Below are 114119 nucleotides of genomic sequence, written 5' to 3' on the forward strand. Positions count from 1 at the left end.
GAAGTCCAGCTCGCAACCGATGCGGTACAGGGGCCTTAAGACGGAATTGTGTTCCGTCACCGTGGTAATCACGTGATCGCCCTTTTCAATGGTGCCGTTGATGGCCGCATTCAGCGCCTCTGTAGCATTGAGAGCAAAAGCGACATGCTTGGCTCCCTCACCGTGAAAAAGATCCGAAAGCATTACGCGGGTCCTGTACTCCACGCGGGCCGCCTCGAGGGCGCTTTGTCCCGTGCCTCGGCCGGCGTTACCCAGGGAATTGAGCGCGCTTAAAATGCCCTCTTCCACTTCCTTCGGCTTCTTCATGGACGTGGCCGCATTATCTAAATAAATCATAGATGCCTCCTTTCGAATCTATGTCTAATATAGCAAATTTCACGTAAGTATTGTATGAAAAATCAACTTATTTAAAGATCCTATAGATGATCCTATCGTATCATCTTTCTCTATCACGTGATAGCCAAAAAGAATTGATGACTTCTCGCCCTGCTATGACCATCTATGGCGCTTAATCGTTTGTCACTCTGCCGGGCGAAAATTTTTGCAAAAAAAAAAGACGTCCTTGCGGAGAACGTCTTTTTTTATCCCATTTTATTCCGGTTGTGCAGCACCGGTAGGGCATACGGATGCGCAGGAACCGCAGTCGATGCATGCATTTTCGTCGATGGAATAGATGTCGCCTTCGGAAATGCAGTCAACGGGACACTCGGGTTTGCATGCGCCACAAGCGATGCAGTCGCTGGTAATTTTATGTGCCATAATGATACCTCCATGAATTATTCAGGTATGTGCAGCGTGCGTATACCTAAACTCAATAAGTTTGCTTTCTGGAATCATTATATCATTACCGCCATGTATTTCAAGGTCTAATTGAAAATAATACAATCTTTTCCGACGATTTTTCACATATCATAGTAAATCACTTTGAATTTTGCAGTCGGGCTCCAATAAAAAAGGATGCCGAAGCATCCTCTTTATCATTTACTATTAGTGGCTATGATCGTGTTCGTGATCACAGCTTGCCGTTCCGCAGTGAGAGCAGCCGCAACAGCCGCCTTCATCATGGGACTTGCGCATGGATCTGATGGCGCCGAAGACGGCTAAGCCTACGACGGCCAGTACAATAATGGTTCCCATAGTATCTCCTTAATTTAATTGTTCGCGACCGATGGGTACGTCCTTGACTCTGGGTTTTCTTACGATGGCCCAAATCATGACTGCCAGAAGGACAAAGGCCACGCCGGTCCATACAGTGAAGGAACCGCCGGCGATCAGTTGTCCGATTTGGAAGACGATGAGGGCGATGGCATAAGCGAAGCCCGTTTGAAAAGCCAGGGCGAACATGGTCCAGAATTTCGATTGCATTTCCTCGCGAATGGCGCCGGTGGCGGCGAAGCAAGGAACGTTTAATTGGTTAAAGAGCATAAATGCCAATGCGCCGAGGAAGGTAAATTGGGTGGCGACGAAGGCGTTTAAGCTGGCACCTTCGGCGACACCGTTGATGATGCCGTAGGTGGAGACGACAGCTTCTTTGGCCACGAGGCCGGTGATGCTGGCCACGGTGGCTTGCCATGTGCCGAAGCCCAAGGGAATAAAGATGGGGGCAATGATTTTGCCCAGTGCAGCGAGAATGCTGTCTTGGTTTTCCGCAAATTCCACGAATTCGCCGTGGACGGAGATGTTTTGCAAGAACCAGATGACGATGCTGGCTACGAGAATGATGGTCCCGGCCTTTTTCACGAAGGCTTTGCAGCGGCTCCATACGCTCTTAAAGACATTTTCTGCCGAGGGAATGTGGTATTCCGGAAGTTCCATAACGAAGGGTGCCGGATCGCCTTGGAAGATCGAAGTCTTCTTGAGCATTAAGCCCGCAATAATAACGGCGATGATGCCGGAGAAGTAGGCGATGGGCAAGAAGTACCAGAAGCCGAAAGAGGCGACGAAGAGGCCGATGAGGTTCACTTTCGCCCCGCAAGGCATGAAGCTTGTGACGACGACGGTCATGCGGCGGTCGTTTTCGTTTTCGATGGTACGCGTGGCCATGATCCCGGGAACGGAGCAGCCGGTACCGATAAGGATCGGGATGAAGCTCTTGCCGGAGAGGCCGAATTTTCTAAAGATTCTGTCTAAGATAAAGGCGATACGGGACATGTAGCCCACATCTTCCATAATGGCGAGGAAGAAGTACAGGGTGGCGATCAAAGGCAAAAAGCCCAAGACGGCGCTGACCCCGGCGACGATCCCGTCCATAACGAGGGATTCAAGCCACGGTGCCGTATTCAAAGAGGAGACGACGTTGCTGATGGCATCGGCGACGTAGGTGCCGAGCAAGGTATCGTTGACCCAGTCGGTGACGGGGCCGCCGACCAGCTTCGCACTGATGAAGTAGATGCCGGTCATAATGATGACGAAGATGGGCAGTGCCAGGACGCGGTTGGTGACCACGGCATCGATTTTATCGCTGGTGCTCATGCCCCGTTTGCCTTGCTTATAATTGCCTTCGACAATGCCGGCAATGGCATTGTAGCGCATTTCCGTCATAATGCCTTCGCCGTCATCCTCGTAGTACTCTTCCAGTTCCGTAATGACGTCGGCAATCTTCTTTTCTTCATCGGCGCTCAGATTCAGCCCGAGCTTTTGATCGCCTTCGATGAGTTTCAAGGCGTAGAAGCGCTTGGCGGTCAATCCTCCCACGGTGGGGGCGATATCGTAAATGGTTTTCGCCGCATCTTCCAGGTGTTCGTCGTAGTAGACGTGATTATTCGCTTCGGAATCGTGGGCTTTTTTCGCCATTTCCATGAGCCCGTCGAGATTTTCCTTCTTTAAAGCGGAAATTTCAACCACCGGTGCGCCCAGTGCCTCTTCCAAGCCGGAGCGGTCGATGACATCGCCCTTGTTGCGAACCACGTCCATACGGTTCACGGCGACGACGACGGGAATGCCTAAATCCAAGAGTTGGGTGGTTAGGTAGAGGTTACGCTCTAAGTTCACCCCGTCGATGATGTTGATGATTACTTCCGGTTTTTCGTTTAATAAATACTTCCGACTTACCACTTCTTCCAGCGTGTAAGGGCTTAAACTATAAATCCCGGGAAGGTCGGTAATGGTGACACTGGTGTCCTTTTTATACTTCCCTTCTTTTTTTTCTACGGTAACACCGGGCCAGTTCCCGACAAATTGGTGGGAGCCGGTCAGGGCATTAAATAAGGTGGTCTTCCCGCTGTTCGGGTTGCCCGCTAATGCAATTCTCACGCCTCTTCCTCCTTCGGTCCTTGTGTTTCTTCCACTTCCACAAGCTCCGCATCGGCCTTTCTGAGGCTCAATTCATAACCGCGCACGGTTAATTGAATGGGGTCCCCCAAGGGAGCAAATTTTCTTACGAACAACACGGTATTCTTCGTAATGCCCATGTCCATAATGCGGCGCTTCAATGGGCCTTGCCCATTGATCTTTTTCACCGCGTAATACTTGTCTACCGACGCTTGATTCAAGTTCATGCTACACCTCACACTGTGATACGAATACATTCAGCCAAATCTTTGCCCAAGCCGACGCGTACGCCTTTGATGATGACGATCAGCGACCCCTGGACCTCCGATACAACACGACAATTGGCGCCTTCCACAAAACCCAGGTTTTGCAAGTGGGTAATTTGGCTCTTGTCCAATTTTTGATCCCGCACCCTTAGCACCTTCAGATCCACGTTTTTCGGCGCAACGATTAAATTCATATGCATCTCCTTATAATAACGGTTATCAGTCAAGAGCCAAAAGAAAAAGACACTTGCCTTTCAATGAAAACACATCTCACCGCAAAATTATAACATCCAATACATTTCTTTTCAAGGAAACAAGAAAGGTTCTCATTCTAATTTATAATCAAAACAATCGTCAAAGCCCCTTTTCGCCGCAGAATCTTTTCTCAAATAAACCCGGGTTAATTTTTGTCGGCTTGTTCGTGGATTTGTCGAGATTTTCTTAGCTCACGTAAACCCGGGTTAATTGTTCTCGACTTTTTTTATGGCGCTGTTAAAAATTTCTTTTCTCAAATAAAAAAACACGCGGTTGACCCGCGCGCTTTTACGAGAATGTGAAGTACAGAAAGACAATGAGCCCCAAAACGATTCGGTAGGTACCGAAGATTCTGAAGTCCCGCTTTCTGATGTAGTCCATGAATTTTTGAATGACCACCACGGCCACGACGAAGCTCACCACGGCGCCCAATAGAATTAAAAACCATTGGTAGGCGCTGAAGGCCAGGCCGTTTTTCACGATTTTTAATAAGGTGGCGCCGAACATGGTGGGAATGGCGAGGAAGAATGAAAATTCCGCCGCCGCCCCGCGGCTCGCGCCGAGAAGCAAGGCCCCTAAGATGGTGGCGGCGCTTCGGCTGGTGCCGGGCACCATGGCCAGGCATTGAAAGAGGCCGATGGCAAAGGCCATGGCGTAGGGTATGTTTTCTACCCTGCTCACTTTCGCCTTTAAATGCTTGCCTTCGTTTCGATTTTCGATGACGAGAATTAAAATCCCGTAGATGATTAGTGTGGCGGCCACCACTTGAGGCTTAAAGAGGTGCTCGTCGATAAAGTCGTCGAACAGAAAGCCCAAAACCGCCGAGGGAATGACGCCGACGACGACTTTCAGCCACAGCATGAAGGTGTCTTTTTCCGCGACGACTTTTCCCTCTTCCTTCTTAAAGGGCCAGAGTTTTTTAAAGTACAGAACCACGACGGCCAATATGGCGCCCAGCTGGATGCAGACGTCGAAGGCGTTTTGAAAGCTTTGTGGGTCGAGGCCGATAAATTCGTGGGCCAAGATCAAGTGGCCCGTACTGGAGATGGGAAGAAATTCCGTGACCCCTTCCACGATCCCCAAGAGTAACACTTTTATAATATCCATTGTTCCTCCCTAGGCTTGCAGGTTGACAAACTTCGTGTATTCGCCCTTGAACAGGAGTTCCACCGTGCCCGTGGGGCCGTTTCGGTGCTTGGCGATAATCAGCTCGCCCAAGCCCTGCTTCTCCGTGTCGGGATTGTAGTATTCGTCCCGATAGAGAAACATGACGATGTCCGCGTCCTGCTCGATGGCCCCGGACTCCCGAAGGTCCGAAAGGATGGGCCGGTGATCGGCCCGCATTTCCGGCGCACGGGACAGTTGCGACAGGGCGATGACCGGCACGTCCAGCTCCTTGGCGATGCCCTTTAATTGACGGGAGATGGCGGAAATTTCCTGTTGCCTGGACTCGGCGCGGCCGCCCACTTCCATGAGCTGCAGGTAGTCGATGACGACGAGATCCAGCCCTTTTTCCGCCTTTAAGCGGCGACACTTGGCCTTCACTTCCAGGGGGGTAATCCCCGCCGTGTCGTCGATGTAGATGGCCATTTCGTTCATATAGGTCATGGTCTCGATGACCTTGGACCATTCCTCCGTGGTCAGGTCCCCGGAAATAATTTTCATGAGATCCACGTGACTTAAAGACGACAGGATCCGTTGAGACAATTGGTTGCGGCTCATTTCCAAAGAGAACATGGCCACCTTGGCATTTGCCTTTAAGGCGGAGTTGGTGGCGATATTCACCATAAGGGCGGTCTTGCCCATGGAGGGACGGGCAGCGAGAAGGACCAAATCCGCCTTCTGCATGCCCGATGTCTTTCTATCCAGATCGATAAAGCCCGTGGTAAGGCCCGTAAGGCCTCCCTTGTTTTCCGAGCGCTGTTGCATGACATCGAAGGTGTCCACCATGACATCGCGCATCATCATCAGCCCGTTTCGTTGATTGTCCTGGGTAATGTCGAAAATGGATTTCTCCGCTTTTTCGATAATGGATGAGACATCGTCTTCGTCGCTGTAGCTGTCCTCCACGATTTCGCCGCCCGCGCGAATTAAAGCCCGCAGGGTGGACTTTTCCTTAATAATATTGGCATAGGCTTCCGTATTGCTCACGGCGCCGGCGCCGGAGGTGAGCCTGCCTAAATAAGTATAGCCGCCGACGGCCTCAAGCTGTCCGCTCTTTTTCAGAAAATCGGACAGGGTGATCATGTCGGCGGGCTCATTTTTGTTGTAGAGGCGCATAATGCCTTCGAAGATGGCCTTGTGGCTGTCGTAGTAAAAGTCCTCGGCGTGAATAATCTCCACCGCCGTGGTAATGGCACTCTTGTCCAACAGCATGGCGCCTAAAACCGACGCCTCCGCCTGTTCGTCGTAGGGCGGCGTCCGCCCCTCTGCCCTCTCGACCATTATTCCGCGTCGATAACCAGATCCACGTCGGCGGAAATGTCGCCGTACAATTTGACGACGACTTGATGCTTGCCCGTGGTCTTAATGTTTTCCGTGAGGACGATTTTTTTCTTGTCGATCTTGACGCCGAAAATGGCGTTCATGCGATCGGCAATGTCTTTTGCCGTAATGGCGCCGAATAATTTACCGTTGGCTCCGCCCTTGGCCTTTAAGTCCACCACCTTGGATTCCAACAGCTTCTTTTGCTCTTGGGCTTCTTCGATGCGGGCCGCTTCGTCGGCGGCTTCCTTTGCCTTCATTTCTTTCCAGTTTTTCATATTTTCAGGCGTCGCTTCCACGGCGGCCTTGTTCGGGAAGAGGAAATTTCTGGCGTAACCGCTCTTGGCGTCCACTAAGTCGCCTTCTTTTCCTAATTTATCTACGTTTTTTAATAAGATGACTTTCATGCTTCCTTTTCTCCTTTTTCTTTTTCTAAATAATCGGAAATGGCGTCGATTAATTGCTGTTCCACTTCGTCGATATCGCCGTTTTTCACTTGGGCGCCTGCCATATTTAAGTGGCCGCCGCCGCCTAATTGTTCCAAAATCAGCTGTACGCTGATGTCGCCGAAGCTGCGGCCGGAAATATGGATCACGTCTTTCTTCTTGTTCAGAACGAAGGAGGCCTTCACGCCGTGAATGCCCAGGAGCTCGTCGGCGGCTTGGGCGCTGACGAGAACGGAATTGGGCATATCCTCATCCAGCTTCGAAATGGCGATGTTGTCGAAAATAATCCGGGCATTGTGTACCACCTCCGCCCGAGAGACGATGGTGTCGTAATCGTCCTCGAAGAAATACCGTACCTGGCTCATGTCCGCGCCGGCACGCTTTAAAACCGACGCCGCCTCAAAGGTGCGCACCCCGGCTTTAAATGTAAAGTTCTTCGTATCCACGACGATACCGCTCATGAGGGCGTTGGCTTCGAAATTGGTGAGCTCCGTGTCGTCGTACATATAGGTGAGCATTTCCGTAATCAGCTCACAGGTGGAGGAGGCGTAGGGCTCGATATAGGTCAGCAAGGGGTTGCTGACGAATTCCCCGCCTCGGCGGTGATGGTCGATGACCACCACATTGGAGGTGCGCTCCAGAAGAGGCGGATGCTCCGTAAAGGACGGCTTGTGATTGTCCACGAGAATCACAAGGTCCTTTTGGCGAATCAATTCCTCGGCGCGCTCGCCGGTAATCATTCGCTTAAACAGCTCGGGTTCCTCCCGCTTCATTACCTTCACCAGGACCTCGATGGACGGATTCACATCGCCTAAGACGATATAGCCTTCTTTTTCTTGATTTAATACGGCCCGCATGACGCCGACGGCGGCGCCGATGGCGTCCATGTCCGCGTTTTGATGGCCCATAACAAAGATGCGCGGCGATTTGTCGATGAGCTGTCTGAGGGCGATCCCCAGCACACGGGCCTTGACCTTGTTTCGCTTTTCCACGGCCTTGGATTTGCCGCCGAAATAGGTGTAGGTATCGTCGCTTCTGAGGGCCACCTGGTCGCCGCCGCGGCCCAGGGCCACGTCTAAGCAGGTGTCCGCTTCTTTATAGGCCTCCGTAAAGGACAGGCCCGGGCGACTGACGCCGGCGGATATGGTGACGCTCACCGTGGTGCCCGCGTCGATTTCCCTGATCTCGTCTAAAATGTCGAACTTTTGCTCTAAAATCGTGTCCATGTCCGATTTGCGCATGACCACCAGATACATGTCCTCTTGGAATTTGCGAACCAAGGCTCCCTTGGAGCGGAAGTATTCGTTAATGCGATGGTCGATTTCCGCAATGAGCAGGGGCTTTTTCGACGTGGGCGCTGCATCCACCACCTCGTCGAAGTTATCCACTTCCACGACCATAACCACGCCGGCATTGTCTTCATAGAGCTTTTCCATGTGCTTGTACTGGCTGTGGTCCACGAAATAAAAGAGGGTAAGCACATCCTCCTTGCCGCCCCGCTGAAGCTCCACACGGGTATTAAAGGCCCGGTAAGGCATCTCCTTGATTTCCACGGCGGCGCCGTTTTCCACGGCCTTTAGGCCTTTGTCTTCGCCGGCCAAATCTTCCACATAGGCAGACAACGACTTGCCCTGTAAAATATCTGTGTCGAAAATATCGCCAAAGAGGGAATTGTGCCACACGATGGTCCCTTTTTCATCGGTGACCACCATGGGAAAGGGCATGGAAAAAATAGTCCGCTCCGTAATCTTTTCGAAATCCTTGTGCAGATTCGTAAAGTGATCCTTAAAGCGGCCGTTGTATTTTTTTATATTTCTATAGGCATAGGACGCCGCGAACGCCAAAAATACCGCGCCCATGGTGCCCAATACGGGATTGTAGAAAAACAAGGCGATCGCCAACAAGGCGATCACCGCCAGGTAGAAGTAAAAATCCTTCAGTGAAAATGACTCATTCATAATCTACACTCCCCCTATGCTGCGCACGTCGATGAATTGATCCAAAAGCTCCAGCGCCGCCAGGCCCATTTGCCCCACGGGTACCATTAAGATAAAAAGCATAAGCACGCCTCGCAAAAAGGGCGAAGCGACGAAACGGAGCAGGTAGAAGTTCACGACGCTCATACCTTGAATCGCCAACAAGCTGACGAAGACCACCAGCCCGTTTAGCAGATAGGGCTCGATGCCCAGGGCGAAAAAGTAATTCATCGCCGCCGTCGCCCCTAAAAGGCCCAGGGTAACAAAGACCAAGGACCGGGGCAAGTGCATGAGGAAAAAGGGCTCGGGACAGATGACCTTTTCGCCGCTGATGCGCATGTTGCGCCCGCTGATGCGGTAAGACAAATACACGATGCCCAGGCCGGAAAGCAGAGAGAAGGCGGGCAGCAAAGTGACTCCCCGACTCACGGCGGTCTTGAGTGTCAGAGCGATGCGGGATTTTTCCGCATCGGTAATTGCAGCCCTTTGAACGATGTCCCCCTGAACCTCGTTGATGCTTTTAATAAAGGCACCAGATTCGATGGCCTGAAGGGTTCCCGTTTGGTAAAGGATAAAGCCCAGGCTCACGAGAAAGAGCACGGTCCCCACCGCCATGGTGGTCTCTACGCTCCTATCCGTGCGCATGCAGTAGTCTAAAATTAAAATCAAGGGCCCCATAACGGTTAACAGAGACAGGCCCAGGACAGGGTCTGTGAGAAAACCGATTAAGGCACAGGCGCCGACAAAGACGGCGGAAATGGGAAGCACGCCTTGAATGCGCATTTCCGACAAAAACAGAGCCGGTATAAAGGCAAATAATACAGGCACAAAGAGCCCGCCCATCACCAGCAAAACAGAATATAAAAGCAGCTTGAGTGCACGCAAGCCGTAAATTTTCCGATACAATCTATCACCTCATATCATGTCATTTTACCATATTTCCGCAGACCACGCCATTCGCCGAAATCGTGCGCTTTCGAGTATAAGAAAATAGGCTTCAAGGCCCTCGGCACTTGAAACCTATTTTAAACAATTGGAGGTCTATGATATTTATTTATTGTGATCCATGTTGTAGAGAACTTGCGCTACTTGTGCGCGGGTAAAGCCGGATTTCGGTCTAAAGGCTCCGTCGTCCATACCCTTGACGATTCCCAGCTTCGTCATGTGTTGCACTGCCTCTTTTGCCCATGGAGCAATGGTTCCTTCATCAGTAAAGTTCTTGCTTTCTTTTTCGGAAAGCTTTTTATTCGTTACTTGTAAGAACTTGTCCATGACAACGGCCATTTCCTCACGGGTGATGGGGCGCTTGGGATCAAATTTACCATTGCCGATTCCTTGAACAATGCCATTTTTACTTGCCCAGTTGACGTAAGCGGCGTAGTAGCCCCCGTCAACGTCTTTAAACACATTGTTCGTAAACTTGCTTTGGTCGATTCCCGCCATACGTCCTAAGACGGTAACGAAATCTGCACGGGTAATGGATTGCTCGGGTGCAAAGCGATTGCCGCCCACACCTTTAAAGTACCCTTTGCTAACTACATAGTTAATCGACTCTTTTGCCCAGTGGTTTGCAGTATCGCTAAAGTTTGCTTCGGGAGCTTTCGGTAATTCCGCATGTTTTTGGCTCTTTTCAGGTTCCCTTTGTTTTCCTTCAGGTTTCGACGGAACCGGGGAGAAATGCCAACTGCCTCCGGAATGGCCCGGTTTCACTTCAGGTTTTGGTGTATCCGGTTTTTCTTCCGGCTTCGGCGTTTTCTTTTGTACCAAAGCCCCTTTTGCCTGTTGTAACTTCGTGAGGGCCAATTCCACATCCTCTTTGGTTGCGGTGCTCTTTTCAGAAACAGCCTTCGCATCTTTCAGTGCCGCTACAAATTCGCTCTTACCCTTTTCTTCATAGCGACTTAGATCCAGAGCATCACATTCGGCGATTAATTGATTCAGCGCCTTCTTGTCCACTTGAGGCGCAGGTTGTGCCGGCGTTTTTCCGCCGCCATCGACGACAAAGTCTGCCGATGCCTTGTCCTTCATTCCCTTTGCCCCAACGGTCACTGTCAATCTAAAGGTCTTATTCACATCATTCATATCCACGGGAATATCAAATGCCGCAGGCTTCGTTTGGGTAACACCGCCGACAGTGACTTCTGTCGTCTTCGACGGCACGAGGGTTTCACCTTTATAGGCCATGTCGGTAACGTAGATCCCTTCGCCTGCATCTTGCAGTTCCACTCTGAAGACAGCCTTATTACCTTTGACGATCAATCGGGCGGGATGTTTAAAGACTATCCCCATCATGGCGTCTGCGTCACTATTCGTCTTCTTCCAAGAAAATTCTACATTGTATATGGCCTCTTGATCGGCAGGCACTTCCACTTTTTCCCAACGAGCGGTTAACGTTTTGTTGCTGTTAACAGGTTTTGTGAAATCAAATTTTTCATTGCCATCGTACCAGCCCTTGAAAACATAGGTCACATCGTCTACCTTAACTTTTGAAGCATTTTCTTCAAAGCCTGCGGGGGCGGAAATCACCATGCCTTTATCGACAGTAACGGCAGCTGGCGTCGTTCCCTTGTCGCTCACAAAGGTCACCGTTACTTTTTCCTTAGGTGCTTGTTTAACCACAAGGCCCTCTTTTGCCGCTTTTAAATCATTGAAGGCGGCATCTACATTTTCCTTCGTTGCCTCACCGTCGTTCGCTACGGTTTTCGCTTCGTTTAATTTCTTCTCAAATTCCGTCTTACTGTCATCGGTGTACTTGCTGAGATCCATCGCGTCACATTCGCGAATAAGCGCAAGAAGCTTCGTCTTATCCACTTTTGCCGGTGCTTCGCCTTCTTTTACCATGCCCTTCATGGCGGCATCTAAAGCCTTGGTCAGATCCTGCGCCTTATAGCCGGCTTTAATACCTTTTTCTTTTGCTTCCTTAATCCACTTGTTTGCATCTTTAATTTTGACGTCTAAATTATCTTTGCTCTCTTGAGTGAATTTGCCATTCATCATGGCGGACGCTTGTTTGACTTTTGCCTCTAACGCCGACGTATCGTAACGTAGATTGTCGTCGATGGATTTAATGGCGTCGTAAGCCGCTTTAATTTCATCGTAGGTTTTTGCACCTTTTAATGCTTTTTCACCTTGGGTAATAACATTTTCGTATTTTTTCAAGGACTCTGCCGTGTATTTACCTGTTTCGCCTTTGAATTCGTTGAGATTGGCCTTTAATTGTGTTAAGTGCACGCGGTAAATTTCATCGGCAAATTTGACGGCGCTGCCCGCTTTATCCAAGTCGCTGTAAACGGCTTTGACCTCTTGAATCGTCGCGTCGCCATTTTTGATGACCGCCTTTGCCTTTTCGAGGTTTGTCTTTAGGCCGTTAATTAAATCTTGATTGACGCCTTGTGCGGCATTCGCCAGCATCTCATAAACTTTGACGGCATCGATTAATTGCCCTTTGTCTACCTTGTACGTGTTTTCGTTAAAGCCGTCGGTCGCCGATTGCCAGTCGATGGCGATGCGCGCTGCCGGAGAGTGTTCTTGAGGTCCGAGGGATGTCTTGTAAGATACCTTAACGGGAACAAATTGTTGATTTTCCGTCACTTCGATTTTGACACGAGTCGGTGACTCATACTTGTTGGAGCCCACTGTTACATCACGTTTTGCTAAGACTTGGGCTTTTTTCATTTCACCATTTACAGCATAGGAAAGATCCGTAATGGCGCCGGTGACTTTATTGTCCTCACCTACAGTCATGTCGACCCACTGCATTTCCAAATACCACTTGCCATTTTCTTTGGTGAGCTTCCCTTGATTCCAAAGGGCACTGTTAGCCATAGACGGCTCATCTTTCTTCTCTTTATACAGCTGAATGTTGACCGTCTTCGTCGCTTCAATCTTCGCATTCGGATCCACTCTGTCGGGGGATGCTTGGAACTCTCCCACGGCAGCTTGTAAGGCCTTTAAGGCGGCATCGACTTTTTCTTGACTGTCCGCCTTCAAGCCTTTTTCAGCCTTTTGAATGGCAATGGCAAGCTTTTCATTAACTTCTTCTTCTTTCTTCGTTGCATCTAAAAGCTTTTTCGCCTTGTCGATTTCAGCTTGTAAGGCTTCGGTTTTGAAGACATCTTTCGACGCTTCATAAGTTTTTACAGCGGCATTTAATTTTACAACCGCTTCATTGATTTTATCTTGTTCCGTAAAGTCCATTGCCTTTTTGGCAACGGCGATGGCGGCACGCAGCTTATCCTTCGCCTCATTCGACTTATTCTTTTTCAGCGCCTTTTCAGCCTTTTGAATGGCTTCTTCCAAGGCGGTCTTGGTAACATCGCCGGCTTCTTTCAGTTTTAGTGCCTTGATTCCGGCGTCCACACGGTAGACCCAGCTGTCGTAAACCGATGTATCCAAATTGGTGCCGTTTTGCGTCGTGTCACTCGGATCTTTTTTATAGGTCGATTTCGGTGCCTTAATATCGGCAAGGTACGCTTTCGCTCCTTTGGAGTTGGAGCTGCCCTTATAGTCAATTTTTGGACCGCCCGGATACGGTTGATAACTGATGTCCGGTTCTTTGTAGCCGTCGATTGTTTCTTTAAGCGCCTTGACGCCGGCATCCTGATATTTGCCCGATTGAATCTTTTCTTCTCCATCTTTTACCAGCTTTTCCAACGGTTCCGGATCTAAGCGCAAGCCGTCATAGAGAGAAGTAAGGGTTTGGGAATACGTGCGAATATCCTCGCAGGTAATGGTCGCCGTGGTTTTTTCTTTAATCCCTTTCCATTTGCTTTCCGCTTCAGTCACTGTCGATGGGATGAAATGGGTGTCCGCCTTATACTTCGCAAGGTTTTGCGATTCGCCGTCCACTGCATTGATAAAGCTGACCCAAGGTAAAATCGAAAGGGAGAGATCATCTAATTCCTTTATGCACGCTTTGATCTTTTCGGGATCTTTTGTATCCACTACTTCGGCGCGGCCGAGTGCCTCTTTTATGGCGTCGTTAATTTTTACTTTCTTCGTAATGACTTTTTCTTCGCTTCCACTGTGATCTACGTGGTCGAAGACGTCGATTTCTTCGGGAAGAATTTTAGAAACCATGCCGTGATTGGTTTTTAAATCACTGATGCGGTTCTGCAACGCCAGTTGCCATTCTTTCAATTCTTCTTTCGTCGTCTTCACTTTTCCGCCTTTTACGTGAAGGTAAATGGTGTCGCCTGTTTTTTGCGTTTGCTTGTCGCTATGACCAATGACCACATCCGTATTGACGACAATTTTTTCTTTAGAATCGATGTCATATTTTAAGACAAATGCCATGGGAACATCCGCTTTTTCTGCAGCTACTCCTGCCACATCCGGTTTTTCGGATACTAAACCATACTCTACTTTCTTCGTAATATCCGCCGGTATATACGTTCCCTTCGGAGCGTAATTAATATTTTCAAGATAGGATTTTACTTTTTTCCCTTCCATTTTAGGCTTCGCGAAGAAGGTAAGTGTCTTTTTCACCGGATCATACTTGGCTTTTTCCGATACTAAGCTTTCCATATGAGTCTTTCCGGCGCCATTTTGGTTTTGATACTCGATGGTAACATCATAAGGCTCGGTGGACGGCTTATCCTCCTCGCCACCGATTAATTGTTTCTTGGTCATATCTAGGTCGAATTTGACAGTCTTTTCCTCGATGCCCATACGTTGACCATTGTAATATTTCACTGTAACATACATTCCTAAACTCTTGTCAGGGTCTACAAACTCAATGGTCTTGGCAATTTTGTATCCGCTATCTTCTCCGAGAGTTTCAATTACCTGACCTGTCTTGTTTGAGTAATCTGATGTATTTACAGTCGCTTCATTGACAAAATTATCCCCATCTTTCTTAAAGGAGAAAATATATTTCTTTTCCGAGGGAATATACTTAACGGGACCCGCTAAACACTTCTGTATCGCAGAATCTTTACAATCTACGGGGATGGAGTACATCACTTTCCCTTGTTTGCCCGGCTCATCCTCTTTAATTTCAGGCGGTTGCACGCCGGATTTCGCTTTCAGCGCGTTGATTGCCTTCTCCAATGCCCTTATATGATCCGATGTTTCATCTAAGCTCGGCGAATAGGTTGCATTATCTTCAACCCACTTCCTCGCTTGAATCTTTACTAAGTTAAACTTGGCAAAGGATTCTTCTTCATAGTATTTTTCTTCATACTTGTCCGCCTTGTTTAAAAGCTTTTGCAAGGCTTCCGTATTGTATTTTAGGATATTATTTTGGCTTGCAGTTTGCACCTCGCTGATCTTGGACACCAGTTCCGGCACATCCATATCGCCTGCTTTTTGTTCCGTTTGTTCAAGATAGTTTCTAAAAACTTCCAAGCTTTCCTTGGTATACTTTTTATCATTGTAAATGGTGCCCGAATCTAAATCGTCCATGGCTTCATGAATACGCTCATTTAAAATTTCAAGCAACGTAAATGTATTTTCGATTTCGTAAATCGGCTGAGCAATATTTAAAGCTTCCGTCATGGACGGCGTCTTGGAATTGCGCAATTGGTTAAGTTTTTCAATGCTTTCTTTTACCGTTTTGATTCGTGCCTGATCCTTCGGTACATCGGCATCTAAGTATTTACCGATTAAAATTTCGCCCCGTTTAATCCAATATTTAATTCTCGCCTTCGTCTTTTTCTCGTAACGGCTGTAATTATCCGCCGATTTATTCATGGTATTGTAGTCAATTTTAATACCGAAAGGTCCCGTCCGCTTTGTAGCACCTTGATTATCTACATAACTCATGCTTTCGACGACGAGTTGCGAGCCGTCTAATTCAGCAGGAATGGGAATGGCGACTAAGTTTGTCTTCGTCGGATCTTGCGGGTCGCTGGAGCCGAGGGAAACGCGAATTTCTTTTCCCGCGACGCTCTTCATTACCATACTGTTGATTTTAGATACTTTGTTTTTATTGGCAACAAAAAGCACTTCCAACTCATTGCCCCATTTGGTCACTTCCATTTCCTGGAAGAGGCCCTTTACATCCGCTTTTTCCGTACCTAAATCTTTGTAAATCTTCGTTTGCCCGTCGCTGTCTACATATTGAACGTCGACAAGCTTGTATTTGCCTTTATAGTCGCCGTCTTCTTTCAGCTTCGTGTCGCTATTTAAGGCATAGATTTGTAGAATCGTATCCAGTTCGCCCAGTAAACGTTGTGCTTTCGCTTCGTCTAGACTATTTATGTTTCCTTTGGCCCGCGCCACTAAATTATAAATTTCGTACCAAGGTGTTTCGATGATTTGGTCCGGCGTTAAAATATAGGAATCCTTGCCGTAAAGCTTTCCCTTGCCTTCTACATCTTCGTAGTCGCCAAGATCGATGCCCGGCGTATAAGTAGAATTGTGTTTCGGTGCTAAGTAATCGGTGCCTAACAAATGTTTTTGAATGGCGGGGTTCGTTAATATGGCATCCGCCTTTGATACAATCGCCTTCTTTGTTTCTTCTTTCGCCGGCGTAAAAGCGAAAATCGGTTGAGCTGAACCCATGACCGTTAACAAAGCCATGGCTAAGCTTATTTTTTGTCTTCCTTTCATTTTATCCTCCTACTGCTTGTAACGATGCGTTCGGCATCAAACAAGCTTAGATTTTTACATGATATCATTTATCATTTATAGAATATTCGATGGCTTTTCCCCAGTCAAGCTTTTTCTTTAAAAAAATTGCGTAATCTAGGTTCTTTTTAATTCCATGCTTCCCGTAAAAACAGCTGATTTTCAACTTTTAATCCTGAAATAACTCCGGTTAACAATTGGAGAATATTTTCTCTTTATCAAATGAAGATCCTTGCCGACTGCAATTTTTCAATAAAAAAACTCCCGCCGAAGCGGGAGCCGTGTGTATTTAATTTCTTCAATTAGTCGGCGCTGTAGGGCAAAAGAGCCACTTGTCTTGCGCGCTTAATAGCCGTGGTAATCTTCCGTTGGTGCTTGGCGCAGGCGCCGGTCACGCGACGGGGAAGGATTTTCCCGCGGTCGGAAATAAAACGCTTTAAGGTTTGCGTATCTTTATAATCGATTTGTTTTTCCTTGTCTGCGCAGTAAATGCAGACTTTTTTTCTGGCACGATATCTTCTTTGCATGTTCTCACCCCTTAACCTTGGTTAAAATGGGATATCATTGTTGTCGATCGGGTAATAGCCTTCGTCGTCGGATTTCGGTCCGAAGCCCGAGGCGGAAGGATTGTTCGACTGATTGCCGCTGTTCGATTGATAAGCCATGTTCGTCGGCGGCGCCATATTGCCGGCACCGGCTCCACTTCCCGATTCCTTTGCACTTTCTATAAAGTGAACGCGGTTAACCACGACATCGGTGGTGTAAACCCGTCCGCCGTTTTTTTCGTAACTGCCCGTGGAAATTCTTCCTTCCACGGCGATGCGATTGCCCTTATGGAAATAGTTGCCTAATAATTCGGCGGTCTTTCCAAAGGCTTTAATGCCGATGAAATCGGCGGTGGGCTGGCCGGATGCTTCCGCTTCCTGACGTTTTTCGCGACTCATGCCGCGGTCCACGGCGACGGTGGCAAAGGTATTTGCCATGCCGTTTTGGCTGTAGCGAAGTTCCGGATCTCTCGTCAGTCTCCCGTAAAGTACAACTAAATTCACGATATCACCAATCCGTTTCTTATTCGTCTACGCGGACGACCATTTCTCTCATGACCGTATCGGAAATACTTGCAATACGGCTGAATTCCTTAATGATGCCGGGTTCTGCGTCGAATTCGACGAGAACGTAGTAGGCTTCCTTGTAATCTTCGATTTCATAGGCGAGCTTGCGCATGCCCCATTCATCTTCCGATTTAATCACGCCGGCACCGGCAATGATACCCTTTAATCTTTCGTATTGCTTTTCACGCTTTTCAGATTCGGCATCGGGATAGAACATAAGGATTACTTCATAACTGTTCATGTCTGTCACCTCCTTGTGGACTGACGGCTCGACGATTCGAGCAAGGATAACTATCTGATTCATTATATTCGCGGAGGATGAGTCTGTCAAGGATTTTATCCGATTGACTTCGGTTTTTATCGCCTCTTTTTCTTTCTTCCCAGGGGCGCGGTGTCCGCCGTAAGAGGTAGGATTTTAACAATCTTTCGCCTTGACTTTCCTTTCCTCGGGCCCCCATAATAGACGTAGTGTTTCATTTTAATTAGTCATTATTTCCGCATTCGCCTGAAGCACCACGTTCGAAAGGAGTCGTCATGATTAAAGGTATCCTTTTAATTTTCTTATGCACTTTTTTATGGGCCTTAAACGGCAATGTCGGTGCTTACATATTTCAATACAAGGGCTTTACCCCCGAGGTCCTCGTCGCTATTCGTCTTACCGCCGTGGGACTGATGCTCTTGATCAACGACCTGTACCACAGCGGGCGCTATGCCTTCCGCGTCATACGGAAGCGGGAAAATATTCCGAACTTCCTTTTGTATTCTCTCGGCGGCATTTTGTGTATGCAATTCGGCTACTTCTCTTCCATATCCTATTCCAATGCGCCGACGGCGACGCTGTTTCAATACACGGGGATGTTTTTCGTCATCTTTACCGTGGCGATCATGACCAAGACGTGGCCCAAGCCCATCGTCTACCCCACGCTGTTCTTATGTACCTTCGGGCTCTTTCTTATGGTCACCGGCGGCGACCCGAGCAGCTTAAACGTCAACTCCAAGGCCATCATATGGGGTTTGATTTCCGCCGTGGGCTTTACGAATTTCAACCTGGCGCCGACAGGGCTCTCCAAGACCTATCGCTCCATGGAAATTATGGGGCCGTCCATGCTTTTGGGCGGGCTCTTCCTTACCTTGGTGACGCGGCCGGATTTCACCGCCCCCACCTGGGACACCGTGTCCATACTCTGCGTGCTCTTCTGCATTTTCGGCGGCACCATGATTCCCTTCTGGGCCTTCCTCGAAGGGGCGCGCTACACCGGCGCCACGAAATCCAGCATTTTCTCTCTGTCGGAGGCGGTGTTTTCCACCATCGTCGCCGTGGTCCTTTACAAGCTGGACTTTAAGGTGACGGACTTCGCGGGCATGCTCTTGATTTTAAGCTCCGTCCTTCTTCTGAGCCTGCCGGAAAAAAAGAAACCGAAAAAACAAAAGCCTCTTCGGGAGCGCGTCCGCGAAGAGGATTAAGGAAGACCTCGGTCTTCCTTATTTTTTTGCGTCATTTTCCGGCCGGCCGTAGCATTTTCTGTACTCCCTGGGAGACATGCCCGTAAACTGCTTAAAAGCCCGGGCAAAATTCGACGGATTGTCGTAGCCTACGGATTCGGCAATATGGGTCATGGTGGCCTCGCTCTCGATTAAAAGCCGCTCCGCCTCCATCATTCGCAAATTGGCCAAATATTTCATGGGGGTGTACTGGCAACGGCGAATGAAGCGATTGATGATCGTAGATTTGGAGCAGTTAAACTCCCGCGCAATGGATTCCAAGGTGATGGGCCTGCTTAAATTCTCTTTTAAGTACTGCTCCATGGGCTCCACGGATTCGTCGGCGGCCTCTTGGAAATAGCGCATGCGATTGGCGCTGACCCGCTCCTTGGAGATCAACTCCATGAGCTGAAAGGTCGACAGCCCGATGCGCCCCCGGTCCGCTTCCTTCAAGGCGTCGATTAAACGGCGCGCCGTATCCAAGGCGTCTTTTCGCTTCACGGTAAAGCCCATATTGTTCACGTCTTTCACTGCTTCCACGAAGCTTAGAGACAGGTCCTTTAAAAAGCTGCGCCCTTCGATTTCATTGGGCGCCACCATAATATTAAAGGCGACGATGCCCTCTTGAGTACCGTAGGAGGCCTTGGCTTCGGGAATGGCTTTGCCCACAAAGACTTCCGCCGAGGTGATTAACACCTTGCTTCCGTTAATATAGGTGTAGTAGTTTCCGCTGAGGCAATAGGCGATGCGGAAGCCCCGTCTGCCGCTGTGAACGGCATTTTCCGCTCGGTAGCGGCTTTTTATGTTAATGTAGGCGACGAAGACGCCCGGGGCGATGCGATAGGTAACCATGGTGTCCTCGTCCCTTTCAACGCCTTCAAAATACATGGTGTCCTCGTCGTAATCCACGACGCGAAAGCCCCAAGACTCAATGCCATCCACCCAATCCTCTAAATTCGTCATGGCTCTCTCCTAATAAACATAAGCGTCGGAGCGCTCAAAGCTTTCGATCATGGTGCGGTAGGTGGGACTTTCGTCCAATAGCGCTTCGTGACGACCGCAGGCTTCGATTTTTCCGTCTTTCATCACGATGATCTGATCTACGCCCTCGATGGATTTCATGCGGTGAGAAATAATCATCACCGTTTTGTTTTTTATGAGTCGGTTTAAGGATTCTTGAATATACTTTTCGTTTTCCACGTCCAAGGACGCGGCGATTTCATCTAAAAGAATGATCTCCGCATCCTTTAAAAAGGCGCGGGCAATGGAAATTCGCTGCCGCTCGCCCCCGGAAAGGCGGGAGCCGTTTTCGCCGATAATTGTGTCGTAGCCCTCGGGCAATTGCTTCACGAAATCATCGCAGCCCGCCCGCTTCGCCGCTTCGTAGACTTCTTCTTCAGTGGCGTCGTATTTGCCGATGCGAATATTGTCGAAGACAGAGCCGTTGAAGAGGAGTACGTCCTGAAAGACCATGGACACGTGCTTAAACAGATCCTCCGTTTGAATGGATGAAAGCTCTTTGCCGTCGATGGCCATGTGGCCGGAGTCGTAATCGTAGAGGCGGCTTACCAAACGGAGCAAAGTGGATTTGCCGCAGCCGGAAGGGCCCACCAGTGCCGTGACCCTGTTTTGCTTTGCGTCGAAAGAAATGCCGTCGATGACTTTCTTTTTCTTGTCATAGGAAAAGCAGACATCTTCCCCGGTAATGTCGAAGCGGGCGAGCTCCGCCGGGCCGCCGGTCTGTGCCGGTGCATCCACTAAGCTTTTAATTTTATCGACGCTGTTTGAAATATAGGCGATTTCCCCATGGGCCAAAATGAAGGCGGAGGTGCCGTCGATGAGGCGGGCCGCCGCAAAGACATAGCCTGCAAAGTAGAGCACGTTGATGGTGCCACTTTGCAAAAGGCGGGTGCCCACCACCATGGCAAAGCCCAGGGACAAAAAGCAGATTGCGCCGGCAAAGATCACGGGCAGGGCCTGGCCCAGCTCCGAGCGAATGTGCACGGCTTCGTTTCGCCGCACCATGGCCGTGACTTCCTTTTTCTTTTTCTCACTTAAATGATAGGACTGAATCTCCTCGTGAAGGTCGATAAGCTCTTGAAAGGCTTTCGAGGACTTGCGCTGACGAAGATAATACTTTTTCGTCGCCCGTTTTTGTATTTTTTGCGACAGATGGGAGAGAAAAATGCTAAGCACAATGGGTCCTAATACGGCGAGCCCCAAAAGGGGTTGGCCGATGAGAAGCATGATGCCGATCACCGCCACCGTAGCCAAAAAAGCGTAGTAGGTGGGCACCGAATGGGACAGGGCGTGCTCGATGGTCTCCACGTCCTTCATCATGGTTTGGGACACGTCGGTTAAATCCCTTTTGTTAAAGGATGACAGGGGTAATTGCCTGATTCCCTCGGCGATCTCCATGCGCAAGTTCGCCGATTCTTTGTAGGTTTCGTTAAAAGTGGTGTGGTACTCCTTATTGATGACCAGAAACATGACCACGCCGATTAGCGCAAAGCCGAGAGCGCCGTAGACCGTGTTGAAACCGCCGAAGCCCAAGAGGCCGTTGGTGGCATACATTAAGAGAAACATGGGGAGCATGTAGGTGATATTTTTTAAAAAGCCGTAAACCGTCGCTCGCCACAGGCCGTCGGCTCCCCGTTCCGTGAGGGCGTAGGTTTTTTGCAAATACTTTTTCATCCGTCGATCCTCCATTCATTGGCCTCGTGATACAAGTTGACGAAGCGGGCGTAGCGGCCGTCCTCGTTCATAAGGGCGTCGTGATTTCCTCTCTCCACGACCTTTCCCCCTTCGATAAAGAGAATCTCGTCTACGCCGCGAATGCTGCTCATGCGATGGGCAATCATGATGGTGGTGCGCCCCTTCATTAGGTTCGAAAAGGCCTTTTGAATCTCGTATTCGTTTTCGGGATCCGCCGCCGCAGAAGCTTCATCCAAAATAAGGATTTTCGGATCTTTTAAAAACAAGCGGGCGATGGCGACCCGTTGGCACTCGCCGCCGGAAAGCTTCACGCCCTCGGCGCCGATGACGGTGTCGTAGCCCGTAGAAAATTTCTCTTTAAACTCTTCGCAGCGAGCCAAAGCCAGGGCGCGATGCACTTCCTCTTGGTTTGCCTCGGGGGCGGCAAGCTGTACATTGTCGTAAATAGACAGACCTTCAAAAAGTTTCGCCTCCTGAAATACCATGCCCACCGTTTCCATAACCGCCTCTTTGTCGTAAGCGGTCATGGGCTTCTCGCCGATCATGATTGCGCCCTTATCCACCGGGTAGAGCCCGGAGACGAGCTTTGCGATGGTGGACTTGCCACCGCCCGAGGGGCCGACGAAGGCGTAAATTTTTCCCGCATCTAAGTGGAGGGAAAAGTCGGAAAGAATTTTTTCGTCCTCGTCGTAAGAAAAGTCCACGTGGCTAAAGGTAATGGAGCTATCGCCGAGGTCTCTTTCCTTTCCGAAGACCATTTTCTTTTCTTCCATCTCGCGGAATAGATCCTCTAAAGTATCCACGGCGCGATTGGCCTGCACGTGAAACATGGACACGTACATAATTTTCATAATGTTCGCAAAAAACATGCCCATAAACAGGGCGAAGAACAAGGTCTTTGCCGCCCACATGCCGCCGTCATCCCCTGCGCCCACGCGATAAACGGCGTAGAAAACAGGCGCCACGATAAATAAATTCAACAGCCACTGAAAGGTGACATAGGGAATGCGGCAGGACATGGAATAGTTGTAAACCATGTCGGCGTAATCGTTGATGGCACCGTAAAGACGCTTAAAGCTCACGATAGGCGCGGCAAATAGCTTCACCACCTGCATGCCCCGCACGTATTCCACGGCTTCGGCATTTAACAGATCCAGCTGCTCCATGTAGGCGCTCATAAATTCTTTTTCTCCCATCATTTTGAAGCAGAGGAAGCCTGACAAGAGGACGATAAGGCCGAAAAAGCCAGCCAACCGCAAGTCCACCAGGCCGATGATGACAAACATGAAAATCGGCGTGAGGATGGCCACGGTCTGATCGGGAATCAAATGGGCCACGGCCATGTGGGTCTGCTCCACATTGTCGTCGATGATTTTTCGCACGCGACCCGATTGGTTTTTATCGTAAAAGGTGTTGGACGCCGCCAGCAAACGGTCGATGCCCTTTTCTCTCAATCGAGTCTCCAAACGAAAGGCAGCCAAGTGACTCATCCATGTGCCGAGGAAATAGAGAATTCCGTAGGCGATAAATGCCGCCACCACGCGAAGGGCATAGGCGCTGCCCGCACTGAAATCCTGTTGAATGAAAATGGCCTTTAGGGCGAGCCACAGACAGTAGTAACCGAAAAGATGGGAGCACACGGCTAGAACGGAAAAGGTCGCCGACAAAAAGCCGTTGCCGCGCTTCTCCGGTATGTAAGCAAACAGTTTTCGATAGGTGTTCAAATAGATCTCCTCTCTTTAATGATAGTGTTTATCTTTTATCTTTTAAGCATAGTGTAACGACTTTTCCTTCCCTTGTCTATTCCCAAAGACGAAACTATTCATTTTGTTTGGTGGTATCCGCCTCGGCAGGTGCCGATGTTTTTCGCTCCTCGCCATAAAGAAAGGGCATTGTCCCCTTTTTCTTGATATAATAAAAGAAATAAAATCGTATAAAGAAACAAGGCAATTTCCTTGCGCCATCTCGCGCGAAGCTCCGACGGGAGGCTCTTATGTATCGCAAAGATATCCTCATCTACGTATGTTCCGTATTTTTCATTGCTTCCGCCGCACTCCTACATATTTTCGACGAGAAGCAGGCTTTTCCCTTTACCGTCATCACCTTGGTCTTTTTTCTCTACGCCCTGGTGATTCTTCTTTGGGCGCGCAATATGGAAAATCGCGTCTTAAAGGCATCGGTGGCGCGGCGCTTTAAGGCCATCGCCATCCTGCTTATCGGCTATTTGGGAACCCGCACGCTGAAGTATCAGGTGCTGATTCACTCCCCCGCCGCCTTGCCGCGGATCCGCTATATTTATTATTTTTTCATCCTCACCGTCGTCCACATGGTCTTTCTCACCTCCCTCAACGTGGGCCGTTCGGAAAGAGATTCCATCGACAAAAGGTGGGACTTGTTGTGGATTCCTACGGGACTTCTGATTCTTCTTATTTTGACCAACGACCTCCACGGCCTCGTCTTCATTTCAGGCGGTCAAGCCCCGGGCTTTCGTCAATATGGGCCGGTCTATTTGCTCACCAACGCCTATATTCTTCTTCTCGCCGCCCTGACATTGGTCATTACGTCGAAGCAATCCCTGGCGGAGAAGCGGCTGAAGTCGATCTCCTTGCCCCTTTTGGTTTTGGGGATTTGCTTTCTCTACACCCTTCTCTACATCATCGACTGGCCTCCCTTTCACGACGTCAAGATCGCCTTTCAAAGTGCGGAATTTAATATTCTCACCGTCGTCTTGTTTATCGAGTCCTTGGTCTTTGCCCGGCTCATTCCCTCCAACAGAGGCTACGAAAGTTTTTTAAGTATGTCCTCTCTCAACATGGGCATGATGGATTTAAAGGGGCACATGGTGCTTCAACCGACCCGTGGCCCCAAGATCGATGCAGAAGAGGTTAAAAGGGCATCAGAGCGCGCCCTGGCCGTAAACGAAAACACCCTTCTTGAAAGCTCGCCCATCCAAGGGGGCACCTGCTTCTGGTTTGCGGATCTCACGGACTTCAACCGGCTGAAGTCGCAGCTGGTGGCGGCCAATGAGGAAATGCTCAGCGAAAACGAGCTCCTTATGGCGAATAATAAGCTTCAGGAAAAAATGGCGAAGGTGCGGGAGCAAAAGGAAATTCGAGAAACCATCCATAGAAAGCTTCAGCCTCAATTCACCGGGCTCAAGGCCATTATGGATCACCTCCCCGATGAAAGGGAGGCCTATAAAGACGCCTTAAAGGACGCCTGCATACTCAATGTCTACATCAAGCGGTTTTCCAATCTCTATTTGTTGTCGAGGAACAAGGGCTTCCTTCCCCTTTCCGAGCTGCGCCTGTCCTTTGAGGAGTCCCTGGACTATTTGCGCCTGAAAAACAAAATCACCTCCGTTCATTGGGACGCCACCGGCGGGGTCGATGCCGCGCCCGGCATCGGCCTGTACGCCGCCTTCGAAAAAATCCTGGAAAGCAATTTGTCTTCCCTCACCGCCGTCTTTGTCCATTTAAAAGAAGAGGGCGGCACCTATCGTCTCGCCATCTATGTGGAATCCGCCGCCGATATTTCTCTCTTAAAGGAATTGAAGGAGCTCTTTCCGGCAGGCGGCGTGACCATGTCCGAGGAATCGGAAGACGGGGTGAAGGCTTGGAGCTTTACCTTCGGAAGAGAGGTGGGGGCATGATTCAAAATCTATCCGTTCACGCCATGGCCATTCTCTTTGTCTGCGGTTTAATTATTTTACTGATCAGCTTGGATACTTGTATCGATGCGGTCAATGTGCTCCCGCGATCGGCCCTCTGCCTCGTCAGCGTGCTCTTGGTCTTGGGAAGCCTTGCGCCGGTACAAATCCTGGCGGAAATCGGCTCAGGACAGATGCTTCTCGGGAAGTACTTCCTCGCCTGTCCCCTCTATCTTTTCATCCTCTATGACGCGCTCATCCTTTTCTCGGAAGGGCTGCTCTACAAAAAGATTTCAGCGATAACAAAGAGCCAAATCGGAAAAAACTCCATTAAAGAAAGCCTGGACAATCTTCCCGACGGCATTTGCTTTTCCAAGCTCGACGGCACGCCCCTTTTAGTCAATCGCCAAATGCAGGAGATCAGTTACGATGTTTTCGGCAAACGACTGGTCAACGACGTCATCTGCGCCCGCAATATCAAAGCCAATCGCTTCAATCCCGCGACGAAAATACTGAAAAGAGATCCTTTGATTTTAGAAAGCGACGGCAAGGTTTGGCAGATCAAGGTCATTTACCACGGTCTGGAAAAGGAGACCTTGGCCTACGACATTACCTTGGAGTGGGCCCTCTATGCCCAAATCGAAAAAATTTCCGAAGCCAACCGGCGGATGAACGCCGACTTAAAGGCCTATCAGGAAAAAATCGGCGAATTTACCAGGCAAAAGGAAAATCTTCAGGCCAAGATAAAAATCCACGACCGCCTGGGTCAATCCCTGATTTACTTCAGGCGCTATTTGGAAAAGGCGGACAAGACGCCGGAAGACCGGAGGCGGCTGGAGGCCCTTTGGAGGGAAAGTCTCCTCCTCTTCGACGATCGAAAAGAGGTTCCGAAGGAGCCCACGTCTTGGGAAAAACTGATTTCCACGGCCGAGGATATCGGCGTCGAGGTCATCGTAAAAGGCGAGCAGCCGGATTCGCAGCGGGAGCAGCTCCTCTTGGTGGATTTGGTCCACGAAGCCATGAACAACGCCATTCGCCACGGCCGCGCAAAAAAAATTCGAATCACTTTAAAGAACGACGGCCCCACTTTCCGCTGCCGCATCGTCAACGACGGCTTGCCGCCTCAAGGCCCTATTGAGGAAAAGGGCGGCCTGAAGAACATGCGCCAGCGCCTGGCCTATTACGGCGGCGAGCTGTCCGTGAACACCGATGAGGGCTTTCAACTGGATCTGTCTTGGACCAAAGGAGGTTACCGTGACCTATAAAATCATGATCGTCGACGATCAATATGTCTCCCGGGAACTGTTTAAGTTGACCATCGACACCTGCCCGGATTTTGAGGTGGTTTACACCGTGGACACGGCCATGTTTGCCGATACCTATGTGTTGAATCGTAAGCTGGACTTGGTCATTATGGACATTCTCATGCAGGACGGATCCAACGGATTGGATGCGGCGGAGAAAATAAAAAAATTAAAGCCGAATCTCAAAATCGTCGCCGTCACCAGCATGCCCGAAGTGTCATGGATGGAGCGGGCAAAGGAAATCGGGATCGACAGCTTCTGGTACAAGGAGGCGTCGGAGGAGACCATTCTCAACATTATTCGCCGCACCTTGGAAGGGGAGTCCATCTATCCCGAGGCCACGCCGATCATTCAGCTGGGCCTCGCCCGATCCACGGAGTTCACGCCTCGTGAGATTCAGGTGCTGCGCCTCTTGACCACCGGCGCCGGTAACGAAGAAATCGCCAATCGATTGGACATCTCCCTCAACACGGTGAAGACCCACGTCCAGCATTTAATGGACAAGACCGGCTTCATCAGCCGCACTCAGCTGGCCATTCAGGCGCGGATCACGGGTTTCGTCATCGAAGACAAATAAGAAAAGCTGCGGAAAATTCTCCGCGGCTTTTTTATTGCCCGCATAGTTGTCGCACAATAAACATCCCCCGGCGTAGCCGGGGGTTTTCCTTTTTCGGCCCAAAGGGCCTGCATTACTAGCTGCGCCTGAAGGGCGTCGGTGGTCTGCCCGCGCTAACGTTACTCGGCTACCCCTTAAAGGGGTTCGTCGTGTCAAAGGTTAGTTGCTCACTCATTTGATCCTCTTTCAACTGGTTTTGTATATACTCTTGAATCTTTTTAGCGTTTTTTCCCGCTGTATCGACGTAATAACCTCGGCACCAAAACTGCCTTCCCCTATATTTAAATTTCATGTCTCCCCATCGATCATAGATCATGATACTGCTCTTCCCTTTTAGAAAGCCCATGAATGAAGATACAGATATTTTGGGTGGGATCTCTAGTTACATATGAACGTGATCCGGACATACTTCCGCCTCGATTATGTTTACGCCTTTCCAGCTACATAACTCGCGTAAAATCGCGCCTATTTCTAAGCGCTTCGATCCATAAAATACTTTTCGCCTATATTTCGGAGCAAACACTACGTGATACTTACAATTCCATTTTGTGTATGATAAACTATGGGTGTGATTTAGTGATGTCATTATTTCCTCCTGATTGTGATTGGTTGGCAGACCTCTCTCATCATATCACGCTGGAAATAACGGGTAATTATCGCTAAAGCTAAACGAAACCCCCGGTCTAACCGGGGGTTTTCTAATGCAAAAAAGAGCCCGCCTTCGCGAGCTCTTCAGATAAATTAATTGACGCCGATCACCAATTTAAAGCCGTCGGTCACCGGATCGTATTCCAAAATCTCGGTGCCGTATCTGTTGATAAAGAAGTGGCGCACGTGATCGGTGAGGTTTTCGTCTACGGGGTTGTCCCTGCGCACGGTGACGAGAAAGCCGGGCACTTCCTGACCGTTGAAGTTTGCCAGCTCCGGCCGCATGTCCGTGGCGTAGTAGCTATCGTCCAAGGTGCCTTCTATTCTCAGGCGGCTCAAGACTTCCTCCACGGCATTTTTGTCGTTGACATAGCTCTTTAAATACCGGTCGGGTGAGGTGATCGTCACTTCCCGCGCCTCGCCGTCCCACGCCACGTCCATATCGAACATTTCCGCAATGGCGCGCAGAGGCAGCATGGTGCGATTGTTTTTTATAAAGGCCGGCGCATCCAAGGGCACGGGCCCCGCTTTCTCGGCCGTCCCGACACGCATTTCTTTCTTCCCGATGGGAATGTAGATAATCTTGTCCCCTTTTTCGATGGACACGGCTCTTTCATTACTTAAGTAGAAGACCTGCGCCCCTAAATTTTCGGCAATGACTCGCACCGGGACAAAGGTTCTGGAATGTTTGATCACAGGCGGCTGATCCGTCGCGATCCTCTCCTCATTAATATAGATCGTCACGTCCTTCGGCGCCTTAAATGCCAGGGCGAAGAGAAGCAGAGGCACGAGCCACAGCCATTTTCTACGAAGCGTCTTTTTCATCACTGTCTCCCCTTTCTTTATGGGCAATTATTTTTTGTCTTTCTTTTTCTTATTCTTCTTAATCTTCTTTAAGTCGTCGCCTTTTAAGTCCATGTAGTTTTCCTTTTTCATTCGCGTGCCCGTGACGCCGTGTTCCGTGTGCAAATACTCATCCACGCAGTCCAAGTTGGTCACTTCGCTCTTCGTCTCGAATTCGTAAGTATGGCGGGCGTCTTGGTTTCTGTATTTCTTCACCATGGCGAAGAAGTAGATAAAGCCGCCGACAAGCAGGAACCAGACGATGTCCCGGTTCTCTTGGAGCTTGGTTCCGTCGAAGAGATTTAGGGCTAAAATAATTCGGAAAATAACAGCGGCGACGATGCTGAAAATTTCCACGAGGACGGAGGCGAAAAACAGTTTGCCGTAGTTAATAGGGACGCTGCCCATGGTCTCTTTGGTTCTGGCATTGACCGCCACGTAGTGAAGCAGTTGTTTCTTGCCCTTGACCTGGAGGTAACTGTAAAGCCACACGGGCAAATAGGCCGCCTTCCACGCGTCGCCTTTAATGGTAAAGTCTTCATCCTTCCAGCGGACGCCTCGGTCGTAATCCATCAGGGTGTCCAAAATGGCCAGCCGCGCCACGTCGGCACTTTGTGCGTCGGTGACGTCTTTCAGTCCCTCGATATTCGTGTCACGCTTTTCCGAGGTGTAGCCTTTCAGGTAATTGGCATTGTACTTGACGCAATTTTCCGTATCGAAGGGCAAAATAGAATTGATGATATTCGTGGTCTTGGTCTTGGACTTGTAGTCCAGCTTGTCGCTGCTGGACTCGATGGCAAGATCGTCGATGGTAATGTCGTAATCCCGCTCGATGTGGTAGGTGTCCACGTCGTATTCCATGTGTTCCCCGTCGTCGTCTTTTACCATGTAGCTGTTGGTTTCAATTTCGCCTTCGCCGGCCAGCTTCATGTGGCCGTTCACATCCACCAGCATATAGGGCAAATAGACGCCGCAAATATTTTCCGTGGTAAATTCCCTGGCGAACTTCGGATGGGCGAATTTCTTTCGCTCTCCGACGAAGCCTGCGATGGCCTCCTGTGCCTCCTCTTTGGAAACGCTGAAGGGCAGAAGCACGTCGGGCACGGCGCCGTTAGAGACGACGTCGTTAATGGAAAGGGTGTTGCGACACCAGTGGCAGCGCGCTTGGGTGGAGGAGGCGGTGTCGATGACCACCTCCGCACCGCAGCTTTCGCATTTCAGGGTGATGACATCTCCGGCATCGGCGTCGATGTCCCGCGCCCCGCTACGAACCGTGCTTCCTATTAAGGTCTCGATGGCCTCATCGTCTGCCGCGCGAATCAATTCAAATTCGTGGCGACAGAAATTACAGCGCAGCTTCCCCGTCTTCGTATTCGTTTGAATGTCCGTGGCGCCGCACTTGGGACACTTGATCTGGCCGTTGGCCGAATCGCGTTCTTTTTCCGCTACAGCGGCATTCATCTTGTCTTCAGCCATGATGCACCTCTAAAGTCCCAGCAGTTCCGCTTTGATCTTGTTAAAATCGTCTTCGGTAATGACGCCGGCATCCAGCAATTTTTTCATTTGAATCAATTTTTCCGTCGGGTCACCGGCGGCATTTCCCTGTGCCTGAGAGGCGGGCTCCGCGGGCTGTTGATTGCCGGCGTTTTGGTTCACAGGCTGCTGTGTGGCCCCCATGACATTGCCTGCCGCGCCCATGCCCATGCCCATAAAGGCCATATTGGCGCCGCCACCGTTTTCGCCCGCCGCCTGCATGCCGCGGGCCACGGATTGTTGCATAAAGGAATTGCCCCGGGCGCCTGAAAGGGCATCGGCCCGCTTGACGTCCTTCATCATTGCCTTCGTGTCCTCGTCGTATTCCATGGCGAGGATGGCGGTCTTCACGATTTGAAGACCCCGCTCCGTCTTCCACTGATAGCCTTCTTCCACGGCGTCGGTGAGGCTTTTGGCAAAGCCCATTTGATCGCTCTGAATGCGGCTCATGCGATTGCCCTTGGAGGGATCGTTGGTGTAGTTGGAGAAGGCGGCGGAGAGAGAGCCCACCACTTCATTAAACAGCTGTTCCGCCGCGTCGTTGTCCAAGTCGCCGAAGTCGAAGGCCGGCGCGTTTTGGATTAAAAATTTTTGCGGCACGAAATTTTTTACAAATAGCAGGGGATCCACGATCTTTAATGTGTAGGTGCCTCGGGTGACGGCGCCGACTTGGGTGCCGAAGAAGGCGTCGTCCCAGTAGATTTCACTTTGGGTGCCGAAGCGATTGTTGGGGATCTCCTTTAAATTGACGTAGAAGGCCAGCTGTTGCGCCCCGGCTTGGCCGCCGAATTGAAGCTTATCCCAGGTGGACTGAATCAAGCTCCCCACGGGATCCTCCGTGGTGAAAATGCTTTGGGCGTTGACGTCCTCGCTTTGGAAAATAAATCCGCCGGGCTCGGCGATGAGGCCGGTAATGGCGCCGTCTTCCATGGTAATAAGGGCCGTCCCCTCAGGCACGATGATCTTGCTGCCGGAGGTAATAATGTTGTCGTTGCCCTTGGTGTTTTCGCCGCGGCCGTGGTTCGTGCCCTTTGCCGTGGCGGCAAAAAGACCTGCCGTAGCGGGAACGCCTTCCGCCGGCATGTAAAAATCCTTCCACTGATCGGCGAAGCTTCCGCCCAATGCGCCGGTGAATGCCTTAATAAATCCCATAATGTCCTCCTTTTTCTATGTTTTTATCCCTTAGGTAATTCTACTTTTGAATCGTCATACAAGAGGCGTATGGCCAAGGCCACCGCTTCGTTGCGGCGGATATAGCCGTCGGGATTGAACCGCATCCATTCGTCGCCTACGGCCACCCCCATGCGGTACAGGGTCAGGATCTCTTGATGGTGAGGCGTGCCCTTATCCACGTCGGGAATGTCCGTCAAGGGGACGTCGGGATTCAAAAAACCCCGGCCCGGTCGCTGATCCACGTAGGCATACATGCCCGCCACGTCCCTGCGCTTAGCGGGGGCGTTCCAATTTTCACAGGCATAGAGCTTCACTTGGCCTCGTGCGACCTTTTGATTTCTGTAAATGCCGTTTTCGTAACAATAGCGCAGGTATTGCCCGTACCACGGCGACGTGGAATTCACCTGAAAGTGGGTATTTCTTTCCAGCAATCTGTCGTGAAGCTTTGCCGCTATAGTGGCTACCTCGGCCATGGTGACATAGCCGTTGGGGTCGAATTTGGTTTCCGTTCGTCCGTTAATAATGCCTTCATAGTAAGCCCATCGGACGTAAGAGCTGTACCAGCTGTCCTCCGGCACGTCGGTAAAGGGCAGGTGCTCCTCGCCGCAATTGCACACTTCGTTTTCGCCCTCGGCATAAGCTTTTGTGTCCACAAAGGGACTCATGCAAATTAATGCCGTCAGGATCATAAGGGCCATGCTTTTCTTTTTCATAGGGTCCTCCTTTCTCTATTTTTCAAACCTATGATTGACACGTCCTCTTTACCGTTAGTCTAATCGACCGTCGTCAATCTTCCATCACCTAAAGGTATGAGATGATCCCCCTTATGAAAAAAAATTCCTTCACCTTCTGAAAATGGGCACAAAAAAAGACACCGCCCTTGGGCAGTGCCTCTATGTAGCCGGGTTTGAGCCGGCTGTTATACTAATTCGATAATGGCCATTTCTGCGCCATCGCCACGACGGGGACCTTTTTTCAGAATACGCGTGTAACCGCCTTGACGGTCGGCGTATTTCGGTGCGATTTCTTCGAACACTTTCGTTACAACGGATTCGTCGAAGATGTAAGCCAGGGCTTGACGTCTTGCGTGAAGATCGCCTCGTTTGCCGAGGGTGATCATCTTTTCAGCCATGCGCTTGGTTTCCTTTGCACGGGTCACTGTGGTTTCGATACGGCCTTCGCGCAATAGATCGGTTGTTAAGTTTCTTAACATAGCCCGTCTATGGGGCGTCGGGCGGCCTAATTTTCTCAACTGTGCCACAATGGATTCCTCCTTTATTCTTCGTTTTCTCTGAGAGAGAGTCCAAGTTCATCCAGTTTTTCCTGCACTTCTTCCAGACTCTTCTTTCCGAGATTTCTAACCTTCATCATTTCGTCTTCGGTTTTAGCCGTAAGCTCGCTCACGGTGTTAATGCCCGCACGCTTCAAGCAGTTGAAGCTGCGAACAGACAAATCCAACTCTTCCACGGTCATTTCCAGGACTTTTTCCTTTTTGCCTTCGGGTTTTTCAACCATAATGTCCATGTCGTTGACTTCTTCGGTCAAAGAGACGAACAGATCCAAGTGTTCCATCAGAATCTTGGCTGCCAAAGAAGTGGCTTCGTCAGCTGTCATGGATCCGTCGGTTTCCACATCCAGGATCAGGCGATCGTAGTCGGTACGCAAACCGACACGGGTGTTTTCTACATTCCAATTCACCATGCGAATAGGCGTGTAGTTGGAATCCACGGCGATGACGCCGATTTCGGTGATTTCGTCTTTTTTCAGTTCGCTGGGCTCGTAGCCGCGGCCTCGCTCGATGACGAGTTCCATATAAAAGTTCGCATCGTCGTTTAAGGTGGCGATGTGGTGCTCGGGATTGACGATTTCCACACCGGCGGGCACGGTAATGTCTCCGGCCACAAGCTCTCCGGCGCCGACTTTTTCTACGGTCAGGCGCACGGGTTCGTCTTGATCGCTTTTAAACACGATGCCTTTAATGTTCAGTATGATCTCCGGTACGTCTTCTAAGACGCCGTCGATGACGCTGAATTCGTGTTCGACGCCGCGAATATTGACGAAGGAAACAGCACAGCCCGGAAGCGAGGAGAACAGCACTCTGCGAAGGGAGTTTCCTAAAGTGATCCCGTAGCCGTTTTCCAACGGCTCGACGATAAATCTTCCCTTATTGCCGTCGCTTGATACTTGTTCAACTACAATACTAGGCTTTTCAATTTCAATCATGTTATCCGCCCTCCTATGAATGGATCTGTAGAGACTTTCTCGTGAGATGGGTTCTGTTTTTATATCAGACTCTACGACGCTTCGGCGGACGGCAACCGTTGTGGGGAATCGGGGTTACGTCTTTAATCATGGTAACCTCTAAGCCCGACGCTTGCAGGGAACGAATGGCAGCTTCACGTCCGCTGCCCGGTCCCTTAACGAATACTTCAACGCTCTTTAAGCCGTGTTCCTTTGCCTTGGTTGCCGCTTCTTGTGCCGCTTCTTGTGCAGCGAAGGGCGTGGATTTTCTGGAGCCCTTGAAGCCGAGTTGGCCGGCACTGGACCAGGAAATAACGTTGCCGCTCATGTCGGTTAAGGTCACCATGGTGTTATTAAAGGAAGAAGCGATATGCGCTTGTCCTTTTTCTATATTCTTGCGCACTCTCTTTCTGGAGCGCGTAGCTCTACCTTGTTTAGCCATTTAGCCCTCCTACTTCTTCTTGGATACAATCTTCTTCGGACCCTTGCGCGTTCTCGCATTGGTCTTCGTGTTTTGACCGCGAACGGGCAGGCCTCTCTTGTGACGGATGCCGCGGTAGCAGTTGATTTCGCGTAAACGCTTAATGTTTAAAGCGACTTCACGACGCAAATCCCCTTCTACATGGTAGTCGTCAATAACTTTACGAATCGAAGCAATTTCCGCTTCGGTCAAGTCTTTAATATACGTGTTGAAGTCGACGCCGGCTTTCGTCAGGATTTCTTGGGCGCGGGAACGTCCGATGCCGTAAATATACGTGAGCCCGATTTCAGCTCGTTTTTCTCTCGGTAAGTCAATACCAGCAATTCTTGCCATGCCAACACCCCCTATCCTTGTCTTTGTTTATGCTTCGGGTTTTCGCAAATCACCATGACGCGTCCTTTGCGTTTGATGACCTTGCATTTATCACACATCTTCTTAACTGAAGGTCTTACTTTCATTTCGTCCCCTCCTAAACTATTTCTTTCTCCAGGTAATACGTCCGCGGGTCAAGTCATAAGGACTCAGCTCGACGGTCACACGATCGCCGGGCAAGATGCGAATGTAGTGCATGCGCAATTTGCCGGAGATATGAGCGAGAATTTCATGTCCATTTTCCAACTTGACTTTAAAGTTTGTATTGGGCAGGGCATCGGTTACGACGCCTTCCACTTCAATGACATCTTCTTTTGCCATGGTTGCATCCTCCTTATGCCTCTTGGAAGCGAGACAGTTGTTTACGAATATAACTATCGTTTAACGGTCTATCCTCAGGTTTCAGATCCACAAGAGAATGGGTTTTTTGCAAATGCATGGCCTTTTTCCGCTTGGGATTGTCCAATGTTCTTCTCTTGCCGTCTGCCAGAAGAAGATATCTGTCGTCAATAACTTCCAAGACCACAAAGAATTGTTCCTTGTCTCTGCCCGCCTTGGATATGACTACCTGACCGACCTTAATATCTGAGGTTCCGATCATCGACAACTAGGCCTCGTTTCCGAGCCCAAGTCGTATTTGTTTGAATACATCGTCGATGCCCTTGGAACCGTCGACATCCAGTAACAGTCCTTGCGCTTTGTAATAGTCGATTAACGGGGAAGTTTGCCTTTCGTAAACGTCGATGCGCTTCTTCACCGTTTCTTCCGTATCGTCAGCTCGTTGAATCAGTTCGCTTCCGTCGTCGTCACAGATGCCTTCCACCTTCGGCTTTTGATTCGTCACGTGGTAGGTTCTGCCGCAGCTGGGACATACCCGTCTGCCGACGGCGCGGTTGATTAAAAGTTCGCTGGCGACTTGAATGTTTATGACGCGATCGAGCTTTGTGCCCATGGCTTCCAATGCCGCATCCAAAGATACCGCTTGGTTCACCGTTCGCGGGAAGCCGTCTAAAAGGAATCCGCCTGCTACGTCAGGCTTCTTCAGGCGATCCACGACAATTTCATTGACCACTTCGTCGGGAACGAGTTCGCCTCGATCCATAAAGCTTTTCGCTTTTTTGCCGAGCTCCGTGGCATTTTTAATGTTTTCGCGGAAAATGTCGCCTGTGGAAATATGCACCACTTGGTACGTGTCAACGATGGATGCCGCTTGAGTGCCTTTGCCGGCGCCCGGCGGGCCTAAAATGACTAGTCTCATGTGATCCTCCTTATTTTAGGAATCCCTTGTAGTGTCGCATCAATAATTGTTGTTCCAAAATTCGAGCCGTTTCCATAATAACGCCGACGACGATGATTAAGCTGGTTCCCCCGAAGCTGAAGTGCATGCCCGTGACTTTTTCTAAAATCGTAGGCAAGACAGATAAGAGGGCCAGAGCTAATGCGCCGGGGAAGACGAGGCGATTGACCATTTGTTGCAGGTAATCGGATGTTTTCTTACCGGGGCGGATGCCGGGAATAAAGCCGCCGTTTTGTTGCAGATTTTTGGAATATTCCACCGTGTTAAACTGGATGGCCGTATAGAAGAAAGTAAAGAAGACGATCAACAGAACCATAAAGATACTGTAGATAAATACCCCAATACTACCTGCCGGCGTAAACCATTTCGTCAGGAATTTCGCCGCTTGGGAATTTGGGCCTTGGAACATAACGATAATCGATGGAATGCTCATAATGGTTTGAGCGAAGATGATCGGCATAACGCCGCTCATGAGAACTTTAATGGGAATATGGGTACTTTGACCGCCGTACATTTTCCGTCCGACGACGCGCTTGGCGTATTGAACGGGTACCTTGCGTTGCCCTTCATTTAACAGGACGACGAAGAAGACGATGGCAATGGCCAGGACGATGAATACAACGACCCAAGCCCAGGATACCATGCCTGCTGCCGCCATGCGGAAGGAGGCCCATATATCAGCGGGGAATCTGGCTACGATCCCTGCAAAGATGAGTAAAGAGATCCCGTTTCCGATCCCTTTTTCCGTAATCATTTCACCGATCCAAATCAGGAAGGTACTCCCTGCAACGACAGAGAGAATAATGACTACGTCTTGGAACGGGTTGCTCGTATTGACTGCTTGTCGATAGAAGCCGTAGGTGTAACCGATGGCTTGGACGGCAGCAAGAGCAACCGATAAATACCTTGTATACTTTGCGATCTTCTTACGTCCGGTTTCGCCTTCTTTGCTGAGCGCTTCCAAACTGGGTATGGCGATCGTCAACAGTTGAAGGACGATGGACGCCGTGATGTAAGGATAAATGCTCGTGGCAAAGACAGAGAAATGTCCGAAGTTACCGCCGCTCATTAAGTCCAAGAACGAGAGTATACCACCTTGTTGTTGGTTAAAGATCTTTGCGATGGCCGAGCGGTCCATAAAAGGAACGGGAATGTGGCTACCAAAACGAAAGACCACAAGCATCAACACGGTGAAGAGAAGCTTTTTACGAATTTCCGGGATCTTCCAAGCATCTCTAAAGGTTTGGATCATCTAGATCACCTCAGCCTTTCCCCCTGCTGCTTCGATTTTTTCGGCAGCGGATTTAGTAAAGTGGTTGGCCTTCACGTTAACGGAAACGTTGATGTCGCCGTTACCTAAAATACGCAAGCCGTCTTTTGCATCGGCGCGTTTGACCAAACCGCTTTCAATCAGGGAATCTAAAGTAACAGTCGCTCCATTTTCAAATTGGTTCAATGCGTCAACATTGACAATGGCATATTGCTTCTTAAAAATATTCGTAAAGCCGCGTTTCGGAAGACGACGGAAAAGAGGCATTTGGCCACCTTCAAAGCCGGGACGAACGCCGCCGCCACTACGGGCTTTTTGGCCCTTGTGACCGCGTCCGGCAGTTTTTCCGGTACCGGAACCGATACCGCGACCGAGACGTTTCTTTGCCTTGACTCCTCCACCTTCATAAGGTCTTAAATCATGCAATTTCATTACGTCCACCTCCTTAATCGACAATTTCGACCATAAAGTCTACTTTTTTGATCATGCCGCGAATTTGAGGGGTGTCCTGTTTTTCGACGACTTGACCGATTTTTCTGAGACCTAAAGCTTTAATCGTGCGTTTTTGTTTTTCGATTCTTCCGATGGGGCTTTTTTTGAGCTTAATTTTAATGGTACTCATTTTGTCCCCCTATCCTAAAATTTCTTCGACGCTTTTGCCGCGAAGCTTGGCAACATTTTCAACGGTCTTTAAAGACATAAGCCCTTCCATCGTCGCATTGACGGTGTTTCTCGGATTCGAGGTTCCGATGCTGTGAGTGTAGATGTCTTTAATGCCTGCGAGCTCGCATACGGCACGTACGCTGCCTCCGGCGATAACGCCGGTACCGGGACGAGCCGGCTTTAAGAACACGCGACCTGCACCGAAGATCCCGGTGATTTCGTGCGGAATGGTATTTCCGACCAGGTTAATGTTCACCATGTTTTTCTTAGCTGCTTGGCTGCCCTTGCGAATAGCTTCGGGAACTTCCAAGGCTTTGCCGGTGCCGACACCGACGCGGCCGTTTCTGTCGCCGACCACGACGAGGGCAGAAAAACGCATATTACGACCGCCCTTGACGGTCTTTGCAACACGGTTGATAGCTACGACAATTTCGTCGAATTCCGTGTCTCTATCTCTAGTATTGTTTTTCGTACGGTTCAATCTTTCCCTCCTTAGAACTTCAGTCCTGCTTCGCGAGCAGCTTCGGCTAAAGCGGCAATACGACCGTGGTAGACGTAACCGGAGCGGTCAAAGACGGCTTCTTCAATGCCGTTTTCCTTTGCTTTCTTTCCGATGGCTTCACCGACGGCTTTGGCCGCTTCTACGTTCTTCGTGCTTTCAAGACCCAAGGACTTGTCCAAGGTGGAAGCACTGGCTAATGTCTTCCCGTTTACATCGTCAATCAGTTGAGCGTATAAATGGTGCGCACTGCGGTAAATGGCAAGACGAGGTTTGGATTCCGTTCCGTTAATTTTCTGTCTGACGCGAATATGTCTCGCTTTTCGATTGCCTTGGCGATCAACTTTTTTAAACAAAACACTCCACTCCTTTCTTACTTACCGGTCTTACCGACTTTTCTGCGGACGTATTCATCAACATAGCGAATGCCTTTGCCCTTGTAGGGTTCCGGCGAACGGAAGCTGCGAATATGAGCCGCATAAGCGCCGACTTTTTGCTTATCGATACCCCGTACAATAATTTCAGTATTGGACGGTACTTCCACTTCGATACCTTCCGGATCGGTCAGCTCGATGGGGTGAGAGTGACCGAGGTTCAGACTCAGCTTGTTGCCGGATTTTTGTGCACGGTAACCGGTGCCGATGATTTCCATTTTCTTTTCGTAGCCGTTGACGACGCCTTCGATATTGTTGGCGATCAAGGTGCGATACAGCCCGTGAAGGGCGCGAATGTTCTTATCATCGTTGGGACGGGTGACGAGCACTTGGTTGTCTTCGACAGCCACGCTGATGGCCGGGTCGACTTCCGTTTGAAGGCTGCCCTTGGGGCCCTTCACTTCGACCACATGGCCGTTAAGCTTCACTTCTACGCCGGTAGGGATTTCGATAGGATTTTTTCCGATTCTGGACATCTTTTTCTCCTTCCTTTACCAAACGTAGCAGAGAACTTCTCCGCCAACTTGTTCCTTGCGGGCATCGCGGTCCGTCATAATTCCCTTCGATGTGGAAATGACGGCGATTCCTAATCCACCTAATACCTTGGGGATTTCCGAATTCTTCGCATAGACGCGAAGGCCCGGTTTGGAAATGCGCTTCATGCCGCTGATTACTTTTTCGTCGTTTCTTCCGTATTTTAATTCTACATTAATTTTGCCTTGGGGACCTTCTTCAATAAGATCGTAGCCTTTAATATAGCCTTCCTCGAGAAGGATACGGGCGATTTCCGCCTTTATTTTCGAAGCGGGAATCTCAACAGATTTATGTTTTGCATCGTTGCCATTACGGATTCTCGTAAGCATATCTGCAATAGGGTCTGTCATCATAATCAATTCCTCCTTTCGGTTAGCTTTACCAGCTGGCCTTTCTTACGCCGGGGATTTGTCCTGCGTAAGCCAGTTTACGGAAACAAATTCTGCAAATGCCGTATTTTCTAAGCACTGCGTGAGGGCGTCCGCAAATTTTGCAACGGGTATAGTTTCTAGCGCTGTACTTGTTATTACGTTTTTGCTTAGCTACCATGGATTTCTTTGCCACAGTTTAACCCTCCTTCTTTGCAAAAGGCATGCCCATCTTTTCGAGGAAGGACTTTGCCTCTTCGTCTGTTTCGGCGGTTGTCACGATGATGATATCCATGCCGCGCAACGAGTCGATTTTATCGTATTCGATTTCCGGGAAAATCAATTGTTCCTTGAGTCCCAGTGCGTAGTTTCCTCTGCCGTCGAATGCCGTCGGCTTCACGCCGCGGAAGTCGCGGACGCGGGGCAAGGCGACGTTCATCAGCTTGTCGAGGAAATCATACATTCTGTCACCACGCAGGGTAACCTTGCAACCGATGGCGTTTCCTTCACGCAGCTTAAAGTTTGCGATGGATTTACGCGCCTTGGTAATAATCGGTTTTTGGCCGGCGATTAAGGTCAGGTCGCTCACGGCACTTTCCAGTGCTTTCGGATTGTCCTTAGCTTCGCCCAGTCCTATATTAATCACGACCTTTTCAAGACGAGGAGTTTGCATGGTATTTTCATACTTAAACTCGTCCATTAAAGCAGGTGCGACTTCGTTAGTAATTTTTTCTCTTAATCTCGATGTCATCACAGGCCTCCTTATTTATCAGAAATCGTAGCGCCGGAGGACTTTAAGACGCGTACCTTCTTGCCGTTTTCAACCTTGTAGCCGATGCGGCTTCTCTTGTTGGTTTTAGTATCGTAATACATGACATTGGATACGTGAATCGGGGCTTCAACCTTGTTGATGCCGCCGGGATTTTGCGGTCCTTTCGGTTTTTCGTGTTTCGTCACAATGTTGACACCTTCGACGACGACGCGGTCAAGCTTCGGGAAAGTACGAACGACTTTTCCTTTCTTGCCTTTGTCCTTGCCGGAAATGACTTCGACGGTATCTCCTTTTTTGATGCGCATTCTATGCCACCTCCTTAAAGAACTTCCGGAGCCAAGGAAATGATACGCATAAAGTTATCGCCTCTGAGCTCGCGGGTTACCGGCCCGAAAATACGGGTACCTTGGGGATTTTTATCGTCCTTGATGACGACGGCTGCGTTGTCGTCGAACTTAATGTAGCTTCCGTCGGAACGACGAATGCCCTTTTTCGAACGAACGATGACCGCCTTGACGACGGCACCTTTTTTAACAACGCCACCGGGTGTTGCATTTTTGACCGAACAAACGACGATGTCGCCGATATTGGCATAGCGACGGTTCGTACCGCCTAATACCTTAATTACGCCCAGTTCTCTCGCGCCGGAGTTGTCAGCAACTCTTAATCTGGTTTCTTGTTGAATCATCCCGAGAACCTCCTTATTTCGCTTTTTCTACGATTTTGACGAGGCGGAATCTCTTGTCCTTCGAAAGGGGACGTGTCTCCATTGCGCGTACGGTATCGCCGACACTTGCTTCGTTGTTCTCGTCGTGCACCTTGTATTTCTTCGTATTTTTGAATCGTTTATTGTAAATCGGGTGACTCTTGAAGGTCTCGACGGCTACGACAATCGTCTTGTCCATGGCATCGCTTACGACCTTACCGGAGATCACTTTACGTTGATTTCTTTCCATAAGTTACGCCTCCTTTTCCATATTGAGCTCGCGCTCTCTTTGGATGGTCTTGACGCGTGCAATGTCTTTTTTCACACGCTTAATGGTCGCCGGATTGTCTAATTGACCTGTTGCAAGTTGAAAGCGAAGGTTAAAGAGCTCGTTCTTCAACTCGGACACCTTTTTATTCAGCTCGTCACCGGATAAATTGCGGATGTCTTTAATTTTCATGACTATCGCCCTCACTTTCTTCCTTATTCTTGGCGATGAAGCGCGTCTTAATTGGAAGCTTCATGGCTGCAAGGCGCATGGCTTCTCTGGCAACTTCTTCTTCGACGCCGCCTAATTCAAACAGGACGCGGCCCGGCTTGACGACGGCTACCCAATACTCGGGTGCCCCTTTACCGGAACCCATCCGTGTTTCGGCCGGCTTTTCAGTAACCGGTTTGTCGGGGAATACTTTGATCCAAATGTTCCCGCCACGACGAATGTAACGGGTCATGGCACGACGTGCGGCCTCGATTTGATTGGAAGTGATCCAGGTCGGTTCCAATGCTTGGATGCCAAAGTCACCGTAGGTGAGCGTGTTGCCTCTGTGTGCAACGCCCTTCATTCTCCCGCGATGTTGTCTCCGATATTTTACTCTTTTCGGCATTAACATAGTGCTTTCCTCCTCACTTACCGTCTATCTTGGCCTTGGCCTTGATTTCTGCGGTTTCCACCGCGGCGCTTGTCGTTGTTGCCGCGACGTCTGTTGTCTCTACGGTTTCTGCGTCCTTGGGGCGCTTCGGGAAGAACTTCTCCCTTATAGAGCCATACCTTGACACCGATCTTTCCGTAAGTGGTGTCCGCTTCGGCAAAACCGTAATCGATGTCTGCGCGCAAGGTTTGAAGGGGAATGGTGCCTTCGCTGTAGCCTTCGCGACGGGCCATATCGGCGCCGCCTAAACGGCCGGAGCATTGGGTACGGATTCCCTTAACGCCTAAGCGCATAACACGTTGAATGGTTTGTTTCATGGCACGACGGAAGGCGATACGGCGTTCCAATTGTGCTGCAATGTTTTCGGCGATTAAAGTCGCATCCAAGTCGGGATTCTTAATTTCATCCACATTGATGACGACGCTTCTGCCGGTTAATTTTTCAAGCTCTTGACGAAGCTCTTCGACACCGGTGCCGCCGCGGCCGATGACCATCCCGGGCTTTGCCGTGGAAATGGAAATCTTCACCTTGTTGGCTGCCCGTTCGATTTCGATGCGGGATACGCCGGCTTGGAATAAATTCTTTTTAATGTATTTACGAATCTTGTTGTCTTCGACGAGGAGATCTCCAAAGTCTTTTTTGTCGGCATACCATTTGGAATCCCAATCTTTAATGATCCCTACACGAAGACCGTGCGGATTTACTTTTTGACCCATTCTTCTCCCCCTTATTATTCTCTTTCGGAAACGACAACGCCGATGTGGCTGGAGCGTTTCAGAATCGGATACGCCATGCCCTTTGCTTTCGGGCGGAAACGTTTCATTGTCGGACCGTCGTTTGCGTAAGCTTCCTTGACGATGAGATCTTCGCGATCCAGGTTCAGGTTGTTTTCCGCATTGGCGACGGCAGAGTGAAGAACCTTGTATAGTTCACGCGCACCACGCTTCGGTGTGAATTTCAAAAGCGCCAGGGCTTCATCCACTTGCTTACCGCGAATTTCAGCGCAAATGAAGTTAACCTTCAAAGGAGAAATACGCACGTATTTTGCAATTGCTCTTGCTTCCATTCGTTACTCCTCCTTACATCTTCGTGGTCTTTTCGCTGCCAGCGTGACCACGGTAGGTTCTGGTCAGAACAAACTCGCCGAGCTTGTGGCCGACCATGTCTTCGGTAATATAAATCGGTACGTGCTTTCTTCCGTCGTGAACGGCGATGGTGTGAGACACCATTTCCGGGAAGATCGTCGAGCGACGAGACCAAGTTTTTACCACTTCTTTTTTGTTTGTTTCGTTAAGGGCGTCGATCTTCTTTAACAGATGTTCATCTGCGAAGGGGCCCTTCTTAATGGATCTGGACATTACTTCCTCCTCCCTTATTTCGTTCTACGACGAACGATGTAACGATCGCTCTTCTTATTCTTCTTACGCGTCTTAAGACCCAGAGCCTTCTTGCCCCAGGGTGTCATCGGGGAAGGACGACCGATCGGCGTACGACCTTCACCACCGCCGTGGGGGTGATCCACAGGGTTCATAGCGGAACCGCGAACGTGGGGACGAATGCCCAGGTGACGTTTCTTACCGGCCTTACCTAAGTTGATCAGCTCGTGGCTGATATTGCCTACCGTACCGACGGTGGCGCGGCAGTTGACGCTGACGCGGCGGTATTCGCCGGAGGGCAGACGGAGCTGAGCCATCGTGCCTTCCTTAGCGGAAAGCTGTGCCGAGGTACCTGCGGCGCGAGCGATTTGGCCGCCCTTGCCGGGGGTCATTTCGATGTTGTGTACCGTGGTACCGATGGGGATAGCGTGCAGAGGAAGGGCGTTGCCGATCTTAATGTCTGCATCTTCGCCGGATTCCACCTTGTCGCCGACCTTTAAGCCCTTTGGAGCCAAGATGTAGCGCTTTTCGCCGTCCGCATAGTTTAACAAAGCGATGTAAGACGTGCGGTTCGGGTCGTATTCGATGTGAGCGACCTTTGCGGGAATGCCGTCCTTCGAACGCTTAAAGTCGATAATTCTGTATTTCTTAGCAGCACCGCCGCCTCTGTGGCGACTGGTGATGCGGCCGTGTGCGTTACGGCCTGCCGATTTATTGAGGCTTACAACCAAGCTTTTTTCAGGCTTGCTTCTGGTAACTTCTTCGAAACTGGCGACGGTCATGCCTCTGCGGCCGTTCGTCGTCGGTTTATATCTTTTGATCTCCATGAATGTCCCTCCTTAGGCTTATTGCATGCTGTCGAAGAATTCAATCGGTTTGGAGTCATCCGTTAAGGTGACGATGGCTTTTTTCCAGTTGGGACGCTTGCCGATATTCATGCCTTGACGTTTGACCTTGCCCGTCATGTTCATCGTGTTGACCTTCGCTACCTTAACGGAGAAGATCGATTCGATGGCCTTTTTAATTTCCGATTTGTTGCTCGTCTTCGCTACTTCAAATGTGTACTTGTTTGCCTCCATGTCTTGCATGGATTGTTCGGTAATGATAGGACGAATGATGATATCAAAGTTTTTCATTAGTTATACACCTCCACGATTTTGTCCAGCGCATCCTTGGTGAGGATCAGGGAATCGTATTTCAATATGTCGTAAACATTCAAGGTGCCGACCGTGGAAACTTCCGTCCTCGGTAAGTTTCTTGCACTTAATACGATGTTTTGTTCGCTGTTTGCCGTGACGATCAACGCCTTGTCAGCGGCACCCATGTTGGCCAGTGCATCTCTCAGTGCCTTGGTCTTGGGAGCGTCCATGGCGAATTTGTCTACGACGATCAGTTCTTTTTCTTGAACCTTTGCCGTTAAAACAGACTTCATGGCTAAACGACGAACCTTCTTCGGCGTCGTGTAGCGATAGCTTCTCGGCTTCGGTGCAAAGACGATGCCGCCGCCGCGCCATTGGGGCGAACGAATGGAGCCCTGTCTTGCACGGCCAGTACCCTTTTGTCTCCAGGGTTTCTTGCCGCCGCCGCGAACCTCTGCGCGAGTTTTGGCGGACTGTGTACCTTGACGTCTGTTGGCGAGAATATTCTTCACGACCAAATAGACGACGTGTTCGTTAATTTCTACATTAAAGATATCGTCGGAAAGTTCGATTTCTTCTAAGGACTTACCGGCCATATCTATCATTTGGAACTTAGTCATTGTTAGTGTCCTCCTCTCGCTTATTTACCGCTTTTAACCGTGGCACGAACGCGAACGAGTCCGTTTTTCGGTCCGGGAACGGCACCTTTAATTAAAAGGAAGTTGTTGTCGGCATCGACACGTACAACTTCGAGGTTTTGAACGGTGACCCGTTCGTTCCCCATGCGACCCATCATGCGGTGGCCCTTCCATACGCGGCCCGGGTAGGATGCAGCACCCATACCACCGGGCATTCTGTGGAATTTAGAACCGTGGGTTTCACGGCCGCGACCGAAGTTGTGGCGTTTAATCAGACCGGCGGTTCCTTTACCCTTGCTGGTACCGGTAATGTCGACCTTGTCGCCTTCTTCAAAGACAGTCACGTCCAGCGTGTCGCCGACGTTGAACTCTTCGCCCTCAGCCAAGGGGAATTCACGGAGCACCCGTTTGTATTCCACACCGGCCTTGTCGAAGTGGCCCTTTAAAGGCTTGTTGACGCGTTTTTCTTTTACGGTGCCGGCAGCGACTTGAATCGCTTCATAACCGTCAATGTCTTTGGTCTTTCTTTGAACTACCACTTGGGGTTCAACCGCCACGACGGTGACGGGAACTTGTACGCCTTCTTCGGTAAAGACTTGGGTCATGCCAATCTTTTTACCCAATGCATATTTCATAAAATACCTCCATTACAGCGGATTGCCTGGCAATCATATAGTCCGACAGCTTACAGTTTTATCTCGATATCTACGCCTGCGGGCAGATTGAGTTTCATTAAAGAATCCACGGTCTTTTGATTCGGGTTCATGATGTCGATTAAACGCTTGTGCGTTCTTTGTTCGAATTGTTCACGGGAATCCTTGTGTTTGTGGACGGAACGAAGAATCGTAATGATTTCTTTTTCCGTCGGCAAGGGTACCGGACCCGATACGTCGGCGCCGCTGGCCTTTGTCGCTTCGACAATTCTTTGAGCGGAGCTGTCTAATAACTCGTGGTCATAAGCTTTCAAACGAATTCTGATTTTTTGTTTTACATTTGCAGACATTTAGTCCCTCCTAGTGCATTTTCCTCAACGATAAGGGAAGAGCGCCGATCAACTGATCCGGGTGTTTTCTGTAGCCCGTAAAAAAAGTCGGGCGCTCCGTCGCCCAATTCACGATTGGACATTCTCGACAATAATTCCCTTTTCCGCAAGCCTCCGATGCGAACACATCTTTGCGCCTGTTTCAAAGCCACCTATTGTGTCAACGCATGTCTCACGCATACCGTAGTATTATACATAAAAAATAACCTAAAATCAAGGGGTTTAGGCATTTTTCGCGGATATTTCCGGCCGGAAGGCCCTTCTCCGCACGTATTGACTTCGGTAACTTGGATATAATAACCGATTTGCTCGGTCTTTGCAAGGCTTTTTCTGAAATTTTACATATTGCTCTGAAACGCCTTGTATTATCATAGAATTAAATGTTTATTCCCTCTTCAATCAAACCCTCTGGACAAAAAATGAGCTCACCTATTATGGTGAGCCCATTCCTTTGAACAGAATTGTTTTTCCTACTTGTTTTTACTTAATTGATCGATGTGCTCGAATAGTTTTTCCAATGTAGATGCCAGTTCACCGCGGGAAACGGGACGATTGGCGTCAAATTTTTCCCCTTCTAAAATACCCATGTTCGACAGTGCCCGCGCGGCATCTTTGTACCAGGCTTGGAATTCGGCATCGTCTGCAAATTTAGACGGTGCAGCGGCGTTCATGGGGACGCCGGCTTTTTCTAAGAACCGATAGAGAATCGTCACGAGCTCGGCGCGGGTCATGACTTGATCGCCGCGGAAACTGCCGTCTTCATATCCTTCGGCAAAGCCCGTGGCCTTGGCCCAGTTGGCCGTGTTTTCGTACCATTTGCCCTCGACATCGGGGAACCCTTGGGCCTTGGTATACTCTGTGTTTCTGCTTATGCGATACAGCATAGTGAAGAATTGGGCGCGAGTGGTTCCGGTTTTCGGCGAGAACAGATCGTTACCGACACCGAGCATCATGCCTCTGGATGCGATGGTGTTAATGGCCTTTTCATAAGGCGTGCCTTGAATATCCTTAAACATAGGGACCTTGACCGTGCCCTTGACGGGGATGTTGAATTTTTCAACGAAGGCCGCTTTACTGAAGGAAGGCGACGGTTTTTCAACTGTCTGCGTCGTCGAATGTCCGGGGAATATCCACGTGCCACCGAATATCATGTGGTCTTCTTTCTTTCCGGGATTTACGGGCTTATTCGGGTCGACCGGTTTGCTCGGGTCGACGGGCTTCGTCGGATCATCGGGCTTCGAAGGGTCGACGGGCTTGGCTTTTTCTTTAAAGACCGCGTAGTAAACCGTGTCGGCCGTCAAGTTTCCTTTGAATGCTTTGTCCCATCCTTCAAAAGCATAGCCTTCTTTGGCTTGGACTTTCGGCGCTTGACTCGCGAGCTTCGACGCGTCGTAGGGATTCGGTAAAACGAGAAGGGAGTTCACGCCGCCGCCTTCGTTTTTAACGAAAGTGCCTTTATCCTTGTCACCGTCTTTGATGGCGAATGTAACCTTCAATTCGCGAACCGGCTTCGGCGCTTCTTTAACGGTCACCTTCAGTGTCGCTTCATGATTTTCGGTATTCTTAATGCGGCTGTCGGTTTTGAAGGTGCCCTTCAAAGTAAATGTTCCGGCTTTAGACGTGTCGAAGTTGGATAAATCCCAGGTTACGGGAATTTCCATGTCTTCTCTCGCTCCCGAGGCTTGCACGGGGGCCGCCAACGCCACCGGCGACATGGATAGGGATTGCGCTTCTTCTGCGACCTTCTTTACATTGATGATAAAGTGATCCTTATCTTCTTTTCCGGGCGTTGAATGCTTGTAATTTTTTTCTACTTTGCTGAAGGTCGGGTATCCGTCAACAATTAGGTGACTGTTGATAATTTGATATTGATCTTGGTGCAGAGTCGGTTGATAGCTGTAGTCGGCGCCGAAACTCTTAATGGTGTATATTCCCTTGTTAAATGTGGGGTTCATGGGAAGTGCGCCGCTATCTCGGGATGTGAAGCTCAGTGGCAATTGCTCTGTAATCAGTTTGCCCGCTTCATCGACGATGGCGAAGCGCAGTTCTTTTCCACCTTCGAAAAAGCCGATTTTTGCTTTGTCCAGAGTTTGATCTCCGCCTTCACCGGGATTCGGAGTCGGTACGCCCGGGTCTGTTCCGCCGCCGGGATTAACTTCGCCCATATTCGCATCCAGGTCGAGAACCAAGGCGCGGCGTTCCTCCTCACTATTTTTCCTTGTTAAATTGAACTTGCCGGCGCCGCCGTTGACCCATTCTATTTTGCCTGCTAAAGCGGACCCTATTTCATAGACGATTTTGTTGTTATAAATGGCCCGATATTTCGTGTAAATGGTCCAGGTGTTCTTATCAAGCAGAATATAGCCATCTTTTGACGTATATTCCGTATAGCTATCCAATGATCCGAATTCTGCTCCCACTTTGACCGTAATCGGCTCCCTATAGAGCTTGCCGTCTTTCTTTACGGCCAACTTGATAAAGTCGCGACTGTTGCTGCCTTGGACGTACTCGCCCATGGGTTCCCCTTCTTGTTGAGAAACATCGTCGGGCAAGAAGATGACCAGGTGTTTCCCAAATTCTTCGGGTTTGCGCACGGCATTCCCGTTGCTGTCCATTAGAGTCAGCAATTTGCCGTTCATTTGCACGATGGTGTACATCCTCTTCCCATTGAGGTAAAGAAGATAGTTTCTTCCGGCCAGATCACCTAATGGAAGGGTAATGTATCCACCCTCGGACTGAACGGTTTTTTCAACTGCCCCCGTATCCCTATTTTTTAACGTAAAGGTCACCGGGTTTTCGAACAATTTGCCCTTGCTGTCCAAGACGGCGAGCTTCAGTGTTTGCTTTTTAGTTGTCGGGTCCGTAGAAATGCTTCCTTGATCGATGCCACCGGAGATTTTTTCCACCTCTGCCGTGGCGGTTTCAGGCAATTTGCTCGCATCGTCGCCGACGTTTAGGGTGATCTCTTTTTCTTTTGCGCCGCGAATTTCATAGACGGCCTTCAGATCAAATAATTTGTTTTCGGCGGTATCGGCTTGTTCGAGCTTCTTTTGTAATTCTTCATAGCTCTTCAGCTCTTCTTGGCTGAAAAATGCTTTTACACTGTCAGACGCCCCTAGGAGCTTGTCCAGATTCGCCTTGTCTTTCTTGGAAAGGATCATCTTGTTTAAATCGTTGTACAAAGCCTTCGCCTCTTTAAAAGCCGCTTCCGATTCTTTCACGTCGACGACGACTTTTGTCAGGCGAGGCAATTTCTTCAAAAGACTTAAATCTTTCAAATTAGCATTGTTAATGGCCCAAATTTCTTCCAAGTGTTCCGCATCGGCTAAGGCCGACAGATCCGAAACGTTTTGATTGCTGATGTTCAGGAAGGTCAGATTCGGCATGTCTTTTAACAGACTGATGTCTTCCAGCTTTGCTTTGTCCTCGTTTGTCTTGCCCGCATCCAAATTAAGAGTTTCCATATGGACGGCGCCCTTGAGAGGGGAAATATCCGAAATGGGATTGCCTTGTGCGTTAAATAAAACCAATTCATTCAGGTCTTTGGCAAAGTTAATATTATCTACGCCATTGGCCCAAATACTCAAGCTGCGCAGCTTGGTTAAGCCCGACAAAGCTTCGATGGTCTTGCCCGGCTTCGCTCCGTAGACATCTAAGTATTCGAGATTTTTGAGATTCTTTAACGGCGTAAAGTCGGTGATCCGTTGTCCGGGGCTTTGCGTCGTCGTCTTTCCCCGGTAAGTGGTTTCCATGGGCTTTCCGTCGGGACTTGTAAACTCGTTGTCTTTCAAATTGAGAAAGACTAATTTCGTCAGACCGGCGAGGGGGGAAAGATCGGTTACCCGTTGATAGGGCAGAGATAAATAGCGAAGATCTTCCGCATATTCTAAACCATAGAGGCGTGAAACTTTAACGCCGCATTCTCCTACGTTATGGGGCACGCATTTTTCCGGAGAAAATTTCCAAATGCGACGGACGTCGCCTTTTGTGGTGATACGCGTCTCTTGATCTTGTGCCGACGGTTCTAATTCACCGTGAGCATTTCGAATTCCGATCCAAAGATTGACACAGGGAACTTCAAATGTGTCATTATCGTCGGCCTTCGGCACGTACTTGTCCTCGGGAATTAAATAGCCCGTACCTCCATATGGATTATCGACGCGATAATCCGGCCCCATGCTTTCTCCCAATGCATAAACGGCATTCGAGCACATGCCCAAGACCATGGTGAGAGCCAGCAATAAGGCTGTCTTCTGTTTTCCAATCATTATTACCTCCTGAAATATAAACTACGTACTTTCCTTTGAAATTAGAGAAGCCTAATTCCAAACCATCATACTAGATATATTTTAAACACGCCGTAAAATCGGCTATTTTATTATATTGTTTTTTTAAACATAAAGTCTAACTCTTATTTATTTCTTCTATCATATACCGATCTTATAGAAAAAGTGCATGGATCCTTTCCCGATCCTCGGGAAGTTTTTAAGCTCCGCCTGCGCTTCTTTCTTTATTAATTTTTTACACGCAAAAAACGCCCGAGGCCTCTCGAGCGTTTTGTTTTTGCTTTATTTTTTGATGACGTATTCGTCGCCGTCCACGGGCAATAAAAGCTGTTGGTAATCTCATCGAACCGGTTTTTGTAGACGCGTAAGCAATAGTGCCACTCGTTTTGCCAGGGCCCTGTGATAGAATGAAAGCATAAAGGATGGAGTCTATGAAACTGCTAATATTATTCGCAAGCCCCCGTGCCCGGGGAAATACGGCACAGCTTCTTGAAATAATCACGAAACGACTCGAGGGTTCCGTCGAGGTGACTCGTTTCGATCTCTACAATATGAAATTAAAAGGCTGCATCGCCTGCCGTCGATGCCAGCAGGTGACGGACGGCTTTCACTGCATTCACGACGACGACATGCAGGCTATTTTCGATGCTGCCCTCGAAAGTGATCTGATACTCTTCGCCACGCCGATTTATTCCATCTATTGTACGCCGCCCATGAAAATCGTCATGGACCGACTGGTCTACGGCATGTGCAAGTACTACGGCGAGACCATGGGCCCGTCGCTGTGGGCGGGTAAAACCATCGCCCTCCTCTCCACCTTCGGCTACCCGGAGGAAAAGGCCTCGGATCTGTTGACGGAAGGGCTCGCCCGCTACGCGAAGCACAACAAATTAAATTTCTTCGGAGCCTACGGAGAGCGCCAGCGTTCTTACAAGGAGCCCTTTATGAACGAGGCTATAAAGGAAAGAGCCCGTGCCTTTGCCGAAAAGCTTATGGCCTATGGCAAGAGCTTAAATTAAAGGGAAGACATAACTTTTGCTATGTCATCCATTAAAAAATCCCCTTTCCCGCGCGAGAAAGGGGATTTTTGTTCGATGTTTTACAGTTCGATGCCGTCTAATTGTTTGCCCGCCATATTTGCGTAAGACAGGCTGACATTTTCCAAGGTGTAGATTTCGAAGACGTCGTCTTCCACGCTGTAGCCAGCTTTCGCCAACATGGGCATGGCTTCCAGTGCAGCCTTCTTTGATTCCGGAGACGTGATGAATTTCGCTTCGCCGGTGATGCGCAGGGTATTCATCTTGCCGTCCAGGGCGCAGAGTTCCGTTTTCGGATTGGCCCTCAATTGTTTGCACATTTTTTTGCGATTGTCCGTGTAGAAAGCCAATTGGCCTTCAAATTCCATGACAAAGCCAATGGGGCGGACGTGGGGTTGATTCCCGTCTGTGGTGGCTGCGTAAAATACTTTGGCGTTTTGCAAATATTCGATCACTTTCATTGTCATTCTCCTTTGCCTGATCTTTTGTCTTACGGAATAATTATACCCTTAGATCAGCATCTAACAAGTACGCAATATTATTGTATTTAGTATGTTTTTTATGACTAAAGGAGTTCGTATGAGCGGATGGGTTTCCGGGGAAGATCTAATGTGCCCGGTTCGTTATTTTATGGATGTGGTAGGCGGCAAGTGGAAAATTTCAATTTTATGCATTCTCTCCGACGGCACCCCCTACCGCTACAGCTACATTAAAAAACGTTTGGGGGATGTAACAAATACCATGCTTTCAAAATCCCTGCAGGAACTGGAGAAAGATGGCATTTTAAACCGCAAACAGTATCCGGAAATCCCGCCAAGGGTGGAATATAGCTTGACTGAAAAGGGCTTGAGTCTTATTCCTGTTATTGTCTGTATGGGAAAATGGGGTCTGGAAAGTTGCGGCGAGGAGAAAGAGAAAGTCTATTGCAAACCCTGCAAAAGCAAATAGGATTTTGTAAATCCGCCGTCGATCGGTTTTTACATAAAAACAGCCACTGTGCATCGTGCACGGCGGCTGTTCTGATTATAAAAGCGCCTCGATTTTTTCTTCCAGGCTCTTCGGATCCTTTTGCGGCGCAAAGCGATCCACGACGTGTCCCTCTCTGTCCACGAGAAATTTCGTAAAATTCCACTTAATGTCGTCGCCTAAAAGTCCGCCTCGGGCTTTTTTCAATTCCCTATACAATGGATGGGCATCCTCGCCATTGACGTCGATCTTCCCCATGACCGGGAAGGTGATGCCGAAGGTGTCGCTGCAGAAATTTTTGATGGCACTTTCCTCGCCGGGCTCCTGATGGCCGAACTGGTTGCAGGGAAAGGCCAAGACGACGAGACCCCGATCTTTGTATTTTTCGTATAAGGCTTGAAGGCCGGCGTATTGTTTCGTAAAGCCGCATTTTGAGGCGGTGTTCACGATTAAAAGCACTTTGCCTTCGTAGGTTTTCAAGGACAGATCCTGCCCTTCGATGTCTTTTACTGTGTAATCGTAAATCATTTTCTTCTCCTTTGCTTCTTTCTTTTACTTTTTTCATACCCCACATCATTTCCCCCCACGCAAAAAACGCCCGAGGTCTCTCGAGCGTTTTGTTTTTGATTTATTTTTTGATGATATAGTCGTCGCCGTCCACGGCAATTTCCAAATGATCGCCGTCCATAATCTCGCCGGCAATGAGGGCGCGGGAGAATTTGGTTTCGATGTGGTTTTGGATATAGCGCTTGACGGGCCGTGCGCCGTAGAGCACGTCGTAGGCTTCGGCTAAGATCTTGTCCTTGGCTTCGTCGGTGGCGGAGATGTGAATGTCTCTGTCTTCCAAACGGCTTTCGATTTCCGCGAGATTCGTGTCGATGATCCTTACGATTTCGTCCTTCAGCAGGGGCTTAAAGAGGACGATTTCGTCCACCCGATTTAAAAATTCCGGGCGGAAGTGTTCCTTCATTTCTCTGCTGACGGAATCTTTCGCTTCATCGGAGATGTGGCCGTCCTCCGTGACGCCTTCGATTAAATCTTGGGAGCCGATATTGGAGGTCATAATGATCACCGTATTTTTAAAGTCCACGGTGCGGCCTTGGTTGTCGGTTAAGCGGCCGTCGTCTAAGACTTGCAAAAGGATATTGAAGACGTCGCGGTGGGCCTTTTCGATTTCATCGAAGAGGATGACGGAGTAGGGCTTTCTCCTGACGGCTTCGGTGAGTTGGCCGCCTTCGTCGTAGCCCACGTATCCCGGGGGTGAACCGACCAATCTCGAGACGCTGTGTTTTTCCATGTATTCGCTCATGTCGATGCGAATCATGTTCCGCTCGTCGTCGAAGAGGGCTTCCGTTAAGGCCTTGGCGGTTTCGGTTTTGCCTACGCCGGTGGGCCCTAAGAAGATGAAGCTGCCGATGGGGCGGTTTTGCGCCTTAAGCCCGGCGCGGGCGCGGAGCACGGCGTCGCTTACGGCTTTGGTGGCATCGGCCTGGCCCACGACGCGCTTCTTTAAGATGTCGTCTAAGTGAAGAAGCTTTTCCCGTTCCGTTTCAGCGAGCTTCGAGACGGGAATGCCCGTCCACTTGCTGACGACCTCGGCGATTTCTTCCTCCGTGACTTCTTCTTTGATGAGCTTGCCGTCGCCCTTTTCCTTGCCTTGCTCCTCTTTCAGCTTTTCTTCCAATTGAGGCAGCTCGCCGTATTTCAGGGCGGAGAGCTTTTCCAAATCGTAGTTGCGTTCCGCTTCTTCGATTTCGTGGCGCACCCTGTCGATGGCTTCTTTTATATTTTTTTCGCCTTCCAGCTCTTTCTTTTCCGTTTCCCAACGGGCGATGAGGGCGTCGTAATCGGCCTTTTCTTCAGCCAGCTCTTCTTCCAGTGCGGCGAGGCGTTTTTTCGACGCATCGTCGGTTTCCTTCTTTAAGGCTTCCCGTTCGATTTCCAATTGAAGGATGCGTCGGCGGATTTCATCGATTTCTGTGGGCATGGACTCGATTTCCGTGCGCACCATGGCGCAGGCTTCGTCCATAAGGTCGATGGCCTTGTCGGGAAGGAAGCGGTCGGAAATGTAGCGATCGGAAAGGATCGCCGATTGAATGACGGCGCCGTCGGAAATGCGAATGCCGTGATAGATTTCGTATTTTTCCTTCAGACCACGCAGGATGGAAATGGTGTCTTCCACCGTGGGCTCTTGCACTTGCACCTTTTGGAAGCGGCGTTCCAGGGCCGGGTCCTTTTCGATGTACTTGCGGTACTCGTCCAGGGTGGTGGCGCCGATGGTGTGGAGCTCGCCCCGTGCGAGCATGGGCTTCAAGAGATTGCCCGCGTCCATGGCCCCTTCGCTCTTGCCGGCGCCGACGATGTTGTGAATTTCGTCGATAAACATAATGATTTCGCCTTCGGAGCTTTTCACTTCGTTTAAGACGGCCTTCAGGCGTTCTTCAAATTCCCCGCGGTACTTGGCCCCGGCGATCAATGCCCCCATGTCCAGGGAGAAGACGGTTTTGTTTTTCAAGCCGTCGGGCACATCTCCCGCCACGATTCGTTGGGCCAAGCCTTCCACAATGGCGGTCTTCCCGACGCCGGGCTCGCCGATTAAGACGGGATTGTTTTTCGTGCGGCGGGAGAGGATGCGGATCACGTGGCGCACTTCGTCGTCGCGGCCGATGACCGGGTCCATTTTTCCCTTGGCCGCTTCCGCCGTCAGATCCCTGCCGTACTTATTCAATGCCTCGTAGGTGTCTTCGGGATTGTCGCTGGTCACATGTTGATTGCCGCGAATTTCTTTTAAGGCGCCCATAAAGCTGTCTTCGTCGATGGAAAATTCTTTAAGAACCCGCTTGTTGTTCACCCCGTCGCCTTTGATCATGGCGAGGTAGAGGTGTTCCACGCTGACGTAGCTGTCGCCGAGGCGCTTGGCCTCTTTCAAGGCGTCGGTTAAGACGCCGTTCATGGCATTGGAGAGGCGGGGCGTGGCGCCGGTTTGCTTGGAGAGGCGGCCGATTTCCCGGTCCAGGGCGTTTTCAACTTCCTTGGCGTCGATGCCCATGTAGTTTAAGACGCGGGGAATCAGGCCTTCGTCGTCGGAGACCAAAGCTTTGTTTAGGTGGAGGACGTCTACCTCCGGATTTCCGTATTCTTGTGCCAAATTTTGCGCGCTTTCTAAAGCGGCCATGCTTTTTTGTGTAAATTTATCGATTTTCATATGGCACTCCTTTCTTACATTAGATTAATTTTTATTTCGTGGTTTTGTGATTTTCTTTTAATTGTTTATAGAGGGCTTCTTCTTCCTCGCTTAAATGATCCGGGTTCACCATGACGAAGCGAATGTAGGCATCGCCGGTGTTGCCCTTTAAATCCTTTAAGCCCTTTTTCGGCAGCCGCAGCTTTTGACCGCCCTTGGTTTTTTCCGGGACGGTAATGCGCAGCTTGCCGGCGGGCAAGGTACAGGTGACCTTGTCGCCGAAGTAGGCTTGCCAGGGATAGACGGTTTGATCCATGACGATGTCAAGTCCTTGGATGTCCACGCCCTTAGGCGCCGTAACGTGGATTTTAAAGAGGATGTCTCCATCCACGCCGAATTTATCGCCACGCACCTTCAGCTTCTTGCCCTCGGTAATGCCTGCGGGCACCTTCACGGGGATTTCCACCCCGCGTCCGCCCACGGTGAGGCTTACACGCCGCTCTACGCCGCGGTAGGCCTCGTCCATGGAAACGGTGAGCTCCGCCGCGTACTGCGTCCGTTGGGGCTTGCGCGCTCTGCGGGCGCCGCCGCCTTTGAAGTCGCCGAAGATATCCCCCATATTAAAGGCGGAGGTTCTGCGCTTCGAGCCGGTGCTTCCGCTTCCGCCGAAAAACATATCGAAGAAATCGCTGAAGTCCCCTTCGCCGCCGGTGGTGGTGTAGGTGTAACCGTATTGGGAGGGATCGAAATTCATGCCGCCGGAGAAATTACCGGCGCTTCCGAATTGGTCATAGGTCTGTTTCTTTTTCGGATCGGATAAAACCTCGTAGGCTTCGTTGATCTCCTTAAACTTATCTTGTGCCTCTTTGTCGTCGGGATGAAGGTCCGGGTGATATTGCTTCGCCAGCTTGCGAAACGCTTTTTTTATCGTCTTTTGATCGGCGTCTTTTTCCACGCCGAGAATTTTATAATAATCTTTATATTCCATAAATCACCTCAGTTGACTTTCTTTGACCTTGATTCCATTATAGCACCTTTGCCGTGGATTGCAATAATCTTTTGACCTTGTTTGACTTTTCTTTTATAAGTCCGCTTTTCATTCTTATTGTTACCCTATTTGTCGCGATTCATCGAAGGAGTAGCTGTCTGTCTTTAAAGTTTCACCGCAATTCAATCTCGCTTCTTAGGGGATTCTCTGCCAAGTCTATGATGGGAACTTTGCACAGATATTACATAATCTTATTGCACCGGCGGTAGTTTACCTTATTCATATCTTCCATAATAAAGTAAAGAGATCTTTTCCATTTCATTGTGTCGAAAGGGGGATGAATATGAAACACAAATCACTTCTCTGCTTAATACTTCTGGCACTACTCCTGGTCGCTTGCAGCAGAGGCAGCGAAGAAAATACCACCGCCGACGAAGGCGCGTCTCGGAGTTCAAACAAAACCTTTACCGTGGACGGCTACGGGTCGGACACGCTGCGGATCGTCGCAGGCTCGGAAAACAAAATGCTCGAACCGATCATCCAATCCTTCGCCAAAAAGAATAAGGTCAATATTACAATCGACTACCTGGGTTCTTTGGATATTATGGCCCTTTTGCAATCAGGCGAATTGGACTACGACGCAGTCTGGCCCGCATCCTCCATTTGGCTCACCCTCGGCGACGAACACCGCCTCTTAAAACACACGGAAACCACCTCCATTACGCCGGTGGTCTTCGGAATCAAGCGTTCCCTCGCCGAAGAGCTGGGCTTCGTCGGCCGAGATGTGACCACATCGGAGATCATACAGGCCATTGAGTCGGGCAAACTGAAATTTTGCATGACTTCCGCCACTCAGTCCAACTCCGGCGCCTCGGCCTACTTAGGCTTTCTCTCCGCCCTATCCCCTTCAAAGGACGGTCTGACGTCTCAAGATTTGGCCGATCCCGCTTTACAAAACCAAATCACCTCGCTTCTTAAGGGCGCCGAACGATCCTCCGGCTCATCCAATTGGCTCGTGGACCTCTTCCTCGACGGCGACTACGACGCCATGGTGAACTACGAAACCCTCATTATTCAAACCAACGAGCGTTTAGAAAAAGAAGGCAAAGAACCCTTGTACTGCGTCTATCCCGTGGACGGTCTTTCCCTAAGCGATTCGCCCTTGGCCTATGTGGATAAGGGGGATGCCGACAAGGAAAAACTATTTCTGGATTTTCAACACTATCTCCTCTCCGACAAGTCCCAGGACGGCATCGAAAAGACGGGCAAGCGCTCAGCCTACGGCACGGTACGAGAAGAAAACAAAAAAATCTACAAAAAGGAATGGGGCATCGACTTAAACCGCGTCCTGTCGCCTGTTCGCCTGCCCAAGGCCGATGTCATTATGGAGGCCTTAAGGCTCTATCAGGGGCAGTTTAAAAAGCCGGCTCTCACCATCTATGTTCTGGACTACTCCGGCTCCATGTACGGCATAGGCTTGGAGCAAATGAACCGGGCCTTGGAAGAAGTGTTGATTCCGGAAAACGCCGAGAAAAACCTGCTCTTAGGAACATCCAAAGACAAAACTATCCTCGTTCCCTTTTCCGATACTGTCTACGGCTCCGATTCCGCCGACGGCAACGGCGACGATCTGAGAGCCCTCTACGAAAAATCACAAAGCTACGAAATCAGCGGCGGAACGTCTATGTACGAAGCCATTATCTATGCCTTGGATCTTATGAAAAAAGAAGATGCTTCCATAGAAAACTATACTCCTGCCGTCGTCGTCTTAACCGACGGCATGGCAAACGGCACGGCCACCATCGAAGACCTTCAAACGGCCTACGACGCTTTAGGCAAAGACGTCCCTGTTTTCGGCATACTTTTCGGCGCAGCGGATCCGGAAGAGCTGGATCAAGTGGCCAAGCTTTCGAGGGCCCGGGTCTTCGACGGGAGGGAAAACTTAGTGGAGGCATTTCAACAAGTGAAGGGATACAACTAATATGCGACAAAACTTTTTCGGTGTCAGCGCATCGGTACTTTTGTTTATGCTCCTCTTTCCGGTCCTGAAGTGGCCGATTCTCGTGTCGGCCGGCCTTTCCGTGGGCACCTACTTCAGCGTCTACTACCTGGCGAAGCCGAAGCAAAAAATCGGCGACGTGGAACTGGAGGCTATCGCCAACGGCGAAGAGATAAAGGCTTTGTACGACGCATCAATCGTCCATCTGCGTACCATGGCATCCTCCGCCCACGCCATTGAAAATCCGGCCATTCGCGAAAAAGCCATGGCACTCGTCGCCACGGGCAAAGATATTATGGGCTACTTAAAAGAACATCCGAAGGCCATCTCCGCATCTCGCTACTTTCTTGAATACTATTTAAACACGGGAGAAAAAATCATCAATAATTACCTGAGCCTGAAGCGAGGAAATGTGTCTTCGGAAAAATTTCTCGAGATCGAGAAAAAGACGGATGAATCCTTGGCGCTATTAAGCAGAGTTTACGCAAAGCAGCGGGACGGTTACTACGAGGATCAAATCACCGATTTGGAAATCGAGACGGAGCTTTTGGAAAAAACGTTGAAGCTGGGAGGTGAACAGAAATGAAAGAACGATTCCGCGGATTAATCATTTTACTGGCGGTCATCGCCCTCGCCGGCGGCTACGTGTTTTTTCGCGAGTCCAAACCTCAACAAATCGCCCTCACCGGCCTCTTAGGCGGCGAAAAAATCGGCCTGTTCGAAAGTGAAGAATTCAAAGACTATATTCAAAAACAGTATGGGCTCACCATGGATTATCGAAAGGCCGGTTCCTTCGACATGGTGCAGGGCTCTCTCGACGAGCAGGACTACCTCTTTCCCGCCAGCCAATTGGCGAGCGAGCTCTTTAAGAAAGAAGGTCGGCGAGCCCAATCCGACGACATCGTCTTTAACACGCCCATCGTCCTCTATTCGAGAAAAGCCGTCGTCGACGCCTTGAAACAAAACGGCATCGTTACGGAGCGGGAATCCGTCCACTATGTAAACATGGAGAAACTCGCCAAGCTTATCGCCGCCGATACCACCTGGGCCGATCTGGGCTTGCCCCAGCTTTACGGCAACGTCCTCGTGGATACGACGGACCCTAATAAATCCAATTCCGGTAATATGTTTCTCGGCCTGCTGGCCAACGCCTTAAACGGCAACCGCCCGGTGAATGCCGACGACGCACAGGCGATTATTCCTCAGTTGCAGAAGATCTATAAGGTGATCGGCTATATGCCCGCCTCCTCGGCGGATATGTTTAACCAGTTCCTAAAGCAAGGCTTGGGCGCCTACCCGATCATCGCCGGTTACGAAAATCAACTCCTGGAATTTTCAAAGACCGACCCCGATATTTATGCGCAGGTGAAGGATCAAATCTACATCCTCTACCCCGAACCCACGGTGTGGTCCTCCCACGTCTATCTGTCTTTAAACGAAAAGGGCGACGTGGGCTTAAAGGCCCTTAAAGACCCGAAGGTTCAAGAAATGGCCTGGAAAAACCACGGCTTTCGCACCGTCGTCTCAGGCACCGGTTCCGCCGATCTCTATCCGATTCCCGGCCTCGCCCCCGAAATCACCAATGTCATGTCCATGCCAGACATCGACACCATGCTGCTATTAATGAACGCCGTAAAATAATTGCAGGAAGGAGACGCTTATGTCAGACACCAATGAAATCACCCTGGACAGTTTAATGCAAGAGCCCATTCGAGATCAATCCGACATCGACACCCAAGCTCTCGCCGTTAAGGCGGAAGAAACCCCGGCCCGATTGAGTCCCGAGGAGCGCGCCCGCGTGGATGCCCTAAAAGATGCCATCGATCTCAGAGACTCTCAATCCCTCGCCGTCTACGGTTCCGATACACAAAAGGGTGTGGCGCAATTTTCCGCTCAAATCCTTTCGGAAGTGAAGTCGAAGGATGCCGGCGACGTTGGCGAAATGATGTCGGATCTGATGCTCAACGTGAAAGATTTGGATTTTTCATCCTTGGAAGGGGAATCCTTCATGGACAAGCTTTCCTTCGTAAAAAAAACCAAACGTTCCATTGAAAAATTCATCGCCCGCTATGAAGTGGTGGAAAGCCACGTCGACAAGATTCAAGCGCAGTTGGAGAGCGCCCGCATGGAGCTGTTGAAAGACATCGGCGTCTTCGACAAGCTCTACGACAAAAACGTGGACTATTTCCGCGAGCTGCAATACTACATTCTCGCCGGGGAAGAAAAAATCGCCGAGTGCCGCGAAAACGTGTTGCCGAAGCTCTACGAAGACGCAAAAAATGCGGACGATCCCATGGCCATGCAGGTGGTCAAGGACTTTGACGATGCGGTGAATCGCTTCGAAAAGAAAATCTTTGACTTAAAAACCTCGAAGACCGTGGCCATTCAGACGGCTCCGCAAATTAAGCTCATTCAAAACAACGACAAGCTCCTCGTGGACAAGGTCACCGATGCCATTACCAACACCATTCCTCTGTGGAAATCGCAAATGGTCATCGCCCTGGGAACGCAAAAGCAAGGCCAAGTGCTGGCCATGCAAAAACAAGTCTCCGATACCACCAACGAGCTGCTGAGGAAAAATGCCGAAAAATTGAAACAAACGACTTTGGATGTGGCGGAAGAAGCCGAGCGCTCCACCATCGACGTGGAAACCCTTCAAAAGGTCAACGACGAATTGATCGCCACCATCGAAGACTCCATTAAAATCCACGATCGGGCCCGAGAAAATCGAGCCAAGGCCGAAGTGGAACTGGAAAAAATAGAAAACAGCTTAAAGGCCGCCTTGGAAAATGCCTCCCGCCCGAAATTAGAGGCTTAAAACCTTACAATGAAACGCAACCCTCTCGAGCGTCGTCCTCGAGAGGGTTTTTTGTAGCACTTAGATTGTAAATTCAAGTCACAAAAAAAAGAACCTGCACAAGCAGGCTCTTTGATTCTCCTTTAGAAGCGGTTTACGTGGTTGACAAAGGCGTCGACGAAGCTTTGCAGGAAAGCTTCCGTGTCTTTAACCAATGCTCCGTCCTTTTCGAAGAGTTCGTGGACGGAGGACAGATAGACCTCCGGCTGTTGTAGGGGAATGAGGTCGACGAAAATCAGATTTTGTCTCAAGCTGAAATTCGCAGCCATGCCGCCGGATGCGCCGACGCTGGCGCTTACGACGGCGGCGGGCTTGGTGCCCCATTTGCTCTTGCCGTAGGGGCGGCTCGCCACGTCGATGGCGTTTTTAATGGCCGGTGCGCAGAGGCGATTGTATTCCGGCGTAAAGAAGATGTAGCCGTCTTTCTCTTCCACTTCCTTGCGGAAGCGGGCGTAGCTTTCGGGCTCGTTCTTTTCTTTTTCAAAGTCTTCGTTATAGAGGGGCAGATCGCCGATTTCGATAAATTCCGCTTCGTATCCTTCCGGGAACATGGCTTGCACTTTTTCGGCGACTTTTCTGTTCCAGGATTCTTTTCTTAATGATCCTACGATTAAACCGATTTTTTTCGTCATATATAACTCCTTTTCTTTCCGTAAACTATTGCTTAATAGATTGATATCCGAAAGAAAGGAGATTAAAACATTACCTGTCCACGTAGCGCTTCATGTCCCGCTCGATGTCCCGCTTCTTCATGGCTTCCCGCTTGTCGTGTAGCTTCTTGCCCTTGGCCTCGGCGATGGACACCTTCACCCGGCCGCGGGTCAGGTGCACGTTTAAGGGCACGATAGTGTAGCCCTCCCGCTCCGTGGCCCTGGCCAGCCGGTCGATTTCTTTTTTGTGCATGAGGAGCTTGCGCTTTCTCAGGGGATCCATATTAAAGCGGTTCCCCTGCTCGTAAGGCGCCACGTGCATGCCTTCGATAAATATCTCTCCCCCTTCGATGGAGCAGTAGGCTTCTTTAATGGCGACGCTGCCCTTGCGAATGCTCTTAACCTCCGTCCCCTTTAAGGCGATGCCCGCCTCGTAGGTGTTTTCGATATGGTATTCGTGAAAGGCCTTTTTGTTGTTGGCCAAATTGTCCGGTCCGTTGTTTTTCTTTTTAGCCACGGGCCTCCTCCTCTAATTGAAAGTCGATGCGTCCCAGAATGGGATCGGCGCCGGCCACGACAATGCGCATGGGATCGCCCATGTGAATGGTCTTTTTCGTCCGCTCGCCCACGGCCACGTAGTGATCCTCGTCGAAGCGATAAAAGTCGTCCATGGAGGCGTAGCCGATAAGCCCTTCCACCGTATTTTCCAGCTCGCAGAAAATGCCGAAGGACGTGATCCCCGACACCTTGGCGTCGAAGCTTTCGCCGATGTGATCGGCCATGTATTGAGCCATCTTCACATCCACCACCTTGCGTTCCGCTTCCTGAGCAATTTTTTCCGTGGCGGAAATGTGATCGGCGATGTCCGGGAAGGTTTTTTGATACAGATCGATGAGCTTCGTGTCCAGGACGTGGTTTAAATCCTGCTTAATGACCCGGTGAATGGTTAAATCCGCATAGCGGCGAATGGGCGAGGTGAAGTGGGAATAGTACTTGGCGGCGAGGCCGAAGTGGCCGGCGAGCTCCTCGCTGTAGCGGGCCTTTTGCATGCTCCTGAGCACCATGGTTTGAATCAGCTCTTCTTCGTCTTTTCCCTTGCAGGCTTGGGTCAGCTTTTGAATATCCTTGGGATGAATGTCCTTGGTGAGATCCAGGTGGTAGCCGAAGGGACGGATCACCGCATTTAAAAGGGTTAGCTTTTCAGCGTCGGGCTCTTCGTGAATCCGGTACAGGAAGGGCAGCTTCTTTTTATGATAGACCTCCGACACGGTTTCGTTGGCGAGGAGCATAAATTCCTCGATTAAATCGTTGGCGTCCCGATGGTCCACCAGGCCGATATGAATCGGGTGGCCGTCGGCATCCAGCTCAATGGCGGGCTCTTCGAAGGAAAAGTCGATATTGCCCCGCTTATCCCGCATTTTGCGGCGATTTTTTGCAATGGTATTAAGAATCGTCAGCTCTTCCGTCAGATCCTTGAGGGAATCGTCGATCCGTCCGTCTTCCAAAAAGTCGCTGACATTGGTGTAGACCAAGCGGCGGTCGCTGTTGATCACCGTCTCGGCGATGTGGAAATTGTATACCTTGCCCTTTTCGTCCAGCTCGAAGATGACGCTTAGGCAGAGGCGGTCCACCCCTTCGTTTAAAGAGCAGATGCCGTTGGACAAGGCCTCGGGGAGCATGGGCAGCACTTCGCTTAAAAGATAGACGCTGTTGCCCCGGTGTAGGGCCTCACGGTCCAAGGGACTGCCCGCACGCACGTATTCCGCCACGTCGGCGATGTGTACGCCTACCTCCCAGCGGCCCTCTTTTAAGGGGCGCACGCTGAGAGCGTCGTCGAAGTCCTTGGAATCGGCGCCGTCAATAGTGAAGGTGGGCACGTCGCGATAGTCTTCCCTGCCCGCCACGGCGGAGGTGCTGACCTTTTGGGGAATGGCTTCGGCTTCCTCCAACACATCCTGCGGAAATTCCAGATCCAGGCCCATGGCGTAGGCGATGGAGAGAATGTCCACGTTTTTGTCGTCGGGATAGCCCAGGACCTCCACGATTTTTCCCTCGGCCTTTTTATTGGGCTCGGGATATTTTTCAATATCCACGACGACCTTTTGGCCGTCCTCGGCGCCGTTTTTCCATTTCTTCGGAATGAAGATGTCGTCGGGAATCCGCTTGTCGTCGGGGATGACGAAGCCGAAGCGTATGGCGTCGTCGTAGACGCCGACGATCCGTTGATTGGCCCGCTCGAGAACGGTGACGACGCGGCCCTCGCCGCCTTTATCCGGATCCTTGGATGGAATCTTTTCCACCAGCACCCGGTCCTTGTTCATGGCGGAGTTCACCTTGGTCCGGTGAATGTATAGATCCTCCTCATCCTCGTCGTCGGGAACGAAAAAGCCGAAGCCCTTGTCATTGCCTTCGAAGGTGCCGGTCATGAGCCCGGCGCGGACGCTGACGTGATAATTTTTATCCTCGTCCCGGTAAAGGGTGCCGTCTTTTACCATGTCCTTTAAAAGGCCCTTCATTTCCTTTTGCAGATTGTCGTTGACGTCCAGGGCCCGGAAAATTTCCCGTTTGCTCAATCCGTCGGTTTTTTCCAGGGCTTCCAATACCCGGTCTCGAATGGTCATAATGCCTCCTTTGGCTTACAGCTTGCTTCCGTAGGTGGTTTTCGTAAATAAATTGGATTCGTAGCTGAAGGTGGTGTCCTTTCGCTCCTTCGCCCGCTTTTCACCTAATTCGATGACTCTGTCCAAGAGCTCTGCGAATGAAATGCCCTCGGGCTCCCAGAGATAAAAGCCCATGGAGCCGGGCAAGGTGTTGATTTCGTTGACCACAGGGCCCGCTTCCGTGACGAGAAAATCGATCCGCGCCGTGCCGCAGGCGTCGATGGCGGTAAAGGCGCCTTTCGCCAGTTCCTCGATCTTTTTCTTTAAGTCCTCGTCCACATTGGCGGGGCAGTTTCTCGCATTCTTTCCCTTGCTCGGGCCGGATTTTTTGCCGCCGCCGACGTATTTATCCTCGAAGCTCAAGAGATCCTTCCAGCCCACGGGCTCTTCCAGTGCCGATGCGATGACATCGCCTGCATAGCCCAGGACGGCGCAATTAATTTCCCGGGGATTTTCCGCCGCCTTTTCCACTAAAAGCTTGCGGTCGTAGCTTGCGGCGAGATCCATGGCATCGTCGAGATCTTCGGGATCCTTGACCTTGGTAATGCCGATGGAGGAGCCCAGATTCACGGGCTTCACGAAGACGGGATAGCCTAATGCTTCAATTTCGCTTTTCACTTTTTCTTTTTCTTCCCGCCACTGACGACGGTAGAAGCAGATTCCTTCCATCACGGGAATGTCGTGGGCGCGGAAGACGTCTTTCATAATCTTTTTGTCCATGCCTACGGCGGCGGACAGGGTGGAGCAGCCGATGTAGGGGATGTCCATGGTGTCGAAGTAGCCTTGAATGGAGCCGTCTTCGCCGAAGGTGCCGTGAAGGGCCACGAAGACCATGTCCACGTCGGCGTAGACCTCTTCTTTTAAGCCGCCCTTGGAAAAGAGGCCGCCCTTGTCTTCCACCTGCTTGTAAATTTTGCCGTCGCCGCCGGCCTTAAAATACACCTCGAAGGCGTCGTCGAAATTGCCTTCCTTGAAGGTTTTGAAATTCGACAGGCTTTCGCCGCCGAGAAATTTTCCGTCCTTGGTTACGTAGACGGGCACGGCCTCATATTTGGATTTATCTAAATTTTCGATCACCTGCATGCCCGTAATGACGCTGACCTCGTGTTCCACACTGCGTCCGCCGAAAAATACAGCGATTGTTTTCATATAAACGTCTCCCTTCGTGTCGTTCTTTTTTTTATTCTATCATAGACGGCGGCGGGAATAATAAAGAACCGTTAAGATTCCGTAAAAAAGACAAAAGAAAAAACGGCTCGAAAGCCGCTTTTCCTAAATCATTCGTCGTAGCTGTCGGGCAGGTCGTTTTCGAAGAGCACCACGTCGCCGACGACGGCCACATGGCCCAAGGAAGCCGTGGCTTCGTCTAAGCTCTTGGCCACGATCATATTGCCCTCATCAAAGCCTGCATCCAAGAGGCCCTTTTGAATGGGCGCCGTGCGCTTTTTGCCCACGAGGATAGCTACGTCGCAAACTCCTGCGATTTCCTTTCCCAGCTTGTAATTCTCTTCCTCTTCCATATCGCCTAGCTCCACCATGCCCGGCGTGACGATAATCTTCTTGCCCTTTTCGAATTGACCGAGCACGTCCAGGGCCGCCCGAGCGCCTACGGGATTGGAGTTAAAGGCGTCGTCGATGACGATAATCCCCGTGCCGCCGTCGACGATGTTCAGGCGGTGTTCCACCGGCTCTACCTTACTGATACCACGAGCTACGGCCTCAGGCTCCATGCCCAGCACATAGCCTACGCTTGCGGCGGCGAGGAGATTGGAAATATTGTGCTTGCCTAAAAGCTTGGTTTCCGCCTTCACCTCGCCCTTGTCCTTAAAGCCCAGGGTAAAGGAACTGCCCCGTTCGTGAACGGCGATGTCTTTGGCGTAGACGTCGAGCTTGTCGATCTCTTCCATGCCGTAGCGAATGGTGCGCTTTTTCGTCTTGTCCGCCAAGGGCTTCACGTAGTCGTTGTCGTAATTGAAAATGGCGATGTCGTCATCGGCCAAGGCTTCGATGAGCTCGTACTTGGTCTTTTGAATGTTTTCGATGGTCTTAAAGAGATGCATGTGGGTGGGCCCGATGGCGGTGATGATGCCGATGGAAGGCTGTACCAGCTCCGCCACTTCGGCGATTTCCCCGGGCTCCTTGGCCCCCAGCTCGGCGAGGAAGATCTCGTCCTTTTCGTCCAGCTCGTTGTTAATGACCTTAGAAAGGCCCATGGGCGTGTTGTAGGACGAGGGCGTGTTTTGCACCACAAAGGCCTCCTCCAGCACCGTGGAAGTAATAAATTTCGTGGAGGTCTTGCCGAAGCTCCCGGTAATCCCCACGACCTGCAGGCCCTTTTCCTTTAAGTCCCGCACCTTTTTTTGCGCCGAATCGTAAAAGCCCTGATTGATTTTCATTTCCTTGGGATAATTGATCCGATTGGCGTAAATCAATACGACGTATTGGAAATAATAAATCCCCACGCAGAGAAGGGCAAAGACCAATGCCGCCAGGGTCGGCGACAGGCCGTAAGCGGCCACGGCGGCGGCGAGGGCCACGAGTAGAAGCATGCGATTTAACAGGCGGTGCGTGCCGAAGAGGCGCTTCGCCCGATCCGTCATCACCAAAGGCGTCTTTTCCGACGTGGGCGCGTAGCGAAAGGCTTTAATCTTTTCCCTGTTCGCGGCGATCCAAGCCTTGTATTCCCCTTCGTTGTAGCCCTCCAGCTGAAGCATGTGCAAAGGATAGAGAGCCCGTTCGTTAAAGACCCTGTAGAGAGCAAAGCTCAGCGCCAGGTAAATGGCCATAAAGATCACGAATGAAACTGAATGATACATGGATAACTCCTTATAAAAATGAACGCAGCACGGCGTCGAATTGACCGTAGGCGTCTAAGTAACTGAAGTGGCCGCCCTTTAGCACGACGAGGCCCGCTTCGGGAATTTTTTCCTCGAAAACCTTGGCCATGGAAAGCGGCGTGGCGTCGTCTTCGTCGCCCCAAATTAAAAGGGTGTCCGCCTGAATCCGGGAGAAATATTCTTCCGTGGATTCGTTCACCACCTTGACAAAGACCTTGCGCATAATTCCATCCGCCGCCCTGTAATCGTCGGAGCCGAATTTCTTGTAAAAGCGCGCCATGGCCTTTTCCGTGTCCTGCCAGAAAAACAAGAGCCTGTACATATTTTTGAGGAATTTAAAGGTGTAGACCTTTCGATAATAGGAAAAAGAACGCTTAGGCAGAACGCCGGATGCATCCACCAACACCAATTTGTCCACCCTTTCGGGATAGAGGGCGGCGAAGACGCTCAAGGTCTTTCCGCCGAAGGAGTGGCCGATACAGGTGGCGCGGCTCACGCCGTAGTAGTCGTATATCTTTTTTAACAGCGCCACGTAATCGTCGCCGCCGATGACCTCGTCGGGCGCATCGCTGGCGCCGTGGCCCAAGCTGTCGTAGGCGATGACCCGGTAGCGGTCTTTTAAGCTGTTGACGATGGGCATGACCGATTCAATATTCGCGCCCCAGCCGTGGAGGACAAAGGCCACGTTCTCGCCCTCGCGGGTATCGACGACGGCAATTTTTTTCCCGTCGATTAAGATAAATTCTTTCTCCATTTCTTCCCCCTTGAAAAGTAATTATACCATAGGAGCCCCGCCGCGCCGACATTTCGGATGCATTTTCACGGCGAAAAAAAGCTCGGTCCGTTTTATACAAAGAGGTTTTGTATACAGTTGTGAAAATTGTAGACATTGTTTTTTCCTAATGTTATTATTGTATTCACAGAAAGTCTCTTAAGGAGGTTACGAGATGGAATTTTTATCATTAAAAGACCACGTCTATAATTTTATCGCCGAACAAATTCGTCTCGGCAAGCTAAATTCAAACGAAAAAGTAAACGAACAGGATATTTGCCAGCAATTAAATATTTCCCGCACCCCCGTCAGAGAAGCCTTGATTCAATTGGCCGCCGACGGCTTTTTGGACTCCGCTCCCCGACGCGGCTTCCGGGTCAAGCCCCTGACCAAGAAGGAAGGGGAAGATATCTATCGCATTCTGGCGCCTTTGGATGCCTTGGCTGCGGAGCTGGCCGCCGGCAATTTAACCAATGAAGATCTGAAATCCATGGACGACCTGGTAGAGCTCATGGATTTCCACATCGACCGCTACCAATACGACGAATACTTCGTCCTGCAGGAGCGCTTCCATGACATCTACATTGAAAAGTCCAATAACGAAACCCTGATCAAGACCATCGATCGCCTTCAACGGCGCTTTATTCGCCAAGGTCACGAGCTGGACAACAACGAGGCGCTGCAAAAGCTCTTACACGAAACCAATGCGCAGCACTCCCACATTACGGATCTCTTCCGGGAAAACAAAATTGAAGAACTGAAAGATTTTCTCGCCCACACCCATTGGACCTATCACTTTTCGGAAGTGGGTCAGACGGCGACAGATGACTAAGTAAAATACAGGGGGTGACCTCTGTATTTTTTTGGAGGACGATATGACCATTTACATGAACACCATTCCCTACGATTCCCCGGCCCACGACGAGGCCATCGCCTTAAGGAAGCACATTCTCTATAATCCCTACGACGAAGCCTTCGACGAGGCGAGAAAAACCTGGGATAGAGACAAAATCATCTACGGTCTCTTCGACGACGAGGCTTTAATCGGCGTCATGGTCACGGAAAAAACCGAAGAGGGCATCCACCTGTCGGAAATCCTCGTGGACTACGACAAGCGGCGTCAGGGCCTGGGCAAGCAAATGATTCGCTTCTTGGAAACCCGTCTGGAAAAGGACGATCTCATCACCGCCCAAGGTCCCCTCTCCGCCCGGGCCTTTTACGAAAAATGCGGCTTTGCGCCGAAATCCAAATACCGCACCACCAAGGACCGCATGGAATTGGATTACGAAAAGAAAGTGACGGGCAAGGAAAAAAATGCCATTCCCTTTTTCGAGCACCGGCAAAATCTGCCCATCTTCTTCTACACCGTGAACTCGAAGGATTTCGAGCTCATCCCCGTCATTCGCAACCACTTCCCAAAGGAGCACCTCTTCGTCGTAGACCTTCTCAGGGACGAGCCCCGTTGGCTGGATCTGGCAAAGGAAACGAAGCGACGTTCGGCGAAGTATTCCATTATCGCCCCCCATCTCTACGGCAGTCGCAGCTTCCGTCCCCTGGACGACTTCCATCTGCCGGAAAAATGTGCGGAACAGGCCGATCGCCTGAGCAAGAGCAAGACCGTGCTGCTCCTCGGCACGGAGGCGGAATTTTCCACCAACGCCTATCGGGCGGCCTTCGATTCGCAAAACGCCTCCCTCTCCACGGTACAGCTGCCCTTGGAAGAGGAAGACTTCCGCGGCGGCCATCATTTAGACGCGGATTTCTACAACACCTTCGCCGAAAAAATCGATGAGCTAAAGGACACGCCCTTCGATACCCTGGCCGTGGTGGACGGTTCCTTCTCCACCCAGGCCGACGCCATGGAAAAATTTTTGGAACACAGTCTCGTCAGAAATCTAAATAAAATCGACGTCTTCGATCTGTTGATCACGGGCCTGCGCCGAGATCTCCTGGACAAAAATCTCCTGCGCCACGACGCCACGCCGGGGGTGCTTAAAATCTATTCCGAAACGCCTGATCGGGCCCGGGCGGAATTGAAACGCCTCCACCCCGCCGAAATGAGCGCCGATGTGGAGACCATCCGATGATTCTCCTCATCCTCGCCGACTTGGATCACGCCATCGCCAAAGACGGCAAGCAGATTACCTTCATTCCCGAAGACCTGGCCCGCTTCAAGGCCCGCACCACCGGACAGGTGATCCTTATGGGCAGAAAGACCTTGGACGATGCGGGCAAGCTTCCCAATCGCATGACCGGCGTCATGACAAGGCAAAATTTTCCCGATGAGGAAGGCCTCTTCTACTTCTCCTCGGAAGAGGAGCTGGACGAAAAGCTGAAGGCCTACGGCGATAAGAAAATCCATCTCGTCGGCGGCGCGGGCATTATAAAAAGCCTCTTTCACCGCGTGAAGGAGGCCTATATTACCCGGGTGAACTTTCATTCCGGCGGCGATGTGAAGATCCCCTCCCTGAAAGAAGACTTCGAGCTCGTGGCAACGACGCCCATTACCGACGAGGCCACGGAAGAACATTGGATCCGAAAGAAATAAACAAAGGCAGAGAACCTATTCGTTCCCTGCCTTTTTATTTTGCTGTTGATTTCATTCAATCACTCCGTTTAAAAAGGTTTTATGTCAACCATTGGGGAGTCTAGTGAAAACTAGACTTCTTTTTGCTTTCAGCATCTGATTCAGTGCCAGGGATCCGTGACGATGTGCCACCTGCCATTCGCTTACAAAACAGCAAAAACAACCAAAAAAATACTATTATAAAACTTTTTTTAATTAACTAGCTAAAAACAACAACATAATTGCAGAGAAACCTTGACAAGTAAATCTTATATAAATAAAATCCTCATAGAAGATGTTATTATAATAACAATAAGAGAGGGTGACGTAGAAAAGATGGAGCAAGTTTGGGCGTTTGACGCCACTAAAAACAATAGAAAGAGTATAGAGAAACATTTAAAGGAGGAATTCTATGAAAAAATGGATGCCCAGAAAGATAAGAGCATATTTTGTACGAGAAAATAGAAATAACGGTTGTTGAGTTGTACCATGAACTTCATCAAAAAATGTAAACAGAATATAAGCCCCAATAAACGAATGGTTCTGTTCTACTTGGGCTTTGTCGTGCTCCTCGTCTTAATGTATTGGACACTAAGCATTGAAGGTTCTCCTCGTAATGTACCGGTAAGAACGCCTTTTGGTTCAGATACAGTGGCTCTTTCGTGGTTTATGACAGGCATTATATACTGGCTGTCTCTACTCCTTATCTTCTACGGCATTTTATTGGTAGACAAGGACATTGGAATACTCGTTGTTTTGTTTTTGTTGATCGTCCCACATCTTTATCTTATCGCTCTTGAATATGGTCTTTCAGGAGGAAATGTGCTAAAAATGCTTAGTAAGTATTTTTACATGTATATTTTAGGAAGGCTCTTTTGGGGATAATCTATTGATAAATGGAATGACAAGGAGATAGTACATGAAAGACTTTGCATCGGCGCATCCCGAAGCACCTGCTCCCTATGATCGTGTACCCACGCATGAGATGAGCCACAATGAGGACATACTCTATCATGAACGGGCTTGCAATCGATGACTATAAAACTTCTTTCTTCTGCTACACCAGTAACCTCAACATCTTGGATTCCTAAAAGTAATGTAGTAATATGATTTCGCACTTGTTTTCCCCCTTTATTATTTTGTGGTGATTTAATTTTAGGCTATTGGGAAAACAAGTGCTATCTTTTTGCACAAAAACATCCGTTGAGGAGGTTACTCCCCAACGGATATTATAGAGCCTTTAAAAACAGAAGTGTACCGAGAAAAGAAAACGGCGGATCCTTTGAAGATCTTCCAATTACTTGTCCTGAACCATATCCCGATAAACGAAAAACAGATCGAAAACAATCAGAAGGAAAACAAGACAGGCAAGGGTCAAGATCATATCCGGACTCAAATCAATTCGCTCCAAACCGACGCCCCCGCCTTCATAACCTATACAGCCATAGAAGAAGACAACACCAATCGTCGTCTTTACAAGGGAGAAAAGATTATACAGGTATATAAAAGAAAACTCACCCTTCTCAAGAACGCCTTTAAGAAGAAAGTGTAGATTACGAAATGCGAACCCTGCAATTAGCAATAGAATAGAGAAAAATATTTGAAACACAATGTTGCGTGCATCGATATGGCCCACGAACACATCCTTAAACATCGAGGCGATCCCCAGTGCGGATAAGACGAACCATATGTAATAAAAAATTTTCGTGAACGTGGAATATCTTCCGAGAGTTTTCTTCTCTACCATTATTTCCCTCCTGTAACTTCAATGTTAAACCCGAGATGTCTAAATTGTATTTCACATTTAGACAATAGCTACTTTCCTTTGCGTTTTCATCCATGCCGCACGTGAGGCAGCCTTCTTGCTACCGGGATTCTCGGTTCACTGACCCGGTTCATAAGATCAATTCCTTTTCTCATAATCGATTATAGCACTGTAGCATGGAAAAGAAAATCCCACACACTGATGTTTTTTATGAAGCTGTGCTGACAATCTACATAAAATTATCTGTAATCAATGGTCGCAGCAAAAGAATTTGTGATTTTCTTTGCTTTCATTATACCCCCCCCCCGACGATTTTTCAATGCTTTACGGGCAATAACTGATTGGGGCTCAAGACTTTCGCACACAAAAAGAGCCGGCTCCTGCCGACTCTTTTCAGCTTTTAGGATTTACTTGTCGCTTTCGATGGGATAGCCTGCTTCTAACCAAGCGCCGATGCCGCCGGGTTGACGAATAATGTTGGTGTAGCCTGCTTCTTGAGCGATTAAAGCGCCGACGTGGGAGCGTTCGCAACCGACGAAACCGCAGTAGAGAACAATGGTCTTGGCCTTGTCGTCGCCGAGCACTTTAAGGAATGCTTCTTTTTGTTCCGGTTTTACTTCGTCCATGGTGACGGGAAGTTCAGCATTGACAGCGCCGGGGATCCGATTGGCTTTGTAAGATTTTGCGGGCATGGTGTCGACGATAATCATGTCTTGCTTTTCGTCGATCATTTTCTTCAGGCCTTCCGTATCGACCATTTTGTACTTGCCTTCTTCAGCAGCTTTTACAAGCTTCATGGAAGCTTTTTCGATTTCGATTTCGCTACCGTCTCTTGCGGTACCGGGGAGATCTTTCATTTCTACCTTCGGCGGTTCTTTTGCTTCGTTGCCGCCGTTGTTGGCTTTGGCTTCATTGTTTCCGCCACCGCCGGCACAGCCTACTAAAAGGGCTGCGGACAGTGCAGTAATGGTGAACAGCTTTCCTAATTTCATAAAAATACCTCCTTGTATTAATTTAAGAATACCTGATTATTAACGGCTTGTAAATCGCTTTCCCATTGTTTTTTCTAATGGCATTTCTTTCTCTATTTGTTTTTTCTATACGCCGTTCTTCGCCTCGATTCATCCGAAAAATGAAACACAAAAACCCCCATTCGTCGTCGAATAAGGGCTTCGCAATATATAATTTATTTGCTTTCTGCTTTATATCCCGCTTCGAGCCAGGCGTCGATTCCGCCGGGATGGCGCAGGACGTGGGTGAAGCCTTCTTCCTTGGCGATTAAGGCGCCGACATGGGAGCGGTAGCAGCTGACGCGGCCGCAGTAGATAACGACGGGCTTGTCCTTGTCATCGCCCAGGGCTTTGACGAAGGCCCCACGACGTTCGGGATCCACATCCTCCATGGTGCCGGGGAGCACCGCGCCGAGGGCGCCGGGAATGTGGTTCTTGCGGTAGGAATCCTCGGGCATGGTGTCGATAATGACCATGTCCTCTCCCGCGTCCAATCTCTTTTTAATGTCTTCCGTGGAAATCAGATCGTAGCCGCCGCTCGCCACGTCTCTGACCAAATTCATGGCCGCTTCTTCCGCCGCAAGCTCGCTGTGGGGCTTTACATCGGAAGCAACGCTGCAGCATCCGCCGCCGCCACCCATAAGCGTAAAAGTGGAAAGGGCGGACAGTTTCATTAATTTTGAAAGCTTCATAGACAACTCCTTTTTGTCACTGGGGAAATCTCACTCTACTTATAGATACCCGAAAAGAGCGCCGTGGTCTATTGATTTATCCTTCGGTAATAAAATCGGTATTTTTTTCTTCTATTCCAAAAAAAAAAAAAAACGACACCGAGGTGTCGCTTGTTTGACGGCGCGGGTGTGCGCACATTGGGGCCTTCCCTTTAATAATTTCTCGCCGGTCCGTGATACTCGTTTCTGCCGAAGGCGGGAAAGAGCATGATGAAGGGGAAGAAAATGGCGAGGACGGCGAGGAGATCGCCGCATTCGAAGTATTTCATCATTTTGTAGGTAAGAACGGCGCCGTAAATGGCGTTCACTCCCGGAATGATGAAGAGCAGAGTGTACCAGTAGCTGTCGAAGACGATTTTCGACGCTACGGCCAAGTTCACAATGGGAATAATGGCCAGGATGCCTGCGTATCCCGCCTTGGAGAAAAATTTCCACCAGGCGATAACGGTAATGATGCCGATGCCGGCAAAGAGCGCCGTGCTCGTGCTCGACGATGAATTTGCAATTTGATCCATATTGTTCATGTTATCATCCTTTATTTTAAAAGATCCTTGATCACGTCGGATAAGAGCCGGCGCTCTCGTAGGGTAATGCCTTCGATTTTTTTATCGGCGGAAAGGGGCGGCGTGTAAATGGTTTTAAAGCCCATGCGCACGGCCTCTTTGATGCGGTTCGTCATGGCGGGCACCTGCTTCAGCTCGCCGGTAAGGCCCACGTCGCCGATAAATAATGTGTTTGCGGGGATGGGGCGATCGGTTACCGCCGATGCGATGGAGAGCAGGGTGCCTAAATTGGCGGCCCCTTCTTTTAACCTCAGATTCCCCGTGGTCTTCACCACCACGTTTTTGTCGTAGAGGCCCATGCCTCCCCGCTCTTCCAAAATAGAGAGGAGCACGCCCAGCTGTTCCCGCCGCAAACATTCGGATATGCGTTGAGGATAGGGGGTGAAGCTTTTGGACACCAGGCTTTCGATTTCCACGATCATGCTCCTCGTGCCTTCCCGCACGATGCACATGGCGCTGCCCGGCACTTCGCTCCCCGCCGCACGCTCCGTCATAAAGTGGGCGGAGGGATTGTCGATGGAGATCATGCCCGCCTCGGTCATTTTGAAAAAGCCCATTTCCCCGGTGGAGCCGAAGCGATTCTTCGTCGCCTGTAAAATGCGCAGCTCGTCCTGCATTTCGTGGTCGATGAAAAGCACCGTGTCCACTAAATGCTCCAATGCCCGCACGCCGGCCAGGGAGTCCTGCTTCGTGAGCTGGCCCACGATAAAGACGACTTTGGGGCTTTTCGGATTCTTCGCCAAGTCCACCAGGCGATTGGCGCACTCCATGGTTTGGGTGGGGGTACCGGCCCGGGCGGGAAATTCCTCCAAGGTAAAGGTCTGAATACTGTCCAGAATAATGATGTCGGCGTCCACGTCGTCGATCCAGCGGCACACGTCGTCCATGGAGGTGCCGGAGTAGATCCAGATATTGTCGGCGATGGCGGGGGCGATGCGCTCCGCCCGCATTTTAATTTGGCTCTCGCTCTCTTCTCCCGAGGCGTAGAGCACCCGGTGGCCGTCTTTCGCCAGGGCGTTTGCGATTTGAAAGAGGATGGTGGATTTTCCGGCGCCGGGTTTCGCCGCCAGAATACTCACCCCGTCTTCCACGATTCCGCCGCCCATGACCCGGTCGAATTCTTCCATGCCGCTTTTCAGCCGCCGCTTGGATTCGCCGGAGACGTCGATTAACCTTTGGGCCGTGCGTTGGGCCTTCGCCCGCCCGCCGGATTTTTTCTCTTCCGCCACTTCTTCGAAGGTGTTCCAGTCTCCGCAGTTGGGGCACTTGCTGAAATAGCCCGCGCTTTTGTAGCCGCAGCTCGTGCAGCGATAGGCCTTATGCTTCATTGCCCACGGTCTCCGCTATTTTTTCTTCTTCAAAGCTCAGTCCTTCCCCTTCCACATCCACGTGGATAGCTCTTTCCTTGTGCACGTGGCCGGATAGGATTTCGTCGGCCAGTCGGTCTTCGATGTTTTTACGAATGGAGCGCACCAAGGGGCGGGCGCCGTATTCTTCGTCGAAGCCTTCCTTGCCGATGTAATCCACCACGGCGTCGGTAAAGGTGACGGTAAAATCGTTGTCTTCCAGGCGGGTCTTCAAATCCCGAAGCATCAGCTCCACAATTTCCCGTACCTGTTCTTTTTCCAAATACTTAAAGACGATGATTTCGTCGATGCGGTTTAAAAATTCCGGGCGGAAGGTTTCCTTCAATCGGCCCTGAATGGTTTCCACCATTTTGTCGTAGCCCTTCACGTTGCCTTCGTCCGGGGCGCCGAAGCCCATGGTGTTTTGCTTCTTCAAAAGGGTGGCGCCCACATTGCTGGTCATGATCAGTACCGTGTTTTTAAAATCCACGGTGCGGCCCTGACCGTCGGTGAGGCGGCCGTCGTCCAAGATCTGAAGCAGAATATTAAACACGTCGGGATGGGCCTTTTCGATTTCGTCGAAGAGCACGACGGAATAGGGCTTTCTGCGCACGGCTTCCGTGAGCTGACCGCCCTCGTCGTAGCCAACATATCCCGGAGGCGAGCCCACCAATCGGGAGACGGTGTGCTTTTCCATATACTCGCTCATGTCCACGCGAATCATGGCGCTTTCGTCGCCGAAGAGGGATTTCGCCAGGCTCTTGGCCAGATAGGTCTTGCCCACGCCGGTGGGGCCCACGAAGATAAAGCTGCCGATGGGCTTGTCGGCGCTCTTTAAGCCCACCCGCGCCCGCTTAATGGCACGGGAGACGGCTTCCACCGCCTGGGGCTGGCCGATGACCTGTCCGTTTAATTCGTCTTCCAAATGGACCAGCCGCTCGCTCTCTTCCGCATTCATGGTGGTCACGGGCACGCCGCTCCACTTGCTGACGATTTCGGCGATTTCTTCTTCGTCCACGGTCATGTTTTGAACCCGCTTTTCCTTGTCCCAATGCTTCTTTTCATCGTCCAGGGCTTCTCGTACCCGCTTTTCTTCGTCGCGTACCTTGGCCGCTTCCTCGAAGTTTTGGGAGTTCACCGCTTCTTCCTTTTCCTTGGACAGCTTCTTCAGCTCGTCTTCCAATTCCTTTAAGGCGTTGGGGCTGTTGAAATTTTCCACCCGCAGCTTGCTGGCCGCCTCGTCGATGAGGTCGATGGCCTTGTCGGGCAGGAAGCGGTCGTTAATATAGCGATGGGACAGCTCCGATGCCGCAACCAAGGCTTCGTCGGTGATCTTTACATTGTGATGGGCTTCGTACTTATCCCGAATGCCCTTTAAGATCAGAATCGTATCCTCCACGGAAGGCTCTTCCACCATAATGGGCATGAGCCGGCGCTCGAAGGCCGTGTCCTTTTCGATGTGCTTGCGGTACTCGTCGATGGTGGTGGCGCCGATAATTTGCAGCTCGCCCTTGGTAAGGGAGGGCTTCAAAATATTGGAGGCGTCCATGGCCCCTTCCGCGCCGCCGGCTCCGATGACCACGTGGATTTCGTCGATAAAGAGAATCACGTCTTCCCTGTCTTCCACCTCGGCGATGACGTCTTTCAGCCGCTCTTCGAAATCGCCGCGGTACTTGGCCCCGGCGATGAGGGCGGAGACGTCCAAAGTGTAGATCTCCTTGTCCTTAATAATTTCCGGCACATTGCCTTCCACGATGCGCTGAGCCAATCCTTCGGCGATGGCGGTCTTGCCCACGCCGGGCTCGCCGATTAAGACGGGATTGTTTTTCGTGCGGCGCACCAAGACTTGGATGATGCGCTCGATTTCGTCCTTTCTGCCGATGACGGGATCGATCTTGCCTTGGCGTGCCCGGTCGTTTAGATTGTAGCCGAACTCTTCCAAGGCGCTTTCGATTTCGTCGCCTTCCTCGCCGCCGTCTACCTTTCGAATGGCGGCGTAAATGCTTCGCTCCAGCATCGCAATGTCGATGCCCAGATTTCTTAAAGCCAGGACGGCCACGCCCTTGCCTTCACGCAAAATCGCGAGAAGCAAATGCTCCGTGCCGATGTAATTGTGGCCCAGCTCGTTGGCGATCTCCAGGGCCAACTCGAAGATCTTTTTCGTCCGCGGGGTGTAGGTGAGGGATGTGACCTTCGAATCTTCCGGCGAGACGATTTCCGCGATGGCGCCCTTCGCCCGCTCGTAATTAATCCCCACCTGACCCAGAATGGAGGATGCCCCTCCCGGTTCCTTTAAAATGCCGAGCAAAATGTGCTCGCTTCCTATATATGAATGGCCCTGGGCTCTGGCTTCCGACTGGGCGAAAACCATGGCCCGCTGACTTTTTTCGGTAAATTTTCCGAACATTGCCATTAAAAAACCTCCTTTATAAATTGACGCACCTTGTTGGCGCGGTAAATATTGCTGCTCCTGTCGTCGAGAAAGCTTTCCCGCTCCATTTGCAAATGGGCTTTGCCCATGTGAATCACCGCATCGTAGAGATCGAAGTCCCGCATGGGTTTTAATACGGACAGATCGATCCCCAGCTTCATGTGACTCAGATGAAGCATGGTCTCTTCGAAAGTAATGATGCGGGCGTTGCGCAATATGCCGTAGCTGCGCCGCGCCATGTCTTCCAGCTCGATGAGGTGATCCAGATACATTTCCTTGCGCTTAATGCGCTCCAGAGCCGCCACTTCCTGTGAAATGGACTTGGCCCGCTTTAAAAAATCCTCTTCGCTGAGGCCCAGGGTGCGCTCGTTGGAAAGCTGATACATATGGCCCACGATTTTCGAGCCTTCCCCACGCATGCCCCTGAGCACGAAGCCCATGCGGGTCACGGAGCGCTCGATTTTGTCCATGCCCAAGGTGTCCAGAGCCGGCAGGTGCAGCATGCAGCCGGCTCTTAAGCCCGTGCCCACATTGCTGGGGCAGGCCGTTAAATAGCCCAGCTCTTCGTCGTAAGACACGGGGAGCTTCTCTTCGAAAAAGCGCGCCAAATTCGCCACGGTCTCGTACTCTTCGTCTAAGTGAAAGCCCTTGTCCATGGCCTGAATCCGCAGGTGATCCTCCTCCATCATCATCACGGACAGATGATCCTTGCCGAGAAAGTACGCGCCCCTATCTCTGTTTTTTAAGAGCGATGCGCTGATTAAATTTTCTTCCAAATCGTAGAGATTTTTCAGAGACCCGTCCTTTAAATCGTAAAGGGTCCAAAGCTCCTCGTGCGCGTGAAGGGCGTCGGTGATCTTCTCCCGCAGCTCCTTCGCCTGATCCTGCGTCATGGCGCCGGGATAGGGATAGCCCTGAATATTTCTCGCCAAACGGATGCGGGATGTGAGTAGAATTTGATCCTTATCCATGGCGCTCTTCCTTCAATGCCTTGATCTCGTCCCGCAAAAGGGCGGCGTCCTCGTAGCGCTCGTCGGCCACGGCGGCGTCCAGGCGGTCCTTCAGTGCCTGCTCCTTCTCCGACGCCTCCCGGTCCCGCTTAAAGGCCTCGGGCATGGCGCCTACGTGGCGATCCGCCCCCTGCATGCGAGGCAGAAGGGCATTCAGCTCTTCGGAAAAAGTATCGTAGCAGTTGTCGCATCCGAACATGCCCGTCTTGCGAAACTCCTTTAAACTGAGGCCGCAGACGGGGCAGATCCTGTCGTCTTCTGCGTCCTCGTCTTTTCCGTGAAACAGAGAGAGCAGCTCCTGAATCATGGGCTGAATATCCAAGGGCGGAATTTGCGACGAGGGAAATTGCTTGGCCAGAAATTCCTGAAAACAGGCGGGACACACCTGCATTTGTTTCATTTCATTTCCCTCCACCATGGTGTAGCTGATCTTCGCTTCATTTTCATGACAGTGTTCACAAAGCATGGCGCACCTCCTTATGAAAAGATCCCGAGCAAAATATTTTGCAACAGATCCGCCCGCACGGCGTTTCGCTTATCCGACGCAACGGCCAAGGAGCGATCGGACAGGGCGATGCCCAAGAGTCGGTGCTCGTTTTCCGTCACGTATTTCGCCTCCAAGAGGGTGTCCAAAATCTGATTGGCCTTGGACTGAGTGATGCTTTCCCCCACGGCTTCCGTGAGCTGCTCGTAGAAGCGGGCGTCGTCTTTGATTTCCACCTGAACGATGCGTATAAAGCCGCCGCCTCCCCTTCGGGATTCCACAAAAAAACCCTGCACCGGCGTGAAGCGGGTGGTGAGGACGTAGTTAATCTGGCTGGGGGCACAATTAAAATGTGCCGCCAAAACATTTCTCTTTATTTCGATCTGCCCTTCCCTTTCCAGCAAAAGGGCCCGCAGATAATCTTCGATATGATTGCTAAGACGTGCCATAAATGCCTCCTATCTGATTTCAGTATACGTTTAAAGTCAAAGAATGTCAACATCAGAAAGCACGCCTTCTTTTCTCTAAATGAATCGAATTCGCCGCATAAAAACACCCTCCTAAGAGGGCGTTTCGTTTACTTATTCAGCTCAGGATCTCGTACCCACACATCGTTCACTACGTCGTATTTGTAAAAGACGCTCTTGTTTAAATCCAGGCGGTAGCGGGCGACGGTCACGATGTGATCCGGATGATCCTCGATGACATCGTAGGCGTAGATATGTTTCTTTATCAAAGCATCGCTGCCCTCATGAGAGCAGTCGATCAACTTAAAGGGCGGCTTTTTATATTCCGCAGGCAATTTGCTGTACATCCATGCACCGGCAATTTCCTCGTCGGTCTTCGCCACCTTCCCCTCGATGGACACCGTATAGGTCTTTCCGTCCCAGGAAATTTTTTGGTCGAAGAGTTCCACCACGGCCCGAAGAGGAATAAAGGCCCTGTCTTCTTTAATGACCGGCGCAACCTCCAAGGGCAGCTTCTTTCCTCTCTCTAAGAGAGACGCTATCTCTTTCATCTGAAAATCTAACTTCGTCGACATGTCGTAAGCCGACGCCACGTCCTCTTTATTCAGTACGACGACGTTCTTCTCTGTCGGCTTCAGGTAAATGGCTTGCTCCGGTTTGTTCGTATCGAAATTCATCTTCGTCAGAAGGATGTCGCGACTTTCCTCGTCCCACAGCACTTGATAGTCCAGGGCCTCGGCGACGAAGCGCAGAGGGACCATGGTGCGATCGGAGGAAATAAAGGCGGCGGGTTTCGACACCACCGGCTTTCCGTTTACCTTCAGCTTCACATTTCTTTGGGCAAAGGCCATAGACGGCAGGGCCAAAAGGGCCAGGGCCAGGGCCAACACATTTCTCTTTTTCATCTTCCACCTCTTTCTTTGTTCCGACATTTTATCTTGCTTTCAATATACCCTTCGCGGCCCTTTTTCGCACAAAAAAAACAACTCGCCGAAGCGAGTTGCCTAATCATTTGATCGAGTGAGATCGACTACATAAACATGCCGCCGAATTGTACAAAGAGGGGTGCGAAGACCAAGGATACGATCGTAATCAATTTGATTAAGATGTTCAAGCTCGGTCCGGACGTGTCCTTAAAGGGGTCGCCGACGGTGTCGCCGGTAACGGCCGCTTTGTGTGCATCGGAGCCTTTGCCCCCGTGGGCGCCGCCTTCGATGAATTTCTTTGCATTGTCCCAAGCGCCGCCGGCATTACTCATAAAGATTGCCATTAAGACGCCGGTAACCAACGCACCTGCTTGCAGGCCGCCTAACGCTTCCGTACCTAAGCAGAAGCCGACGATCAAGGGAACGACGACGGCGATGACGCCGGGAACGATCATTTCTCTTAATGCAGCGGTGGTGGAGATGTCGACGCATTTAGCGTATTCGGGGGTAGCCGTCCCTTCCATAATGCCGGGGATGGCTTTGAATTGGCGACGAACCTCTTCGATCATCGCCGTGGCCGCATTACCTACAGCGCTCATGGTTAAAGCGGAGAAGGCGAAGGGCAGCATGCCGCCGATGAAGGTCCCTGCGATAACAGAGGGCTTGGAAATGTCGATGCCTGCAAGGCCCGTTGCCTGAATGTAGGATACGAACAGGGAAAGTGCCGTTAAGGCTGCGGAGCCGATAGCGAAGCCCTTGCCGATAGCTGCCGTGGTGTTACCTACGGCGTCTAAGGAGTCGGTAATGTCGCGGACGCCTTCGGGGAGCTCGCACATTTCGGCGATACCGCCGGCGTTGTCGGCGATGGGGCCGTAAGCGTCGACGGCGATGGTAGAGGCTGTGGTAGCCAGCATACCTACCGCTGCCAGGGCGATGCTGTATAAGCCGATGACGGCATTTTCATGGCCGCCGCCGAGGGAGTATGCCGCAATGATGCCGATAGCCAAAACGATAATCGGGCCGACGGTGGACATCATGCCTACGGAAAGACCGGCGATAATGTTTGTAGAAGCACCGGTTTCCGATTCGTGAGCGATCCGTTGAACGGGCTTGTATTCGGCTGCGGTGTAGTATTCGGTAATTTTGGAAATAATCAAGCCGACGCAGACGCCGATAATAACGGGCCAGAAGACGGCGAGGCTGTCGAAAATTTTATGAGATAAGAAGCCTGCCACGATAATGGTGATTGCCGATGCCACATAGGTACCGATGTTTAACGCCTTTTGCGGGTTCTTGTCCCCTTTGACAAAGAACATGGAGATAATCGATGCCACGATGCCGACGGCGGCAATGGAAAGACCGTATTGAATGCCTTTGTCTTCGAATGCGACGAAGCCAAGGGTGATGACGGAAAGTAACGCACCGACATAGGATTCGAACAGGTCGGCGCCCATGCCCGCCACGTCGCCTACGTTATCGCCTACGTTGTCGGCGATGACGGCGGGGTTTCTCGGGTCGTCTTCCGGAATACCCGCTTCGACCTTACCGACCAGGTCGGCACCGACGTCGGCCGCTTTGGTATAGATACCGCCGCCGACACGGGCGAAGAGGGCGATAGAGGATGCCCCTAAGGAGAAGCCTGTGATGATGCTTGCATCGCCGAACCAAAGGTAGAAGACGGAAATCCCTAAAATACCTAAGCCGACGACGACAAGACCCATAACGGCACCGCCGGAGAAGGCGATGTCCAGGGCTCTGCCCATGCCGTGGCTGTGGGCAGCCTGTGCCGTGCGAACATTGGCTTTCGTCGCCGTGTTCATGCCGATGTAGCCGGCGGCAACGGAGAATGTCGCGCCGACGACGAAGCACACGGCGGTGCGCCAGTCGATGGCAAAAAGTAAAACGGCGGCCAATACAACGACAAAGACGACCAGCGCCTTGTACTCACGTTGTAAAAAGGCCATAGCTCCCTCGTGGATATAGCCGGAGATTTCTTTCATCCGTTCATTACCCGGGTCTTGCTTTCCTACGTAGGAAGATTTCATCAGACCGAATAAAATAGCTATAACGCCGATAACGGGAGCAATGAATAAAATATTATAATCCATGATTCCTCCTGGTTATTTCGTAAGTGCAATTAAAATAATAGTCGAAAGAAAAAAGATAATCGACGAAACAACGGTGATACGCTTCAGCATATCCTTACGACTCGTCCCGCGATTGGAGCCCCATTCCGACGACGGGGAGCTACCGTCCAAGGTACCCAAGCCCACTTGGTTGGATTCCTGTACGACGACGGCACAAATAGTGGCAATCGCCGATAATGCGACGATGATGCTCAAAAAAGTAGTCAAACTAACACCTCCTCGATCCAAACAATCTATCAATAACATTACTATCCTAACATAATCCATTCTCCATTGCAATTAAAACCGTCCCGTAAAAGGCTTGTTTTACGCATTTATCTGGTCAAAAGACGATAAAAAGATTATACTCCTCTTAAAGGAGCGTGAGACCATTGTACCCCAAGTATCCCTATTCATCAAAAAGAAGCATGACCTACGGCCGTGCCATGGCCCTGGCATCCAATCCCACGGCGGCTGCGGCGGGACGAAAGATTTTAGAAGCCGGCGGCAATGCCGTGGACGGCGCCGTCGCCATGGCGGCGGCACAAACGGTGGCGGAGCCCACCTCCAACGGCCTAGGAAGTGATCTCTTCGCCATTATCTCCACAGGCGGCAAGCTTTACGGCTACAACGGCAGCGGCAAAAGCCCGGCCGCTATTTCCCTCGCCGCCGTCAAGGAAAGAGGTTATACCTCCATGCCCCTTTACGGCATCGAATCCGTGGGCGTGCCTGGAGCCGTGCGGGCATGGGCGGACATTCACAAAAAACACGGCCGCCTGCCCTTTAAGGATGTCCTTGCCCCTGCCATCCAATACGCCGAGAAAGGCTACGTCCTCTCCCCCACCGTGGCGCGCCTTTGGGCCATGGAGCTTGAAAAAAGAAAGGCCAATACCGATTCGGTCTACGACAGCTTTTGGGCTACCTTTTCTGAAAACGGCGAGGCGCCCGAGGCCGGCGACATCCTCCGCCTGCCTCACCACGCCCGCACCTTGAGAGCCATCGCCGAAGACGGCGGCAAGAGCTTTTACGAAGGCGAGATCGCGGAAAAAATCGCCGTCTTTATGAAGGCGAACGGCGGCTTTATGCGGGCGGAGGATTTAAAAAACCACGAGACCTTGGAGGTAGAGCCTCTCTCCGCCACCTTCCGCGGCACGGAAGTGTGGGAGCTTCCTCCCAACGGCCAGGGCATTACCGTGCTTATGGCCCTGAAAATTCTGAGCCGCTTCGATTTAAAGGCCGACGATCCGGCGTCCATTCACTACACGGCGGAGGCCATTAAGCGGGCCATGACCGACGGCGCCAATTACATCGCCGATCCCGACTACATGGAGCTTACGACAGAGGACCTCCTCTCCGATGCCTACGCCAAAAAATGCGGCGAGGCCTTCGGCGAAAAGGCTCAAGCCATGACCTACGGCAATCCCCTGGACCGCTCCACCGTCTACTTCTGCATCGGCGATAAGGACGGCAATATGGTTTCCATGATCCAGTCCAATTACGAGGGCTTCGGCGCAGGCATCGTCGTGCCGGAAACGGGGATCTCTCTGAACAATCGCCTGCTTAATTTCTCCATGGAAGATGGCCGTGCCAATACCCTGGCCGGCAGCAAGCGCCCCTACCACACGATTATCCCCGGCTTTTTGACCCGCGGCGGAAAGCCCTACGGCGCCTTCGGCGTTATGGGCGGCTTTATGCAGCCCCAGGGCCACGTGCAAACCCTTCTGCAGCTCTTGGCCTACGGCAGAAATCCCCAGTCCGCCTTGGACGCGCCCCGCTTTATGTGGACCGGCGATAAGAGAATCGAAATGGAGGCGGACTTCGATTCCGCCATCATCCAATCCATGAAAGAACGGGGCCACGATGTGCACATTCCCGAACACGATTTGGACATGGGCCGGGGCCAATACCTTCTCTACGACGAGGAGCGGAAAGTTTATATGGGCGGCACGGAAAAGCGCTGCGACGGCACCATCTGCGTGGCGGAATAGCTTGACGGCGATTTCCTCCTCTGCCATAATGAAATCCAGAGGTGATATGATTGAAGCATTTAAAACGCGCCCTGCTCGTGGCTGCGCTGGTATTTGTCCTTCAAATCATTGCCACTGTCGTCGTCTCTTACCAAAACCACGGCAGTTGGCAATTCAGCGACTATTACACGAAGCCCGTGAACTTAATTCTTCTCGGCATGTTCTTCGTCTCGACATTCTTGTCCGGACTGAACAAAGACCAAATGGAAAAAAAATAAAACCGGAGACAGTTTTGTCTCCGATTTTTTATTGCCTCCAACTTTTTACCAGGTGCAAAGGCCCGTGGCCTCCCGGAATTTCCGATAGTTATCTAAAGAGCGCCGGATAAATTTGTGTGACGAATTAATTTCTTTACACGACTTTTCCCGACAAGTATAATAGAGATGAGAGGTGATATCATGAAAGATCTAAAAACAACGAGCTTGCTCTTTGCCGTAATCTTCCTCGTCCCCATCTTAGTGAACTATTTCATTTCCATGAGGCTTTACGGTCATTGGCAGTTCAGCGATTTTTATAAAAATATCTATTATTGGATCTTTATCGGCGCCACAATCTTTTTCAAAGTCCTCGTTTCCACGATTTCTAACCATCGTAAAAGAAACAGTGTACATAAGGAAGATTGATTTTGCCCATTAAAAAACCGGAGACCGCGACAGTCTCCGGTTCTTTTTTGCCAAACTCTCTTACCAAGTGCAAAGGCCCGTGGCCTCTTGGAATTTCCACAGGGGACGAATGAGCACCCGTTCGTCCTTATATTCTTCGAAGGGCAGGGTGTACTCCCCGTCTTCGTTGGTCCAAATGCGGCGGAAGTAATTCTCCACGGCCACATGGGTCGGGGAGTTTCTCTCCATCTCCAGTGCCACATCCGTTTCCAAATTGTAGTTGTCTAAATTTCTTCGGGTGAAATTGCCGCTGCCTAAAATCGCGAGAGGCTTCTCGTCCTTGAAATCGAAATAAGCCATCTTCGTGTGGAACTGCTCGCCCTGCGTATTATACCAGCGGATCTGAATGCTCGGCGCTTTTTCCTTCAGCTCGCTCAGTGCCGGCCGATTGGGGGCGCCGTTTTTCTCCAGACCGAAGGCGTCTTTGTTTAGGTCGGCGACGATTTTTACATCCACGCCCCGATTGGCCGCCGCCTCCAGATCCTTTAAAATGCGAAACTCCGACAGGTAGAAGATGCCGATGTGAATCTTATCGCCCTTCTCGCTCTTGTTGATGTTCTCGGATAATGCGTCGTAAATTTTTCCCTCGGTAATCAGCTTCAGCCGATCCGTGGAATTCACATCCGGCGACTGAAAGGCCTTTACCGCCGGGGGAAGCTCTTTAAAGAAGATGCTTTCCGAGAGGATCAAATCCTCCATGGCCTTGCCGCGAAAAACTGCGGCCACATTGGAATGGTAGGCGCTGGGGTCGTGGGGATTGGCCGATGCCACCATGGCTTCATTTTCAGACACCACCACTTTGCGGTGATTGCCCTTAAAATTGATGAGCTTTAAGACGGAGCGCACCGTCACCTTTTCGCCCTCTTTGGCAAAGAAATTTCTGATGCGGCCGTTCCCCGCCGTGCCGAACCACTGGATGTAGGCGCGGTAGATGCCGGAGAAAATGGGATTGGAATCTCGCATGCGGTTTAAGTCCGTAACCACCACCTCGATGCCGGCGTCCTTCAATCTTTTTATATTGGCTTCTTCGTAGGCGCCGTAAAAATTATTGATCGGGTCCGTGACGAAGAGAATGGGCATGGCGGGATTTTCTTTCTTCTTTTCGATTAAGAGATCCGTCATGGCCGCCACCTGCTTGGGACAGTCCACGTCCTTATCGTAGGTGGCGTTAAAGAGAAAGAAGTCCACCATGAGAAATTCCTTGGCCTCGCGAATGATTTTCATCTCCCGATCGAAAATCTTTTGCTCGTGGATTTTTTCCCCGTCTTTTACATAGCTCAGGTCGTAAATAAATTCCGCCTCCGCCGGCGCGAATTCGCCCGCCACATTGGTTCCCTCGGGATTTTTCGTCGCGAGGCTATAAACCGTGGGAATCAACCACATAAGAAGGAGAATCCACAAGGCGGCTTTTTTTCTCGATATCTTCTTCAATAGGCCCCTCCTTTTTTATTATTATAACAAAAAATGCACCGACCTTCGCCGAAACAGTTTTTCGACAAGTCGGTGCATTCATTTATTTGCAGTGAGGATCCAATGGCGGCACCGCCGAGAGAAGCTTCTTCGTGTAATCGTCTCGGGGATTTTCCATAATACTGTCCCGGTCGTTGATCTCCACCAGCTTGCCTCGGTACATGACGCCGATGCGATCGGAAATATGTTCCACTACGGCGATGTCGTGGGAGATGAAGAGATAGCTCAGGTTGCGCTCCTCTTGCAGCTCTTCCAAGAGATTGATGATCTGGGCCTGAATGGACACGTCCAATGCCGAGGTGGGCTCGTCGGCCAAAATCAGGGTGGGCTCCACCACCAGGGCGCGGGCCACGCCGATGCGCTGCCGCTGGCCCCCGGAAAATTCGTGGGGATAGCGACCGAAATGGGTCTTGGAAAGGCCGCAGAGGCTCAAGGTCTCGCGAGCCTTCTCGCGAATGTTCTCGCCCCCTAAGTTCACCAGGGGCTCCATGACGATTTCCTCGGCGGTCATTTGGGGGTTGAGAGAGCTGTAGGGATCCTGAAAAATCATCTGCACGTCCCGGCGAATGGCCTTCAGCTCTTTGGCGTCGGCCTTTAACACGTCCCGACCCTTGTAGAGGATTTCCCCCTGAGCGTCGGGATAGAGACCCAGGATGCAGCGGGCCAAGGTGGATTTGCCGCTGCCGCTTTCGCCGACGATGCCCAGGGTTTCCTTTTCGCCCAAGGTAAAGGAGACGTCGTCTACGGCGGTGAACATCTTTCCCTCTTTCGAAAAGAGGGATTTTTTCCCCACGGGGAATTTTTTTACTACGTGATTTAATGTCAACAGATCAGCCACAGCACGCCTCCCCTTCGTAGAGGAAACAGGCGACGCATTGGCCCGGTCGGTGTTCCCTCAGCTCCGGCACTTCTTTGCCGCAAATAGCCATGCGCTTGTCGCAGCGGGAATAAAAGGGGCAGTGCCCTTCCATTTCCGACGGCGGTGGCACATTGCCGGGAATGTTGTAGAGTTTTTCGCCGCGGTTTTCCAATGTGGGCCGCGCCCGCAAGAGCCCCATGGTGTAGGGGTGGAGGGGGCGGTCGAAAATCGTGCAGACGTCGGATTTTTCCATGACTCTGCCGCCGTACATAACCACCACGTCGTCGGCCATTTGGGCCACCACGCCGAGGTCGTGGGTGATGAGCATAATGGCCGTGCCCATTTCCCGCTGCAGGTTTTCCATAAGCTCCAGCACTTCCTTTTGAATGGTCACGTCCAGTGCCGTGGTGGGCTCGTCGGCGATTAAAAGCTTAGGAGAAGAGGCCAATGCCATGGCGATCATCACCCGCTGGCGCTGGCCGCCGGAGAGCTCGTGGGGATAGGCGCGGGCTTTGTTTGCCGCATCCTTAATCTCCACCATCTCAAGCATTTCCACGGCCTTCTTCTTCGCCTCGGCCTTGGAAAGACCCATAATGCGGCGGTAGACCTCCTCGATTTGAAAGCCGATCTTCAGCGCCGGGTTCAAACTGGTCATAGGCTCTTGAAAGATCATGGCCAGGTCCCGACTGCGAAGCATGCGCCGCTGTTCTTTTTCCATGTTTAAAATGCTTTCGCCCTTGTAGAGGATGTCGCCCTCTTCGATTTTTCCGTAAGGCTTGGGCAAAAGGCCCATGAGAGAAAGAGCCGTGACGCTTTTGCCGCTGCCGCTTTCCCCTACCACGGCGGTGGTGGAGCCTTCTTTAATGGAAAAGCTCACGCCGTTGACGGCATGGACCGGGCCGGCGTCGGTATAAAAGGTGGTATGCAGCCCGTTAAATTCTATAAGCTTCGACATATTAACCCCTTTGCGTTGCATCCAGGGCGTCTCTCAGCCCGTCGCCGAAAAGATTCAGGGAGAAAATCGTCAGGGCGATGGCGAGACCCGGGAATATGGTCATGTGCGGATAATCTTGAATGTAGCTTCTGCCTTGGGAGAGCATGCCGCCCCATTCCGGCGTCGGCGGTTGCACGCCGAGACCGATAAAGCTCAGGCTCGCAGCCTGCAAAATGGAGGTGCCCACGCCTAATGTGGCTTGGACGATGATGGGGCCCAGGCAGTTGGGCAGAATGTGGCGAAAGATCAGGCGGAAGTTGGATGCGCCGCCGATCTTTGCCGCTTCCACATACTCCTGCTCCTTCACGGAAAGGACGCTGGCCCGCACGATGCGGGCGTAGTTGGTAATCCCGGATAGGGATACGGCCAAAATCAGATTGCGAATCCCCGTGCCCAGTACCGTAGAAATGGCGATGGCCAAGATCAAAGACGGGATGGAGAGGATAATATCCACGAGGCGCATCAGCACATTGTCTACGCCGCCGCCGAAAAAGCCCGCCACGGCGCCGATAATGGTGCCGAAGATGACGGAGAGAATCGTGGCGAGGAAGCCGATGAAAAGAGAAATCCGCGCCCCGTAAACCACATTGGAAAAAATATCCCGGCCGAAATTGTCCGTGCCGAAAAAATGCTGACTCGAGGGAGATTGAAAGCGAATGGCCAAATTTTGCTCCGCGGGCACTTGCGTGGCGATAAGGGGCGCAAAAATTGCCACGATAATCATGACGGCGATAATGGCGAAGCCCAGCACCGCCATTTTGTTTTTCTTAAACAGGCGAAGGAGGTCGCGGAAACGAGATTGTTTTGAAATCATAGGGCCTCCTTATTGGTATTGGCTGCGCACGCGGGGATCCAAAAAGCCGTAGAGAATGTCCACGATAAGATTGAGCACGCAGTAGGAAAGAGAAATCAAGAGCACCGCCCCCAGGATCATGGGGTAGTCCATGGCGGAAATACTTTGCACCATGTGGCGGCCGATGCCGGGAATGGAGAAGATGGTTTCCGTCAAGACGCTGCCGCCGATTAAGGATCCGGTGAGAAGCCCGGCGCTGGTGAGCACGGGAATCATGGCATTTTTCAAGGCGTGAACGAAGAGAATATAGATCTCCCTAAGCCCCTTGGAGCGGGCCGTGCGAATGTAGTCCTTGCTTAAAACTTCCAGCATGGAGGAGCGGGTTTGCCGCATAATCACCGCCATGGACTGAAAGCCCAGGGCGAAGCCCGGCAAGATCAAGTGCTTAAAGGAGCGCAGCCCCGACGAGGGGAGCCAGCCCAGCTTCACGGAAAACAGGAGGATAAACAGCATCCCCGACCAGAAGATGGGCATGGACAGGCCGATCATGCCGAAGAACATAGATATCTTGTCGATCCACGAATATTTGTACACGGCGCTTAGGACGCCGAAGATAATGCCGAAGATCACGGCTACAGCCAGGGAAAAGAGGGTGAGCTTCACCGTGGCGGGAAAGTATTCTCTCAGGGTGTCGCCTACGTCGGCGCCGGAGATATAGCTCTTGCCCAAATCGCCGTGAAGGGCGCCCTTCATATAGCGGCCGTACTGAACGATAAAGGGATCGTTGAGGCCCAGCTTTTCCCGGTAGGCCTCGATGGCCTCCGGCGGCGCCTGTTGCCCTAACTTCGCCACCGCCGCATCGCCGGGGGTCAGGTACAGGAGGCCGAAGATAATGAAACTGACGCCCAACATGGTGGGCACCATGAGTAAGAGTCGTCGAAGAATAAATTTGCTCATGCGCTCCTCTTTTCATACACCTTATGTAATAAAGACTCCCGAAGGAGCCTTTATCGTCGTGGTTTATTCAAACGTAATGTGGTAAAACTCGTTGCTGCCGCAGGGGTCGGGCTCGAAGTTTTTAATATACTTTTGCGCACCGATAATTTGCTCGCCGTAGAGGGCAAAGATGGCAGGATGATCCTTGATGACCAGCTCTTGTGCCTCTTTGTATACCGCTGCCCGTTGATCCTCAGGCGCCCGGAGGCCCTTTTCGATTAAAGCGTCGAGTTCGGGATTGCCGTAGAACATAAAGTTCGGGCCCACGCCCTTTTTATCCGTGGCGTAGGTGGCATAGAGCGGATAGTGGGGATCCACGATGGAAGGCGACCAGCTCATAATAAACATATCGTGTTCGTGGTTGGGCTTGCCCAATGCGGACATATAGGCGTTCCATTCCATGGCATTGATTTCGACCTTTAAGCCCACTTCGGCCAATTGCGATTGAATAATCGTTGCCATGTCCTTGCGGTCCTGTTGATCGTGGACGTAGAGCTTAATCGTTTCCCCTTCCTTGACTCCGGCTTCTTTTAAGAGGGCCTTGGCCTTTTCGATGTCACGCTTTTCAGGCTTGACGGAATCGGAAATGGAGTAAGGGATGTTCGGGTTCACGGGGCCCGTGGCGATCTTGCCGTGGCCCATGTAAACCGCATCGATGATGGCCTGCATATCCAAGGCGTAGGTCATGGCTTCTCTGGCCTTGGGGTCCTTGAAAATGCCGCGGTCTACGGTGAGGCCGATAAAGTGAACGGAGTTGTCCAGCTTGGTGTAGAGAGTTAAGTCTTCGTTGTCCTTGACCTTCGATGCGTCGTTAGGCGCAACTTCCATGGCGATGTCAGCCTGTCCGCTGTCCAATTCGATGACGCGGTTGGCATCCTCCGGAATAATGCGGAAGACCATTTTCGTAAAGGCGGGCTTTTCTCCCCAATAATTTTCGTTGAGGCTCAAGGACGTGTTGTCCAGCTTCTTCCATTCGTCCAGCTTAAAGGGACCGGTGCCCACGGGATTGGTGCCCAAGGCTTCCGGATCCTTTTCCGTGGTGGTCTTGTCCACCATGGAAGCTGCCGGGTGAGACAGTGCCGCCGAGAAGGTGGCGTCCGGTGCCTTCAGCTTAAATTTAATGACGTGGGGATCCGAGGTGTCGTAGCTGTTCGGGTCGATTTGACCGAAGATATAGCCGTAGGCGTCGGATTGAGCCACGCGGTTTAAGGTGTAGGCCACGTCTTCCGAGGTAAAGTCTTCGCCGTTAGAAAACTTCACGCCCTCCTTCAGCTTGATGACGTAGCTCACGTCGTCGGGCTGCTCGATGGATTCCGCCAGGCGGTTTTCCATGGTGCCGTCGGGCTTACGAACCACCAGGGGATCGTAAATTTGCTTAATAATGTTTTCGGCGTAAATGCTGTTTTGGATGGTGGGATCCATGGACTCGGCGTCGGAGGCCTGGGCGATGACCAAGGTGTCCTTGTCCTTGGCGTCGGCCTTTTCTCCGCCACCGCCGCCGCAGGCCGTGAGCAGCATGGTCATAGCCAGGGCAACTGCCACAAATTTTTTCTTCATATGCGATCACTTCCCTTTCATTTTGGGGTTCTATACTTCGCTCGATTGAATAAAGTATACCCGAAGGAAACGGTCTGAAATCACCGAATCGCGATTACGCCTCTTCACTTTCCACTCGGGAGATAACGGCGCCTAGGTTTCTGAACTTTTCTTCGATGTCTTCGTAGCCCCGATCGATGTGGTAAATGTCGTGGATGTGGGTCTTGCCTTCGGCCACGAGGCCCACGAGAATTAAGGCGGCGCCGGCCCGCAGGTCGCTGGCGTGAACGTGGGCGCCCTTTAGGTGCTTGGGCCCGATGACCACGGCGCTTCTGCCGTCGATCTTAATGTCGGCTCCCATGCGCTCGAATTCCTCCACGTGCATAAAGCGGTTTTCAAACACCGTTTCGATGGCCACATTGCTCCCCTTGCACTGAGTCATATAGGCCATAAACTGGGCCTGCATATCCGTGGGAAAGCCGGGATAGGGCAGGGTCTTAATGTCGATGGCCTCGGGAATGGCCCGGCCGATGACGCGGACGTTTTCTCCCTCTTCGATAATTTCCGCACCGGATTCCTTCAGCTTGGCGATGACCGGCTTAATGTGATTGGTAATGACATTTTCCACCAAGACGTCGCCGCCGGTAATGGCCGCCGCCACCATAAAGGTGCCCGCCTCGATGCGGTCGGGAATAATGGCGTGGCGCGCGCCGCCTAAGCGTTCGACGCCGACGATGCGAATGGTGGAGGTGCCGGCACCGGTGACCTTGGCGCCGAGCTTTCTGAGGAAATTGGACAGGTCCACGATCTCCGGCTCCTTGGCCGCATTGTCGATAATCGTCTCTCCTTCGGCGAGTACCGCCGCCATCATAATATTTTCCGTGGCGCCGACGGAGGGGAAGTCGAGATAAATCTTATCCCCTACGAGCTTGTCGCAGGAGGCCGTAATATTTCCGATGTCTTCTTGAATCTCCGCACCTAGTGCGCGGAAGCCCTTTAAGTGGTAGTCGATGGGTCTGGCGCCGATGGAGCAGCCCCCGGGAAGGGAGTTTTCCGTCTTGCCCATGCGGGCGAGCAAGGGCCCCATGACGAGAAAAGATGCCCGCATTTTATTCATCAATTCAAAAGGCGTCTTGTATTCCGACAGGCCCGCTGAATTGATCTTCAACTTGCCCTTGCCCAAGACTTCCACTTCGCTACCCAGGGCCTGAAGCACTTGGCACATAATGTGCACGTCTTGAAGTTCCGGCACTTCTTCCAAATAAATATCTTCCGTTCCCAAAAGGCAGGCCGCTAAAATAGGCAGAGCCGCATTTTTCGCTCCGCTGATACGCACGCGACCCTTGAGGGCCGGGCTTTTTTCCACGACGATTTTTTCCAAAAAAATTCTCCCCTTACTTCAACTGATTTATTGATAGGATTCGATCCTTTACATGCAAATAGAACGCCGAGAGACAAACTCCTGGCGTTCTTATTGTATCATATTTAAACTGATCGTAACCTATGGTTTACAGCTTTTGTTTTAAATCCCCCGGCGAATGACTTCGGTCTTGTAGCCGTCGGGATCCGTGACGAAAAAGTAGCGCGGCGCTTCGCCGGGCAGACCCATGAGCTCGGTGACGTCAAAGCCTTCCGCCTTCATGCGGGCGTGATCCCCTTCCAGATCGTCGCTTTCCACGGCCACGTGGCCGTAGCCGTCGCCGATGTTATAAGCGCCGTGGCCGATATTGTAGGTGAGCTCCAGCTCCGCCTTGTCCCCTTCCAGGGCCAAATAGACCAGCTTAAAGCCGTCGGCGGAGTGGTCCTTTTCCCGAGTCACCTTGTAGCCCAGAGCCTTTTCGTAAAAGGAGATGGAGGCTTCCAAATCCTTCACACGAATACAGGTGTGTGCGTACTTCACGATCTCACCCTTTCTATTTTGTCCACGTAGACGCCTTTGTCCACGATGGGATCGTATTCGATTTTGTGGAGGCTCGCCTTGCGCACAGCCACCACTTCGCCGGTAATCTCTTCGATGGTGTAACCCAAAGAAGGTTGATGGGCGATAAACAAAATGGGCTCGTCGGTAATATAGGTCTTCATATTGCGCCAGCGGGTGGCGTCCTTGTAGCTGACGATTTTGACGTCGTGAACGCCCAATTTTTCCGCCATGATTTCCGCCGTTTGCGCGGCGCGCTTATATTCCGAAGCGATGATTTTTTGAGGCAAGGGCCATTCCCTGCGCAGAAAAGCCTCCGCCGTATCCTCCGCCTGGAAGATTCCCTCTTGGGTTAAGGCGCGCTCTTCGTCGCGGGAAGCCATGTCTTCCGCCTTGCCGTGTCGCATTAAATATAAAATCATAATGTCCTCTTATCTAAACAGATCTTTTCCCTCGTAGCGGGCGAGCTCGCCTAATTCATCTTCGATGCGAAGGAGTTGATTGTACTTGGCGACGCGGTCGGTTCTCGCCGGCGCGCCGGTTTTAATTTGTCCCGTATTCAGCGCCACGGCCAAATCGGCGATGGTGGCATCCTCCGTTTCGCCGCTGCGGTGGCTGATCACCGCCGTCATGGACGCCCGGTGGGCCATGTTCACGGCGTCGATGGTTTCGCTCAGGCTGCCGATTTGATTCAGCTTGATCAAAATGGAATTGCCCACGCCCTCTTCGATGCCGCGCTCCAGTCGCTTCACATTGGTGACGAATAAATCGTCGCCCACCAATTGAAGCTTGTCGCCTAAGCGGTCGGTGAGCATCCTCCAGCCTTCCCAGTCGTCTTCGTCCAGGCCGTCCTCGATGCTCTTAATGGGGAAGCGATCGGCCAGAGCCTCGTACCAGGCCACCATCTCTTCCGCCGTGTATTCCTTGCCTTCGCCCTTTAGGACGTAGACCTTTTTGTCGGCATCGTACATTTCCGATGCGGCCACGTCCAGGGCAAAGACGATGTCTTCTCCGGGAGTGAGGCCCGCTTCTTTTACCGCTTCTACGATGAGCTCCAGGGCTTCCTCGTTGCTCTTCAGGTCGGGAGCGAAGCCGCCTTCGTCGCCGACGCCGGTGGAAAGGCCCTTGGACTTAATAACCTTTTTCAGGTGGTGATACACCTCGGCGCCCATGCGCAGGCCTTCCTTAAAGCATTCCGCGCCTACGGGCATAATCATGAACTCTTGAATGTCCACATTGTTATCGGCGTGTTCCCCGCCGTTTAAAATATTCATCATAGGCACCGGCAGAGTGCGCGCGCCGACGCCGCCGATGTATTGATACAAGGGCAGGCCCTGCTCGTCTGCTGCTGCCTTCGCTGCGGCCAGGGACACGCCTAAAATGGCATTGGCGCCGAGCTTTGCCTTGTTTTCCGTGCCGTCCAGCTCCAACAGGGCTTCGTCGATGCCCAGCTGATCCAAGACGTCGTAGTCTAGAATTTCCGGTGCGATGATTTCGTTCACGTGTACCACGGCATCCTCCACGCCCTTACCTAAGTAGCGATTGCCGCCGTCGCGCAATTCGATGGCTTCGTAGGCGCCTGTGCTTGCCCCGGAGGGGACGATGGCCCGGCCGAAACCGCCGGCCGCCGTATAGACCTCCACTTCCACCGTGGGATTGCCACGGCTGTCTAAAACTTCGCGACCATAAACTTCAATAATGCTGCTCATAATTGCTCCTTATTTCCATAAACTGCGGCCGGTCATGGCCTCGGGTTGTTCTATGTCTAATACGTCCAACATGGTGGGGGCGATGTCGGCGAGAACGCCGTCTTCGAGTTTTTTCTCGAAGCCCACGGGAATGAGGAAGACGGGATTGGTGGTGTGGGAGGTGACGGGATTGCCCGCCTCGTCCTTCATCACGTCGCAATTGCCGTGATCCGCCGTGATCAGCGCCCGGCCGCCCTTCTTCGAAAGGGCCTCCAGCACCGATGCCAAAGACCGGTCCACAGCCTCCACCGCCTCGATAGCGGCGTTTAAATTCCCGGTGTGACCGACCATGTCGGGGTTCGCATAATTTACAATATACACATCCGCCAGCTCTTTTTCAATGGCATTGATCAAATGTCTGCCCACGAGCTCCGCCCGCATGGCCGGTTCCAAATCGTAGGTGGCCACCTTCGGCGAAGGCACCAAAATGCGGTACTCTTCCTCGAAGGGATTTTCCCTGCCGCCGTTGAAAAAGAAGGTGACGTGGGCGTATTTTTCCGTCTCGGCGATGCGCAGCTGCTTGAGGCCGCCGCGGGAAATAATTTCGCCGAAGGTGTCTTTAATCTCTTCCTTGGGATAGATGATGTGGGTGTTGGGAATGGTGTCGTCGTAGTCGATCATGGTGACCACGTGCATGTGGGGATAGACCTTTCGTTCGAAATGGTCGAAGGCCTCGTCGGCAAATGCCCGCACGATCTCCCGCGCCCGGTCGGGGCGGAAATTGTAAAAGAGGAACACGTCCCCGTCCTTCATACGACCCACGGCCTCGCCGTCTTTTTCTAAATAAGAGGGCTCGAAAAATTCGTCGGTGTTGTCCGCTCCGTAGGACAGGGCGAAGACTTCATCGGGGTCACCGTAGGCTCTGCCTACGCCTCCCGTAAAGAGGTCGTAGGCCTTTTCCACCCGTTCCCAGCGATTGTCACGATCCATGGCGTAGTAGCGGCCCACGATGCTCACCACTTCGCCTGCGCCCCATTCATCGAGCTTGGCCTGAAGCTTTTGAATCTCTTCACGGCCCGCCGTGGGCGCCACGTCTCTTCCGTCTAAAATGGCGTGAATGTAAATTTTTTCCACGCCCCTGGCCTTGGCCAGTTGAACCAGGGCGTAGAGGTGATCCCTGTGGGAGTGGACGCCGCCGTCGGAAACCAGGCCCACCAGGTGAAGGGCCGACCCCTTGGCCTTGTCAAAGGCTTCCTGCAGCACGGCATTTTTCGCCAGTGTGCCGTCAGCCGCATCTTTCGTAATGCGGGTGAGCTCCTGATAGACGATGCGGCCGGCGCCGATATTCGTATGGCCCACTTCGGAATTGCCCATTTGTCCCTCGGGCAGCCCCACGGCTTCGCCGGATGCCTGAAGCACGCCGTAGCCCCGTTCCATAAGGCGGTCCAGACAGGGGGTCTTTGCCATGTAAAAGGCGTTGTTCGGCCCCGCCTCGGCGAGTCCCAGGCCGTCTAATATGGCAAGCAATAAGGGCTTAGGCATGGGAGGCCTCCTCCACGATGGCCTTGAACTCCTCGGCCTTTAAGCTGGCGCCGCCGACGAGGACGCCGTCGATGTTTTCCTTGGACACGAAGCCCGCCACATTGGAGGACTTCACGCTTCCGCCGTAGAGAATCCGCACCTTGTCCCTCACCGAGGGATCCAAGGAGGCCCGCACCTCGCCAATGACCGAATCGGCATCGGCGGCATCGGCGGTCTTTCCCGTGCCGATGGCCCAAATAGGCTCGTAGGCCAGGGTGATTTTTTCCAAATCCTCAATGCCTTCGAGAGAGGCCTTGACTTGCTTCTTTAAAAAATCCATGCGTTCGCCGGAGCCGTAGACCGCCTCGCTTTCGCCGAAGCAGATAATGGGCAGAAGCCCCTCTTCCATGGCGCGGGAGGCTTTCTTCGCCACGGTCTTATCCTCTTCGCCGCGGCCGCGACATTCGCTGTGGCCCACGATGACGTAGTCCACGTGAAGATCCGCCAGCATTTCCGCCGCCACTTCCCCGGTGTGGGCGCCGTAACTGTCCTCGGACACATTTTGTGCGCCGAGATAAACATCGGTGTCATTCAGGACTTGGCCTACCCGATCCAAATGAGTAAAGGGCGGGGCCACGAGTACGTCTACCTTCGATGTGTCCACGTCGTGAAGGGCCTTTGCCAGTGCTTCCCCCTCGGCCACGGTGGTGTTCATTTTCCAGTTGCCTGCAATTAACAGTCGTCTCATCCTACACCTCTTCCATAACGGCGATGGCGGGAAGAATTTTTCCTTCCAGAAATTCCAAGCTGGCGCCGCCGCCTGAGGAAATGTGGCTCATCTTATCCTCCAGCCCGGCCTGTTTAATGGCCGCCGCGGAATCGCCGCCGCCGATAACCACTTGAGCGTCCAAATCGCCCAATACTTTGGCGAGAGCCACGGTGCCCTTGTCAAAGGGAGCCGTTTCAAAGACGCCGGCCGGTCCGTTCCAAACCACGGACTTGGCATTCTTTAAGCCCTCGGCGTAGGCCTTCACCGTCTCTTCGCCGATGTCTAAGGCCATTTCGTCGGACTGAATGCCATCGAGAGATACGGTGCGTGCCGTCTTCGGTTGGTCGATACCCTTGGCCACGACCAAGTCCACGGGAAGCTTCAGGGCCACGCCCTTTGATTCGGCCTTGGCCATAAGCTCCTTGGCGTGATCCACTTCCTCGGCTTCCACCAAAGAGGCGCCCATGTCGTAGCCCTTGGCCAATAAAAAGGTGTTGGCCATGGCGCCGACGATAAAGATGCCGTCCACCACATTCATTAAATTGTCGATGACGGAAATTTTGTCGCTGACCTTGGCCCCGCCTAAGATGGCCATAAAGGGCCGCTTAGGTTTTTTAATCAAATCGGAAAGCACTTGGACTTCCTTGCCCATTAAATAGCCGAGAGCCGAAGGCAAATGCTTCACGATCCCCACATTGGATGCGTGGGCACGGTGGGCGGTGCCGAAGGCGTCGTTGACGTAGCAGTCGGCGAGGGATGCGAGATCTGCCGCAAAGCCCTCGTCGTTTTTCTTTTCTTCACTTCTGAAGCGCAGGTTTTCCAAAAGACCCATGTCGCCGGGTTCGAGCTCCCGGGCCATGCGGCGCACATTGTCGTCCACCACCGCGCCGGAAAACATGGGGGCGATTTTGTGATTCAATACCTTTTCCGCCGCCTCGCGCACCGGCTCCATGGAAAAAGCTTCGTCGTAGCTGCCCTTGGGGCGTCCTCGGTGGCTCATTAAGATCACCGATGCGCCTTTTTCCAGCAAATAGTCGATGGTGGGCTTGGCCGCTTCGATGCGGGTCACGTCGGTGACCTTGCCGTCTTTCACGGGCACGTTAAAATCCACCCGCACCAACACGCGCTTGCCTTGAACGTCCATATCTTTTAAATCCATAATTCCTCCAAAAAAATCGAGCCCCTAAAGAGCTCGACTTCTATTACATCTTCTCTGCAACTAATTTTGCCAAGTCGATGACTCTTTGGCTATAACCCCATTCATTGTCGTACCAGGAAAACAGCTTGACGAAATTGCCGTGAGCCAAGGTCAGAGATGCATCGAAAATCGACGCGTGCTCGTTGGCGATAATGTCGGAGGAGACGATGGGCTCTTCCGTGTATTCCAAAATGCCCTTCATAGGACCTTCGGCGGCTTTTTTCACGGCGGCGTTAATTTCCTCTACGGTGGCGGGTTTTTTCAGCTCAAAAACCATATCCGTAATGGAGCCCGTGGGTACGGGCACGCGAAGAGCATGGCCGTCCAGCTTGCCTTGAAGCTCCGGCAAGACCTGGGCCACGGCCTTGGCGGCACCTGTGGAGGTGGGGATGATATTTTCCGCCGCCGCACGGGCTCTACGCCAGTCCTTTTTGTGCTTCGTATCGTGAATCTTTTGGTCATTGGTATAGGCGTGGACCGTAGTCATCATGCCCTTTTCAATGCCGAAGGTATCGAGTATAATCTTTGTCACCGGCGCCATGCAGTTCGTGGTGCAGGATGCGTTAGACAAGAAGTGGTGTTTTTCGTTGTCGTAATGATCGTCGTTGACGCCCATGACGATGGTAATGTCTTCGCCCTTGGTCGGCGCCGAGACGATGACCTTCTTTGCACCGGCCTTAAAGTGTTTTTCCGCGCCGTCGCGGTCCTTAAAGGCACCGGTGGTGTCGATGACGATGTCTACCTTGTTTTCTTTCCAGGGAATGTTTTCGGGATCCCGTTGGTCGGAAATAATAATATCTTTTCCGTCGATATTAAAGCCCTTGTCCGTTACCTTAATAACGCCGGGATACGCGCGGTAAATGGTGTCGTGGCGGAACAAGTGAGCCATGAGCTCCCAGTCGCCGCTGGCATTTAATTGCACCAGCTCAAAGGGTAAGTCGTCTCTCAGGCAAATACCGCGAATCACGTCGCGGCCGATGCGACCAAACCCGTTTACGCCTACACGAATAGTCATTGTATCCTCCTTGAAGTCCAATATTATCTGTTTAAATGATACCCGGCGGGGAAAATTATATCGCCGTCTACCATAAAAATCCATCTGTTTCATCATATCAGAAACTGCTCCTCAATGCGATAAGCAATGGAAAAAGAAAGGAAAAATTATGCTCTTCGTCCTCCAGGGTCCTTCCGGATCGGGAAAGACCACCCAAGCCGCCCACCTGGCGCGGGAAAAAAGCTTCGAAAAAATCATCACCGCCACCACCCGCGCCCCTCGCCCGGGAGAGGTTCACGGCCGGGACTACTACTTCCTCGATGAGGATACCTACGACGAGAAATTAAAAAAAGGCGAGCTCCTGGCCCCCACCTCCATTCACGGCGCGCACTACGGCATTCCCAAGGCCGATCTCCTTTCCGTCATTCGAAGCAAGAGCCGCCACGCCCTGGTGATCCTGGACGACAAGGGGGCGCGGGAATTAAAGGCCATGGGGGCCTTCGTCATCGGCCTGCGCTTAGACGAAGCTACCCGCCATGCCCGCCTTCTCAAGCGAAAGGACGAGGGCCGTTTCACGCGGGAGCGCTTCGACATCCGCTGCGACGCCACCGTCGACGCTTCTCAATCGGAAGATGCGGTTTACGACGCCCTTTCGGCGGTGGTGGACAAGGCCCTCGCCGAAAACGCCTGAAATTTTTAATTGTTCATAAAAAAATTCACCGTTCATTTAAAATTTTTTTCGATTTCCTCCGCCGCTTTTTGAAATTTTTGGTAGAATGAACTGGGGTGACATTATGAATTACTTATACGTTTTCGCAGCTGCATTTCTGTTTTCGTCCATGGAAGTCGCCATTAAATTTACCGGCGGCGTCTTTAATCCCGTTCAACTGAACTTTATCCGCTTTTTGGTGGCGGGGCTTTTGCTCTATCCCATCAGTCGGCGGGAGCTGAGCAAGCTTACATATACCTTGGCGAAGAAGGACTACCTCCACTTCGCCTTTACGGGCTTTCTGTGCATCGTCGTCTCCATGACCTTCTACACCTTGTCCGTTTCCTTCCTTGACGCCCACGTGGCCGGGGTGCTCTTTTGCGCCAATACCTTTTTCTCCATGCTCCTGGCCCACTTCTTTACGGAGGAGAAAATGAATCGGCCCATGCTCTTCGCCGTCTGCCTGTCCTTTGTGGGCTTTCTCGTCCTCATTAACCCGCTTCACTTTAAGGGCTCCCTTCTCGGCGTCGTCATCGTCCTGATCTCCGCCCTGTCCTTTTCCTTCTACGCCCTGGTGGGAAAAATCCTCTACAAGGACGCCCCCTTTAAGGCGGCTACCATTACCTCCCGCTCCTTCCTCTTCGGCGTGGCGGAGCTATTTGTCCTGATTTTAATTTCCCGCACGGCTCCCGTGGCCGGTGCCTTAAAAGCCGCCGGCCTCGACGTCTTTGCGAACATCCCCATTATTCAAGGCATTCAAGAGGATAATCTCCTTATCCTCTTCTACATCTCCGTCTTCGTCACGGGCCTTGGCTTTGCCAGCCATCTTTTCGCCGTGGAAACCAATCCCGTGGCCGTGTCCTCCCTGGTCTTTTTCGTGAAGCCCGTCCTATCTCCCATTATGGCGGCGATTTTTCTCGGAGACATTGTTTACAAACACGAAATCTTCGGCATCCTCGTCATCGCCGTCGCCTCCGGCCTGATTCTTTCGGAGCAACATCGGCGGGAACAGGTCGTCGCGCTGCAGGAAGCGGAGTCGCTGCAGGAAGCGGAACTCTAAACATGATAAGCACGAAAAAAGACGGCGTCACAACAGACGTCGTCTTCTTTGTTTTCCGGAATATTTTTTAAGTGATTATTTCCAGCTTCACAACTCTATTCTCTAGCCGGCATTGTTCAAAAAGCCTTTAGCAATTAAATAATTGACCCACACACCCAAGGATAGTGCGCGATCGTCTACATCGAACTTTCCATGATGTGCTTCGGCCCCAAAGCCCTCTTCTACATTTCGTGTTCCTAAAAAGCCGAAAGCTGCGGGATACTTTTCTCCGTAGCGACTAAAGGGTTCCGATGCGTACCAAGTGTGACCCGATAAGAGTTTGCCCCCGAGATCGCCGCTGATACTGTCTCGAATCGATCGTACAAGCTCCGAATCATTGACTAAGGGCGAATAAATTTCCGACTGTAAAAACGTCGCTGTACAGTTTTGTGCTCGAGCCGCGTAATCGGCAACTTCTTCCAGAATTTTTGTAGCTACAACGCCTGAATCGGGATCGAAAAAACGAAGGGAACCGCCGATTTTCACCTCATCGGGAATGGCGTTCCACGACGAACCGCCGTGAATGGTCGTTAAACCTAAACTTACCGGATGCGCGGGATCCATCCGATTTGCCCAAGCGGAGCCGAGTGCATTAATAATGGATGCCGCGGCAAATAAGGGATTCTTCGCAAGATCCGGTCGGGAACAGTGTCCTCCCTTTCCCTGCACGGAAATATCGAATGGAAACACGCCCGACATGACCGGCCCTTCTGAAAGAGAAAAATACCCGCTGTCGACAAAGCTTGCCACATGCATTCCCCAAACGCCGTCGATGGGTTCCAAACTTTCTAAAACTTTCAACATGGGAAGGATACCCGTGCCATTTTCTTCGCCTTCTTCAAAGGCAAACAGCACCCTTCCCCGAAGTTGATCTTTTCTTTCCGCCAACAACTTCATCGTCCAAAGCGCGATGGTCATATGAGCATCGTGGCCACATAGATGGGAAATCCCTTCTTGTTTTGAAACGGCGGTTTTCTTAAATTTTAAATTTTCCTCATCTTCTTGAATAGGAAGTCCATCGATATCGCTTCTTATTACAAGGGTCTTCCCGGGGACCGACATGTCAAGCACCGCAACAAATCCCGTGCCTTCCGCTTCCACGATGTCCAGGCCCAGGTCGCAAACAAACGCCTTTAAGAATTTGGATGTATGCACTTCCTTACCGCTCTCTTCAGGGTGTTCGTGAAGATGTTTTTTTATTGCAAGAAATTCTGCCGTCGTTTCATCAATTCGCTTACGAATTTCATCGTTCATCGTCTCACCTCACCTTTCCCAATTGAAAAGGGCCCGAGGGCCCTCTTGCTATTTTATGGCGTCCAAGCCACGTGAAATATCGTCAATAATGTCTTCGGAATCTTCCAATCCGATGGACATACGGATCAGATTTTCCTTGATTCCCATACTGTCGAGAACGTCTTGAGCATATCCTTTGTGAGTCATGACAATGGGAAGCTCTACCAAGGTGTCGCAATCGCCTAAGCTTACCGCCAGCTTCGCCAGCTTAACATGTTCGACAAATCGTACGGCATCTTCATAGTCGCCCTTTAATTCGAAACTCAGAATCCCACCGAATCCGTTTTTCATTTGCTTTTTCGCCACTTCATAAGAAGGATTCGTTTTTAAACCGGGGTAGTGCACCCTTTCGATTTTCGGGTGTGCTTCGAGAAATTCAGCCACCCTTTGTGCATTCTCGTTGTGCTTCGCCATTCTAGTGGAAAAAGTTTTTAATCCACGTATCAACAACCAGGCGTCGAAAGGACTGATGACGCTTCCGAAAAGACACATAAATTGGAATCGCAAACAATCCATATACTCCTTGTCATTGGCAATGGCCACGCCGCCGACCACGTCCCCGTGTCCGCAAATATACTTCGACGCACTGTGTACGACCACGTCGACGCCGAGTTCCAAGGGGTTTTGATGGTACGGCGTCGCAAAGGTATTGTCGATGACAACTTTAATTCCGTGTTCCTTGGCTAGAGCACAAACCCCTTGGATATCCACAATGCCCAAAAGCGGATTGTCCGGACTTTCGAAATAAATCAGCTTCGTCTCCGGACTTATCGCTTCTTTCAGTGCGTTCAGATCCTGCAGATTCACAATTTTGTGCGTTATACCGAATCGTTCCAGCGTTTTCGTGACGAAATTAAAGGTGTTACCGTAAAGTGTTTGATTAATGATGATCTCGTCCTCGGCTTCCAGCAGGGACATAATTACTGCACTAATGGCGCCCATGCCCGATGAAAAACCGACGGCATAGCGCCCCTTTTCCAAGGTCGCCATAATCTGCTCAAACACCTTTATCGTCGGATTGCCTCCGCGGGTATACACATAGTCATCTTCATCGCTTCCCATGGCCTGCAAGACATGATCGATTGAATCAAAGGTGAAGTTCGAACTTTGAACGATGGGCATGGACATAGCTCTGTAAGGAAAAGGATCCATTTGGTGGCCGTGAATGCACTCCGTATCCGCTCTGAATTTTTTTTCCTTACTCATCCGAGGCCCCCTCTTCCGACAGCTGATCAAAACAATCTAACGCCAGTTGGCTGTATTTTAAACCGGGACACGATTGAAGTACGATCGTCAGCTCCAGACATTCCACCAATTCTTCACGACTGCAGCCCAGTTCATACAGGCTGATCGTATGATGGATTACGCATTCATCGCATTTGATTATAATGCTCATGGCCAACGATATGAGTTCTTTGGTCTTTTGATCTAAAGCACCTGCGCTTCTTGCTTCATTAGTGATCGTTGCCAGACCATCCATGACTTCGGGCATGGCCTCGACCAACCTTTTTCTATTTTTCTTTGTCGCTTCGAATCGTTCTCTGAATCCTTCCATAAATTTATAATTCCCCCAATGCTTTCGTTACATTATAAATGACCTTTTTCATTTGAAAACCGGAACAGCCCACATTAAAATAGACGATGCTGGTTAAATCTTGATTGATTTCCGATCCCATAGTGGGAATGGCAAAGGCCTTTTCCTTCCAAAAGCTTCTCAGCTGCTTGTCGGATAGGTTCATGGACCGGCAGTCGATTCCCAAAATGTGGCTTTTTGTACCTAAGCCGAAAAGTTTCAGCCCGCCTTTTTCCAAACATTCCAAAAAGTCGCGGCGATTGTTTTCGATGACTTCTCTCGACGCCATTAGCCAATCCCGATTGTTTCCCATGTCCTTCATGATGATTTCATCTAAGCAAGAGGGACGGGGATAATATTTCTCTTCGTAGGTTGATGTGAATTTTTGCGTGAAGACTTCATTATTACTTAAAGCGAGAGCAAATTCAAGGCCCGGCATATTGAATGAGACCGTCGGGTTCATAATGGAAAACGCCGGCGTGTTCACATCGCGAGTAAAATCTAAAACCGTGCGGAAAGACGGCTGACCGAGTAAGAATTCTTGCCCCGCTTCCATGCCTACGAGGACGAGATTCTTTTCGCTGGCAAATTCTGCAATCTCATTAAGCATGTCACCGGAATAGGTCTTCGATAAAAACAGATCCGGATTCGACAGAACGATCATCTCAGTACCCTCTTGAAGGCACTCTGCCAACTTAACCTTCACGGCAGAGACGTCTTCATCAGCGATATTTGCATAGTAACTTACGCGCCCCGCATTTTCTATTAACCGTTCATATTTATCTCGTTCAGAGGACAGGATAAGAACCTCGCTCCCGACTTCCGTAAAGCTTTCTAAAATATTTCTCAGCGCGAGTTCAGCGCTTTTCGCATAGGATATTTTTCCCTGTTCCGTCCCGTAGCCGTATTGACTCTTCATCCAATCAATAACCGAACGGTAAAAATTGTCCGACAAAAAGTCGATTCCCGCAACGTCACTGGAAAGACGAGCCATAATTCTGTCGCGTAATTTAACCGGCATTTCAAAATCTAAGTCCTCGACCTTTAAGGAATAAAGAGCGTTTTCCGGAAGAATTTCTTTCCACTTTAAGGAATTGGAATAGCGACGGTTAATGTCTTTATCTACTTTTGCTTCTTCGGCAACATTCGCCGTGCGATTTAAAAATTCACGGGTCCGCTCTTCTTTGGGATCGGTAAAGATCACATTGGGCGGGCCTTCTTCAACAATGTGCCCGCCTTCCATAAAGATGATTCGATCGGCTACCTCTTTAGCAAATTCCATTTCGTGGGTCACAATCAACATCGTCGTCGTGCGGTCGATGGCTAAATCCTTAATGACCTCTAAAACTTCGCCTTTGAGTTCAGGGTCGAGAGCCGAGGTGGGCTCGTCGAAAAGAACCAAGTTCGCATTGACGGCAACAGCTCGTGCGATGCCCACACGTTGCTGTTCGCCACCGGATAAGGTAATGGGATAGGCGTTGGCCTTTCCTATTAAGCCGACGGTTTCCAACCATTTTTCCGCTCGTTGTCGCGCCTCTTGTTTATCGACGCCCTGGACGGTGACCAGCGGCTCCATAATGTTTTCAATGGCAGTCATGTTCTTGTACAAATTCGAACTTTGGAATACCATGGACGCTTGGCTTCGAACAAATTTAATATCTTCTTTTGACAGATTGGCAAAGTCGACACCTTTTCCGTCGAAATTGACGGTCCCTGAATCCGGCCGCTCCAGCAAATTCAAACACCGAAGCAAAGTCGATTTTCCCGTTCCCGAAGGGCCGATGATTGCCGTCGTCGTTCCCGGATCGATGCGAAGATCGATGCCTTTTAAAACTTCGGTACCGGAAAAGCTCTTTCTTAATTTCGAAATTTCAATCAAACCGACACCTCCTATTTCTTATAAGCCACGGAAATTCGTCTTTCGAATCTCTTTTGGAATTGGGCCACAATGATGATGACGACCCAATAAAAGACAGCGGCAATAAGGTATGTTTCTAAGGTTCTATAGGTCACCGCCGCCGTGTATTGGGCGCTTCCCATGATGTCCATGATGCCTATGGTCATACCTATAGAGGTCATCTTAATCAGATCCAATAAAGCGTTGATTATAGACGGTGTGGCCGCAACGCTTGCTTGAGGCAAAATGACACGTCGCATGGCCATGGGAAGAGACATGCCGAAAGACACACTCGCCTCATATTGGCCTCGATCCACACTATCAATGGCCCCTCTTAAAATTTCAGAAATGTATGCCGCACTGTTTAAAGAAAGGCAGATAACCAAAGCCGCCGACTTCGGAATCATCTTCATCGGTTCAAATACTTCAGGTAAACCGTAATAAAAGATAAACAATTGAATAAGCACAGGCGTGGCTCGGCAATACGCTTTAAAAACATTGATAACAGAATTAATCGCCTTATTATTTAACAATTGCAACACCGTCAAAATGACAGCTAATGCCAGTGCAATAGAAAAAGAGACTAAAGATAAGTAAGCCGTTATCTTTAGTCCTTTAACCAGCATCGGGAACATTTGTATAAAATAAGGCAAAAACTGATTGATAAAATAATCCATTTTTGCTCCTTTTCTTAGAACAATTATTCAGCTTTTGTGATGTCCATTCCTACCCATTTTTCAGAGATTTTTTGTAATGTGCCGTCTGCTTGAATGTCGGCGATAAATGCATTGATGGCATCGAGGAGTTCCTTGTTTTCCTTCTTTACAACTAATGTCCCCGGTTCACTCTTGAATGCAGGCGTTACCTTCAGAGGAAGGCCCGTGTCTTTAATGGCGGTAAGACCTTGGACGTCTTGTGCTAAGCAGCCGTCGATCTTTCCGTTAGCCACTTCCTTCAACATGCCTTCAAGGGTTGCGGAGTTGTAAATTTCCCACTTCACTTCACCGTTGGGGTACATGGCGTCAATATCATTCTTCATATTGTTGCCTGCACCGACGCCGATTGTTTTGCCTGCCAGGTCTTCAGCCGTCTTAATGTCTTTTTCATCTTCTCTTACAATGATTAAAGATTTGAAATAAGAGATCGGTTCCGAGAAAGCATATCTTTGTTCGCGTTCCGGCGTCGGTCCCATTTGGGCGGCTACTACTTGGGCTCTGTCCGTATCGAGTAAACCTAAAAGACCGGCGAAGTCAGCTTGTTCCCAGTTAACTTTAATGCCCGTTCTCTTTTCAAATTCGTTCCAGATGTCGATATCGTAACCGACCAGTTTGTCGCCATCCATGAACTCGAAGGGCTTGTAGCCGGGGGATGTGGCGACGGTGATTTCAGAAATATCCAATCCGTATTTCTTGTCGTCGCCGGCTGCCGCTTCCGTGCTTTCGTTTGCGTTTTTGTTTGCATTTGCATTTTCCGTTTTACCATTGTTTGTTTCCGCTTTTCCGCAAGATACCAGCAGCATCATTGCAGCCACAAGGAGTAAAACGTACTTCATTTTTGAAAAATACTTTTCCATTCTTTCACCTCTGAGCTTTTCTAAATCTTATAAATTCTATGTGCTTCACACGGAAGCACATTAAACTACAAAATCAGTATACACAAGAAATAATGAAAACGGTTCGATATAGATAAATAATTTATAATTTCTGTATCTATTTGTTTTTCAAATGGTTCTTCATGTTTAAATAATAGCTCAAACGCAAAAGACGGAGGCGTGAACCTCCGTCTCTTTGTTTGCACTTATTTCGTAATTTGAACCGTGGACAGAATCTCCGGCAATTGTTTCCGCGCGTCATTGTAGGCCTTTTGTAATTCCTTACTTTCCAAGCTGGTTTGCACGTCGGAGGCGCAGATGAAGATTAGGTACTTGTTCCCGATCCGCCCCACGACGTAACAGGGAATGTCGCCTTCCGGCTTGTCGGCGATGTCGAAGCAACCCACCCAGCCGATGGCTTCGTCGAAGGCGTGGTTTTTCTTTTCGTAGAGGCTCTTTCTCAAATAGCCGTCGTCCATTTTTTCTTCCTTGTACAGGAACATGCCTTTCTTGTCTTCGGGAATGGTGACGGTGACGTTCTTATAGACCTGAACCGTTTCACCCTTAACCTTTTTGCCGATTTCCATGTCGCCGAAAAAGGCCGCCCGATTCTTTTCGTCCCATTGCACCTTCACGCCCAGGGCTTCGGCGACGAAGCGCATGGGCAGATAGGTGCGGTTTTTAGAAATGCGGGGCACCGTGTCCATGGTCTTCTTCACGCCGTTGACCGTGTAGGCCTTTTTGCCGATGGTCATGACCACATTCTTGTCGCCTTTCGTCAAGGTGACCTGACGCTTCTCTGCGTTCCAGTTGACCTTGCCGCCCAGTCCTTCGGTGACCACGCGCACCGGCAGGGTGACGCGATTGTCTTTCATTTCCACGCCGGTAAAGTCGTCGAACATGGCGGCTTGCACGCCCTTAATGTAGACGTCGATGGGGTATTCGTCGTCGTCATCCGGCCCGTTGGCGAAGGCCAAGGTGGGGATGAAGCACAGGGCGAGTAAAATAAGTACTAATTTTTTCATGGTTTCTCCTTTCTAAAACAATTCCTACGCTACTATTTTACCCCCCCCCCCGAATAAAATATACAATCCCTAAAATAAATTGCATTGGCCAGTTCATCGGCGTATAGTATTTTCCGGAGATCGTATTTTTATAAACGATACTCGCCCTTTAAGGGGCATGAAGACACAGCGGATTTTCCGCCGACAATTTTATAAGGAGAATTATGCAAGTAGAAATGTTACAGGGCAAAATTCACCGGGCGACGGTGACCCAAGCTGAACTTAACTATGTGGGAAGCATTACCATCGATGAGGCGCTCCTGGAGGCCTCGGGCATTAGAGAGTATCAGAAGGTGCAAGTGGTGGACATCGACAACGGATCCCGTTTGGAGACCTACACCATTGCCGGCGAACGCAACAGCGGCGTGATTTGTTTAAACGGCGCCGCCGCACGACTGGTCTCTGTGGGAGACAAGGTGATTATCATGAGCTACGCCGCATACGAGGCCAATGAGCTTACGGCCTACGCGCCGAAGGTGGTCTTTGTGGACGAAAACAACGGCGTCAAACAAATCGCAACCTACGAAAAACACGGCACCTTGTCTTAAAGGCAATGAAATAAGGGGCAGAGTTTATTTCGCCCATAAAAAAACCCGCCGCGTGGCGGGTTTCATCATTATGCCGAAGGAAGGATCTGCCTTCCTTCTTTTTTTGTGCAAAATCCTTAGGCCAGAATCAGGTTTTGAATGTCTTCTTCCACGGTGCCGTTGGGGGCAATGTTGAAATTTTCCACCAGCACCTTCACCACATTTTCGCTTAAGAAGGCGGGAAGGGTGGGGCCCAAGTGAATATTTTTCACGCCCAGAGACAAAAGGGCCAAGAGGACGATGACGGCCTTTTGTTCGTACCAGGCGATGTTGTAGACGATGGGCAGCTCGTTAATGTCGTTCAAGCCGAAAATTTCCTGCAGCTTCATGGCGATGACGGCCAGGGAGTAGGAGTCGTTGCATTGGCCGGCGTCCAAGACCCGGGGAATGCCGCCGATGTCGCCCATGTGCAGTTTATTGTAGCGATACTTGGCACAGCCCGCCGTTAAAATCACCGTGTCGTCGGGCAGAGCCTTGGCAAATTCTTCGTAGTAGTTGCGGTCTCTTTGGCGTCCGTCGCAGCCGCCCATGACCACGAATTTCTTAATGGCGCCGCTCTTCACCGCATCCACGACCTTATCCGCGAGAGCGAAGACTTGATTGTGGGCGAAGCCGCCGACGAGGGTGCCTTCTTCGATTTTTTCAGGCGCCTCGCAACCCTTGGCCTGCTCGATAAGGGCGGAAAAATCCTTGTGGCCCTTTGCGTCTTCTTCAATGAATTTCGCACCCGGATAGCTTGCCACGCCGGTGGTGTAGAGGCGGTCCAAATAGCTGTCGTCCTTCGGCGGCACGATGCAGTTGGTGGTCATAAGGATGGGGCCGTTGAAGCTTGCAAACTCTTCTTTTTGATGCCACCAGCTGCCGCCGTAATTGCCGACGAAGTGATCGTACTTTTTAAATGCGGGATAGTAATTGGCGGGAAGCATTTCCGAGTGGGTGTACACGTCCACGCCGGTGCCTGCCGTTTGTTCGAGGAGCTCTTCCATATCCTTTAGGTCGTGGCCGGAAATTAAAATCCCGGGATTGTCCCGCGGCTCCAAGGACACCTCCGTCATTTCCGGATGGCCGAATTTCGTCGTGTTGGCTTCATCTAAAAGAGCCATGGCCTTGACGCCGTTTTCCCCGGTCTTTAAGGTGAGAGCCACGAGATCCTCCACAGACAAATTATCGTCGGTGATCTTTTCCAAAGCTTCGGCAATAAAGGCGTGGACCTCGTCGTCTCTGAAGCCCAGCACATTGGCGTGGCGGGTGTAGGCCGCCGTGCCCTTTAAGCCGTAGGTAATGAGTTCTCTTAAAGAGCGAATGTCTTCATCTTTCGTGGCGAGAACGCCGATTGCATCGGCCTTCGCGGCTTCCGTAAGCCCTTCCCGCACGTCGAATGCAGCTTCGGCGGGAAGATCAGCCATGCCTTCGGCCAATTCCTTTTTCATGTCCAGGGTCTTTACAATGTATTCTTCCACCGTTTGCGAATTGAAGTTCGCATTGGTAATGGTGGTAAAGAGATTGTCCGCGATGCGGTCTTGTACGGCGATTTTCTTATCGCCTAAATCCCCCTTGCGATTGGCCACTTGGGCCAGGCCCTTGGTGACGTAAATCAGTAAATCCTGCAGATCCGCCACGTCCTTGGTCTTTCCGCAAACCCCTTTGACGGTACAGCCTTTATTGCCGGCGGTTTCCTGACATTGAAAACAAAACATCTGTTGCCTCCTTCTATATTCTTGTTTTAGCTTAGCTCCAGTATATGCGCGGGCAAATAAATTGTACGTAACCATTGTTACGCACAGTTAAAAACTAAAATAAAAGGGATTCTAATTTTTCCGGATCGAAGGACAGCTCCCTGCCCTTCAAATCGATATAGCCTTCTCGATGCATTTTCATCAGCTCGCGAGACAGTGAGGGCCGGGGCACGGCCAGGTAATCGGCGAGCTCTTCCCGGTTCATCAGCGTCATTGGCTCGCCTTCGGGATTTTTAAAGAGCAAGTGGCGGGCGATCTTTTTGCGAAGGCTTCCCGCCGAGAGGATGAGCAGCTTTTGATTGAGAAAATAGGCTTTCTTCGCTAGGACCTGAAGCATATTTTCTGTTAAACGCTGAGCTGTGGCGCCGCCCGCGAGATCGAAGGCTTCTTTGGGCACGAAAAGCAGGCGGCTGTCCTTCACGGCGCGGCAGGCAAAGTCGTAGGGCCTGTCTTCCAAAAACAGATACACCTCGCCGAACACCGTCTCGGGCTTGTCGAATCGATTGACCATTTGCCGCTTGCCGGAATAATCGTTTTTCTCCACCTCCACTACTCCGTCGAGAAGAATAAAAAGCCCCGTCGCCTCGTCCTCTTCTCGAAAGACGTACTCTCCGGCGGCCACCTTTCGTTCATAGGCGCCCAAATTCTTTAAATAAGCATCCAGGGCCCCCCCGTCGACGCCGCGAAAAAGCTTGCTTCTATCGGCCACGCCGTTCACCTCGTCTCAGGCCACGCAGGTGATAGCTCGTGGTGTGTACCGCGCGGGAAAGATCCGCTCCCGTGAAGAAGCGCCGCCGAGAGGACAGGCGGGCCCGCTGCACCCGGCGCGCCAAATACATGGGCCGTGGGCGACGGGAAAGGGAGCGCAAAAAGACACCGGCGGCTGCGGCCGCGGCCTTTTTTCCCAAAAGAGGCAGAACCAGCTCCGACTGCCGACGTTTAAATCGACGCACGGCATCTTCCGCTTCCCGGGATTTTTTAAAGCCGCTCTTTGCTTCCAAGCGAAGACGTTCATTTACTTTTTCTCTCATAAGGCCCTCCTGTTATTATTCTTACTATAAAAATAACCGATAACGTTACATCTTAAACCGAAAACCGAAAATTGAGGCGTAATTTGCTTAATTTTAGCTACGCCTTTCGGACTTTTCATATATATGGTATATTGTCTTTAGCAGAAAACGTTAACCAAGGCGTCGACGTTTTTCGCTGCGATTCTTTAAGAAAGGAAGAAATTATGGATTGGAAGAAGCATCACAGGATTCTCATTATTACCGGCCACTTCGGCAGCGGTAAGACGGAAATGTCCATTAACTTGGGCCTTCAGCTTCGCGAGGAAGGCGAAGAGGTGACCATTGTGGATTTAGATATTATTAATACCT

General features: G+C 50.8%; 121 protein-coding genes and 1 pseudogene (2 of these 122 cut by a window edge). 21 read left to right on the forward strand and 101 right to left on the reverse strand.

What is annotated here, in order from left to right; genetic code table 11:
• From BQ7397_RS07915 to rpsF, 15 genes are all read right to left on the reverse strand, one after another.
• On the reverse strand, positions 1-336 hold the beginning of the coding sequence (locus BQ7397_RS07915; RefSeq protein WP_077075545.1) for an aminotransferase class V-fold PLP-dependent enzyme. 804 nt of this gene lie to the left of the window's left edge; only the first 336 of its 1140 coding nucleotides appear in the window; the start codon lies at positions 334-336; its stop codon lies beyond the left edge, outside the window.
• Positions 337-591: 255 nt separating this feature from the next.
• The gene (locus BQ7397_RS07920; protein WP_077075546.1) at positions 592-759 is read right to left on the reverse strand and encodes a DUF362 domain-containing protein; all 168 of its coding nucleotides are present in this window, start codon (positions 757-759) and stop codon (positions 592-594) included.
• Positions 760-987: 228 nt separating this feature from the next.
• Entirely contained in the window at positions 988-1137 is a 150-nt protein-coding gene (locus BQ7397_RS07925; protein WP_083703474.1) for a FeoB-associated Cys-rich membrane protein, read from the reverse strand.
• Positions 1138-1146: 9 nt separating this feature from the next.
• On the reverse strand, positions 1147-3252 hold the full coding sequence (feoB, locus tag BQ7397_RS07930; protein WP_077075547.1) for a ferrous iron transport protein B: 2106 nt from the start codon (positions 3250-3252) through the stop codon (positions 1147-1149).
• Positions 3249-3497, reverse strand: a complete 249-nt coding sequence (locus tag BQ7397_RS07935) for a FeoA family protein (RefSeq protein ID WP_077075548.1) — start codon at positions 3495-3497, stop codon at positions 3249-3251. The genes feoB and BQ7397_RS07935 overlap by 4 nt, the downstream gene beginning before the upstream one ends.
• A gap of 8 nt (positions 3498-3505) precedes the next feature.
• Positions 3506-3730 carry a FeoA family protein gene (locus BQ7397_RS07940; RefSeq protein WP_077075549.1) on the reverse strand — a complete coding sequence of 75 codons (225 nt, stop codon included), beginning with the start codon at positions 3728-3730 and terminating at the stop codon, positions 3506-3508.
• A gap of 349 nt (positions 3731-4079) precedes the next feature.
• The gene (locus BQ7397_RS07945; protein ID WP_077075550.1) at positions 4080-4898 is read right to left on the reverse strand and encodes an undecaprenyl-diphosphate phosphatase; all 819 of its coding nucleotides are present in this window, start codon (positions 4896-4898) and stop codon (positions 4080-4082) included.
• A gap of 9 nt (positions 4899-4907) precedes the next feature.
• The gene (gene dnaB / locus BQ7397_RS07950) at positions 4908-6236 is read right to left on the reverse strand and encodes a replicative DNA helicase (RefSeq protein ID WP_077075551.1); all 1329 of its coding nucleotides are present in this window, start codon (positions 6234-6236) and stop codon (positions 4908-4910) included.
• Positions 6236-6682 carry a 50S ribosomal protein L9 gene (gene rplI / locus BQ7397_RS07955; protein ID WP_077075552.1) on the reverse strand — a complete coding sequence of 149 codons (447 nt, stop codon included), beginning with the start codon at positions 6680-6682 and terminating at the stop codon, positions 6236-6238. The genes dnaB and rplI overlap by 1 nt, the downstream gene beginning before the upstream one ends.
• Complete coding sequence (locus tag BQ7397_RS07960; protein ID WP_077075553.1) at positions 6679-8679, reverse strand: DHH family phosphoesterase; 2001 nt, start codon at positions 8677-8679, stop codon at positions 6679-6681. The genes rplI and BQ7397_RS07960 overlap by 4 nt, the downstream gene beginning before the upstream one ends.
• A 3-nt stretch (positions 8680-8682) precedes the next feature.
• Complete coding sequence (locus tag BQ7397_RS07965) at positions 8683-9603, reverse strand: DUF2232 domain-containing protein (protein WP_077075554.1); 921 nt, start codon at positions 9601-9603, stop codon at positions 8683-8685.
• A 144-nt stretch (positions 9604-9747) separates the two neighbouring features.
• Positions 9748-16251 carry an S-layer homology domain-containing protein gene (locus BQ7397_RS07970; protein ID WP_077075555.1) on the reverse strand — a complete coding sequence of 2168 codons (6504 nt, stop codon included), beginning with the start codon at positions 16249-16251 and terminating at the stop codon, positions 9748-9750.
• 320 nt (positions 16252-16571) lie between these two features.
• A complete protein-coding gene (gene rpsR / locus BQ7397_RS07975) occupies positions 16572-16796 on the reverse strand; it encodes a 30S ribosomal protein S18 (protein ID WP_068457057.1) in 225 nt (74 codons plus the stop codon).
• 21 nt (positions 16797-16817) lie between these two features.
• Positions 16818-17318, reverse strand: coding sequence for a single-stranded DNA-binding protein (locus BQ7397_RS07980; protein WP_077075556.1), 501 nt, complete (start codon positions 17316-17318; stop codon positions 16818-16820).
• Positions 17319-17337: 19 nt separating this feature from the next.
• On the reverse strand, positions 17338-17622 hold the full coding sequence (gene rpsF, locus BQ7397_RS07985; RefSeq protein ID WP_077075557.1) for a 30S ribosomal protein S6: 285 nt from the start codon (positions 17620-17622) through the stop codon (positions 17338-17340).
• Positions 17623-17915: 293 nt separating this feature from the next.
• Between rpsF and BQ7397_RS07990 the strand changes: the two genes are divergently transcribed.
• Positions 17916-18845 (forward strand): DMT family transporter, encoded by a 930-nt coding sequence (locus tag BQ7397_RS07990; RefSeq protein WP_077075558.1) that lies wholly within the window; start codon positions 17916-17918, stop codon positions 18843-18845.
• Positions 18846-18863: 18 nt separating this feature from the next.
• Here the strand turns inward: BQ7397_RS07990 and BQ7397_RS07995 are convergent, their stop codons facing one another.
• The 3 genes from BQ7397_RS07995 to BQ7397_RS08005 are packed head-to-tail and all read right to left on the reverse strand — an operon-like array spanning position 18864 to position 23302.
• Entirely contained in the window at positions 18864-19826 is a 963-nt protein-coding gene (locus BQ7397_RS07995; protein WP_077075559.1) for a helix-turn-helix domain-containing protein, read from the reverse strand.
• 9 nt (positions 19827-19835) lie between these two features.
• Positions 19836-21557 (reverse strand): ABC transporter ATP-binding protein, encoded by a 1722-nt coding sequence (locus BQ7397_RS08000; protein ID WP_077075560.1) that lies wholly within the window; start codon positions 21555-21557, stop codon positions 19836-19838.
• Positions 21554-23302 (reverse strand): ABC transporter ATP-binding protein, encoded by a 1749-nt coding sequence (locus tag BQ7397_RS08005; RefSeq protein ID WP_077075561.1) that lies wholly within the window; start codon positions 23300-23302, stop codon positions 21554-21556. Before BQ7397_RS08005 ends, BQ7397_RS08000 begins: the two co-directional genes overlap by 4 nt.
• A 269-nt stretch (positions 23303-23571) precedes the next feature.
• Here BQ7397_RS08005 and BQ7397_RS08010 point away from each other — a divergent pair, with 269 nt between their 5' ends.
• From BQ7397_RS08010 to BQ7397_RS08020, 3 genes are read left to right on the forward strand one after another with little or no spacing between them, the layout of a single operon-like run.
• Positions 23572-25230, forward strand: coding sequence for a histidine kinase N-terminal 7TM domain-containing protein (locus BQ7397_RS08010; protein WP_077075562.1), 1659 nt, complete (start codon positions 23572-23574; stop codon positions 25228-25230).
• A complete protein-coding gene (locus BQ7397_RS08015; protein WP_077075563.1) occupies positions 25227-26492 on the forward strand; it encodes a sensor histidine kinase in 1266 nt (421 codons plus the stop codon). Before BQ7397_RS08010 ends, BQ7397_RS08015 begins: the two co-directional genes overlap by 4 nt.
• The gene (locus tag BQ7397_RS08020; RefSeq protein WP_077075564.1) at positions 26482-27108 is read left to right on the forward strand and encodes a response regulator transcription factor; all 627 of its coding nucleotides are present in this window, start codon (positions 26482-26484) and stop codon (positions 27106-27108) included. The genes BQ7397_RS08015 and BQ7397_RS08020 overlap by 11 nt, the downstream gene beginning before the upstream one ends.
• A gap of 166 nt (positions 27109-27274) precedes the next feature.
• Here the strand turns inward: BQ7397_RS08020 and tnpA are convergent.
• The 36 genes and pseudogenes from tnpA to BQ7397_RS08200 form a co-directional block, all read right to left on the reverse strand.
• Positions 27275-27733 (reverse strand): annotated as a pseudogene (gene tnpA / locus BQ7397_RS08025) (IS200/IS605 family transposase).
• Between the two features lie 155 nt (positions 27734-27888).
• Positions 27889-28620, reverse strand: a complete 732-nt coding sequence (locus tag BQ7397_RS08030; RefSeq protein ID WP_077075565.1) for a copper amine oxidase N-terminal domain-containing protein — start codon at positions 28618-28620, stop codon at positions 27889-27891.
• 27 nt (positions 28621-28647) lie between these two features.
• Positions 28648-30114, reverse strand: coding sequence for a TFIIB-type zinc ribbon-containing protein (locus tag BQ7397_RS08035; RefSeq protein ID WP_234970594.1), 1467 nt, complete (start codon positions 30112-30114; stop codon positions 28648-28650).
• 9 nt (positions 30115-30123) lie between these two features.
• A complete protein-coding gene (locus BQ7397_RS08040) occupies positions 30124-31323 on the reverse strand; it encodes an SPFH domain-containing protein (RefSeq protein ID WP_077075566.1) in 1200 nt (399 codons plus the stop codon).
• Positions 31324-31346: 23 nt separating this feature from the next.
• Positions 31347-32057: an S-layer homology domain-containing protein gene (locus BQ7397_RS08045; RefSeq protein WP_077075567.1), complete on the reverse strand. Its 711-nt coding sequence runs from the start codon at positions 32055-32057 to the stop codon at positions 31347-31349.
• Between the two features lie 206 nt (positions 32058-32263).
• Positions 32264-32605 carry a 50S ribosomal protein L17 gene (rplQ, locus tag BQ7397_RS08050; protein ID WP_077075568.1) on the reverse strand — a complete coding sequence of 114 codons (342 nt, stop codon included), beginning with the start codon at positions 32603-32605 and terminating at the stop codon, positions 32264-32266.
• Between the two features lie 14 nt (positions 32606-32619).
• Positions 32620-33567: a DNA-directed RNA polymerase subunit alpha gene (locus BQ7397_RS08055; RefSeq protein WP_077075569.1), complete on the reverse strand. Its 948-nt coding sequence runs from the start codon at positions 33565-33567 to the stop codon at positions 32620-32622.
• A 64-nt stretch (positions 33568-33631) separates the two neighbouring features.
• Positions 33632-34027 (reverse strand): 30S ribosomal protein S11, encoded by a 396-nt coding sequence (rpsK, locus tag BQ7397_RS08060; protein WP_068457014.1) that lies wholly within the window; start codon positions 34025-34027, stop codon positions 33632-33634.
• A 9-nt stretch (positions 34028-34036) separates the two neighbouring features.
• Positions 34037-34399 (reverse strand): 30S ribosomal protein S13, encoded by a 363-nt coding sequence (rpsM, locus tag BQ7397_RS08065; protein WP_077075570.1) that lies wholly within the window; start codon positions 34397-34399, stop codon positions 34037-34039.
• An 11-nt stretch (positions 34400-34410) separates the two neighbouring features.
• Positions 34411-34524: a 50S ribosomal protein L36 gene (rpmJ, locus tag BQ7397_RS08070; protein WP_007556223.1), complete on the reverse strand. Its 114-nt coding sequence runs from the start codon at positions 34522-34524 to the stop codon at positions 34411-34413.
• Positions 34525-34540: 16 nt separating this feature from the next.
• Positions 34541-34759, reverse strand: a complete 219-nt coding sequence (gene infA / locus BQ7397_RS08075; protein ID WP_068368873.1) for a translation initiation factor IF-1 — start codon at positions 34757-34759, stop codon at positions 34541-34543.
• A gap of 13 nt (positions 34760-34772) precedes the next feature.
• On the reverse strand, positions 34773-35039 hold the full coding sequence (locus BQ7397_RS08080) for a KOW domain-containing RNA-binding protein (protein WP_068458459.1): 267 nt from the start codon (positions 35037-35039) through the stop codon (positions 34773-34775).
• A 6-nt stretch (positions 35040-35045) separates the two neighbouring features.
• On the reverse strand, positions 35046-35696 hold the full coding sequence (locus tag BQ7397_RS08085) for an adenylate kinase (protein ID WP_077075571.1): 651 nt from the start codon (positions 35694-35696) through the stop codon (positions 35046-35048).
• Between the two features lie 10 nt (positions 35697-35706).
• Positions 35707-36987, reverse strand: coding sequence for a preprotein translocase subunit SecY (gene secY, locus BQ7397_RS08090; RefSeq protein ID WP_077075572.1), 1281 nt, complete (start codon positions 36985-36987; stop codon positions 35707-35709).
• Positions 36988-37437: a 50S ribosomal protein L15 gene (gene rplO / locus BQ7397_RS08095; RefSeq protein ID WP_077075573.1), complete on the reverse strand. Its 450-nt coding sequence runs from the start codon at positions 37435-37437 to the stop codon at positions 36988-36990.
• A 13-nt stretch (positions 37438-37450) separates the two neighbouring features.
• The gene (gene rpmD, locus BQ7397_RS08100) at positions 37451-37627 is read right to left on the reverse strand and encodes a 50S ribosomal protein L30 (protein WP_077075574.1); all 177 of its coding nucleotides are present in this window, start codon (positions 37625-37627) and stop codon (positions 37451-37453) included.
• Positions 37628-37636: 9 nt separating this feature from the next.
• Positions 37637-38149: a 30S ribosomal protein S5 gene (gene rpsE / locus BQ7397_RS08105; protein ID WP_077075575.1), complete on the reverse strand. Its 513-nt coding sequence runs from the start codon at positions 38147-38149 to the stop codon at positions 37637-37639.
• An 11-nt stretch (positions 38150-38160) separates the two neighbouring features.
• Positions 38161-38523, reverse strand: coding sequence for a 50S ribosomal protein L18 (rplR, locus tag BQ7397_RS08110; protein ID WP_077075576.1), 363 nt, complete (start codon positions 38521-38523; stop codon positions 38161-38163).
• Positions 38524-38540: 17 nt separating this feature from the next.
• On the reverse strand, positions 38541-39077 hold the full coding sequence (gene rplF / locus BQ7397_RS08115) for a 50S ribosomal protein L6 (protein WP_077075577.1): 537 nt from the start codon (positions 39075-39077) through the stop codon (positions 38541-38543).
• A 15-nt stretch (positions 39078-39092) separates the two neighbouring features.
• Positions 39093-39488 (reverse strand): 30S ribosomal protein S8, encoded by a 396-nt coding sequence (gene rpsH, locus BQ7397_RS08120; protein WP_077075578.1) that lies wholly within the window; start codon positions 39486-39488, stop codon positions 39093-39095.
• A gap of 25 nt (positions 39489-39513) precedes the next feature.
• On the reverse strand, positions 39514-39699 hold the full coding sequence (locus tag BQ7397_RS08125) for a type Z 30S ribosomal protein S14 (protein ID WP_077075579.1): 186 nt from the start codon (positions 39697-39699) through the stop codon (positions 39514-39516).
• A gap of 3 nt (positions 39700-39702) precedes the next feature.
• A complete protein-coding gene (rplE, locus tag BQ7397_RS08130) occupies positions 39703-40254 on the reverse strand; it encodes a 50S ribosomal protein L5 (protein WP_077075580.1) in 552 nt (183 codons plus the stop codon).
• Positions 40255-40265: 11 nt separating this feature from the next.
• Positions 40266-40580: a 50S ribosomal protein L24 gene (rplX, locus tag BQ7397_RS08135; RefSeq protein ID WP_077075581.1), complete on the reverse strand. Its 315-nt coding sequence runs from the start codon at positions 40578-40580 to the stop codon at positions 40266-40268.
• A gap of 14 nt (positions 40581-40594) precedes the next feature.
• On the reverse strand, positions 40595-40963 hold the full coding sequence (gene rplN / locus BQ7397_RS08140; protein WP_068456975.1) for a 50S ribosomal protein L14: 369 nt from the start codon (positions 40961-40963) through the stop codon (positions 40595-40597).
• A gap of 13 nt (positions 40964-40976) precedes the next feature.
• Complete coding sequence (gene rpsQ / locus BQ7397_RS08145) at positions 40977-41231, reverse strand: 30S ribosomal protein S17 (protein WP_068456972.1); 255 nt, start codon at positions 41229-41231, stop codon at positions 40977-40979.
• Between the two features lie 3 nt (positions 41232-41234).
• Complete coding sequence (gene rpmC, locus BQ7397_RS08150; protein WP_068456969.1) at positions 41235-41441, reverse strand: 50S ribosomal protein L29; 207 nt, start codon at positions 41439-41441, stop codon at positions 41235-41237.
• A complete protein-coding gene (rplP, locus tag BQ7397_RS08155) occupies positions 41431-41871 on the reverse strand; it encodes a 50S ribosomal protein L16 (protein ID WP_068456965.1) in 441 nt (146 codons plus the stop codon). Before rplP ends, rpmC begins: the two co-directional genes overlap by 11 nt.
• Positions 41872-41888: 17 nt before the next feature.
• Complete coding sequence (rpsC, locus tag BQ7397_RS08160; protein ID WP_077075582.1) at positions 41889-42626, reverse strand: 30S ribosomal protein S3; 738 nt, start codon at positions 42624-42626, stop codon at positions 41889-41891.
• A gap of 14 nt (positions 42627-42640) precedes the next feature.
• Entirely contained in the window at positions 42641-42976 is a 336-nt protein-coding gene (gene rplV, locus BQ7397_RS08165; protein ID WP_068456959.1) for a 50S ribosomal protein L22, read from the reverse strand.
• A 13-nt stretch (positions 42977-42989) separates the two neighbouring features.
• Positions 42990-43268: a 30S ribosomal protein S19 gene (gene rpsS, locus BQ7397_RS08170; protein WP_077075583.1), complete on the reverse strand. Its 279-nt coding sequence runs from the start codon at positions 43266-43268 to the stop codon at positions 42990-42992.
• 14 nt (positions 43269-43282) lie between these two features.
• Complete coding sequence (gene rplB / locus BQ7397_RS08175; RefSeq protein WP_077075584.1) at positions 43283-44113, reverse strand: 50S ribosomal protein L2; 831 nt, start codon at positions 44111-44113, stop codon at positions 43283-43285.
• A gap of 18 nt (positions 44114-44131) precedes the next feature.
• Positions 44132-44422: a 50S ribosomal protein L23 gene (gene rplW / locus BQ7397_RS08180; RefSeq protein WP_077075585.1), complete on the reverse strand. Its 291-nt coding sequence runs from the start codon at positions 44420-44422 to the stop codon at positions 44132-44134.
• Positions 44422-45045, reverse strand: coding sequence for a 50S ribosomal protein L4 (rplD, locus tag BQ7397_RS08185; protein WP_077075586.1), 624 nt, complete (start codon positions 45043-45045; stop codon positions 44422-44424). The genes rplW and rplD overlap by 1 nt, the downstream gene beginning before the upstream one ends.
• A 20-nt stretch (positions 45046-45065) precedes the next feature.
• Positions 45066-45698, reverse strand: coding sequence for a 50S ribosomal protein L3 (gene rplC / locus BQ7397_RS08190; RefSeq protein WP_077075587.1), 633 nt, complete (start codon positions 45696-45698; stop codon positions 45066-45068).
• 50 nt (positions 45699-45748) lie between these two features.
• Complete coding sequence (rpsJ, locus tag BQ7397_RS08195; RefSeq protein WP_068368942.1) at positions 45749-46066, reverse strand: 30S ribosomal protein S10; 318 nt, start codon at positions 46064-46066, stop codon at positions 45749-45751.
• Between the two features lie 509 nt (positions 46067-46575).
• Positions 46576-50373, reverse strand: a complete 3798-nt coding sequence (locus BQ7397_RS08200) for an S-layer homology domain-containing protein (RefSeq protein ID WP_077075588.1) — start codon at positions 50371-50373, stop codon at positions 46576-46578.
• 449 nt (positions 50374-50822) lie between these two features.
• Here BQ7397_RS08200 and BQ7397_RS08205 point away from each other — a divergent pair, with 449 nt between their 5' ends.
• Positions 50823-51410, forward strand: coding sequence for a flavodoxin family protein (locus BQ7397_RS08205; RefSeq protein ID WP_077075589.1), 588 nt, complete (start codon positions 50823-50825; stop codon positions 51408-51410).
• Between the two features lie 80 nt (positions 51411-51490).
• On the opposite strand, the gene BQ7397_RS08210 is transcribed toward BQ7397_RS08205, so the two are convergent.
• Complete coding sequence (locus BQ7397_RS08210; protein WP_077075590.1) at positions 51491-51889, reverse strand: pyridoxamine 5'-phosphate oxidase family protein; 399 nt, start codon at positions 51887-51889, stop codon at positions 51491-51493.
• Positions 51890-52007: 118 nt separating this feature from the next.
• On the opposite strand from BQ7397_RS08210, the gene BQ7397_RS08215 reads away from it, so the two are divergent.
• Positions 52008-52376: a winged helix-turn-helix transcriptional regulator gene (locus tag BQ7397_RS08215; protein WP_077075591.1), complete on the forward strand. Its 369-nt coding sequence runs from the start codon at positions 52008-52010 to the stop codon at positions 52374-52376.
• A 75-nt stretch (positions 52377-52451) separates the two neighbouring features.
• Here the strand turns inward: BQ7397_RS08215 and BQ7397_RS08220 are convergent, their stop codons facing one another.
• The 3 genes from BQ7397_RS08220 to BQ7397_RS08230 all read right to left on the reverse strand — a co-directional run bounded on the left by BQ7397_RS08220 (position 52452) and on the right by BQ7397_RS08230 (position 56566).
• Entirely contained in the window at positions 52452-52922 is a 471-nt protein-coding gene (locus BQ7397_RS08220) for a glutathione peroxidase (RefSeq protein WP_077075592.1), read from the reverse strand.
• Between the two features lie 100 nt (positions 52923-53022).
• The gene (clpB, locus tag BQ7397_RS08225) at positions 53023-55599 is read right to left on the reverse strand and encodes an ATP-dependent chaperone ClpB (protein ID WP_077075593.1); all 2577 of its coding nucleotides are present in this window, start codon (positions 55597-55599) and stop codon (positions 53023-53025) included.
• A gap of 31 nt (positions 55600-55630) precedes the next feature.
• Complete coding sequence (locus tag BQ7397_RS08230; RefSeq protein ID WP_077075594.1) at positions 55631-56566, reverse strand: DnaJ domain-containing protein; 936 nt, start codon at positions 56564-56566, stop codon at positions 55631-55633.
• 343 nt (positions 56567-56909) lie between these two features.
• Between BQ7397_RS08230 and BQ7397_RS08235 the strand changes: the two genes are divergently transcribed.
• Genes BQ7397_RS08235 through BQ7397_RS08250 form a run of 4 tightly spaced genes read left to right on the forward strand, consistent with a single transcriptional unit; the run spans position 56910 to position 61383 of the window.
• On the forward strand, positions 56910-58547 hold the full coding sequence (locus tag BQ7397_RS08235) for a substrate-binding and vWA domain-containing protein (protein WP_077075595.1): 1638 nt from the start codon (positions 56910-56912) through the stop codon (positions 58545-58547).
• Between the two features lies 1 nt (position 58548).
• Positions 58549-59151 carry a 5-bromo-4-chloroindolyl phosphate hydrolysis family protein gene (locus tag BQ7397_RS08240; protein WP_077075596.1) on the forward strand — a complete coding sequence of 201 codons (603 nt, stop codon included), beginning with the start codon at positions 58549-58551 and terminating at the stop codon, positions 59149-59151.
• Positions 59148-60206: a hypothetical protein gene (locus BQ7397_RS08245; RefSeq protein WP_077075597.1), complete on the forward strand. Its 1059-nt coding sequence runs from the start codon at positions 59148-59150 to the stop codon at positions 60204-60206. The genes BQ7397_RS08240 and BQ7397_RS08245 overlap by 4 nt, the downstream gene beginning before the upstream one ends.
• A gap of 19 nt (positions 60207-60225) precedes the next feature.
• A complete protein-coding gene (locus tag BQ7397_RS08250; protein ID WP_077075598.1) occupies positions 60226-61383 on the forward strand; it encodes a toxic anion resistance protein in 1158 nt (385 codons plus the stop codon).
• A gap of 122 nt (positions 61384-61505) precedes the next feature.
• On the opposite strand, the gene BQ7397_RS08255 is transcribed toward BQ7397_RS08250, so the two are convergent.
• The 6 genes from BQ7397_RS08255 to BQ7397_RS08280 all read right to left on the reverse strand — a co-directional run bounded on the left by BQ7397_RS08255 (position 61506) and on the right by BQ7397_RS08280 (position 68323).
• Positions 61506-62054, reverse strand: coding sequence for an NADPH-dependent FMN reductase (locus BQ7397_RS08255; protein WP_077075599.1), 549 nt, complete (start codon positions 62052-62054; stop codon positions 61506-61508).
• Between the two features lie 70 nt (positions 62055-62124).
• Positions 62125-62589 carry an SsrA-binding protein SmpB gene (gene smpB / locus BQ7397_RS08260; RefSeq protein WP_077075600.1) on the reverse strand — a complete coding sequence of 155 codons (465 nt, stop codon included), beginning with the start codon at positions 62587-62589 and terminating at the stop codon, positions 62125-62127.
• On the reverse strand, positions 62582-64693 hold the full coding sequence (gene rnr, locus BQ7397_RS08265) for a ribonuclease R (protein WP_077075601.1): 2112 nt from the start codon (positions 64691-64693) through the stop codon (positions 62582-62584). The genes smpB and rnr overlap by 8 nt, the downstream gene beginning before the upstream one ends.
• 15 nt (positions 64694-64708) lie before the next feature.
• Positions 64709-65881, reverse strand: a complete 1173-nt coding sequence (locus BQ7397_RS08270) for a D-alanine--D-alanine ligase family protein (protein ID WP_077075602.1) — start codon at positions 65879-65881, stop codon at positions 64709-64711.
• A gap of 128 nt (positions 65882-66009) precedes the next feature.
• Positions 66010-67548: a UDP-N-acetylmuramoyl-tripeptide--D-alanyl-D-alanine ligase gene (locus tag BQ7397_RS08275; RefSeq protein ID WP_077075603.1), complete on the reverse strand. Its 1539-nt coding sequence runs from the start codon at positions 67546-67548 to the stop codon at positions 66010-66012.
• A gap of 10 nt (positions 67549-67558) precedes the next feature.
• Positions 67559-68323, reverse strand: a complete 765-nt coding sequence (locus tag BQ7397_RS08280; protein ID WP_077075604.1) for an alpha/beta fold hydrolase — start codon at positions 68321-68323, stop codon at positions 67559-67561.
• 193 nt (positions 68324-68516) lie between these two features.
• Between BQ7397_RS08280 and BQ7397_RS08285 the strand changes: the two genes are divergently transcribed.
• The 4 genes from BQ7397_RS08285 (at position 68517) to BQ7397_RS08305 (ending at position 71792) form a co-directional block, all read left to right on the forward strand.
• The gene (locus tag BQ7397_RS08285; protein WP_077075605.1) at positions 68517-69173 is read left to right on the forward strand and encodes a GntR family transcriptional regulator; all 657 of its coding nucleotides are present in this window, start codon (positions 68517-68519) and stop codon (positions 69171-69173) included.
• Positions 69174-69216: 43 nt separating this feature from the next.
• Positions 69217-70428, forward strand: a complete 1212-nt coding sequence (locus BQ7397_RS08290) for a GNAT family N-acetyltransferase (protein WP_077075606.1) — start codon at positions 69217-69219, stop codon at positions 70426-70428.
• Positions 70425-70889: a dihydrofolate reductase gene (locus BQ7397_RS08295; RefSeq protein ID WP_077075607.1), complete on the forward strand. Its 465-nt coding sequence runs from the start codon at positions 70425-70427 to the stop codon at positions 70887-70889. The genes BQ7397_RS08290 and BQ7397_RS08295 overlap by 4 nt, the downstream gene beginning before the upstream one ends.
• A gap of 507 nt (positions 70890-71396) precedes the next feature.
• Entirely contained in the window at positions 71397-71792 is a 396-nt protein-coding gene (locus BQ7397_RS08305; RefSeq protein ID WP_077075609.1) for a hypothetical protein, read from the forward strand.
• Here BQ7397_RS08305 and BQ7397_RS09600 read toward each other — a convergent pair.
• From BQ7397_RS09600 to secG, 13 genes are all read right to left on the reverse strand, one after another.
• Positions 71756-72025 (reverse strand): transposase family protein, encoded by a 270-nt coding sequence (locus tag BQ7397_RS09600; protein ID WP_470207157.1) that lies wholly within the window; start codon positions 72023-72025, stop codon positions 71756-71758. The genes BQ7397_RS08305 and BQ7397_RS09600 overlap by 37 nt on opposite strands.
• Positions 72026-72204: 179 nt before the next feature.
• On the reverse strand, positions 72205-72654 hold the full coding sequence (locus BQ7397_RS08310) for a hypothetical protein (RefSeq protein WP_077075610.1): 450 nt from the start codon (positions 72652-72654) through the stop codon (positions 72205-72207).
• A 425-nt stretch (positions 72655-73079) separates the two neighbouring features.
• Complete coding sequence (locus BQ7397_RS08315; RefSeq protein WP_234970595.1) at positions 73080-73664, reverse strand: rhodanese-like domain-containing protein; 585 nt, start codon at positions 73662-73664, stop codon at positions 73080-73082.
• 194 nt (positions 73665-73858) lie between these two features.
• Positions 73859-74374: a rhodanese-like domain-containing protein gene (locus BQ7397_RS08320; RefSeq protein ID WP_077075611.1), complete on the reverse strand. Its 516-nt coding sequence runs from the start codon at positions 74372-74374 to the stop codon at positions 73859-73861.
• Between the two features lie 191 nt (positions 74375-74565).
• Positions 74566-74937, reverse strand: coding sequence for a DUF5684 domain-containing protein (locus tag BQ7397_RS08325; protein WP_077075612.1), 372 nt, complete (start codon positions 74935-74937; stop codon positions 74566-74568).
• Between the two features lie 11 nt (positions 74938-74948).
• Complete coding sequence (locus BQ7397_RS08330; protein WP_077075613.1) at positions 74949-76304, reverse strand: DNA repair protein RadA; 1356 nt, start codon at positions 76302-76304, stop codon at positions 74949-74951.
• Positions 76294-78735 carry an ATP-dependent Clp protease ATP-binding subunit gene (locus BQ7397_RS08335; protein ID WP_077075614.1) on the reverse strand — a complete coding sequence of 814 codons (2442 nt, stop codon included), beginning with the start codon at positions 78733-78735 and terminating at the stop codon, positions 76294-76296. The genes BQ7397_RS08330 and BQ7397_RS08335 overlap by 11 nt, the downstream gene beginning before the upstream one ends.
• Positions 78735-79724, reverse strand: a complete 990-nt coding sequence (locus tag BQ7397_RS08340) for a hypothetical protein (protein ID WP_077075615.1) — start codon at positions 79722-79724, stop codon at positions 78735-78737. The genes BQ7397_RS08335 and BQ7397_RS08340 overlap by 1 nt, the downstream gene beginning before the upstream one ends.
• Positions 79717-80229, reverse strand: a complete 513-nt coding sequence (locus BQ7397_RS08345; protein ID WP_077075616.1) for a UvrB/UvrC motif-containing protein — start codon at positions 80227-80229, stop codon at positions 79717-79719. Before BQ7397_RS08345 ends, BQ7397_RS08340 begins: the two co-directional genes overlap by 8 nt.
• An 11-nt stretch (positions 80230-80240) precedes the next feature.
• Positions 80241-80696 (reverse strand): CtsR family transcriptional regulator, encoded by a 456-nt coding sequence (locus BQ7397_RS08350; RefSeq protein ID WP_077075617.1) that lies wholly within the window; start codon positions 80694-80696, stop codon positions 80241-80243.
• A gap of 128 nt (positions 80697-80824) precedes the next feature.
• Complete coding sequence (locus BQ7397_RS08355) at positions 80825-81619, reverse strand: copper amine oxidase N-terminal domain-containing protein (RefSeq protein ID WP_077075618.1); 795 nt, start codon at positions 81617-81619, stop codon at positions 80825-80827.
• A gap of 125 nt (positions 81620-81744) precedes the next feature.
• Positions 81745-83748, reverse strand: a complete 2004-nt coding sequence (locus BQ7397_RS08360; protein ID WP_077075619.1) for a sodium-translocating pyrophosphatase — start codon at positions 83746-83748, stop codon at positions 81745-81747.
• A 12-nt stretch (positions 83749-83760) separates the two neighbouring features.
• Positions 83761-83994 carry a preprotein translocase subunit SecG gene (gene secG, locus BQ7397_RS08365; protein ID WP_077075620.1) on the reverse strand — a complete coding sequence of 78 codons (234 nt, stop codon included), beginning with the start codon at positions 83992-83994 and terminating at the stop codon, positions 83761-83763.
• A 155-nt stretch (positions 83995-84149) separates the two neighbouring features.
• Here secG and BQ7397_RS08370 point away from each other — a divergent pair, with 155 nt between their 5' ends.
• From BQ7397_RS08370 to BQ7397_RS08380, 3 genes are all read left to right on the forward strand, one after another.
• Positions 84150-85754, forward strand: coding sequence for a gamma-glutamyltransferase family protein (locus tag BQ7397_RS08370; protein WP_234970596.1), 1605 nt, complete (start codon positions 84150-84152; stop codon positions 85752-85754).
• 50 nt (positions 85755-85804) lie between these two features.
• Positions 85805-86011 carry a hypothetical protein gene (locus BQ7397_RS08375; RefSeq protein ID WP_077075621.1) on the forward strand — a complete coding sequence of 69 codons (207 nt, stop codon included), beginning with the start codon at positions 85805-85807 and terminating at the stop codon, positions 86009-86011.
• Between the two features lie 180 nt (positions 86012-86191).
• The gene (locus tag BQ7397_RS08380) at positions 86192-86416 is read left to right on the forward strand and encodes a hypothetical protein (RefSeq protein ID WP_077075622.1); all 225 of its coding nucleotides are present in this window, start codon (positions 86192-86194) and stop codon (positions 86414-86416) included.
• 60 nt (positions 86417-86476) lie between these two features.
• Here BQ7397_RS08380 and BQ7397_RS08385 read toward each other — a convergent pair whose 3' ends face one another.
• The 14 genes from BQ7397_RS08385 to gap all read right to left on the reverse strand — a co-directional run bounded on the left by BQ7397_RS08385 (position 86477) and on the right by gap (position 101212).
• Positions 86477-87886: a phospholipase D family protein gene (locus BQ7397_RS08385; protein ID WP_234970597.1), complete on the reverse strand. Its 1410-nt coding sequence runs from the start codon at positions 87884-87886 to the stop codon at positions 86477-86479.
• A gap of 82 nt (positions 87887-87968) precedes the next feature.
• Entirely contained in the window at positions 87969-88763 is a 795-nt protein-coding gene (locus BQ7397_RS08390) for an ATP-binding cassette domain-containing protein (RefSeq protein ID WP_077075623.1), read from the reverse strand.
• Positions 88756-89739 carry an ABC transporter ATP-binding protein gene (locus BQ7397_RS08395; RefSeq protein WP_077075624.1) on the reverse strand — a complete coding sequence of 328 codons (984 nt, stop codon included), beginning with the start codon at positions 89737-89739 and terminating at the stop codon, positions 88756-88758. Before BQ7397_RS08395 ends, BQ7397_RS08390 begins: the two co-directional genes overlap by 8 nt.
• 1 nt (position 89740) lies before the next feature.
• Positions 89741-90592 (reverse strand): nickel transporter permease, encoded by an 852-nt coding sequence (gene nikC, locus BQ7397_RS08400; RefSeq protein ID WP_077075625.1) that lies wholly within the window; start codon positions 90590-90592, stop codon positions 89741-89743.
• A 9-nt stretch (positions 90593-90601) separates the two neighbouring features.
• Positions 90602-91528, reverse strand: a complete 927-nt coding sequence (locus BQ7397_RS08405; protein ID WP_077075626.1) for an ABC transporter permease — start codon at positions 91526-91528, stop codon at positions 90602-90604.
• A 63-nt stretch (positions 91529-91591) separates the two neighbouring features.
• A complete protein-coding gene (locus BQ7397_RS08410) occupies positions 91592-93124 on the reverse strand; it encodes an ABC transporter substrate-binding protein (RefSeq protein WP_077075627.1) in 1533 nt (510 codons plus the stop codon).
• 94 nt (positions 93125-93218) lie between these two features.
• Positions 93219-94484 (reverse strand): UDP-N-acetylglucosamine 1-carboxyvinyltransferase, encoded by a 1266-nt coding sequence (gene murA / locus BQ7397_RS08415; protein ID WP_077075628.1) that lies wholly within the window; start codon positions 94482-94484, stop codon positions 93219-93221.
• Between the two features lie 141 nt (positions 94485-94625).
• Positions 94626-95003: a lactoylglutathione lyase gene (gloA, locus tag BQ7397_RS08420; protein ID WP_077075629.1), complete on the reverse strand. Its 378-nt coding sequence runs from the start codon at positions 95001-95003 to the stop codon at positions 94626-94628.
• Positions 95000-95443 (reverse strand): SixA phosphatase family protein, encoded by a 444-nt coding sequence (locus BQ7397_RS08425; RefSeq protein WP_077075630.1) that lies wholly within the window; start codon positions 95441-95443, stop codon positions 95000-95002. The genes gloA and BQ7397_RS08425 overlap by 4 nt, the downstream gene beginning before the upstream one ends.
• A 9-nt stretch (positions 95444-95452) precedes the next feature.
• Positions 95453-96730, reverse strand: a complete 1278-nt coding sequence (gene eno, locus BQ7397_RS09140; RefSeq protein ID WP_144019996.1) for a phosphopyruvate hydratase — start codon at positions 96728-96730, stop codon at positions 95453-95455.
• A gap of 9 nt (positions 96731-96739) precedes the next feature.
• Positions 96740-98251: a 2,3-bisphosphoglycerate-independent phosphoglycerate mutase gene (gene gpmI, locus BQ7397_RS09145; RefSeq protein WP_144019997.1), complete on the reverse strand. Its 1512-nt coding sequence runs from the start codon at positions 98249-98251 to the stop codon at positions 96740-96742.
• Positions 98244-98978 carry a triose-phosphate isomerase gene (gene tpiA, locus BQ7397_RS08435; RefSeq protein ID WP_077075631.1) on the reverse strand — a complete coding sequence of 245 codons (735 nt, stop codon included), beginning with the start codon at positions 98976-98978 and terminating at the stop codon, positions 98244-98246. The genes gpmI and tpiA overlap by 8 nt, the downstream gene beginning before the upstream one ends.
• A gap of 1 nt (position 98979) precedes the next feature.
• Positions 98980-100158 carry a phosphoglycerate kinase gene (locus BQ7397_RS08440; RefSeq protein WP_077075632.1) on the reverse strand — a complete coding sequence of 393 codons (1179 nt, stop codon included), beginning with the start codon at positions 100156-100158 and terminating at the stop codon, positions 98980-98982.
• Between the two features lie 43 nt (positions 100159-100201).
• On the reverse strand, positions 100202-101212 hold the full coding sequence (gene gap, locus BQ7397_RS08445) for a type I glyceraldehyde-3-phosphate dehydrogenase (RefSeq protein WP_077075633.1): 1011 nt from the start codon (positions 101210-101212) through the stop codon (positions 100202-100204).
• Positions 101213-101360: 148 nt separating this feature from the next.
• Between gap and BQ7397_RS08450 the strand changes: the two genes are divergently transcribed.
• Together BQ7397_RS08450 and BQ7397_RS08455 are read left to right on the forward strand one after the other, a co-directional pair.
• Positions 101361-101882 carry a guanylate kinase gene (locus BQ7397_RS08450; protein WP_077075634.1) on the forward strand — a complete coding sequence of 174 codons (522 nt, stop codon included), beginning with the start codon at positions 101361-101363 and terminating at the stop codon, positions 101880-101882.
• Between the two features lie 103 nt (positions 101883-101985).
• A complete protein-coding gene (locus BQ7397_RS08455) occupies positions 101986-102960 on the forward strand; it encodes a DMT family transporter (protein ID WP_077075635.1) in 975 nt (324 codons plus the stop codon).
• A 102-nt stretch (positions 102961-103062) separates the two neighbouring features.
• Here BQ7397_RS08455 and BQ7397_RS08460 read toward each other — a convergent pair whose 3' ends face one another.
• The 7 genes from BQ7397_RS08460 to BQ7397_RS08495 form a co-directional block, all read right to left on the reverse strand.
• The gene (locus BQ7397_RS08460; protein WP_077075636.1) at positions 103063-104253 is read right to left on the reverse strand and encodes a M20 metallopeptidase family protein; all 1191 of its coding nucleotides are present in this window, start codon (positions 104251-104253) and stop codon (positions 103063-103065) included.
• 48 nt (positions 104254-104301) lie between these two features.
• Positions 104302-105498 carry a trans-sulfuration enzyme family protein gene (locus BQ7397_RS08465; RefSeq protein WP_077075637.1) on the reverse strand — a complete coding sequence of 399 codons (1197 nt, stop codon included), beginning with the start codon at positions 105496-105498 and terminating at the stop codon, positions 104302-104304.
• Positions 105491-105847 (reverse strand): carboxymuconolactone decarboxylase family protein, encoded by a 357-nt coding sequence (locus BQ7397_RS08470; RefSeq protein ID WP_077075638.1) that lies wholly within the window; start codon positions 105845-105847, stop codon positions 105491-105493. Before BQ7397_RS08470 ends, BQ7397_RS08465 begins: the two co-directional genes overlap by 8 nt.
• Positions 105848-105851: 4 nt before the next feature.
• Complete coding sequence (locus BQ7397_RS09605; RefSeq protein WP_083703476.1) at positions 105852-107744, reverse strand: aminotransferase class I/II-fold pyridoxal phosphate-dependent enzyme; 1893 nt, start codon at positions 107742-107744, stop codon at positions 105852-105854.
• Between the two features lie 11 nt (positions 107745-107755).
• The gene (locus BQ7397_RS08485) at positions 107756-108439 is read right to left on the reverse strand and encodes an amino acid ABC transporter permease (RefSeq protein WP_083703477.1); all 684 of its coding nucleotides are present in this window, start codon (positions 108437-108439) and stop codon (positions 107756-107758) included.
• A 23-nt stretch (positions 108440-108462) separates the two neighbouring features.
• Positions 108463-109335, reverse strand: coding sequence for a transporter substrate-binding domain-containing protein (locus tag BQ7397_RS08490; protein ID WP_077075639.1), 873 nt, complete (start codon positions 109333-109335; stop codon positions 108463-108465).
• 224 nt (positions 109336-109559) lie between these two features.
• Complete coding sequence (locus tag BQ7397_RS08495) at positions 109560-110378, reverse strand: copper amine oxidase N-terminal domain-containing protein (RefSeq protein ID WP_077075640.1); 819 nt, start codon at positions 110376-110378, stop codon at positions 109560-109562.
• A gap of 203 nt (positions 110379-110581) precedes the next feature.
• Between BQ7397_RS08495 and panD the strand changes: the two genes are divergently transcribed.
• On the forward strand, positions 110582-110965 hold the full coding sequence (gene panD / locus BQ7397_RS08500) for an aspartate 1-decarboxylase (RefSeq protein WP_077075641.1): 384 nt from the start codon (positions 110582-110584) through the stop codon (positions 110963-110965).
• Positions 110966-111081: 116 nt separating this feature from the next.
• Here panD and hcp read toward each other — a convergent pair whose 3' ends face one another.
• The 3 genes from hcp to BQ7397_RS08515 form a co-directional block, all read right to left on the reverse strand.
• Positions 111082-112701, reverse strand: a complete 1620-nt coding sequence (gene hcp, locus BQ7397_RS08505; RefSeq protein ID WP_077075642.1) for a hydroxylamine reductase — start codon at positions 112699-112701, stop codon at positions 111082-111084.
• A gap of 94 nt (positions 112702-112795) precedes the next feature.
• The gene (locus tag BQ7397_RS08510) at positions 112796-113449 is read right to left on the reverse strand and encodes a Crp/Fnr family transcriptional regulator (protein WP_159435167.1); all 654 of its coding nucleotides are present in this window, start codon (positions 113447-113449) and stop codon (positions 112796-112798) included.
• On the reverse strand, positions 113439-113771 hold the full coding sequence (locus tag BQ7397_RS08515) for a hypothetical protein (RefSeq protein WP_077075644.1): 333 nt from the start codon (positions 113769-113771) through the stop codon (positions 113439-113441). The genes BQ7397_RS08510 and BQ7397_RS08515 overlap by 11 nt, the downstream gene beginning before the upstream one ends.
• 203 nt (positions 113772-113974) lie before the next feature.
• Here BQ7397_RS08515 and BQ7397_RS08520 point away from each other — a divergent pair, with 203 nt between their 5' ends.
• Positions 113975-114119, forward strand: the beginning of a protein-coding gene (locus tag BQ7397_RS08520) for a P-loop NTPase family protein (protein WP_077075645.1). The gene runs 539 nt beyond the window's last position; the window shows 145 of its 684 coding nt (coding positions 1-145); the start codon lies at positions 113975-113977; its stop codon lies off the right edge, out of view.

Source organism: Aedoeadaptatus urinae, assembly GCF_900155585.1.
In the GTDB taxonomy this organism is placed as follows: domain Bacteria; phylum Bacillota; class Clostridia; order Tissierellales; family Peptoniphilaceae; genus Aedoeadaptatus; species Aedoeadaptatus urinae.

Coding starts and splice junctions, on each gene's coding strand:
- BQ7397_RS07920 (WP_077075546.1), bottom strand. CDS start 759: ATGGCACATAAAATTACCAGCGACTGCATCGCTTGTGGCGCATGCAAA.
- BQ7397_RS07925 (WP_083703474.1), bottom strand. CDS start 1,137: ATGGGAACCATTATTGTACTGGCCGTCGTAGGCTTAGCCGTCTTCGGC.
- BQ7397_RS07935 (WP_077075548.1), bottom strand. CDS start 3,497: ATGAACTTGAATCAAGCGTCGGTAGACAAGTATTACGCGGTGAAAAAG.
- BQ7397_RS07940 (WP_077075549.1), bottom strand. CDS start 3,730: ATGAATTTAATCGTTGCGCCGAAAAACGTGGATCTGAAGGTGCTAAGG.
- BQ7397_RS07945 (WP_077075550.1), bottom strand. CDS start 4,898: ATGGATATTATAAAAGTGTTACTCTTGGGGATCGTGGAAGGGGTCACG.
- dnaB (WP_077075551.1), bottom strand. CDS start 6,236: ATGGTCGAGAGGGCAGAGGGGCGGACGCCGCCCTACGACGAACAGGCG.
- rplI (WP_077075552.1), bottom strand. CDS start 6,682: ATGAAAGTCATCTTATTAAAAAACGTAGATAAATTAGGAAAAGAAGGC.
- BQ7397_RS07960 (WP_077075553.1), bottom strand. CDS start 8,679: ATGAATGAGTCATTTTCACTGAAGGATTTTTACTTCTACCTGGCGGTG.
- BQ7397_RS07970 (WP_077075555.1), bottom strand. CDS start 16,251: ATGAAAGGAAGACAAAAAATAAGCTTAGCCATGGCTTTGTTAACGGTC.
- rpsR (WP_068457057.1), bottom strand. CDS start 16,796: ATGCAAAGAAGATATCGTGCCAGAAAAAAAGTCTGCATTTACTGCGCA.
- rpsF (WP_077075557.1), bottom strand. CDS start 17,622: ATGAACAGTTATGAAGTAATCCTTATGTTCTATCCCGATGCCGAATCT.
- BQ7397_RS07990 (WP_077075558.1), top strand. CDS start 17,916: ATGATTAAAGGTATCCTTTTAATTTTCTTATGCACTTTTTTATGGGCC.
- BQ7397_RS07995 (WP_077075559.1), bottom strand. CDS start 19,826: ATGACGAATTTAGAGGATTGGGTGGATGGCATTGAGTCTTGGGGCTTT.
- BQ7397_RS08000 (WP_077075560.1), bottom strand. CDS start 21,557: ATGAAAAAGTATTTGCAAAAAACCTACGCCCTCACGGAACGGGGAGCC.
- BQ7397_RS08010 (WP_077075562.1), top strand. CDS start 23,572: ATGTATCGCAAAGATATCCTCATCTACGTATGTTCCGTATTTTTCATT.
- BQ7397_RS08015 (WP_077075563.1), top strand. CDS start 25,227: ATGATTCAAAATCTATCCGTTCACGCCATGGCCATTCTCTTTGTCTGC.
- BQ7397_RS08030 (WP_077075565.1), bottom strand. CDS start 28,620: ATGAAAAAGACGCTTCGTAGAAAATGGCTGTGGCTCGTGCCTCTGCTT.
- BQ7397_RS08035 (WP_234970594.1), bottom strand. CDS start 30,114: ATGGCTGAAGACAAGATGAATGCCGCTGTAGCGGAAAAAGAACGCGAT.
- BQ7397_RS08040 (WP_077075566.1), bottom strand. CDS start 31,323: ATGGGATTTATTAAGGCATTCACCGGCGCATTGGGCGGAAGCTTCGCC.
- BQ7397_RS08045 (WP_077075567.1), bottom strand. CDS start 32,057: ATGAAAAAGAAAAGCATGGCCCTTATGATCCTGACGGCATTAATTTGC.
- BQ7397_RS08055 (WP_077075569.1), bottom strand. CDS start 33,567: ATGATTGAAATTGAAAAGCCTAGTATTGTAGTTGAACAAGTATCAAGC.
- rpsK (WP_068457014.1), bottom strand. CDS start 34,027: ATGGCTAAACAAGGTAGAGCTACGCGCTCCAGAAAGAGAGTGCGCAAG.
- rpsM (WP_077075570.1), bottom strand. CDS start 34,399: ATGGCAAGAATTGCTGGTATTGACTTACCGAGAGAAAAACGAGCTGAA.
- rpmJ (WP_007556223.1), bottom strand. CDS start 34,524: ATGAAAGTAAGACCTTCAGTTAAGAAGATGTGTGATAAATGCAAGGTC.
- infA (WP_068368873.1), bottom strand. CDS start 34,759: ATGGCAAAAGAAGATGTCATTGAAGTGGAAGGCGTCGTAACCGATGCC.
- BQ7397_RS08080 (WP_068458459.1), bottom strand. CDS start 35,039: ATGATCGGAACCTCAGATATTAAGGTCGGTCAGGTAGTCATATCCAAG.
- BQ7397_RS08085 (WP_077075571.1), bottom strand. CDS start 35,696: ATGAGACTAGTCATTTTAGGCCCGCCGGGCGCCGGCAAAGGCACTCAA.
- secY (WP_077075572.1), bottom strand. CDS start 36,987: ATGATCCAAACCTTTAGAGATGCTTGGAAGATCCCGGAAATTCGTAAA.
- rplO (WP_077075573.1), bottom strand. CDS start 37,437: ATGAAATTGCATGATTTAAGACCTTATGAAGGTGGAGGAGTCAAGGCA.
- rpmD (WP_077075574.1), bottom strand. CDS start 37,627: ATGAGTACCATTAAAATTAAGCTCAAAAAAAGCCCCATCGGAAGAATC.
- rplF (WP_077075577.1), bottom strand. CDS start 39,077: ATGTCCAGAATCGGAAAAAATCCTATCGAAATCCCTACCGGCGTAGAA.
- rpsH (WP_077075578.1), bottom strand. CDS start 39,488: ATGATGACAGACCCTATTGCAGATATGCTTACGAGAATCCGTAATGGC.
- rplE (WP_077075580.1), bottom strand. CDS start 40,254: ATGACATCGAGATTAAGAGAAAAAATTACTAACGAAGTCGCACCTGCT.
- rplX (WP_077075581.1), bottom strand. CDS start 40,580: ATGCGCATCAAAAAAGGAGATACCGTCGAAGTCATTTCCGGCAAGGAC.
- rplN (WP_068456975.1), bottom strand. CDS start 40,963: ATGATTCAACAAGAAACCAGATTAAGAGTTGCTGACAACTCCGGCGCG.
- rpsQ (WP_068456972.1), bottom strand. CDS start 41,231: ATGGAAAGAAATCAACGTAAAGTGATCTCCGGTAAGGTCGTAAGCGAT.
- rpmC (WP_068456969.1), bottom strand. CDS start 41,441: ATGAAAATTAAAGACATCCGCAATTTATCCGGTGACGAGCTGAATAAA.
- rplP (WP_068456965.1), bottom strand. CDS start 41,871: ATGTTAATGCCGAAAAGAGTAAAATATCGGAGACAACATCGCGGGAGA.
- rpsC (WP_077075582.1), bottom strand. CDS start 42,626: ATGGGTCAAAAAGTAAATCCGCACGGTCTTCGTGTAGGGATCATTAAA.
- rplV (WP_068456959.1), bottom strand. CDS start 42,976: ATGGAAGCAAGAGCAATTGCAAAATACGTGCGTATTTCTCCTTTGAAG.
- rpsS (WP_077075583.1), bottom strand. CDS start 43,268: ATGTCCAGATCCATTAAGAAGGGCCCCTTCGCAGATGAACATCTGTTA.
- rplB (WP_077075584.1), bottom strand. CDS start 44,113: ATGGAGATCAAAAGATATAAACCGACGACGAACGGCCGCAGAGGCATG.
- rplW (WP_077075585.1), bottom strand. CDS start 44,422: ATGAAAAACTTTGATATCATCATTCGTCCTATCATTACCGAACAATCC.
- rplD (WP_077075586.1), bottom strand. CDS start 45,045: ATGACTAAGTTCCAAATGATAGATATGGCCGGTAAGTCCTTAGAAGAA.
- rplC (WP_077075587.1), bottom strand. CDS start 45,698: ATGAAATATGCATTGGGTAAAAAGATTGGCATGACCCAAGTCTTTACC.
- rpsJ (WP_068368942.1), bottom strand. CDS start 46,066: ATGTCTGCAAATGTAAAACAAAAAATCAGAATTCGTTTGAAAGCTTAT.
- BQ7397_RS08200 (WP_077075588.1), bottom strand. CDS start 50,373: ATGATTGGAAAACAGAAGACAGCCTTATTGCTGGCTCTCACCATGGTC.
- BQ7397_RS08205 (WP_077075589.1), top strand. CDS start 50,823: ATGAAACTGCTAATATTATTCGCAAGCCCCCGTGCCCGGGGAAATACG.
- BQ7397_RS08210 (WP_077075590.1), bottom strand. CDS start 51,889: ATGAAAGTGATCGAATATTTGCAAAACGCCAAAGTATTTTACGCAGCC.
- BQ7397_RS08215 (WP_077075591.1), top strand. CDS start 52,008: ATGAGCGGATGGGTTTCCGGGGAAGATCTAATGTGCCCGGTTCGTTAT.
- BQ7397_RS08220 (WP_077075592.1), bottom strand. CDS start 52,922: ATGATTTACGATTACACAGTAAAAGACATCGAAGGGCAGGATCTGTCC.
- clpB (WP_077075593.1), bottom strand. CDS start 55,599: ATGAAAATCGATAAATTTACACAAAAAAGCATGGCCGCTTTAGAAAGC.
- BQ7397_RS08230 (WP_077075594.1), bottom strand. CDS start 56,566: ATGGAATATAAAGATTATTATAAAATTCTCGGCGTGGAAAAAGACGCC.
- BQ7397_RS08235 (WP_077075595.1), top strand. CDS start 56,910: ATGAAACACAAATCACTTCTCTGCTTAATACTTCTGGCACTACTCCTG.
- BQ7397_RS08240 (WP_077075596.1), top strand. CDS start 58,549: ATGCGACAAAACTTTTTCGGTGTCAGCGCATCGGTACTTTTGTTTATG.
- BQ7397_RS08245 (WP_077075597.1), top strand. CDS start 59,148: ATGAAAGAACGATTCCGCGGATTAATCATTTTACTGGCGGTCATCGCC.
- BQ7397_RS08250 (WP_077075598.1), top strand. CDS start 60,226: ATGTCAGACACCAATGAAATCACCCTGGACAGTTTAATGCAAGAGCCC.
- BQ7397_RS08255 (WP_077075599.1), bottom strand. CDS start 62,054: ATGACGAAAAAAATCGGTTTAATCGTAGGATCATTAAGAAAAGAATCC.
- rnr (WP_077075601.1), bottom strand. CDS start 64,693: ATGACCATTCGAGACCGGGTATTGGAAGCCCTGGAAAAAACCGACGGA.
- BQ7397_RS08270 (WP_077075602.1), bottom strand. CDS start 65,881: ATGAAAACAATCGCTGTATTTTTCGGCGGACGCAGTGTGGAACACGAG.
- BQ7397_RS08275 (WP_077075603.1), bottom strand. CDS start 67,548: ATGTATCATTCAGTTTCATTCGTGATCTTTATGGCCATTTACCTGGCG.
- BQ7397_RS08280 (WP_077075604.1), bottom strand. CDS start 68,323: ATGGAGAAAGAATTTATCTTAATCGACGGGAAAAAAATTGCCGTCGTC.
- BQ7397_RS08285 (WP_077075605.1), top strand. CDS start 68,517: ATGGAATTTTTATCATTAAAAGACCACGTCTATAATTTTATCGCCGAA.
- BQ7397_RS08290 (WP_077075606.1), top strand. CDS start 69,217: ATGACCATTTACATGAACACCATTCCCTACGATTCCCCGGCCCACGAC.
- BQ7397_RS08295 (WP_077075607.1), top strand. CDS start 70,425: ATGATTCTCCTCATCCTCGCCGACTTGGATCACGCCATCGCCAAAGAC.
- BQ7397_RS08305 (WP_077075609.1), top strand. CDS start 71,397: ATGAACTTCATCAAAAAATGTAAACAGAATATAAGCCCCAATAAACGA.
- BQ7397_RS08310 (WP_077075610.1), bottom strand. CDS start 72,654: ATGGTAGAGAAGAAAACTCTCGGAAGATATTCCACGTTCACGAAAATT.
- BQ7397_RS08315 (WP_234970595.1), bottom strand. CDS start 73,664: ATGAAATTAGGAAAGCTGTTCACCATTACTGCACTGTCCGCAGCCCTT.
- BQ7397_RS08320 (WP_077075611.1), bottom strand. CDS start 74,374: ATGAAGCTTTCAAAATTAATGAAACTGTCCGCCCTTTCCACTTTTACG.
- BQ7397_RS08325 (WP_077075612.1), bottom strand. CDS start 74,937: ATGAACAATATGGATCAAATTGCAAATTCATCGTCGAGCACGAGCACG.
- BQ7397_RS08330 (WP_077075613.1), bottom strand. CDS start 76,304: ATGAAGCATAAGGCCTATCGCTGCACGAGCTGCGGCTACAAAAGCGCG.
- BQ7397_RS08335 (WP_077075614.1), bottom strand. CDS start 78,735: ATGGCAATGTTCGGAAAATTTACCGAAAAAAGTCAGCGGGCCATGGTT.
- BQ7397_RS08340 (WP_077075615.1), bottom strand. CDS start 79,724: ATGGATAAGGATCAAATTCTACTCACATCCCGCATCCGTTTGGCGAGA.
- BQ7397_RS08345 (WP_077075616.1), bottom strand. CDS start 80,229: ATGCTTTGTGAACACTGTCATGAAAATGAAGCGAAGATCAGCTACACC.
- BQ7397_RS08350 (WP_077075617.1), bottom strand. CDS start 80,696: ATGGCACGTCTTAGCAATCATATCGAAGATTATCTGCGGGCCCTTTTG.
- BQ7397_RS08355 (WP_077075618.1), bottom strand. CDS start 81,619: ATGAAAAAGAGAAATGTGTTGGCCCTGGCCCTGGCCCTTTTGGCCCTG.
- BQ7397_RS08360 (WP_077075619.1), bottom strand. CDS start 83,748: ATGGATTATAATATTTTATTCATTGCTCCCGTTATCGGCGTTATAGCT.
- BQ7397_RS08380 (WP_077075622.1), top strand. CDS start 86,192: ATGAAAGATCTAAAAACAACGAGCTTGCTCTTTGCCGTAATCTTCCTC.
- BQ7397_RS08395 (WP_077075624.1), bottom strand. CDS start 89,739: ATGTCGAAGCTTATAGAATTTAACGGGCTGCATACCACCTTTTATACC.
- nikC (WP_077075625.1), bottom strand. CDS start 90,592: ATGATTTCAAAACAATCTCGTTTCCGCGACCTCCTTCGCCTGTTTAAG.
- BQ7397_RS08405 (WP_077075626.1), bottom strand. CDS start 91,528: ATGAGCAAATTTATTCTTCGACGACTCTTACTCATGGTGCCCACCATG.
- BQ7397_RS08410 (WP_077075627.1), bottom strand. CDS start 93,124: ATGAAGAAAAAATTTGTGGCAGTTGCCCTGGCTATGACCATGCTGCTC.
- BQ7397_RS08425 (WP_077075630.1), bottom strand. CDS start 95,443: ATGATTTTATATTTAATGCGACACGGCAAGGCGGAAGACATGGCTTCC.
- eno (WP_144019996.1), bottom strand. CDS start 96,730: ATGAGCAGCATTATTGAAGTTTATGGTCGCGAAGTTTTAGACAGCCGT.
- gpmI (WP_144019997.1), bottom strand. CDS start 98,251: ATGCCTAAGCCCTTATTGCTTGCCATATTAGACGGCCTGGGACTCGCC.
- tpiA (WP_077075631.1), bottom strand. CDS start 98,978: ATGAGACGACTGTTAATTGCAGGCAACTGGAAAATGAACACCACCGTG.
- BQ7397_RS08440 (WP_077075632.1), bottom strand. CDS start 100,158: ATGGATTTAAAAGATATGGACGTTCAAGGCAAGCGCGTGTTGGTGCGG.
- gap (WP_077075633.1), bottom strand. CDS start 101,212: ATGACTATTCGTGTAGGCGTAAACGGGTTTGGTCGCATCGGCCGCGAC.
- BQ7397_RS08450 (WP_077075634.1), top strand. CDS start 101,361: ATGCTCTTCGTCCTCCAGGGTCCTTCCGGATCGGGAAAGACCACCCAA.
- BQ7397_RS08455 (WP_077075635.1), top strand. CDS start 101,986: ATGAATTACTTATACGTTTTCGCAGCTGCATTTCTGTTTTCGTCCATG.
- BQ7397_RS08460 (WP_077075636.1), bottom strand. CDS start 104,253: ATGAACGATGAAATTCGTAAGCGAATTGATGAAACGACGGCAGAATTT.
- BQ7397_RS08465 (WP_077075637.1), bottom strand. CDS start 105,498: ATGAGTAAGGAAAAAAAATTCAGAGCGGATACGGAGTGCATTCACGGC.
- BQ7397_RS08470 (WP_077075638.1), bottom strand. CDS start 105,847: ATGGAAGGATTCAGAGAACGATTCGAAGCGACAAAGAAAAATAGAAAA.
- BQ7397_RS08485 (WP_083703477.1), bottom strand. CDS start 108,439: ATGGATTATTTTATCAATCAGTTTTTGCCTTATTTTATACAAATGTTC.
- BQ7397_RS08490 (WP_077075639.1), bottom strand. CDS start 109,335: ATGGAAAAGTATTTTTCAAAAATGAAGTACGTTTTACTCCTTGTGGCT.
- BQ7397_RS08495 (WP_077075640.1), bottom strand. CDS start 110,378: ATGAAAAAATTAGTACTTATTTTACTCGCCCTGTGCTTCATCCCCACC.
- panD (WP_077075641.1), top strand. CDS start 110,582: ATGCAAGTAGAAATGTTACAGGGCAAAATTCACCGGGCGACGGTGACC.
- hcp (WP_077075642.1), bottom strand. CDS start 112,701: ATGTTTTGTTTTCAATGTCAGGAAACCGCCGGCAATAAAGGCTGTACC.
- BQ7397_RS08515 (WP_077075644.1), bottom strand. CDS start 113,771: ATGAGAGAAAAAGTAAATGAACGTCTTCGCTTGGAAGCAAAGAGCGGC.